The organism is Nocardioides sp. Root122 (assembly GCF_001425025.1).
GTDB lineage: Bacteria > Actinomycetota > Actinomycetes > Propionibacteriales > Nocardioidaceae > Nocardioides.
The window spans coordinates 169,064-279,374 of sequence record NZ_LMDE01000011.1; the positions used below are offsets into that span (position 1 = coordinate 169,064).

General features: G+C 72.2%; 116 protein-coding genes, 1 tRNA gene and 2 pseudogenes (2 of these 119 cut by a window edge). 58 read left to right on the top strand and 61 right to left on the bottom strand.

Going from position 1 to position 110,311, the window contains the following annotated elements:
• The 6 genes from rho to argS form a co-directional block, all read right to left on the bottom strand.
• Positions 1-1,520, bottom strand: the 5' portion of a protein-coding gene (gene rho, locus ASC64_RS13585; RefSeq protein ID WP_082550476.1) for a transcription termination factor Rho. 400 nt of this gene lie to the left of the window's left edge; 1,520 of the gene's 1,920 nt are visible here — the first part of the coding sequence; it begins with the start codon at positions 1,518-1,520; its stop codon lies off the left edge, out of view.
• Positions 1,521-1,721: 201 nt separating this feature from the next.
• Positions 1,722-2,618, bottom strand: coding sequence for a homoserine kinase (gene thrB, locus ASC64_RS13590; RefSeq protein WP_056908078.1), 897 nt, complete (start codon positions 2,616-2,618; stop codon positions 1,722-1,724).
• 2 nt (positions 2,619-2,620) lie between these two features.
• Positions 2,621-3,709, bottom strand: coding sequence for a threonine synthase (thrC, locus tag ASC64_RS13595; protein WP_056908079.1), 1,089 nt, complete (start codon positions 3,707-3,709; stop codon positions 2,621-2,623).
• Complete coding sequence (locus tag ASC64_RS13600) at positions 3,706-5,007, bottom strand: homoserine dehydrogenase (RefSeq protein WP_056908080.1); 1,302 nt, start codon at positions 5,005-5,007, stop codon at positions 3,706-3,708. Before ASC64_RS13600 ends, thrC begins: the two co-directional genes overlap by 4 nt.
• On the bottom strand, positions 5,000-6,409 hold the full coding sequence (lysA, locus tag ASC64_RS13605; RefSeq protein WP_056908081.1) for a diaminopimelate decarboxylase: 1,410 nt from the start codon (positions 6,407-6,409) through the stop codon (positions 5,000-5,002). Before lysA ends, ASC64_RS13600 begins: the two co-directional genes overlap by 8 nt.
• Before the next feature lie 6 nt (positions 6,410-6,415).
• On the bottom strand, positions 6,416-8,071 hold the full coding sequence (gene argS, locus ASC64_RS13610; protein WP_056908082.1) for an arginine--tRNA ligase: 1,656 nt from the start codon (positions 8,069-8,071) through the stop codon (positions 6,416-6,418).
• 86 nt (positions 8,072-8,157) lie between these two features.
• On the opposite strand from argS, the gene ASC64_RS13615 reads away from it, so the two are divergent.
• From ASC64_RS13615 to ASC64_RS13625, 3 genes are all read left to right on the top strand, one after another.
• Positions 8,158-8,655 (top strand): thioesterase family protein, encoded by a 498-nt coding sequence (locus ASC64_RS13615; protein WP_056908083.1) that lies wholly within the window; start codon positions 8,158-8,160, stop codon positions 8,653-8,655.
• Positions 8,656-8,734: 79 nt separating this feature from the next.
• Positions 8,735-8,810: transfer RNA gene (locus tag ASC64_RS13620), tRNA-Arg, on the top strand.
• 150 nt (positions 8,811-8,960) lie between these two features.
• Positions 8,961-10,370 (top strand): choice-of-anchor P family protein, encoded by a 1,410-nt coding sequence (locus ASC64_RS13625; protein WP_056908084.1) that lies wholly within the window; start codon positions 8,961-8,963, stop codon positions 10,368-10,370.
• A 117-nt stretch (positions 10,371-10,487) separates the two neighbouring features.
• Here ASC64_RS13625 and ASC64_RS13630 read toward each other — a convergent pair whose 3' ends face one another.
• Together ASC64_RS13630 and ASC64_RS13635 are read right to left on the bottom strand one after the other, a co-directional pair.
• Positions 10,488-11,411 carry an LCP family protein gene (locus tag ASC64_RS13630; protein ID WP_056908085.1) on the bottom strand — a complete coding sequence of 308 codons (924 nt, stop codon included), beginning with the start codon at positions 11,409-11,411 and terminating at the stop codon, positions 10,488-10,490.
• Complete coding sequence (locus tag ASC64_RS13635; RefSeq protein ID WP_056908086.1) at positions 11,408-12,025, bottom strand: hypothetical protein; 618 nt, start codon at positions 12,023-12,025, stop codon at positions 11,408-11,410. The genes ASC64_RS13630 and ASC64_RS13635 overlap by 4 nt, the downstream gene beginning before the upstream one ends.
• 222 nt (positions 12,026-12,247) lie before the next feature.
• Between ASC64_RS13635 and ASC64_RS13640 the strand changes: the two genes are divergently transcribed.
• Both ASC64_RS13640 and ASC64_RS22530 read left to right on the top strand, forming a co-directional pair.
• Positions 12,248-16,045, top strand: a complete 3,798-nt coding sequence (locus tag ASC64_RS13640; RefSeq protein ID WP_082550477.1) for a multifunctional oxoglutarate decarboxylase/oxoglutarate dehydrogenase thiamine pyrophosphate-binding subunit/dihydrolipoyllysine-residue succinyltransferase subunit — start codon at positions 12,248-12,250, stop codon at positions 16,043-16,045.
• Between the two features lie 13 nt (positions 16,046-16,058).
• The gene (locus ASC64_RS22530; RefSeq protein ID WP_191195116.1) at positions 16,059-16,235 is read left to right on the top strand and encodes a DUF6104 family protein; all 177 of its coding nucleotides are present in this window, start codon (positions 16,059-16,061) and stop codon (positions 16,233-16,235) included.
• Positions 16,236-16,244: 9 nt separating this feature from the next.
• Here ASC64_RS22530 and ASC64_RS13645 read toward each other — a convergent pair whose 3' ends face one another.
• Complete coding sequence (locus tag ASC64_RS13645; protein ID WP_056908088.1) at positions 16,245-17,339, bottom strand: fatty acid desaturase family protein; 1,095 nt, start codon at positions 17,337-17,339, stop codon at positions 16,245-16,247.
• 14 nt (positions 17,340-17,353) lie between these two features.
• Positions 17,354-18,457, bottom strand: a complete 1,104-nt coding sequence (locus tag ASC64_RS13650; RefSeq protein WP_056908089.1) for a flavin reductase family protein — start codon at positions 18,455-18,457, stop codon at positions 17,354-17,356.
• A 171-nt stretch (positions 18,458-18,628) separates the two neighbouring features.
• Here ASC64_RS13650 and ASC64_RS13655 point away from each other — a divergent pair, with 171 nt between their 5' ends.
• Both ASC64_RS13655 and ASC64_RS13660 read left to right on the top strand, forming a co-directional pair.
• The gene (locus ASC64_RS13655) at positions 18,629-19,282 is read left to right on the top strand and encodes a TetR family transcriptional regulator (RefSeq protein WP_056908090.1); all 654 of its coding nucleotides are present in this window, start codon (positions 18,629-18,631) and stop codon (positions 19,280-19,282) included.
• A gap of 4 nt (positions 19,283-19,286) precedes the next feature.
• The gene (locus ASC64_RS13660; protein ID WP_056908091.1) at positions 19,287-19,802 is read left to right on the top strand and encodes a nitroreductase family deazaflavin-dependent oxidoreductase; all 516 of its coding nucleotides are present in this window, start codon (positions 19,287-19,289) and stop codon (positions 19,800-19,802) included.
• On the opposite strand, the gene ASC64_RS13665 is transcribed toward ASC64_RS13660, so the two are convergent.
• Both ASC64_RS13665 and ASC64_RS13670 read right to left on the bottom strand, forming a co-directional pair.
• The gene (locus ASC64_RS13665; RefSeq protein WP_056908092.1) at positions 19,803-20,498 is read right to left on the bottom strand and encodes an SDR family oxidoreductase; all 696 of its coding nucleotides are present in this window, start codon (positions 20,496-20,498) and stop codon (positions 19,803-19,805) included. It lies immediately after the preceding gene.
• Positions 20,495-21,463, bottom strand: a complete 969-nt coding sequence (locus ASC64_RS13670; protein WP_056908093.1) for a zinc-binding dehydrogenase — start codon at positions 21,461-21,463, stop codon at positions 20,495-20,497. Before ASC64_RS13670 ends, ASC64_RS13665 begins: the two co-directional genes overlap by 4 nt.
• A gap of 70 nt (positions 21,464-21,533) precedes the next feature.
• Here ASC64_RS13670 and ASC64_RS13675 point away from each other — a divergent pair, with 70 nt between their 5' ends.
• Positions 21,534-22,775 (top strand): GNAT family N-acetyltransferase, encoded by a 1,242-nt coding sequence (locus ASC64_RS13675; RefSeq protein ID WP_056908094.1) that lies wholly within the window; start codon positions 21,534-21,536, stop codon positions 22,773-22,775.
• Positions 22,776-22,804: 29 nt separating this feature from the next.
• Here the strand turns inward: ASC64_RS13675 and ASC64_RS13680 are convergent, their stop codons facing one another.
• From ASC64_RS13680 to ASC64_RS13700, 5 genes are all read right to left on the bottom strand, one after another.
• On the bottom strand, positions 22,805-23,650 hold the full coding sequence (locus ASC64_RS13680) for an SDR family NAD(P)-dependent oxidoreductase (protein ID WP_056908095.1): 846 nt from the start codon (positions 23,648-23,650) through the stop codon (positions 22,805-22,807).
• Entirely contained in the window at positions 23,647-25,794 is a 2,148-nt protein-coding gene (locus ASC64_RS13685) for a dehydrogenase (protein WP_056908096.1), read from the bottom strand. Before ASC64_RS13685 ends, ASC64_RS13680 begins: the two co-directional genes overlap by 4 nt.
• Positions 25,795-25,821: 27 nt before the next feature.
• A complete protein-coding gene (locus ASC64_RS13690; RefSeq protein ID WP_156385194.1) occupies positions 25,822-27,288 on the bottom strand; it encodes a WS/DGAT domain-containing protein in 1,467 nt (488 codons plus the stop codon).
• 135 nt (positions 27,289-27,423) lie between these two features.
• On the bottom strand, positions 27,424-28,599 hold the full coding sequence (locus ASC64_RS13695; protein WP_082550478.1) for an NAD(P)-dependent malic enzyme: 1,176 nt from the start codon (positions 28,597-28,599) through the stop codon (positions 27,424-27,426).
• A gap of 20 nt (positions 28,600-28,619) precedes the next feature.
• Positions 28,620-29,000 carry a S24/S26 family peptidase gene (locus tag ASC64_RS13700; protein ID WP_268788243.1) on the bottom strand — a complete coding sequence of 127 codons (381 nt, stop codon included), beginning with the start codon at positions 28,998-29,000 and terminating at the stop codon, positions 28,620-28,622.
• Positions 29,001-29,021: 21 nt separating this feature from the next.
• Here ASC64_RS13700 and sodN point away from each other — a divergent pair, with 21 nt between their 5' ends.
• The 4 genes from sodN to ASC64_RS13720 all read left to right on the top strand — a co-directional run bounded on the left by sodN (position 29,022) and on the right by ASC64_RS13720 (position 31,656).
• Positions 29,022-29,480: a superoxide dismutase, Ni gene (gene sodN, locus ASC64_RS13705; protein WP_248809658.1), complete on the top strand. Its 459-nt coding sequence runs from the start codon at positions 29,022-29,024 to the stop codon at positions 29,478-29,480.
• A gap of 203 nt (positions 29,481-29,683) precedes the next feature.
• Complete coding sequence (locus tag ASC64_RS13710) at positions 29,684-30,337, top strand: GNAT family N-acetyltransferase (RefSeq protein WP_056908099.1); 654 nt, start codon at positions 29,684-29,686, stop codon at positions 30,335-30,337.
• 70 nt (positions 30,338-30,407) lie between these two features.
• Positions 30,408-30,821 carry a hypothetical protein gene (locus ASC64_RS13715; protein ID WP_056908100.1) on the top strand — a complete coding sequence of 138 codons (414 nt, stop codon included), beginning with the start codon at positions 30,408-30,410 and terminating at the stop codon, positions 30,819-30,821.
• 1 nt (position 30,822) lies between these two features.
• A complete protein-coding gene (locus ASC64_RS13720) occupies positions 30,823-31,656 on the top strand; it encodes an RNA polymerase sigma factor SigF (protein ID WP_056908101.1) in 834 nt (277 codons plus the stop codon).
• Between the two features lie 11 nt (positions 31,657-31,667).
• On the opposite strand, the gene ASC64_RS13725 is transcribed toward ASC64_RS13720, so the two are convergent.
• On the bottom strand, positions 31,668-32,018 hold the full coding sequence (locus tag ASC64_RS13725; protein WP_156385195.1) for a hypothetical protein: 351 nt from the start codon (positions 32,016-32,018) through the stop codon (positions 31,668-31,670).
• Positions 32,019-32,263: 245 nt separating this feature from the next.
• Here ASC64_RS13725 and ASC64_RS13730 point away from each other — a divergent pair, with 245 nt between their 5' ends.
• Positions 32,264-32,515, top strand: a complete 252-nt coding sequence (locus ASC64_RS13730; RefSeq protein WP_056601527.1) for a WhiB family transcriptional regulator — start codon at positions 32,264-32,266, stop codon at positions 32,513-32,515.
• A gap of 32 nt (positions 32,516-32,547) precedes the next feature.
• Here the strand turns inward: ASC64_RS13730 and ASC64_RS13735 are convergent, their stop codons facing one another.
• Positions 32,548-34,026, bottom strand: coding sequence for a sensor histidine kinase (locus ASC64_RS13735; RefSeq protein ID WP_056908103.1), 1,479 nt, complete (start codon positions 34,024-34,026; stop codon positions 32,548-32,550).
• 68 nt (positions 34,027-34,094) lie between these two features.
• On the opposite strand from ASC64_RS13735, the gene ASC64_RS13740 reads away from it, so the two are divergent.
• From ASC64_RS13740 to ASC64_RS13750, 3 genes are read left to right on the top strand one after another with little or no spacing between them, the layout of a single operon-like run.
• Entirely contained in the window at positions 34,095-34,949 is an 855-nt protein-coding gene (locus ASC64_RS13740; protein WP_056908104.1) for a DUF2785 domain-containing protein, read from the top strand.
• A gap of 10 nt (positions 34,950-34,959) precedes the next feature.
• Positions 34,960-36,639, top strand: a complete 1,680-nt coding sequence (locus tag ASC64_RS13745; protein ID WP_056908105.1) for an acetolactate synthase — start codon at positions 34,960-34,962, stop codon at positions 36,637-36,639.
• A gap of 12 nt (positions 36,640-36,651) precedes the next feature.
• A complete protein-coding gene (locus tag ASC64_RS13750; RefSeq protein WP_056908106.1) occupies positions 36,652-37,140 on the top strand; it encodes a GNAT family N-acetyltransferase in 489 nt (162 codons plus the stop codon).
• 6 nt (positions 37,141-37,146) lie between these two features.
• On the opposite strand, the gene ASC64_RS13755 is transcribed toward ASC64_RS13750, so the two are convergent.
• Both ASC64_RS13755 and ASC64_RS13760 read right to left on the bottom strand, forming a co-directional pair.
• Positions 37,147-38,589 carry a hypothetical protein gene (locus tag ASC64_RS13755; protein ID WP_056908107.1) on the bottom strand — a complete coding sequence of 481 codons (1,443 nt, stop codon included), beginning with the start codon at positions 38,587-38,589 and terminating at the stop codon, positions 37,147-37,149.
• A complete protein-coding gene (locus tag ASC64_RS13760) occupies positions 38,586-39,101 on the bottom strand; it encodes a SigE family RNA polymerase sigma factor (protein ID WP_235563749.1) in 516 nt (171 codons plus the stop codon). The genes ASC64_RS13755 and ASC64_RS13760 overlap by 4 nt, the downstream gene beginning before the upstream one ends.
• Before the next feature lie 89 nt (positions 39,102-39,190).
• Between ASC64_RS13760 and ASC64_RS13765 the strand changes: the two genes are divergently transcribed.
• The 3 genes from ASC64_RS13765 (at position 39,191) to ASC64_RS13775 (ending at position 41,798) form a co-directional block, all read left to right on the top strand.
• Complete coding sequence (locus ASC64_RS13765) at positions 39,191-39,565, top strand: thioesterase family protein (RefSeq protein ID WP_056908109.1); 375 nt, start codon at positions 39,191-39,193, stop codon at positions 39,563-39,565.
• A 171-nt stretch (positions 39,566-39,736) separates the two neighbouring features.
• Positions 39,737-40,306 carry a DUF1294 domain-containing protein gene (locus ASC64_RS13770; RefSeq protein ID WP_162245807.1) on the top strand — a complete coding sequence of 190 codons (570 nt, stop codon included), beginning with the start codon at positions 39,737-39,739 and terminating at the stop codon, positions 40,304-40,306.
• A 286-nt stretch (positions 40,307-40,592) separates the two neighbouring features.
• Complete coding sequence (locus ASC64_RS13775; protein WP_056908111.1) at positions 40,593-41,798, top strand: HNH endonuclease signature motif containing protein; 1,206 nt, start codon at positions 40,593-40,595, stop codon at positions 41,796-41,798.
• 147 nt (positions 41,799-41,945) lie between these two features.
• Here ASC64_RS13775 and ASC64_RS13780 read toward each other — a convergent pair whose 3' ends face one another.
• Entirely contained in the window at positions 41,946-43,208 is a 1,263-nt protein-coding gene (locus ASC64_RS13780) for a hypothetical protein (RefSeq protein WP_056908112.1), read from the bottom strand.
• A 242-nt stretch (positions 43,209-43,450) separates the two neighbouring features.
• Here ASC64_RS13780 and ASC64_RS22815 point away from each other — a divergent pair.
• Positions 43,451-44,167 (top strand): annotated as a pseudogene (locus ASC64_RS22815) (IS110 family transposase); the annotation flags it as partial.
• Position 44,168: 1 nt separating this feature from the next.
• Here ASC64_RS22815 and ASC64_RS22820 read toward each other — a convergent pair.
• Positions 44,169-45,181: pseudogene (locus tag ASC64_RS22820) on the bottom strand (IS3 family transposase); the annotation flags it as partial.
• A 293-nt stretch (positions 45,182-45,474) separates the two neighbouring features.
• On the opposite strand from ASC64_RS22820, the gene ASC64_RS13800 reads away from it, so the two are divergent.
• Positions 45,475-45,660 carry a hypothetical protein gene (locus ASC64_RS13800; protein WP_056908115.1) on the top strand — a complete coding sequence of 62 codons (186 nt, stop codon included), beginning with the start codon at positions 45,475-45,477 and terminating at the stop codon, positions 45,658-45,660.
• Positions 45,661-45,734: 74 nt separating this feature from the next.
• Here ASC64_RS13800 and ASC64_RS23175 read toward each other — a convergent pair whose 3' ends face one another.
• From ASC64_RS23175 to ASC64_RS13825, 6 genes are all read right to left on the bottom strand, one after another.
• Positions 45,735-45,809 carry a 50S ribosomal protein bL37 gene (locus ASC64_RS23175; RefSeq protein WP_369759046.1) on the bottom strand — a complete coding sequence of 25 codons (75 nt, stop codon included), beginning with the start codon at positions 45,807-45,809 and terminating at the stop codon, positions 45,735-45,737.
• A gap of 78 nt (positions 45,810-45,887) precedes the next feature.
• Positions 45,888-46,160, bottom strand: coding sequence for a mycothiol system anti-sigma-R factor (rsrA, locus tag ASC64_RS13805; RefSeq protein WP_056908116.1), 273 nt, complete (start codon positions 46,158-46,160; stop codon positions 45,888-45,890).
• On the bottom strand, positions 46,157-46,813 hold the full coding sequence (locus ASC64_RS13810; protein ID WP_056908117.1) for a sigma-70 family RNA polymerase sigma factor: 657 nt from the start codon (positions 46,811-46,813) through the stop codon (positions 46,157-46,159). Before ASC64_RS13810 ends, rsrA begins: the two co-directional genes overlap by 4 nt.
• Before the next feature lie 63 nt (positions 46,814-46,876).
• Complete coding sequence (locus ASC64_RS13815) at positions 46,877-47,539, bottom strand: alpha/beta hydrolase family protein (RefSeq protein WP_056908118.1); 663 nt, start codon at positions 47,537-47,539, stop codon at positions 46,877-46,879.
• Positions 47,540-47,549: 10 nt separating this feature from the next.
• Positions 47,550-48,287, bottom strand: coding sequence for an SOS response-associated peptidase (locus ASC64_RS13820; RefSeq protein WP_056908119.1), 738 nt, complete (start codon positions 48,285-48,287; stop codon positions 47,550-47,552).
• A 40-nt stretch (positions 48,288-48,327) separates the two neighbouring features.
• Complete coding sequence (locus tag ASC64_RS13825) at positions 48,328-48,984, bottom strand: hypothetical protein (protein ID WP_156385199.1); 657 nt, start codon at positions 48,982-48,984, stop codon at positions 48,328-48,330.
• Positions 48,985-49,262: 278 nt separating this feature from the next.
• Here ASC64_RS13825 and ASC64_RS13830 point away from each other — a divergent pair, with 278 nt between their 5' ends.
• From ASC64_RS13830 to rsgA, 4 genes are all read left to right on the top strand, one after another.
• On the top strand, positions 49,263-51,320 hold the full coding sequence (locus ASC64_RS13830) for a sigma-70 family RNA polymerase sigma factor (protein ID WP_056908121.1): 2,058 nt from the start codon (positions 49,263-49,265) through the stop codon (positions 51,318-51,320).
• A gap of 70 nt (positions 51,321-51,390) precedes the next feature.
• Positions 51,391-51,921: a DoxX family membrane protein gene (locus ASC64_RS13835; RefSeq protein WP_056908122.1), complete on the top strand. Its 531-nt coding sequence runs from the start codon at positions 51,391-51,393 to the stop codon at positions 51,919-51,921.
• A gap of 18 nt (positions 51,922-51,939) precedes the next feature.
• Positions 51,940-53,253, top strand: a complete 1,314-nt coding sequence (gene aroA / locus ASC64_RS13840) for a 3-phosphoshikimate 1-carboxyvinyltransferase (protein ID WP_056908123.1) — start codon at positions 51,940-51,942, stop codon at positions 53,251-53,253.
• A complete protein-coding gene (gene rsgA / locus ASC64_RS13845; protein WP_056908124.1) occupies positions 53,250-54,254 on the top strand; it encodes a ribosome small subunit-dependent GTPase A in 1,005 nt (334 codons plus the stop codon). Before aroA ends, rsgA begins: the two co-directional genes overlap by 4 nt.
• 17 nt (positions 54,255-54,271) lie before the next feature.
• Here the strand turns inward: rsgA and ASC64_RS13850 are convergent, their stop codons facing one another.
• Positions 54,272-54,739 carry a DUF2231 domain-containing protein gene (locus ASC64_RS13850; RefSeq protein WP_056908125.1) on the bottom strand — a complete coding sequence of 156 codons (468 nt, stop codon included), beginning with the start codon at positions 54,737-54,739 and terminating at the stop codon, positions 54,272-54,274.
• A gap of 41 nt (positions 54,740-54,780) precedes the next feature.
• On the opposite strand from ASC64_RS13850, the gene ASC64_RS13855 reads away from it, so the two are divergent.
• The 3 genes from ASC64_RS13855 to ASC64_RS13865 all read left to right on the top strand — a co-directional run bounded on the left by ASC64_RS13855 (position 54,781) and on the right by ASC64_RS13865 (position 56,611).
• Positions 54,781-55,674 (top strand): inositol monophosphatase family protein, encoded by an 894-nt coding sequence (locus ASC64_RS13855; protein WP_056908409.1) that lies wholly within the window; start codon positions 54,781-54,783, stop codon positions 55,672-55,674.
• A gap of 93 nt (positions 55,675-55,767) precedes the next feature.
• A complete protein-coding gene (locus tag ASC64_RS13860) occupies positions 55,768-56,199 on the top strand; it encodes a CBS domain-containing protein (protein WP_056908126.1) in 432 nt (143 codons plus the stop codon).
• Between the two features lie 70 nt (positions 56,200-56,269).
• Positions 56,270-56,611 (top strand): FKBP-type peptidyl-prolyl cis-trans isomerase, encoded by a 342-nt coding sequence (locus ASC64_RS13865; protein ID WP_056908410.1) that lies wholly within the window; start codon positions 56,270-56,272, stop codon positions 56,609-56,611.
• Positions 56,612-56,669: 58 nt separating this feature from the next.
• Here ASC64_RS13865 and ASC64_RS13870 read toward each other — a convergent pair whose 3' ends face one another.
• Positions 56,670-57,365 carry a response regulator gene (locus tag ASC64_RS13870; RefSeq protein WP_235563750.1) on the bottom strand — a complete coding sequence of 232 codons (696 nt, stop codon included), beginning with the start codon at positions 57,363-57,365 and terminating at the stop codon, positions 56,670-56,672.
• Positions 57,362-58,555, bottom strand: a complete 1,194-nt coding sequence (locus ASC64_RS13875) for a sensor histidine kinase (protein ID WP_082550483.1) — start codon at positions 58,553-58,555, stop codon at positions 57,362-57,364. Before ASC64_RS13875 ends, ASC64_RS13870 begins: the two co-directional genes overlap by 4 nt.
• A gap of 140 nt (positions 58,556-58,695) precedes the next feature.
• Between ASC64_RS13875 and ASC64_RS13880 the strand changes: the two genes are divergently transcribed.
• Positions 58,696-59,592, top strand: a complete 897-nt coding sequence (locus tag ASC64_RS13880; protein WP_056908128.1) for an ABC transporter ATP-binding protein — start codon at positions 58,696-58,698, stop codon at positions 59,590-59,592.
• On the top strand, positions 59,589-60,404 hold the full coding sequence (locus ASC64_RS13885) for a hypothetical protein (RefSeq protein ID WP_056908129.1): 816 nt from the start codon (positions 59,589-59,591) through the stop codon (positions 60,402-60,404). The genes ASC64_RS13880 and ASC64_RS13885 overlap by 4 nt, the downstream gene beginning before the upstream one ends.
• A 23-nt stretch (positions 60,405-60,427) precedes the next feature.
• Here the strand turns inward: ASC64_RS13885 and ASC64_RS13890 are convergent, their stop codons facing one another.
• Positions 60,428-60,685, bottom strand: a complete 258-nt coding sequence (locus tag ASC64_RS13890; RefSeq protein ID WP_283100209.1) for an RNA-binding S4 domain-containing protein — start codon at positions 60,683-60,685, stop codon at positions 60,428-60,430.
• A gap of 72 nt (positions 60,686-60,757) precedes the next feature.
• On the opposite strand from ASC64_RS13890, the gene ASC64_RS13895 reads away from it, so the two are divergent.
• Positions 60,758-61,942 (top strand): phospholipase D-like domain-containing protein, encoded by a 1,185-nt coding sequence (locus ASC64_RS13895; protein WP_056908131.1) that lies wholly within the window; start codon positions 60,758-60,760, stop codon positions 61,940-61,942.
• Between the two features lie 7 nt (positions 61,943-61,949).
• On the opposite strand, the gene ASC64_RS13900 is transcribed toward ASC64_RS13895, so the two are convergent.
• The gene (locus tag ASC64_RS13900; protein ID WP_056908132.1) at positions 61,950-63,236 is read right to left on the bottom strand and encodes a DUF445 domain-containing protein; all 1,287 of its coding nucleotides are present in this window, start codon (positions 63,234-63,236) and stop codon (positions 61,950-61,952) included.
• Positions 63,237-63,273: 37 nt separating this feature from the next.
• Between ASC64_RS13900 and ASC64_RS13905 the strand changes: the two genes are divergently transcribed.
• Both ASC64_RS13905 and ASC64_RS13910 read left to right on the top strand, forming a co-directional pair.
• Positions 63,274-63,669 (top strand): adenylyltransferase/cytidyltransferase family protein, encoded by a 396-nt coding sequence (locus ASC64_RS13905; protein ID WP_156385200.1) that lies wholly within the window; start codon positions 63,274-63,276, stop codon positions 63,667-63,669.
• A 144-nt stretch (positions 63,670-63,813) separates the two neighbouring features.
• Complete coding sequence (locus tag ASC64_RS13910; protein WP_156385201.1) at positions 63,814-65,403, top strand: MXAN_6640 family putative metalloprotease; 1,590 nt, start codon at positions 63,814-63,816, stop codon at positions 65,401-65,403.
• A 3-nt stretch (positions 65,404-65,406) separates the two neighbouring features.
• Here the strand turns inward: ASC64_RS13910 and ASC64_RS13915 are convergent, their stop codons facing one another.
• Positions 65,407-66,027 (bottom strand): TetR/AcrR family transcriptional regulator, encoded by a 621-nt coding sequence (locus ASC64_RS13915; RefSeq protein ID WP_200937755.1) that lies wholly within the window; start codon positions 66,025-66,027, stop codon positions 65,407-65,409.
• Between the two features lie 40 nt (positions 66,028-66,067).
• On the opposite strand from ASC64_RS13915, the gene ASC64_RS13920 reads away from it, so the two are divergent.
• From ASC64_RS13920 to ASC64_RS13950, 7 genes are all read left to right on the top strand, one after another.
• Positions 66,068-67,321, top strand: coding sequence for an acyl-CoA dehydrogenase family protein (locus tag ASC64_RS13920; protein WP_056908135.1), 1,254 nt, complete (start codon positions 66,068-66,070; stop codon positions 67,319-67,321).
• A complete protein-coding gene (locus ASC64_RS13925) occupies positions 67,318-68,103 on the top strand; it encodes an SDR family NAD(P)-dependent oxidoreductase (protein WP_056908136.1) in 786 nt (261 codons plus the stop codon). The genes ASC64_RS13920 and ASC64_RS13925 overlap by 4 nt, the downstream gene beginning before the upstream one ends.
• Positions 68,100-69,173: a phosphotransferase family protein gene (locus ASC64_RS13930; RefSeq protein ID WP_056908137.1), complete on the top strand. Its 1,074-nt coding sequence runs from the start codon at positions 68,100-68,102 to the stop codon at positions 69,171-69,173. The genes ASC64_RS13925 and ASC64_RS13930 overlap by 4 nt, the downstream gene beginning before the upstream one ends.
• Positions 69,170-69,838 (top strand): histidine phosphatase family protein, encoded by a 669-nt coding sequence (locus ASC64_RS13935; protein WP_056908138.1) that lies wholly within the window; start codon positions 69,170-69,172, stop codon positions 69,836-69,838. Before ASC64_RS13930 ends, ASC64_RS13935 begins: the two co-directional genes overlap by 4 nt.
• Before the next feature lie 16 nt (positions 69,839-69,854).
• Entirely contained in the window at positions 69,855-70,598 is a 744-nt protein-coding gene (locus ASC64_RS13940; protein ID WP_056908139.1) for an SDR family oxidoreductase, read from the top strand.
• 2 nt (positions 70,599-70,600) lie between these two features.
• Positions 70,601-71,275, top strand: a complete 675-nt coding sequence (locus ASC64_RS13945) for a class I SAM-dependent methyltransferase (RefSeq protein ID WP_235563751.1) — start codon at positions 70,601-70,603, stop codon at positions 71,273-71,275.
• A gap of 69 nt (positions 71,276-71,344) precedes the next feature.
• Positions 71,345-71,827: a hypothetical protein gene (locus ASC64_RS13950; protein ID WP_056908140.1), complete on the top strand. Its 483-nt coding sequence runs from the start codon at positions 71,345-71,347 to the stop codon at positions 71,825-71,827.
• Between the two features lie 225 nt (positions 71,828-72,052).
• Here the strand turns inward: ASC64_RS13950 and ASC64_RS13955 are convergent, their stop codons facing one another.
• From ASC64_RS13955 to ASC64_RS13970, 4 genes are all read right to left on the bottom strand, one after another.
• Positions 72,053-72,619, bottom strand: coding sequence for a TerD family protein (locus ASC64_RS13955; RefSeq protein WP_056908141.1), 567 nt, complete (start codon positions 72,617-72,619; stop codon positions 72,053-72,055).
• 73 nt (positions 72,620-72,692) lie between these two features.
• Positions 72,693-73,010 (bottom strand): hypothetical protein, encoded by a 318-nt coding sequence (locus ASC64_RS13960; protein WP_056908142.1) that lies wholly within the window; start codon positions 73,008-73,010, stop codon positions 72,693-72,695.
• Positions 73,011-73,080: 70 nt separating this feature from the next.
• Positions 73,081-73,878: an aldo/keto reductase gene (locus ASC64_RS13965; protein ID WP_056908143.1), complete on the bottom strand. Its 798-nt coding sequence runs from the start codon at positions 73,876-73,878 to the stop codon at positions 73,081-73,083.
• Positions 73,879-73,953: 75 nt separating this feature from the next.
• Positions 73,954-74,562 carry a hypothetical protein gene (locus ASC64_RS13970; RefSeq protein ID WP_056908144.1) on the bottom strand — a complete coding sequence of 203 codons (609 nt, stop codon included), beginning with the start codon at positions 74,560-74,562 and terminating at the stop codon, positions 73,954-73,956.
• A gap of 77 nt (positions 74,563-74,639) precedes the next feature.
• Here ASC64_RS13970 and ASC64_RS13975 point away from each other — a divergent pair, with 77 nt between their 5' ends.
• Positions 74,640-75,065 carry a GNAT family N-acetyltransferase gene (locus ASC64_RS13975; protein WP_200937763.1) on the top strand — a complete coding sequence of 142 codons (426 nt, stop codon included), beginning with the start codon at positions 74,640-74,642 and terminating at the stop codon, positions 75,063-75,065.
• Here ASC64_RS13975 and ASC64_RS13980 read toward each other — a convergent pair.
• Both ASC64_RS13980 and ASC64_RS13985 read right to left on the bottom strand, forming a co-directional pair.
• Positions 75,059-75,529 carry a DUF5709 domain-containing protein gene (locus ASC64_RS13980; RefSeq protein WP_056908146.1) on the bottom strand — a complete coding sequence of 157 codons (471 nt, stop codon included), beginning with the start codon at positions 75,527-75,529 and terminating at the stop codon, positions 75,059-75,061. The two genes, ASC64_RS13975 and ASC64_RS13980, sit on opposite strands and share 7 nt — an antisense overlap.
• Before the next feature lie 49 nt (positions 75,530-75,578).
• Positions 75,579-77,693 carry a DEAD/DEAH box helicase gene (locus ASC64_RS13985; RefSeq protein ID WP_056908414.1) on the bottom strand — a complete coding sequence of 705 codons (2,115 nt, stop codon included), beginning with the start codon at positions 77,691-77,693 and terminating at the stop codon, positions 75,579-75,581.
• A 229-nt stretch (positions 77,694-77,922) separates the two neighbouring features.
• On the opposite strand from ASC64_RS13985, the gene ASC64_RS13990 reads away from it, so the two are divergent.
• Complete coding sequence (locus tag ASC64_RS13990) at positions 77,923-78,531, top strand: TetR/AcrR family transcriptional regulator (RefSeq protein WP_056908147.1); 609 nt, start codon at positions 77,923-77,925, stop codon at positions 78,529-78,531.
• A gap of 62 nt (positions 78,532-78,593) precedes the next feature.
• Positions 78,594-79,451, top strand: coding sequence for a hypothetical protein (locus tag ASC64_RS22100; RefSeq protein WP_056908148.1), 858 nt, complete (start codon positions 78,594-78,596; stop codon positions 79,449-79,451).
• 6 nt (positions 79,452-79,457) lie between these two features.
• Here the strand turns inward: ASC64_RS22100 and ASC64_RS14000 are convergent, their stop codons facing one another.
• From ASC64_RS14000 to paaA, 7 genes are read right to left on the bottom strand one after another with little or no spacing between them, the layout of a single operon-like run.
• Positions 79,458-80,396: an AMIN-like domain-containing (lipo)protein gene (locus ASC64_RS14000; RefSeq protein ID WP_156385204.1), complete on the bottom strand. Its 939-nt coding sequence runs from the start codon at positions 80,394-80,396 to the stop codon at positions 79,458-79,460.
• Positions 80,397-80,446: 50 nt separating this feature from the next.
• The gene (paaI, locus tag ASC64_RS14005) at positions 80,447-80,884 is read right to left on the bottom strand and encodes a hydroxyphenylacetyl-CoA thioesterase PaaI (protein ID WP_056908150.1); all 438 of its coding nucleotides are present in this window, start codon (positions 80,882-80,884) and stop codon (positions 80,447-80,449) included.
• The gene (gene paaE, locus ASC64_RS14010; RefSeq protein WP_056908151.1) at positions 80,877-81,932 is read right to left on the bottom strand and encodes a 1,2-phenylacetyl-CoA epoxidase subunit PaaE; all 1,056 of its coding nucleotides are present in this window, start codon (positions 81,930-81,932) and stop codon (positions 80,877-80,879) included. The genes paaI and paaE overlap by 8 nt, the downstream gene beginning before the upstream one ends.
• A gap of 4 nt (positions 81,933-81,936) precedes the next feature.
• On the bottom strand, positions 81,937-82,443 hold the full coding sequence (gene paaD, locus ASC64_RS14015) for a 1,2-phenylacetyl-CoA epoxidase subunit PaaD (protein WP_056908152.1): 507 nt from the start codon (positions 82,441-82,443) through the stop codon (positions 81,937-81,939).
• 5 nt (positions 82,444-82,448) lie between these two features.
• Entirely contained in the window at positions 82,449-83,375 is a 927-nt protein-coding gene (gene paaC, locus ASC64_RS14020; RefSeq protein WP_200937765.1) for a 1,2-phenylacetyl-CoA epoxidase subunit PaaC, read from the bottom strand.
• Between the two features lie 11 nt (positions 83,376-83,386).
• Positions 83,387-83,749: a 1,2-phenylacetyl-CoA epoxidase subunit PaaB gene (paaB, locus tag ASC64_RS14025; RefSeq protein ID WP_056908154.1), complete on the bottom strand. Its 363-nt coding sequence runs from the start codon at positions 83,747-83,749 to the stop codon at positions 83,387-83,389.
• Positions 83,746-84,711 (bottom strand): 1,2-phenylacetyl-CoA epoxidase subunit PaaA, encoded by a 966-nt coding sequence (paaA, locus tag ASC64_RS14030; RefSeq protein WP_056908155.1) that lies wholly within the window; start codon positions 84,709-84,711, stop codon positions 83,746-83,748. The genes paaB and paaA overlap by 4 nt, the downstream gene beginning before the upstream one ends.
• 155 nt (positions 84,712-84,866) lie before the next feature.
• On the opposite strand from paaA, the gene paaZ reads away from it, so the two are divergent.
• The 5 genes from paaZ (at position 84,867) to ASC64_RS14055 (ending at position 88,647) form a co-directional block, all read left to right on the top strand.
• Complete coding sequence (paaZ, locus tag ASC64_RS14035; protein ID WP_056908156.1) at positions 84,867-86,897, top strand: phenylacetic acid degradation bifunctional protein PaaZ; 2,031 nt, start codon at positions 84,867-84,869, stop codon at positions 86,895-86,897.
• A 17-nt stretch (positions 86,898-86,914) separates the two neighbouring features.
• Positions 86,915-87,214 carry a hypothetical protein gene (locus tag ASC64_RS14040; RefSeq protein ID WP_056908157.1) on the top strand — a complete coding sequence of 100 codons (300 nt, stop codon included), beginning with the start codon at positions 86,915-86,917 and terminating at the stop codon, positions 87,212-87,214.
• Positions 87,215-87,242: 28 nt separating this feature from the next.
• On the top strand, positions 87,243-87,461 hold the full coding sequence (locus tag ASC64_RS14045; RefSeq protein WP_056908158.1) for a PLD nuclease N-terminal domain-containing protein: 219 nt from the start codon (positions 87,243-87,245) through the stop codon (positions 87,459-87,461).
• 97 nt (positions 87,462-87,558) lie between these two features.
• Positions 87,559-88,263, top strand: a complete 705-nt coding sequence (locus tag ASC64_RS14050; RefSeq protein ID WP_156385205.1) for a DUF305 domain-containing protein — start codon at positions 87,559-87,561, stop codon at positions 88,261-88,263.
• Positions 88,264-88,332: 69 nt separating this feature from the next.
• Entirely contained in the window at positions 88,333-88,647 is a 315-nt protein-coding gene (locus ASC64_RS14055; RefSeq protein ID WP_056908160.1) for a hypothetical protein, read from the top strand.
• A 15-nt stretch (positions 88,648-88,662) separates the two neighbouring features.
• On the opposite strand, the gene ASC64_RS14060 is transcribed toward ASC64_RS14055, so the two are convergent.
• Both ASC64_RS14060 and ASC64_RS14065 read right to left on the bottom strand, forming a co-directional pair.
• Positions 88,663-89,319: an SDR family oxidoreductase gene (locus ASC64_RS14060; RefSeq protein WP_056908161.1), complete on the bottom strand. Its 657-nt coding sequence runs from the start codon at positions 89,317-89,319 to the stop codon at positions 88,663-88,665.
• 28 nt (positions 89,320-89,347) lie between these two features.
• Positions 89,348-89,569, bottom strand: coding sequence for a hypothetical protein (locus ASC64_RS14065; protein ID WP_056908162.1), 222 nt, complete (start codon positions 89,567-89,569; stop codon positions 89,348-89,350).
• 111 nt (positions 89,570-89,680) lie between these two features.
• Between ASC64_RS14065 and ASC64_RS14070 the strand changes: the two genes are divergently transcribed.
• On the top strand, positions 89,681-90,667 hold the full coding sequence (locus ASC64_RS14070; RefSeq protein WP_056908163.1) for an LLM class F420-dependent oxidoreductase: 987 nt from the start codon (positions 89,681-89,683) through the stop codon (positions 90,665-90,667).
• 3 nt (positions 90,668-90,670) lie between these two features.
• Here ASC64_RS14070 and ASC64_RS14075 read toward each other — a convergent pair whose 3' ends face one another.
• The 3 genes from ASC64_RS14075 to ASC64_RS14085 all read right to left on the bottom strand — a co-directional run bounded on the left by ASC64_RS14075 (position 90,671) and on the right by ASC64_RS14085 (position 93,412).
• Positions 90,671-91,693: an LLM class flavin-dependent oxidoreductase gene (locus ASC64_RS14075; protein ID WP_056908164.1), complete on the bottom strand. Its 1,023-nt coding sequence runs from the start codon at positions 91,691-91,693 to the stop codon at positions 90,671-90,673.
• A 14-nt stretch (positions 91,694-91,707) separates the two neighbouring features.
• On the bottom strand, positions 91,708-92,646 hold the full coding sequence (locus ASC64_RS14080) for a cation diffusion facilitator family transporter (protein WP_235563752.1): 939 nt from the start codon (positions 92,644-92,646) through the stop codon (positions 91,708-91,710).
• 61 nt (positions 92,647-92,707) lie between these two features.
• Positions 92,708-93,412, bottom strand: a complete 705-nt coding sequence (locus tag ASC64_RS14085) for an aspartate/glutamate racemase family protein (RefSeq protein ID WP_283100211.1) — start codon at positions 93,410-93,412, stop codon at positions 92,708-92,710.
• Between the two features lie 101 nt (positions 93,413-93,513).
• Here ASC64_RS14085 and ASC64_RS14090 point away from each other — a divergent pair, with 101 nt between their 5' ends.
• Positions 93,514-96,168 carry an FAD/NAD(P)-binding protein gene (locus ASC64_RS14090; protein ID WP_056908166.1) on the top strand — a complete coding sequence of 885 codons (2,655 nt, stop codon included), beginning with the start codon at positions 93,514-93,516 and terminating at the stop codon, positions 96,166-96,168.
• 21 nt (positions 96,169-96,189) lie between these two features.
• Here ASC64_RS14090 and ASC64_RS14095 read toward each other — a convergent pair whose 3' ends face one another.
• Positions 96,190-97,329, bottom strand: coding sequence for a carboxylate-amine ligase (locus ASC64_RS14095; protein WP_056908167.1), 1,140 nt, complete (start codon positions 97,327-97,329; stop codon positions 96,190-96,192).
• Between the two features lie 23 nt (positions 97,330-97,352).
• A complete protein-coding gene (locus tag ASC64_RS14100) occupies positions 97,353-98,477 on the bottom strand; it encodes a fatty acid desaturase family protein (RefSeq protein WP_056908168.1) in 1,125 nt (374 codons plus the stop codon).
• Positions 98,478-98,583: 106 nt separating this feature from the next.
• Here ASC64_RS14100 and ASC64_RS22105 point away from each other — a divergent pair, with 106 nt between their 5' ends.
• The 4 genes from ASC64_RS22105 to ASC64_RS14115 are packed head-to-tail and all read left to right on the top strand — an operon-like array spanning position 98,584 to position 100,617.
• Positions 98,584-98,742 carry a hypothetical protein gene (locus ASC64_RS22105; RefSeq protein WP_156385206.1) on the top strand — a complete coding sequence of 53 codons (159 nt, stop codon included), beginning with the start codon at positions 98,584-98,586 and terminating at the stop codon, positions 98,740-98,742.
• Positions 98,739-99,578 (top strand): hypothetical protein, encoded by an 840-nt coding sequence (locus tag ASC64_RS14105; protein WP_056908169.1) that lies wholly within the window; start codon positions 98,739-98,741, stop codon positions 99,576-99,578. The genes ASC64_RS22105 and ASC64_RS14105 overlap by 4 nt, the downstream gene beginning before the upstream one ends.
• On the top strand, positions 99,575-100,045 hold the full coding sequence (locus ASC64_RS14110) for a phage holin family protein (RefSeq protein WP_200937767.1): 471 nt from the start codon (positions 99,575-99,577) through the stop codon (positions 100,043-100,045). The genes ASC64_RS14105 and ASC64_RS14110 overlap by 4 nt, the downstream gene beginning before the upstream one ends.
• Positions 100,021-100,617, top strand: coding sequence for a DUF3618 domain-containing protein (locus ASC64_RS14115; RefSeq protein WP_056908170.1), 597 nt, complete (start codon positions 100,021-100,023; stop codon positions 100,615-100,617). The genes ASC64_RS14110 and ASC64_RS14115 overlap by 25 nt, the downstream gene beginning before the upstream one ends.
• Positions 100,618-100,699: 82 nt before the next feature.
• On the opposite strand, the gene ASC64_RS14120 is transcribed toward ASC64_RS14115, so the two are convergent.
• Together ASC64_RS14120 and ASC64_RS14125 are read right to left on the bottom strand one after the other, a co-directional pair.
• Positions 100,700-101,497, bottom strand: a complete 798-nt coding sequence (locus ASC64_RS14120) for an MBL fold metallo-hydrolase (RefSeq protein ID WP_056908171.1) — start codon at positions 101,495-101,497, stop codon at positions 100,700-100,702.
• A 5-nt stretch (positions 101,498-101,502) separates the two neighbouring features.
• On the bottom strand, positions 101,503-101,967 hold the full coding sequence (locus ASC64_RS14125) for a DUF4383 domain-containing protein (RefSeq protein ID WP_056908172.1): 465 nt from the start codon (positions 101,965-101,967) through the stop codon (positions 101,503-101,505).
• Positions 101,968-102,157: 190 nt separating this feature from the next.
• Between ASC64_RS14125 and ASC64_RS22535 the strand changes: the two genes are divergently transcribed.
• The gene (locus ASC64_RS22535) at positions 102,158-102,760 is read left to right on the top strand and encodes a hypothetical protein (RefSeq protein ID WP_056908173.1); all 603 of its coding nucleotides are present in this window, start codon (positions 102,158-102,160) and stop codon (positions 102,758-102,760) included.
• 34 nt (positions 102,761-102,794) lie between these two features.
• On the top strand, positions 102,795-103,136 hold the full coding sequence (locus ASC64_RS14135; RefSeq protein WP_056908174.1) for a DUF2200 domain-containing protein: 342 nt from the start codon (positions 102,795-102,797) through the stop codon (positions 103,134-103,136).
• A 26-nt stretch (positions 103,137-103,162) separates the two neighbouring features.
• Here ASC64_RS14135 and ASC64_RS14140 read toward each other — a convergent pair whose 3' ends face one another.
• A complete protein-coding gene (locus ASC64_RS14140; RefSeq protein WP_056908175.1) occupies positions 103,163-104,023 on the bottom strand; it encodes a LysR family transcriptional regulator in 861 nt (286 codons plus the stop codon).
• An 83-nt stretch (positions 104,024-104,106) separates the two neighbouring features.
• Here ASC64_RS14140 and ASC64_RS14145 point away from each other — a divergent pair, with 83 nt between their 5' ends.
• Together ASC64_RS14145 and ASC64_RS14150 are read left to right on the top strand one after the other, a co-directional pair.
• The gene (locus ASC64_RS14145; RefSeq protein WP_056908176.1) at positions 104,107-104,985 is read left to right on the top strand and encodes an EamA family transporter; all 879 of its coding nucleotides are present in this window, start codon (positions 104,107-104,109) and stop codon (positions 104,983-104,985) included.
• A gap of 40 nt (positions 104,986-105,025) precedes the next feature.
• A complete protein-coding gene (locus ASC64_RS14150) occupies positions 105,026-107,713 on the top strand; it encodes a bifunctional acetate--CoA ligase family protein/GNAT family N-acetyltransferase (protein WP_056908177.1) in 2,688 nt (895 codons plus the stop codon).
• On the opposite strand, the gene ASC64_RS14155 is transcribed toward ASC64_RS14150, so the two are convergent.
• From ASC64_RS14155 to pta, 3 genes are all read right to left on the bottom strand, one after another.
• Positions 107,710-108,111 carry an NUDIX domain-containing protein gene (locus ASC64_RS14155; protein ID WP_235563753.1) on the bottom strand — a complete coding sequence of 134 codons (402 nt, stop codon included), beginning with the start codon at positions 108,109-108,111 and terminating at the stop codon, positions 107,710-107,712. The genes ASC64_RS14150 and ASC64_RS14155 overlap by 4 nt on opposite strands.
• A 196-nt stretch (positions 108,112-108,307) precedes the next feature.
• Positions 108,308-109,504 carry an acetate/propionate family kinase gene (locus ASC64_RS14160; protein WP_056908178.1) on the bottom strand — a complete coding sequence of 399 codons (1,197 nt, stop codon included), beginning with the start codon at positions 109,502-109,504 and terminating at the stop codon, positions 108,308-108,310.
• A protein-coding gene (gene pta / locus ASC64_RS14165) for a phosphate acetyltransferase (RefSeq protein WP_056908179.1) crosses the window boundary here: on the bottom strand, positions 109,501-110,311 show its end. 1,265 nt of this gene lie beyond the right edge of the window; only the last 811 of its 2,076 coding nucleotides appear in the window; its start codon lies beyond the right edge, outside the window; it ends in the stop codon at positions 109,501-109,503. The genes ASC64_RS14160 and pta overlap by 4 nt, the downstream gene beginning before the upstream one ends.

Here is a 110,311-nt window from a genome sequence, read left to right on the forward strand (position 1 = left end):
CCGAGCCGGGTCAGGGAGTCGAGCAGCACGACCACGTCGTGGCCGAGCTCGACGAGCCGCTTCGCGCGCTCGATCGCGAGCTCGGCGACCAGGGTGTGGTCGGCCGGCTGGCGGTCGAACGTCGAGGCGACGACCTCGCCCTTCACCGCGCGCTGGAAGTCGGTGACCTCCTCGGGCCGGGTGTCGACGAGCACCACCATCACGTGGCACTCGGGGTTGTTGGCCGTGACCGACTGGGCCACCGACTGCAGGAGCGTCGTCGCTCCGGTGCGCGGCGGGGTGAGCACGAGACCGCGCTGGCCCTTGCCGACCGGAGCCGCGATGTCGATCACCCGACCGATGAGGTTCGCGTCGTCCGTCGTGAGACGCAGCCGCTGGTGCGGGTGCACCGGGACGGCGTCGGCGAAGTGCGGGCGCTCCTTGGCGCCGTCGGCCTCGGTGCCGTTGACGCTGTCGATGCGCACCATCGGGTTGAACTTCTCCCGCCGCTCGCCCTCACGCGGCTGGCGTACCTGCCCGACGACGGCATCACCGCGGCGCAGGTGGTACTTCCGCACCATCGACAGGGAGAGGTAGACGTCCTCGGGACCCGGCAGGTAGCCCGAGGTCCGCACGAAGGCGCAGTTGTCGAGGACGTCGAGGATGCCCGCTGCGGGGACCAGGACGTCGTCCTCGAGGATCGTGGTGTCGGGCTCGTTGCGCCCGCCGGAGCGCACGACCGTGCGCTCGCGGTCCCGGCCACGGCGGCGGCGGTTGCGGCGGCTGCCGCCCTCGCCGTCCTCGTCGTCGTCGGGGTGCTGCGCCTGGTTCTGCTGGCCCTGGTTCTGCTGGCCCTGGTTCTGCTGGTTCTGCTGACCCTGGTTCTGGTTCTGCTTGCCCTGGTTGGCCTGCTTCTGCTGGCCCTGCTTCTGCTCGTTCCGGTCCGACTTCTGCTCGGACTTCTGCTCGGACTTCTGCTCGGGCTTCTGCTGGTCGTCCTTCTGGGACTCGTCCTTCTGCTCAGCGCGCTGCTCGGCCTTGCGCTCGTTGCGCTGGCCCTGCTGCTGGCGGTCCTGCCGTGCCGACCGGCCCTGGTCGGCCTGCTCGCCCTGGTCGGACTGGTCGCCCTGGTCGGACTTGTCGCCCCGGTCGCTCTGCTCGGACTGCTCGCGCGGGTCGGACTGTGTGCCCGGGTCGGACTGCTCGGCACGTTCGGCCTGGCGCTGCTTGCGGGTGCGGGTGCGTACGGTCGTCTGCGGGGCAGGCTGCTCGGCAGGAGCCGTCTCGGTCCCGCCCGTGGCGGCTGCTGCGGGCCGGTCACCGGCAGCCGGCGCCTGGTCCGGCGTCGAGGTGGGCGCCGGAGCGCCACCGCCGGACTGGGCCGCCTTGATGGCGTCGACGAGCTGGGCCTTCTTCATCGAGCCGGCGCCGGCGATGCCCAGGCCGCCGGCCATCGACTTGAGGTCGGCCAGCAGCATCGAGCTGAGGCCGGCGGACTTCGAGGCAGCCTTGCGGGGCGCCTTCGAGGGGGTCTCGGTCACGTGAGTCCTTCACACGTTGCGTCGCCTGCGGTGACCGTCGAGCGGCCCGCGAGGCGGATGGGTGTCGCCCGGCGCTCAGCCGTCCTGGAGTTCCAGTGGGCAATCCAGAGGGAGATCCAGGGGCCGGACGGGCGGGTGCGCCGAACGGCGCGCCGTCAGGTTAGCAGGGGCCCGTGGGCAGGTGGCGCAGCGCGGCCGATCTCACGCCAGGACGGCGCCGGCCGGCTCGACCGTCAGGTCGTGGCACGCCCAGCCGTCGGGGCAGCGCGCCCTCAGGCTCGAGGTGTCGGCCGCGCCGAAGGCCAGCACCGTCGGGCCGGCGCCGGACACCACGGCAGGTACGCCGTCGGCGCGGAGGCGGCGCACGAGCGCGAGGGTCTCGGGCATCGCGGGCTCGCGCTGGTCCTGGTGGAGCCAGTCGCGCGTCGCGGCCAGCAGGTGCTCCGGCTGACCGGCGAGGGCGGCGACGAGGAGCGCGGCCCGACCCGAGTTCGCGGCCGCATCGGCGTGCGGCACGCTCTGCGGCAGCAGGCCGCGGGCGACCGAGGTCTCGACCCCGACCGGCGGGACGAAGGCGACCGCGGTGATCCGCGGGTCGACCCCGACGCGCACGGCGTACCAGTGCTCGTCCTCGCGGCCGGAGATCACGAAGCCGCCGTAGAACGCGGGGGCGACGTTGTCGGGGTGGCCCTCGAGGTCGGCAGCGAGGTCGAACAGCGCCTCGTCGGAGGCGAGCAGCTGCCCGCCTGCCACCAGGCCGCGGGCGAGCACCACGCCGGCGACGATCGCAGCCGACGACGACCCCAGCCCGCGGGCGTGCGGGATCACGTTGCGGCACGAGAGCCGCAGCCCCGGCGGCTGGGCACCCATCAGCTCGAAGGCGGCACGCATCGCACGCACGACCAGGTGCGACTCGTCACGGGGCACCCCGTCGGCGCCGGCACCCTCGACCTCGACGACGAGGCCGTCGGGCAGCACCTCGGCCTCGAGCTCGTCGCGCAGCGACAGCGCCAGGCCGAGCGAGTCGAAGCCGGGCCCCAGGTTGGCCGAGGTCGCCGGGACCGTGACCCGCACCGGGCCGTCGACGAACGTCGCCATGCTCAGTCGAGCCCGGCGGCAACGGCCGCCGCGGCGACGTCGGCGTCGACGACCGTGTCGACGATGTCGCCGCACGACTCCAACGCCGTGGCGGTGTCCTTGAGGCCGTGGCCGGTCACCGTGATCGCCACGGTCGAGCCGGCGAACGACTCACCGCCCGCGACCGCGGCCAGCAGGCCGGCGACACCCGCCGCCGAGGCCGGCTCCACGAACACGCCGTCGTGACGGGCCAGCTCGAGCTGGGCGGCGAGGATCTGCGCGTCCGACAGCGCGGCGAAGCCGCCCTCGGACTCCTTCGCGGCCTGCTCGGCGAGGTGCCAGGAGGCCGGGTTGCCGACCCGGATCGCGGTGGCCTTGGTCTCCGGGTGCGGGAACGGCTCCCCCGTCACCAGCGGCGCCGCACCCTCGGCCTGGAAGCCGCGCATCCGGGGACGCCTCGTGGCGCGGCCGAGCTCGGCGTACTGCTGGTAGCCGAGCCAGTACGCCGAGATGTTGCCGGCGTTGCCCACCGGCAGCAGGTGGACGTCGGGCGCGTCGCCCAGGAAGTCGACGATCTCGAACGACGCCGTCTTCTGGCCCTGGAGGCGCACCGGGTTCACCGAGTTCACCAGCTCCACCGGGTAGTCCTTGGACAGCCCGATGGCCATCGCCAGGCAGTCGTCGAAGTTGCCGCGGACCATGATCACCTGGGCGCCGTGCACGACCGCCTGGGCGAGCTTGCCGGCCGCGATCTTGCCCTCGGGGATCAGCACGAGCGGCTTGAGCCCGGCCTTGGCGGCGTAGGCGGCCATCGACGCGGACGTGTTGCCGGTCGAGGCGCAGACCACGGCCTGTGCGCCGAGGTGCTTCGCGTGCGAGATGGCCGCGGTCATGCCGCGGTCCTTGAAGGACCCGGTCGGGTTGTCGCCCTCGACCTTGAGCCACACCTCGGCACCGGTCACGCCGGAGAGCCACTCCGAGTGGACGAGCGGCGTGCCGCCCTCGCGCAGCGTGACGGCGGCCATGCCCTCGGGCAGGTCGAGCAGGTCGCGGTACTCCTCGATGACGCCACGCCACTGGTGGGTCCCGCCGGGAACGGTCCTGGTGGTCATTCGTCGCCTCCCTCAACCCGCATCACCGAGGTGACCTCGCGGACGATGTCCATGTCGCGCAGCTGCTGCACGGTCGCGGCGAGCGCCGCGTCGGGGGCGGCGTGCGAGACGACGACGAGCTGCGCGTCGGCCCCGCGGCCCTCCTGGCGCACGGTCTGGATGGAGACGTCGTGGTCGGCGAACGCGTTGGCCACCGCGGCGAGCACGCCCGCCCGGTCGTCGACGTCGATGGCGACGTGGTAGCGGGTGCGGGTCTCCCCCATCGGCTGCACGCCCCGGTCGGCGTAGGCCGACTCCCCCGCACCACGCGTCTCCGCGAGCCGGTTGCGGGCGACCGTCACCAGGTCGCCGAGCACGGCGCTGGCCGTGGGCGCGCCGCCCGCGCCGGGCCCGTAGAACATCAGCTGGCCGGCGGCCTCGGACTCCACGAACACCGCGTTGTAGGCCTCGCGGACGCTGGCCAGCGGGTGCGAGCGCGGGATCATCGCCGGGTGCACGCGGGCGGCGACCTGGTCGCCGCGCAGCTCGCAGATCGCGAGCAGCTTGACCACCGAGCCCATGTCACGGGCGCTGGCCACGTCGGCCGCGGTCACCTCGGAGATGCCCTCGCGGTAGACGTCGGAGGCGGTCACCCGCGAGTGGAAGGCCAGGCTGGCGAGGATCGCGGCCTTGGCCGCCGCGTCGAAGCCCTCGACGTCCGCGGTCGGGTCGGCCTCGGCGTAGCCGAGCTCCTGGGCCTCCTCCAGCGCCTCGGAGAACCCGGCCCCGGAGGTGTCCATCTTGTCGAGGATGAAGTTGGTCGTGCCGTTGACGATGCCGAGCACCCGGGTGACCTTGTCACCGGCCAGCGACTCGCGCAGCGGCCGCAGGATCGGGATCGCACCGGCCACGGCCGCCTCGTAGTAGAGGTCGCGCTCGGCCTTGGCGGCCGCCTCGAAGAGTGTTGGGCCGTCCTCGGCGAGCAGTGCCTTGTTGGCGGTGACGACGCTCGCGCCGTTGTCGAGCGCGGAGAGGATCAGCGAGCGCGCGGGCTCGATGCCGCCGATGACCTCGACGACCAGGTCGACGTCGTCGCGGGCGACCAGCCCGGCTGCGTCGGTGGTGAGCAGTCCCTCGGCCACGTCGACTTCGCGGGGGGCGTCGAGGCGGCGTACGGCGACGCCCACCAGCTCGACGGGTGCACCCACCCGGGCGGCCAGGTCGTCGTGCTGCTCGGTCAGCAGTCGCACCACCTGCGAGCCGACTGCTCCGCAGCCCAGCACGGCCACCTTCAAGGTGCGCTTGTCACCGTCACTCATCGAACACACCCACATCGGTCGCCAACAGGTCGGCCTCAGTCTCTCGTCGCAGCACGGTGAAAGTCTTCCCGTCCCGAACTCCGATCACCGGAGGACGCAGGGCGTGGTTGTAGTTGGACGCCATGGATCTGCAGTAGGCACCCGTGCCGGGCACCGCGACGAGGTCGCCGGGGCGTACGTCGCCGGGCAGGAACTCGTCCTTGACCACGATGTCTCCGGCCTCGCAGTGCTTGCCGACCACGCGCGCCAGGCCCGGCGTGGCGGCGGACGCGCGGGACGCGAGGGTGGCGGAGTAGTCGGCGTCGTAGAGGGCCGTGCGGATGTTGTCGCTCATCCCGCCGTCGACCGACACGTAGGAGCGGCGGGCGCCGCCGTCGAGGGCGACCTCCTTGACGGTGCCCACCTCGTAGACCGTGCACATGGCCGGACCGACGATCGCGCGGCCGGGCTCGATCGAGAGCCGCGGCACGGCGATGCCGAGGGCGCGGCACTCGTGCTCGACGATCTTCGTCATCTCCGTCGCGAGCTGCGAGGGGTCGGACGGGTCGTCCTGCGTGGTGTAGGCGATGCCGAAGCCACCGCCGAGGTCCATCTCGGGCATCTCGACGCCGACCTCCTCGGTCACCGTGGCGTGCAGCGCCAGCACCCGGCGGGCGGCGACCTCGAAGCCGGAGGTGTCGAAGATCTGGCTGCCGATGTGGGAGTGCAGGCCCAGGAGGCGCAGGCCGGGGGCCTCGTGCACGCGGCGTACGGCGTCGAGGGCGTCGCCGCTGGCGATCGAGAAGCCGAACTTCTGGTCCTCGTGCGCCGTCGCGATGTACTCGTGGGTGTGCGCCTCCACCCCGGCGGTGACGCGGACCATCACGCCGATCGTGCGGCCCAGGGCCGCCGTCACGCCCGCCAGCCGCTCGATCTCGTGGAAGGAGTCGACGATGACGCGGCCCACCCCCAGCTCGACGGCGCGCTCGAGCTCGCCGAGCGTCTTGTTGTTGCCGTGGAAGCCGACGCGCTCCATCGGGAAGCCCGCGCGCTCGGCGACGGTGAGCTCACCGCCCGAGCACACGTCGAGCGAGAGGCCCTCCTCGGCCAGCCACCGGGCGACCGTGGTGCAGAGGAAGGCCTTGCCGGCGTAGAAGACGTCGTAGTCGGCGAAGGCGTCGCGGAAGGCGCGGGCCCGGGTGCGGAAGTCGTCCTCGTCGAGGACGTAGGCCGGCGACCCGTGCTCGCGGACCAGCTCGGGCAACGGCACTCCCCCGACGGCCAGCACGCCGTCCGACTTGACCGCGGTGCGGGACCAGAGGTGCTCGACGAGCGCGTTGGTGTCGGCGGGCTCACGCAGCCAGTGGGGTCCCCGCAGCGCGCCGTCCGCGTGCGCCCAGCCGGACGGGTGCGCAGTCGGCACGCCCGATCACATCCTCTCGGGAGCCGAGACGCCGAGCAGGTCGAGGCCGTTGGCGAGGACCACCCGCGTGGCGTCGACGAGGACCAACCGCGCCCGGTGGAGGTCGCCGGTCTCCTCGTCACCGCGGGGCAGCACCCGGCAGCTGTCGTAGAAGCGGTGGTAGGTGCCGGCGAGCTCTTCGAGGTAGCGCGCGACGCGGTGCGGCTCGCGCAGCTCCGCAGCGGCCTTGACCACGCGCGGGAACTCCGCGAGGGCACGCAGGAGCTCGCCCTCCTTCTCGTGGGTGAGCAGCGCGGGGTGCGACTGCGCCTCGACCCCGAGGTCGGCAGCGTTCCGCATCAGGCTCGACACCCGGGCGTGGGCGTACTGCACGGTGAAGACGGGGTTGTCGTTGGTGGCCCGCGACCAGAGGTCGAGGTCGATGTCGATGGGGCTGTCGCTGTGGTAGCGGGCGAGCGCGTAGCGGCTGGCGCCCACGCCGATCGCCTCGACGAGGTCGTCGATGGTCACCACCGTGCCGGCGCGCTTGGACATCCGCACCGGCTCGCCGTCCTTGAGCAGGTTGACCATCTGGCCGATGAGGATCTCGAGGTTCTTGCCGGGCTCGTCGCCGAAGGCGCTGCACATGGCGTTCATCCGGCCGACGTAGCCGTGGTGGTCGGCGCCCAGCATGATGAAGCAGCGGTCGAAGCCCCGCTCTCGCTTGTCGAGGTAGTAGCCGAGGTCGCCGGAGATGTAGGCCGGGGTGCCGTTGGACCGGATGATCACGCGGTCCTTGTCGTCGCCGTACTTCTCGGTGCGAAGCCACAGCGCGCCGTCGGCCTCGTAGGTGTTGCCCATCTCGGTCAGGCGCTCGATGGCGCGCTCGACGGCGCCGGAGTCGTGCAGCGACTTCTCGTGGAAGTAGACGTCGAAGTCGACCCCGAAGTCGTGCAGCGACTTCTTGATCTCCTCGAACATCATGTCGACGCCTACCTCGCGGAACACCTCCTGGGCTTGCGCGTCGTCGAGCTCCTTGACGTCGGGGCGCCGCTCGACGACTGCGGTGGCAATGTCGTGGATGTACTGGCCGCCGTAGCCATCCTCGGGGGCGGACTCGCCCTTGGCGCTGGCCAGCAGCGAGGAGCTGAACCGGTCGATCTGGGCGCCGTGGTCGTTGAAGTAGTACTCGCGGGTCACGTCGGCGCCCGTCTTGGTGAAGATCCGGCCCAGCGCGTCGCCCACGGCCGCCCACCGCACGCCACCGAGGTGGAGGGGCCCGGTCGGGTTGGCGGAGACGAACTCGAGGTTGATCTTCTCCCCCGCGAACGCGTCGGAGGAGCCGTACGACTCCCCTGCCGCGACGATGTCGGCCGCCACCTGTCCCTGGGCGCCGGCCTCGACCGTCACGTTGAGGAAGCCCGGACCGGCGACCTCGACCTCGGCGACACCGTCGGAGGCGCGCAGCCGCTCGGCGACGAGCTCGGCGAAGGCCCGCGGGTTGGTGGATGCCTTCTTCGCGAGCTGCATCGCGACGTTGGTGGCGTAGTCGCCGTGACCCTTCTGCCGGGGTCGCTCCACCGTGACCTCCGTCGGCACGCCGTCAGGGAGGGTCACCGTGCCGTCGGCCACGAGGGCCGCCAGCACGTCGACGATGGTCGCGGAGAGCTGCTCGGGGTTCACCCGCCAAGCCTATCGGCGGGGCGCCGACCGCCTCGAACCGGTTTCACGCCGTGGTTGCCGAGGCGGCCTGCCCTAAGGTCCTGCCTGTGACGACGCACCCCACCTACGACCAGCTGATCGAGCTCCCTGCCTATGCGGAGCAGCCCGTGCCCATGCCCTTCGAGGACATCAACGGCCACCTCAACGTCCGCCACTACATCGGCATCGCCAGCGAGGGGCTCGACGAGTCCCTGGTCGAGGTGGGCATCCCGCAGATGTGGCCGCTGACCGACGGGCACGCCTGCTTCGCCGCGGAGCACCACGTGACCTACCTGAGCGAGCTGCGCACCGGCGACACGATGTCCGCGCGGGTCCGGCTGCTCGGTCGCTCGGAGCGGGCTGCGCACGCCCTCGTCTACCTCCTCGACGAGACCAAGAGGACCGTGGCCTGCGTGGTCGAGGAGATCTTCCTGCACGTCGACCTCTCCACCCGCCTGACCGCGCCGTGGCCCGAGGACGTGGCCGCACAGCTCGACGCCCGGGTCGCCGAGCACGAGGCGCTCCCCTTCCCCGCCACGACGTCCGGCTCGCTCGCCCTGCGCTGAGGTCGGGCGGTTGCACGACCTCGTCGTGCGACCGGTAGTCTTCACCGCGCACCGTTCCCGGTCACCCGGGACGGCGCACGCCTCCGTAGCTCAGGGGATAGAGCACTGGTTTCCGGTACCAGGTGCCGCAGGTTCGAATCCTGCCGGAGGCGCCAGCAGCGGCGGCACCCACCAGGGTGCCGCCGCTCGTGTCTTCCCTGCCGTGACCTGACCGCGCCACCGTCGTTGAGCGCTCGAGGGAGCACGTGCCGGTCTGAGGGGATCGGCCCCTGGTCGGCTCCCCACGGACCTCGGGAGGGGAACCCATGCCACGCACCACCAGGCGCCGCTCGGCGGCAGCCACGAGCGTCGTCCTCGCAGCAGGACTGGCTCTCGCCGCCACGCTCGCCGCACCGGCGCAGGCGGCCGGCACCACGCTGTCCCGCGCGGACGACCAGCTCACCGACTTCGGCTACCGCGGCGACGTCTACGGCGTGAAGCTGGTGACGGACAGCGTCGAGGCGCTCAACCTCAAGGACGCGCACGCCCAGCAGCTGTGCACCCGCGCCGCCGGCAAGGTCGTCGAGCAGCAGTCCGCGGTGTCCGTGCCCGACAACCCGCTCATCCACGTCTCGGCGAGCACGAGCCGCACCGAGACCTACACCGACGGCAGCACCCACGGCGTTCGCGGCACCAGCACGATCGACGACATCAGCATCGGCGGCACCGTCGGACCGCTGACCACCCCCAAGCTCGTCATCAAGGGCCTGCAGACCACGGCCGACGCGTTCAACACCCCGCGCGGCTACGGCCACGCCGAGAGCTTCACCTTCGCCAGCATCTCCCTCGAGCTGCTCGACAACACCGTGGTCCAGAGCCTGCCGCCCGAGCTGCAGCAGCTGCTGGCACCGCTCGACCAGGTCACCGACACGGTGTTCACCGGCACCCAGCAGGCCGCCCAGCAGGTGTTCCAGGTGCTGAGCGACGTCACCAAGCCGATCCAGATCCCCGGCCTCGGCAGCATCGCGCTGGGCTACAAGAACGGCCGCGCGAACAGCAACAACGCGCAGTCCCAGGCGTCGGCGCTGCGGATCGAGGTCACCGCGGGTGACCGCCGCCAGCTCGTCGAGCTCGGCACCGCCCGCGTGCGGATGGGTGGCCCGGCCCCGGTCGGCGTCTTCCGCTCCGGTGGCACCGCGATGGACTACCAGGCGCTCGAAGGTGCCCTGAAGTTCGGCAACGTCGAGCACAAGGCCCTCCCCTGCCAGGGATCGCGCGGACGCACGCAGACCTACAAGGTCCCCCACGCCAGCCAGCTCGTGCCGGTGCCGGTGACCCTCGACGGCGTCGTCTACCAGGTCCACGGCGACCAGTTCCGCAAGAAGTCGGTCGCCAAGGGCTGGTCGCGCACCGCCATCGACTCCTTCTCGGTGCCCACCGCCCAGCTCGTCGTCTCCGACGTGTCGTCCCGAGCCGCCATGCGGCAGAAGACCGGCCAGCGGGTCCGTTCCACGGTCTCGACGTCGGTCGGCTCCATCACGGTCGCGGGCCAGCCCATCCAGGTCCCCGAGCCGGGAGGCGTGGTCGAGCTGCCCAACGGGATCGGCGAGATCCAGCGCCAGCTCGTGGACACCGGCTACCGCGGCTCGCAGGTGATCGCGCTGCGGATCACGCTCTACTCCGAGGCCGTGGTCATCGACCTGGCCCGCACGGCGGGGCGCATCTACCCGCACTGAGGCTCGTCCTGAGTACTCTCACGATCAGCGACGCCGAGTCGGCCATGGGGTTCGACTCGGCGTCGCGTCGTCTCCGGGTGCCGACGGGCATCCCGGGCAGGCGGGTCCCGTCAGGCCTCAGCAGCGACGCAGCGCGGCGTCGGAGCGGGCGTCGCGGCCCAGCCGCCGCGCCTGCGCCACGTCGGGGAAGACCACGCTGGCGGCGCCGACGAAGCCCACGCGCCCTCGCACGACGCAGGTGGTGATCCGGCGCGGGTCGACCTGGGCCACGGCCTGGGCCAGCTCGTAGAGCTCGCCGGGGTCGGCGTTGGTCGCCATGTGCTCCATCACGGTCATCACGCCACGCTCGATGAAGCCCGGCCGGTCGGCCTGCGCGCGGATCCGGGCGTGGATGCCGCGCAACGTCCGCTGCTGGTTGGCCGAGCGGTCGAAGTCGCCGCCGACGAGGCCCTTGCGGATGCGGGAGAAGGCCATGGCGTCGTAGCCGCCGAGGTGGATGCGGCCCTTCCGGAACCCCTCCTTCTTCAGGTAGGGGTCGTAGAAGCGGCGGGGGTTGGTGACCGTGATGCCACCGATGTCGTCGACCATGTCCTCGAAGAACGGGAAGCGCGTGACCATCACGTAGTCGGGCTCGATGCCGACGAGGTTGCGCATCGCGCCCGCCATGCCGCGCGGGCCGCTGAAGTAGAGCGCCGAGTTGATCTTCTCCCGGCCGTGACCCGGGATGCTCACCCACGAGTCACGGGGCACGCCGATGGCGGTGGCCGAGCCGGTGCGCGTGTTGATGCCCACCATCTGGAGCGCGTCGCCGCGCGAACGCGTCATGTCCTCGCCGGGGCGCGCGTCGGAGCCGACCGCCAGGATCCACACCACGTCGTCACCCACCGAGACGCCCTGGGCGTGCCGGATCTTGACCAGGCTCATCTCGGTCGGCTGAACGGCGCCCTGGGGCACCACCAGCGCGGTGACGGCGAGCACCGCGGCGAGCGCGGCGGCGCGCACGCCCCGGACCACGCGGGCCCTCGTCACGAACCCGGTCATCGGCGCGCTCCCTTCGAGACGTCGTAGCCGAAGATGCGCCACGCACCTCGCTTGCGGACCAGGAACAACCGGCCGCGCACGACGGTGGTGCCGGTCTTGTCGCCGGCGGTGTCGAAGCGCAGCACCACGTGGGCGGTCACCGACCGCGCCTGCTTGCCCGTCGCCAGGATGTCGAGCGAGACCGAACGGTGCCTGGCCTCGACCGAGTCGATGCGCCGGCCACCGGTCTGGTTGGTCAGGAGCGCCTTGTCGGAGCGCGCGCGCGCCTCGGCGCCCTTGGTGAACCCCGGGAACGCGGAGGGGAAGCTGCTGCGCGGGTAGGTGCCGCCGAGGTAGGCGGCGTCCCACCAGCGGTCCACGACCTCGCCCACCTGGCGGCGTACGACCTTGCGCCTCGCGTCGGGCAGCCGCCCGAAGACGCGGTGGATCGTGGTCCTGGTCTGCACCGGGTGCGAGGCGAGCGTCGCCCGGTCGTCGCCCCGGCTGAGCCGCTCGGGGGCGGCCTCGGGGTCCGAGCCCGACGAGCAGGCGGTGGCGGACAGCGGGAGGACCAGGACGAGCACGAGGGCAGCGAGGCGGGCCCACGGCGTGCGGCCCGGTGAGGGGCGTGGCATGACGACTCCAGGCGGGGGTGAGACAGCAGGTGGGACGGGTCGGGACCGGGGTGCCGACGGCTTCCCGATCGGCCGGTGGACCGGTCGCCTGACCGGTTACCGGGAGGTACGGATGGGGTGTGGTCGACACCATGCCTCAAAGGACGGGCCCGCCCCTGCATTTGGGAGCGTGTGCGACTAGCCTTGACGGCGACTTGGTGAAATTGGCCAAACCCTCGCGCGATGAGATCTGGAAGAGGCGAAACAAGCGTGGCGCAGTCCCCGAACGGGCAGTCCGGCAATCACTCGGTTGCACCGTCATCTGACCTGGGAGCCAACGAGTGGCTCGTGGAGGAGATGAAGGAGCAGTACGACAAGGATCCCGGGAGCGTGGGGCCTGAGTGGGTGGCGTACTTCGGCAACGGCACCGCTCCTGCGGCCGCGGCTCCCGCCAAGGCTGCTCCCGCCAAGGCGCCGGCGGCCGCACCCGCCAAGGCTCCCGCCGCCACGGCCGCCCCCGCTGCGAAGGCGAGCGGGACGCCGGCCTCGAAGGCCCCCGCCACGTCGACCCCGCGCCCCGCGGCGCAGGCCGACGAGCCCGCCAAGGGCACCAGCACCCCGGTCGCCAAGGACCCCACGCCGGCCGCGCCGACCAAGGCCAGCGACGAGCCGACCTACACCGTGCTGCGCGGCGCCCCGGCCCGCACCGCGGCCAACATGGACGCCTCGCTGAGCGTCCCGACCGCCACCTCGGTCCGCTCGGTCCCGGTCAAGCTGCTGTGGGACAACCGCACCGTCATCAACAACCACCTCGCCCGCGCCCGCGGCGGCAAGGTGTCCTTCACCCACATCATCGGCTACGCGCTGGTGAAGGCGCTGAAGTCGATGCCGGAGATGAACGTCGGCTACGAGGTCGTCGACGGCAAGCCCAACCTGGTCACCCCGGCCCACATCAACCTCGGCCTGGCGATCGACATGCAGAAGCCCGACGGCTCGCGCCAGCTGCTCGTCCCCAACATCAAGGGCGCCGAGACGATGGACTTCGCCGCGTTCTGGACCGCCTACGAGGAGATGGTCCGCAAGGCGCGCGACGGCAAGCTGGCGGTGACCGACTTCCAGGGCACCACGATGTCCCTGACCAACCCCGGCGGCATCGGCACCGTGCACTCGGTGCCCCGACTGATGTCCGGCCAGGGCGCGATCATCGGCGTCGGCGCCATGGAGTACCCGCCGGAGTGGCAGGGCGCCTCCGACGAGGCGATCAACCGCAACGCCATCAGCAAGTCGATGACGCTGACGTCCACCTACGACCACCGGGTCATCCAGGGCGCGCAGTCGGGTGAGTTCCTCAAGCGCGTGCACGGCCTGCTGATCGGCGAGAACGAGTTCTACGACGAGATCTTCCGCTCGCTGCGCATCCCCTACGAGCCGATCCGCTGGGCGCGCGACGTCGTGGCCTCCCACGACGACGACATCGTCAAGCAGGCCCGCATCCTCGAGCTGATCCACGCCTACCGGGTCCGCGGCCACCTGATGGCCGACACCGACCCGCTGGAGTACCGCCAGCGCAGCCACCCCGACCTCGAGATCGAGTCGCACGGCCTGACGCTGTGGGACCTCGACCGTGAGTTCGCGACCGGGTCGTTCGGTGGCGAGGGCCGGCGCTTCATGAAGCTGCGCAACATCCTGGGCATCCTGCGCGACTCCTACTGCCGCACCACCGGCATCGAGTACATGCACATCATGGATCCCGAGCAGCGCAAGTGGATCCAGGAGCGCGTCGAGCAGCCGCACGTGAAGCCGCCCCGCGAGGAGCAGCTGCGGATCCTGCTGAAGCTCAACCAGGCCGAGGCCTTCGAGACGTTCCTGCAGACCAAGTTCGTCGGCCAGAAGCGCTTCAGCCTCGAGGGCGGCGAGACGACCATCCCGCTCGTGGACGAGATCTGCGAGGCCGCCGCCGAGCAGGGCCTCGACGAGGTCACCATCGGCATGGCGCACCGCGGACGGCTCAACATGCTGGCCAACATCGTCGGCAAGAAGTACAGCCAGATCTTCCGTGAGTTCGAGGGCAACATCGACCCGCGCACGGTCCAGGGCTCCGGCGACGTGAAGTACCACCTCGGCGCCGAGGGCGAGTTCGTGGCCGGCTCCGGCGACAAGATCAAGGTCTCCGTCGCTGCGAACCCCTCGCACCTCGAGGCGGTGAACCCGGTCCTCGAGGGCATCGCCCGCGCCAAGCAGGACATCCTCGACCAGGGCGAGAAGTTCCCGGTCCTGCCGCTGCTCGTCCACGGCGACGCGGCGTTCGCCGGTCAGGGCGTGGTCGCCGAGACGCTCAACCTCTCGCAGCTGCGCGGCTACCGCACCGGCGGCACCGTGCACGTGGTGATCAACAACCAGGTCGGCTTCACCACCTCCCCCGGCTCGTCGCGCTCCTCGCTCTACGCCACCGACGTGGCGCGCATGGTGCAGGCGCCGATCTTCCACGTCAACGGCGACGACCCCGAGGCGTGCATCCGCGTCGCCCGGCTCGCGTTCGACTACCGCCAGGCGTTCAACAAGGACGTCGTCATCGACCTCGTCTGCTACCGCCGCCGCGGGCACAACGAGGGCGACGACCCGTCGTACACGCAGCCGCTGATGTACGACCTGATCGAGCAGAAGCGCTCGGTGCGCAAGCTCTACACCGAGTCGCTGATCGGTCGTGGCGACATCACCATCGAGGAGGCCGAGCAGGTCCTCAAGGACTACCAGCAGCAGCTGGAGCGGGTCTTCACCGAGGTGCGCGAGGCCAGCTCGGAGGCGCCCATCGAGTGGACCACCGTCCCGGACTACCCCGACAAGCCCGCCGGCGAGTTCTCGACCGCGGTCTCCCAGGAGGTCCTCAAGCGGATCGCCGACAGCTATGTCACGCCGCCGGACGGCTTCACCGTCCACCCCAAGGTGATGCCGCAGCTGCAGCGCCGCTCGGCCGCGATCACCGACGGCCCCATCGACTGGGGCACCGGCGAGATCCTCGCCTTCGGCTCGTTGCTGATGGACGGCCGCCCGGTGCGCCTGGCCGGCCAGGACTCGCGTCGCGGCACGTTCGTGCAGCGCTTCGCCACCATCATCGACCGGACCAACGCCGACGAGTGGACCCCGCTGACGAACCTCACCGAGGACCAGGCGAAGTTCCACGTCTACGACTCGCTGCTGTCCGAGTACGCCGCCCTCGGCTTCGAGTACGGCTACTCCGTCGCCCGGCCCGAGGCGCTCGTGCTGTGGGAGGCGCAGTTCGGTGACTTCGTCAACGGCGCCCAGACGGTGATCGACGAGTTCATCTCCGCCGGCCAGACCAAGTGGCGCCAGCAGTCCGGCGTCGTCCTGCTCCTCCCCCACGGCTACGAGGGCCAGGGCCCCGACCACAGCTCGGCCCGCATCGAGCGGTTCCTGACGATGTGCGCCGAGGACGCGATGGTCGTGGCACAGCCCTCGACCCCGGCGTCGTACTTCCACCTGCTGCGCCGCCACTCGCTCGGCGAGGAGCACCGTCCGCTGATCGTCTTCACCCCGAAGTCGATGCTCAAGCGCAAGGAGGCGGCCTCCCAGCCGGCCGACTTCGTGGGCGACACGACGTTCCGTGCCTTCATCGGCGACGACGCCGCGGACCCCGCACAGGTCGAGACGCTGATCATGTGCTCGGGCCGCGTCACGTGGGACCTCATGGTCGAGCGGACCAAGCGCGAGGACGGGGCGAAGTTCGCGATCGGCCGCGTCGAGCGCCTCTACCCGAACCCGATCGAGGAGATCCGGGCCGAGGTCGCCAAGTACCCCAACCTCAAGGCGATCCGCTGGGTGCAGGACGAGCCCCGCAACATGGGCCCGTGGCCGCACTACCAGCTCAACGTGTGGCCGGAGCTCGACCTCGAGGTCGAGCCGGTCACCCGCCCGTCGTCGGCGTCGCCGTCGGTCGGCACCGTCAAGCGCCACACCGAGGAGCAGCGGACGCTCCTCGACGCAGCGTTCGAGTCGCCGCGCAGCGGCGGCCACGACTACTGAGCCGAGGGAACCGGTGTACTTCACCGATCGCGGGATCGAGGAGCTCGAGCGGCGCCGGGGTGACGAGGAGGTCACCCTGGCGTGGCTCGCCGAGCAGCTGCAGGCCTTCGTCGACGCCCACCCCGACTTCGAGGTGCCCGTCGAGCGGCTCGCCACCTGGCTCGCCCGCCTCGACGACCCGGAGGACTGAGGGCCCGCCTCAGGCGGCCAGAGGGCGTGCGGCGGCGGGTTCCGGCGTGGACGTACGGCCGGGCAGCGCGAGGCGGCAGATCTTCTTCGCCACGCTCCACAGCTGCGTGCGCAGCGGACCGGTCGTGTACGCCATGCCGTACCGCTCGCAGATCTCGCGCACCTCGGGCGCGATCTCCGGGTAGCGCCGGGCCGGCAGGTCCGGGAACAAGTGGTGCTCGATCTGGTGGCTGAGGTTGCCGGACATGATGTGGAACAGCCGCCCACCGGCGATGTTGGCCGAGCCGAGCACCTGCCGGTGGTACCAGTGGCCGCGGGACTCGTCCTCGCACTCCTCCTGGCTGAACGTCTCGGCGCCGGCCGGGAAGTGGCCGCAGAAGATGATGTTGAACGCCCACACGTTGCGCACCAGGTTGGCCGTCGCGTTGCCGAGGAACGTCAGCGGGAACAGCGGCCCGGTGAGGGCGGGGAACAGCACGTAGTCCTTGAGCGCCTGCCGCCGCACCTTGCGCATGATCCCGGCGTGGAGGGCCTTGTTGTCCTGCATCGAACGGGTCCCCTTGACGATGTTCTCGATCTCGAGGTCGTGCATCGCGACGCCCCACTCGAAGAAGACCATCAGCAGCAAGGCGTAGACCGGGTTGCCGAGGTAGTAGGGGTGCCACTCCTGGTCCTCGTCCATGCGGAGGATGCCGTAGCCGATGTCGCGGTCCTTGCCGAGAATGTTGGTGAAGGTGTGGTGGATGTAGTTGTGGGAGTACTTCCACTGCTCGCTCGGGCACACGTTGTCCCACTCGTAGACGCGTGAGCTCAGGTGCGGGTCGCCCATCCAGTCGTACTGGCCGTGCATCACGTTGTGGCCGATCTCCATGTTCTCCAGGATCTTGGAGACCGACAGCGCAGCGACCGCGAGCGGCCAGGCCGGCGGGAGGTAGTACAGCGCGCGGCCGAGCACCTCCATCTGCTGCTGGCGCTTGACGATGCCGCGGATGTAGGCCGCGTCGTCCTCGCCGAGGTCGGCCAGGATCCGCTGGCGGAGGTCGTCCATCTCCTTGCCGAACGCCTCGAGCTGGTCAGGGGTGAGCCTCTGGTGCGTGGTGGTCATGGTGGGTCCTTTCGTCACAGGTCGACGACGCAGTCGCCGACCGGGGCGGAGACGCAGATCTGGATGTCCTCGTCGGGGAGCGAGGACTCGACGCCGGAGAGCACGTTGCGGACGGTGCCCTCGGCCTTGCGCGTGGTGCAGGAGAAGCAGATGCCCATGCGGCACCCGAACTCGGGCGTGAGGCCGAGCGCCTCGGCCTGCTCGAGGATCGGTGCGCCGCTGTTGGCGACCTGAAGGTCGCTGGCGGCGAGCACGAGGTCGCCCTCGGCACTGATCCCCCCGCTGGTCGGGCCTGTCGAGACTGGCGGCTTGAAGAGCTCGAGCCGCAGCCGCGGGCTGCCGGCGTACGCCGCGCGCACCAGGTCGATCATCCCGGCGGGGCCGCACGCCCAGGTGTCGGTGTCGCGGAAGCGCGGGACGAGCCGGCGCAGCTCGAGCTCGTTGAAGACGGCGTCGCCGTGGCGCAGGTGGACGGTGACGTCGTTGTCGTCGGCCGCGATCCGGGCGAGCTCGTCGGCGTAGATCTGGTCCTCCGGCGAGCGGGCGTGGTGCAGGAACGTGACGGGCCGCCCGGCACGGCCGGAGTACCCGTCACGGAGCAGGGTCCGCACCATCGACATCGCGGGCGTGATGCCCGAGCCTCCCGTGATGAAGAGCAGCGGATCGATGCCCGGGGTCGCCGGACTGATCGGCAGCGTGAAGTCGCCTTGCGCCTGGGAGAGGTGCAGCACCCGTCCCGGCTCGGCGTCGACGAGACGCCTGCTCACCTGGCCCTCCGCGTGGGAGCGGACGGTCAGGGTGATCTGCTCCCCGGGACGCGAGGCGGCCGAGGAGATCGAGAAGCACCGCGTCATCCGACGGGCGGCGCCCGGCACGTCGAGGCCCACCTGGACGTACTGCCCGGCGCGGTGGCCGCGCCAGGTGGCGGTGGGCTGGAGGGTGAGGGTGGCGACGGGAGCGCCGGGCGTGCTGGTCTCGCGGCGTACGTCGACGACGCGGGCGCGCACCTCGTGCGCGGCCCACATCGGGTTGATGCGGGAGAGATAGTGGTCGACGCTGTGCGGCGCGGCGAGGGCAGCCGCCGTGCGCGAACGCACGATCCGGTCGAGGACGATCATCCTGACCTCCGTTCCATCGAGTGAACGCCTGTGCACTCAACTATCCCCCGCGTCCGAACGGGCGTCAACCGCTCGACGGGTGATGCGGGGCACTTCGGTGAACGGTCGTGCACCCTCGTGCGAAGGCGCGTGCAGGTCGGTTCGGGGGTCCGCGTGATCTAGGCTCGACGCATGCCCCCGTCGTCCGCCGAGCCCGAGGACGGCGAGTCGCGCGCCGAGCGCAAGGAACGCACCCGCCGGGCGATCCTCGATGCCGCGCTCGCGCTCGCGGCGGACTCGAACCTGGCGGCGATCTCGCTGCGGCAGGTCGCCAAGCAGGTCGGCGTGGTGCCCACCGCGTTCTACCGCCACTTCGGCTCCCTCGAGCTCCTGGGCCTGGCGCTGGTCGACGAGAGCTTCCGCTCCCTCCGCCTGATGCTCATGGACGTGTGGCGCCATGCCCCGGAGTACCGCGACTTCATCGACGGCTCGCTGCCGATCGTGGCGGAGCACGTGCGGGAGAACCGGTCCCACTACGCCTTCATCGCCCGCGAGCGGACCGCCGGTCCCCCACGCGTCCGCGAGGCGATCAGCCACGAGATCGAGCTGATCACCCGCGAGCTGGCCACCGACATCGCCCGCAGCGGCGCGGCCCAGCAGTACTCCAGCGCCGACATCGGCCTGCTGGCCGACCTCATCGTGTCGTTCGTGGTGACGATAACCGAACGGCTCGTGGAGGACCCCGACTCCGAGGCCCGCACGTTGGCGCAGGCCCGCACCCAGCTGCGGATGCTGCTGGTCGGCGCCCTCAACTGGCGCTCGCGCGAGCCCGCGGCAGGGGCGTGACGCGGTGGGACTCGCGGACGACCTCGGCTACTCGCACTCCTCGGCCAACCCGCTCCACCGGCTCGTCCGGTGGGCCGCCGGCACCCGCCCCGGCGGCTGGGCGTTCTCACGCGTGCTGCGCCACCTCGACGACACCGTCGGCAGGCTCAGCAAGGGCCGGCAGAGCGCACCCGGCCTGCTCGCCGGCCTGGCAGTGCTCGACGTCACGACGACCGGCCGCAAGTCCGGCAAGCCACGCACCAGCCACCTCATCGCGACGCCGTACGCCGGCACGCTCGCGCTGCTCGGCACCAACTTCGGGCAGGCCGCCACCCCGGCGTGGGCGCTGAACCTGGAGGCCGACCCGCGCGCCGTGGTGACCTACCGCAACACCTCGCGCGAGGTCACCGCCCGTCCTGCGACGCCGGCTGAGGCGGAGGAGATCTTCGCCCTGGCCGGGGAAATCTACCCCGGCTACCTCAGCTACCGGCAGCGCATCGGGCAGAGCCGGAGGATCCGCGCCTTCGTGCTCGAGGCCTGATCAGGTGCCGGTTCGCGGCACCACGGGGCGGACGGTCACGTCGGGGATCGTCGCGTCGACGGGCAGGTCGACGACGTGCACGATCGTGTCGACCACCGTCTCCGCGCTGATCCACCGCGAGGAGTCATAGGTCCGACCCTCCTGCTCGTGCACCTTCTCCTGCATCGGCGTCGCGGTGCGGCTCGGGTAGACCGTGCTCACCCGCACCCCGTGCTCGACCTCCTCGGCGCGCAACGCGTCGGCGAAGGCGCGCAGGCCGAACTTCGAGGCGGCGTACGCCGACCACTCGGCGCTCGCGGACAGCCCGGCCGAGGAGTTCACGAAGACGACCGTGCCGCGGCTCGCCCGCAGGCGCGGGAGGAGCTCGCGGGTCAGCACGGCCGGGGCGGTGAGGTTGACGGTGATCTGCTCCTCCCACTCGGCCAGCCGCAGCCGGTCCACCCTCGCGAGGTCGACGACGCCGGCGACGTGCAGCAGGGTGTCGACCGGTCCGTCCACCTGGCGCCCGAGCCCGTTGAGGGTGCCGGGCTCCGCGAGGTCCGCGACCAGGACCTCCGCCTGCGGGAACGTTCCGCCCAGCTCGGCCGCGCGGGCCTCGCTGCGGGCGAGGAGGACGAGGTCGTCGCCGCGGCCGGCGAGCCGGTGCGCGAGGGCGAGCCCGATGCCCGAGCCGGCACCGGTCAGGACGTGCCTCACCGGGTGAACACGATCTTGCCGAAGACCTCGCCCCCGGCCATCGAGGCGAAGCCGTCACGGGCCTGCTCCATCGGGAGCGTGTGGTCGATCAGCGGCTTCGTGCCCGTGGCGTCGAGGAACTTCACGAGCTGGTCCAGCTCCTGGCGGGTGCCCATCGTCGAGCCGATGATCGAGAGTTGCAGGAAGAAGACCCGGGTGAGACCGGCATCGTCGACGTCGGGGCCCGAGGTCGTCCCGCTGATCACGATGCGCCCGCCCGGTCGCAGCGAGCGGATCGAGTGGCTCCACGTCGCCTTGCCGACCGTCTCCATGACCGCGTCGACCTTGACCGGCAGCCGGGCGCCCGACTCGAACACCTCGTGGGCCCCCAGCTCGACGGCCCGGGTGCGCTTGGCCTCGTCGCGGCTGGTGGCCAGCATCGTCAGGCCCGCCGCGCGGCCGAGCACGATCAGCGCCGTGGCGACACCGCCACCGGCACCCTGCACCAGCACCGTCTCCCCCGGCTTGCAGGCGCCCTGGACGAAGAGCATCCGGTAGGCGGTCAGCCAGGCGGTGGGGAGGCAGGCAGCCTCCTCGAACGACAGCGAGGCCGGCTTGGGCACGAGGTTGCGGCGCGGCACGACGACCTGGTCGGCGAACGTGCCCTGGTGACGCTCGGACAGCAGCGACCGGCCCGGATCGTCGGCCTCGTCACCGGTCCACGCCGGGTCGCCGATGACGCCGTGCACGACGACCTCGTTGCCGTCCTCGTCGAGGCCCGCGGCGTCGCACCCGAGGATCATCGGCAGCGCCTCCTGGCGCAGGCCCACGCCGCGCAGCGACCAGAGGTCGTGGTGGTTGAGGCTGGCGGCCTTCACGGTCACCGTCGCCCACCCGTCAGGGGCCTCCGGGGCGGGGCGCTCCCCCACCACCAGGCCGCTCAGCGGGTCGTCGGAGGAGAAGGACTCGGCATAGACGGCGAACATCCTCCGACCCTAGCGAGGGATCGGCCTTAACCGGTTGCAGGTCCTCCTCCCGGGACGATTGGCTGGTCGGGTGAGCATCGACGTACGACCCTCCCCGGACGCCGCGACCTACCTCGCCACCGACCAGCTCGTGTGGTTCGGCGAGGTCACCGAGGCCGACGCCGAGCACCTCCGCCTCGGCCTGCCGGAGGACCAGCGCTTCGTGGTCGACCTCCCCGACGGCCCGGACGACCTGCACAGCGGCATCTACGGCGTCCGGCCGATGGAGCTGGTGCTCCCCGGCGGCGACCTGGTGCCGATCGCGGGCCTGACGTGGGTCGGCGTACATCCCGACGCGCGACGCCGGGGGGTGCTCACCGCGATGATCACCGACCACCTCGCGCGCACGCACGACGCCGGCGTGGCGATCTCGGCCCTCCACGCCAGCGAGGCCTCCATCTACGGCCGGTTCGGCTACGGCCTGGCCGTGCTCACCCACCAGGTCGACCTGGGTCGCGGCACCACCTTCACCGCGCCCCACCTCGAGGACGAGATCGCCGGCATCACCACGCACCTCGTGACGATGGCCGCGCCGGGCGTGCCCGAGCGGATGCGTGCGTGCCAGCTGGCTGTGGCGGGCGACTTCCCCGGCACGATCATCGGGACCGCCGACTTCTTCGCACTGCTCGCGCGCGAGACGCCCGAGGAGCTGCGCGACAAGGAGCCGCGGCGCGTCCTCTTCGCCCGCCGCGACGGCGAGGACGTCGGCTTCGTGGGGCTGCGCCGCTCCCACAAGTGGGACAACGCACGTCCCTCCGGCACCGTCACCGTCGGCTCATTCTGCGGTGGCCCCGCTGCGCGCCTGGCCCTCGCCCGACGCGTCGTCGACCTCGACCTGATGGGCAGCACGAAGCTGGAGAACCTCGGCGCCGACGACCCGCTGCTCGCCTGGGTCGGCGGCCCCCGCGGCACCGGTGACCTCAAGACCTGGGACAGCACCTGGATCCGCCTCGTCGACCTCGAGGCTGCCTGGGCACTGCGCGGCTATGAGGACGACTGCGACGTGGTGGTCGAGGTCGAGGACCGCCACGCCCCCTGGAACGCCGGCCGCTGGCGTCTCACCGCATCGTCCGGGTCGGGCTCGGCCTCCCGGACCGACGCCCCCGCCGACGTCACGCTCGACGTGGCAGTGCTCGGCGCGGGCTACCTCGGCCGCCCGGTCGCCGGGCTCCTGCGCGCCGGCCTGGTCGCCGAGCACCGGCCCGGGGCGTACGCCGAGCTCGCCCGCGCCCTGCGCACCTCCCTGGCCCCGGAGCCGTCGATCGGCTTCTGAGCCGCCACCGGAACGCGGCCCTGTCTCCCCTACCGGCTCGAGCGGCCCGTGAAGTCGTCCATCGTGTGGTAGATCCCGAGCACCTTGTCGGCGACGAAGTCGCGCACGCCGATGGGCAGCAGGCCCTTGGCGACCTCACTGATCAGCACGGTGCGGGGCAGCACGAGCATCGGCTGCCCCTTCAGCATCGCCGCCCACGTCTGGTCCACGACGTCCTCCGGCTCGAGGAGTGGCAGCAGTGGGGCCGAGCGGGCACCGTCGAACATCCCGGTCCTGACGTAGTAGGGGCACACGGTCGTGACCTTCACCCGCCGGTGGCCCGCCTGCTCGAGCTCGAGCCGGACCGAGTCCGACCACCCGACGACCGCCCACTTGGAGCCGGCGTACGCCGCCATCCGCGGGTTGGCGGTCAGGCCGGCGGCCGACGCGATGTTGACCAGCCGGCACTGCCGGCCGCTCTGGATCATCCCGGGCAGGAACGCGCGCGCCATCAGCATCGGGGCCAGGGCGTTGACCTCGAGGGTGAGCTGGGCGTCGGCGACGGGGTCGGTCTCCCAGAAGTACCCGTTGCCGCGCACGATGCCCGCGTTGTTGACGAGCACCGTCACGGTGCCGACGCCGTCCGCGATCCGCTTCGCCGCGGCGCTGACCTGGTCGGGGTCGCGCACGTCGACGGTCTCGGTGACGACCACCGTGTCCGATCCCTCGGGCACGCCGTCACGCAGCTCATCGGCGGCCTGGGCGAGGGCCTCGGCGTTGACGTCGACCAGCACGACGGCCGCCGCGCCCTCGCGGACCGCGCGTTCGGCGAAGAGCCGGCCCATGCCCATCGCGGCGCCGGTGACGAGCACCGTTGCTCCTGACACGTCCTTCATGACTGTCCTCCCTGACTGGTGGCGAGTGCGGTGGGGTGGGTGCCCGGCTGTCGGGCGGCGCCGGCGGCGAGCGCCAGGCGGCGCACGCGGTCGAAGTCCTCGTCGGTGTACACGCCGTTCACGCCGGAGATGGTGGCGAGCCGCATGCCGTGCGTGAGACCGAGGCGGTAGATCTCCTTGACCTTGGTCCACTCGATGTTGCGCCCGACCGTGAAGGTCTCGTAGCGCCCCTCGAGCGCCAGCACGATCGTCTCGGCCAGGCAGGCGTAGACGACGCCCGGGGGGAGCCCGATGTCGCGCATCCGCACGCGCTCTCCCGGCAGCTCGATCTCACCGGACTCGATGACCAGCACGTCGGGCCGCCTGGCGACGTCCTCGGCCGAGAGGTCCAGCGGCCGGGCGACGTCGGTGACGACGCAGCCCGGCTTGAGTGCCATCACGTCGAGCACCTTCTGCCCGGCGGCGGAGGTGGCGGTGACGATCATGTCCATCTCCGGCAGCGCCTCGTCGGGTCGGGCCGCGACGAACACCCGGGCCCGCGGGTCCTCCGCCTCGATCTCGGCCTTGAGGGCGAGCAGCTTGGCGGACTCGGGCGAGACCAGCCACAGCTCGTCGCTGGCCAGCGCGAGCAACCGCGCGCAGACAGATCCGATCGCGCCGGTGGCGCCGACGACCATGGTCTTGCCGCGCAGGCGGCCCGACTCGTCGACCTCCGCGATGCCGAGCCGCTTGATCGCCTCGTGAGCCGCCCACAGCGCGCCCGACGCGCTGTAGCTGTTGCCGGTCGTCACCGGCAGGGGCGCACGCCTGGCGACGGTGACCCCGGCGTCACCGACCACCTTGGTGAACGCGCCCAGCCCCATGATCTGCGCGCCCAGCTTGCGGGCGATGTCGGCAGCCTCCAGCAGACGTGAGTAGGTGAACTCCGGACTGTGCGCCAGCATCTCCCGGGGCGTCCCGCCGACGGTGATGAGCCACCCCTCGGCCTCGGCGCCGGTGGGTGACCGGATGCCGGTGACGTGGCTGTAGACGAACGGCGGGAAGTAGGCCGCGGCCTTCTCGACCACCGAGGTCATCCCCGGGAGCTGCGTGATCGCGTCGAGCGGCTGCACGTTGTGGAAGTACTGCGTCGACAGCGGGTGGATGACGAACGCGAAGCGGCTCTTGCGCCGCGGCCCGTTGGGCAGCAGCGACCGGGGCTCGAGACCCGCGTCCTGGATGGCCCGGAGCATGGCGTCTGCGTCGAGTGGACGCACGTCCCCGGCGGCTCCGGCCCCGCGCAGCATCATCATCGCCTCGAGCACGGCCGCCACGACGGTCACGTGCTCGAAGGGCTGCGGCGTCGTGTCGATGACCCGGTCGACGCCACGGCTGCCGAGCTCGGCCAGGCGCGCGGGCGAGATCGCGGACGAGACGACGGTCTTGCCCGCCAGGTCCTCGAGCCCGAAACCGGTGAGCTCGTCGTACGACGCCACCACCACGTCGCAGTCGCGGGCGGCGCGCCGCGCGAGACCGTGGGCGACCCACTCCGCCGGGGCGACCAGTCCGCGCCGAAGACGACCGGGGACCAGGCGCAGTGGCAGGCTCGCCGCGTCGACGGCAAGCCCCAGCGCGGCGGCGCCGGCCCGCAGGGCGAGGTTGTCGAGGCGGCCGACGGGGTCTGCGTGCTCGACGTTGGGGGTGAACTCCGAGAGCACCCTGGCCGTGCGGAGGTGGTAGCCGTTGCCCAGGACGAGGGTGCGGGCGTTGGTGAAGTAGCCCGGCAGCTCCGCCTGGACGCTGCGGATCGCCCACTCCTGCAGGACGTCGGTGAGCAGCTCGCCGTCGGTGGCCGGCACCTCACCGCATGCCGCGCGGATCGCCTCGACCTCGTCGTCGTCGCCGGAGAAGAGACCGACCGCCCGCGCCTCCCGCACCCCGGAGATCGCGAACGCCGAGGTCCGCCCGCGCCACTGCTCGACCACCGACACGGCCGCCGCGACGTCGCCCGAGGTGCCGCGCCGCACCAGGCGGAAGGTCCGGCCCAGCAGCGTCACGGGGACGTCGTAGTCGAGCTCCGGTCCGGCCAGGCTCACGTTGAGCACCACGAGCCTCCGGCGGGCTCGCCGGGGAGCGGATCGGTCGGCGGCGGATCGATGGGTCATGGCGGTCCTCGGTGGTGGGCGGCGCCGCTACATCGCGGCGTACTCCTGCTCGATGAGCTCGGCGATGCGGTCGGGGTCGGGCACCAGCCCGGCGTCACCGGCGACGCCGATGGTGACCTCGCCGCCGTAGCTGAAGATCGAGATCCCGAGGGGCTGGTGGCCCGACATCGGCACCCAGCCGAGGGTGCCGGCGACCGGCACCCCGGCAAAGGTGACCTGCTCCCGCGGACCCGGCACGTTGGTGAGCACCCCGACGCCCTTGTTGGCGAAGAGGTCGGTGAGGCGTACGGCGAGCGCCCGCGGCGACTCGGCGATCATCCACTGCACGCCGAAGGTGATGACCGGCTCGACGCTGTGCTTGATGCGGAGCATCCGCTCCTTCATCGCGGACACCGCCTCGCCGGTGCTGCCGAGGCCCAGCGGCATCGGGAGGAAGACGAGGGAGAAGTGGTTGCCCAGGTCCTCGGGCAGGTCGGCGTCGAAGGGCACCAGCGACACGGGCACGAGCCACGCGATCTCGTCGACGAGCGCGTCCTTCTCGTCGAGGTAGCGGGTCAGCGCGAGGGACACGACAGCGAGCAGCACGTCGTTGACGGTGCCATCGGTGGCCCGGCCGATCTCCCGGACCCGGGCCAGGTCGATGCCACGCACCCACGAGACGACCTTCTCGACGCCGGGCGTGCCGGACCATGCCGTGTGGGTGCTGGGTGGTGCCGTGAGGATCCGGCTGACCTCGGCGATGGTGTTGACCGACTGGTTCTCGCGCGAGGTGATGCCCTCCACCGCGTCGATGACCCGGAGGGGGTGCAGGGCCAGGCCGAGGCCTTCCCGGACCAGCCTCGGGCTGAGCGTGGCAGCGACCCGCAGCGGGACCTTGAGCGCACCCAGGAGGAGGTCGCCCGCGTCACCCGCGCTGCGCCGCGCGAGCGCCGCGCCGGTGGCGAGCAGGCCGGCGCTGTGGTGCGCGCGGCCCACCGACACGGGCACCACGGCACTGCCGTCGACCGGGTCGCACAGGCTGAACATGAGCTGCACCAGCCGGATCCCGTCAGCGAGCGCGTGGTGGAAGCGGGTGAACATCACCGTGGCGTAGCCGTCGATGCCGGTGACGAGGTCGATCGTCCACAGCGGCCGCTCGCGGTCGAGCTGCACGGCGAACTGCTCCCCGATCCAGGTCCGGAGGTCCTCCTCATCGCCCTCGAGCCCGACGACGCGCACGTGGTTGCCGAGGTCGAAGTCGGGGTCGTCCTCCCAGTACCACTCCCCGTCGTGCTCCACCGCGCGCCGACGGAAGACGGGGTGGCGCGCGATCAAGCGCTCCTCGAGCACGCGTCGCACGGCGTCGATCCCCACCGGCTCGTCGAACCACATCAGGGAGCGGACGTGCATCAGGTTGTTCGGGCGGTCCATGTGGAGCCACGTCTGGTCCGATGGCGGGACCGGCTTGCGGACGCGCTCCTCGTCGGGCCTCCGCGCGGAGGTCGTAGTGCTCACACCTCGAACCTAGGCCCGGCGCGAGGTCCCGGCAGCCGTCCAAGTTCCCCACCTGACGGGACCATTGGCCCGTGCCGAGAGGGTCCGGGCAGGTGGCGACGACCTGGGAGGTGTCTCGACCTTCCGGCCGTCCGGTCAGCGGCGCGCGACCCCGTCGCGGCGCGCGGCCTCGGCGACCGCCGTACGCACGGCACCCGGGACGCGGGGGTCGAACGGCGAGGGGATCACCAGGTCCTCGCTCAGGTCGTCGCCGACGAGCTCGGCGAGCGCCGTGGCAGCGGCGACCTTCATGCCCTCGGTGATCGCCGTGGCGTGCACGTCGAAGGCACCACGGAAGATGCCGGGGAAGGCGAGCACGTTGTTGATCTGGTTGGGGAAGTCCGAGCGGCCGGTCGCCACCACGCGGGCGTACTTGTGGGCGAGGTCGGGGTGGACCTCGGGCGTCGGGTTGGCCAGGCCGAAGATGATCGCGTCGTCGGCCATCGAGGCGACGATCTCCTCGGGCACCTGGCCGCCGGAGACGCCGATGTAGACGTCCGCGCCCGCCATCACGTCGGCGAGGCTGCCGCGGCGACCGAACCGGTCCGCGGTGTCGCGCGCGAGGGCGGCCTTGACCGCCGTGAGGTCGGAGCGCTCGGAGTTGAGCACGCCCTGCCGGTCGAGGACGGCGACGTCGCGCACCCCCGCCTCGAGCAGGATCCGGGCGACGGCCACGCCAGCGGCACCAGCGCCCTGCACGACCACCCGCACGGTCGAGGCGTCACGCCCGGTCAGGCGCAGCGCGTTGGTCAGCGCGGCGAGCGCGACCACGGCGGTCCCGTGCTGGTCGTCGTGGAAGACGGGGATGTCGAGGCGCTCCTTGAGCCTGGCCTCGATCTCGAAGCAGCGCGGGGCGGAGATGTCCTCGAGGTTGATGCCACCGAAGCTCGGCGCGAGGCGCACGACCGTCTCGATGATCTCCTCGACATCGGTGGTGTCGAGGCAGATCGGCACGGCGTCGACGCCGCCGAACTGCTTGAAGAGCACCGCCTTGCCCTCCATCACCGGCATCGCGGCGGCGGGACCGATGTCGCCCAGGCCGAGCACCGCGGTGCCGTCGGTGACGACGGCGACGGTGTTGGGGACCCACGTGTAGTGCTGGGTCAGGGACGGGTCGGCGGCGATGGCCTCGCACACGCGCGCCACGCCGGGGGTGTAGGCGAGAGAGAGCTCGTCGGGGCCGTTCAGGGCGACCGTCGAGACGATCTCCATCTTGCCGCCGACGTGCAGGTCGAACACGGGGTCGCCTGAGTGTGGGTGCAGCGGTGCCATGCCCGGGATCCTCGCACAGCTCAGCGGGGCAGGAGCCGCCGTCCCACGCGTGGTGAAGGCCACAGCCGGAGGCGTACGACAGCCAGCACCGCGTCCTCGGCCACGGGCCCGCGGTGCCGCGAGTCGACGCCCTCGTCGGGGTTGTCGCTGAGCAGCCACCATCCCACCGCGCCGGACCGCGTACGCCGCTGCTCCCCCGCCCGCTTGACCGTCAGCGTGCCGTCGGCGAACCGGGCCACGACCAGGTCGCCGGGCCGGGGCGAGGCGCCGTAGCTGACCACCAGCAGGTCGCCCTCGCGCAGTGTCGGGAGCATCGACCGCCCCCGGACGACCGCGGTCCCGTAGGGAGCCCCGGTGCGGCCACCCCTCGGGGCGAGACCCCGCTGCCGACGCCGTTGCACGCGGAGTAGTGTCCCATTCAGATGCCCACTCGCGACGGCACCGTCACGACGGCACTGTCCCCGATCGAGAGGAACCTGATGCTTCGCCACCTGCTTGCCCCGACCGTCGAGGTCTCCGCCCACTGCGACCTGCCCTGCGGCGTCTACGACCCCGCCCAGGCGCGCATCGAGGCCGAGTCCATCAAGGCGATCATCGCCAAGGTCGCCGACAACGACGACCCCGACTTCCGCACCCGCGCGATCCTGATCAAGGAGCAGCGCTCGGAGCTGGTCAAGCACCACCTGTGGGTGCTGTGGACCGACTACTTCAAGCCCCCGCACTTCGAGAAGTACCCCCAGCTGCACACGCTGGTCAACGAGGCCACCAAGCTGGCCGGTGCGAGCGGCACGAAGGGCGAGCTCGACGCGGCCAAGGCCGACGAGCTGCTCGCCAAGATCGACGAGATCGCCGAGATCTTCTGGGAGACGAAGAAGGCCTGAGCAGACACCGCGCAGCGGGGGCTGCTCAGGCCTTCTTCTGAGCAGCTTGCTGCTTCGTGCCTGAACCTCAAGCTCAGTCCTTCTTCGAGCAGCTCTCCGGGCCCGGTCGCCACCGCGTGTGGCGACCGGGCCCGTGTCCATTTCCACCCGGCCCCACGGCCCGTCCTGCTTGAATCCTCACGTCGCCCACCGGGAGGAAGCGGATGATCGAGCAGGTCCAGCTGCCTGACGGCACGGACGCCTTCGTGCTTCCGCTGCTGCGCACGGACCGGGCGACGCTGGCCGCCGAGTTCGAGACGCTGGCGCCGGAGTCGCGCCGGCGGCGCTTCCTCGCTCCGGTCATGCACCTGAACGACGCGATGCTGCAGCACCTCGTGGACGACGTCGACGGCGTCGAGCACGTGGCGCTCGTGCTGTGCGTCGAGACGTCCCCCGACGTCTACGACCCGGTCGCGCTGGCGCGGATGGTGCGCTACGCCGACGTGCCCGACGCCGCCGACCTCGCGGTCACGGTGAAGGACGAGTGGCACGGCCGCGGCGTCGCCACCGTGCTTCTCGAGGTCCTCATGCGGCACCGGCCGGTCGGCGTGGACCGCATCGTCACCGAGGTCCTCAAGGACAACCCCGCCTCCCTGCGGATGCTGCGCCGACTGGGTCCGACTACGGTCGAGGACCAGGAGCAGGGCGCCTACGGCGTGGTCGTCGAGCTGCCCCCGACGGGCACCTCGGGCCCGGCCGCACCGGCACCGGCACGCGTGCCCGACGTCGTACGCCGCCCAGCTTCCCCCCTGCTGAGCGACCCGGTCCACCGGCACGCACTGCGCACCCGCGACCAGGTCTGCCCCTGGTTCGGGTGACGACTTCGTGCCCGGTGCGATGGCCTAGGGTGGGCGAGCACACACTCGGAGGACGGAGACGTTGACGCAGATGGCAGATCATCACGGGGGCCGCGCCGACGTCGAGCTCCGCCTTCCCGCGGAGGGTGCCTACGCCACGGTGGTCCGCACCACGGCTGCCGGTCTCGCCGCCCGACTCGACTTCACGATCGACGACATCGAGGACCTGCGCATCGCCATCGGCGAGGCGACCGCCCTCGCGATCCCGCAGGCCGACCCCGGCACCGACCTGGTCGCCTGCTTCTTCTTCGGCCCGGGCACGCTGACGGTCACGCTGGAGACCGAGGCCATGGACGACCCGGAGCTCGACACCGAGAGCTTCGCCTGGCAGGTGCTGGACACGATGGCGCAGGACGCTGCGGCGGGATCGGAGGACGGACGCTTCCGCGTCCGCTTCACGGTGACGTCGCAGGTCGCTGCGGGACGGACAGGTGCCGAGCGCTGACATGAGCGCACACACGGGGGAAGAGGCGGCGGGGGCCGCCGAGGACCGCGCGCCCGACGAGGTCGGGCCCGGCGGGATCGAGCACGTACGCTTGCGCAGCGCCGAGCTGTTCGCAGTGCTGCGCGACGACGAGGCGAGCGAGGCCCGGCGGGCGACGGCGCGCGACGACCTGGTGCACCTGCACCTGTCGCTGGTCGAGCACTGCGCTCGCCGCTTCCGCAACCGGGGAGAGCCCTTCGAGGACCTGGTCCAGGTCGGCACGATCGGCCTGATCAAGGCGGTGGACCGCTTCGAGACCGATCGCGGCGTCGAGTTCTCGACCTATGCCACGCCGACGGTCATCGGTGAGATCAAGCGGCACTTTCGCGACAAGGGCTGGGCGATCCGGGTGCCGCGACGCCTCCAGGAGCTGCGGATGCAGATCGGCGGCGCGACCGGCGAGCTCACCCAGAAGCTGGGCCGCTCCCCCACCCCGCGCGAGCTCGCCGAGGTCATCGGCTGCACGGTGGAGGAGATCATGGAAGGCATCGAGTCCAGCCACGCCTACGCCACGCTGTCGCTCGACGCCTCCGACGACTCCGACGACGGCCCGCCGGCGATGCTGGCCACGCTCGGGGTCGAGGACAGCAACATCGAGCACGTGGAGATCCGTGAGTCGATCAAGCCGCTGCTCGAGGGCCTCGGCGAGCGGGAGAAGCGGATCCTGCTGCTGCGGTTCTTCAAGAACATGACGCAGTCGCAGATCGCCGAGGAGATCGGCGTCTCGCAGATGCACGTCTCGCGCCTGCTGACCCGCACCCTCGCGCAGCTGCGCACCTCGCTCGAGCAGGACTGACCCGCACCGGGCTAGGCGCGGGCGTCCTCCTCGAGGACCTCGGTGCTGGCCGGGTGCACGAGCCCGGCGATGACCACCAGCCCCACCACGGCGAGCCCGACCGACAGCGGCTTGGTCGAGCCACCCCACAGGTTCCAGGCCAGGCCGAGCTGGATCAGCTGGGCCATCACCACCGGTCCCCGCGCCCAGCGGCGAGCGCGCCACAGCGACCACGCGCACCAGGCCAGGGCGAGGGCTGCGGCGAGGAAGAACGCCGTGGTGGTCAGGCCCATCGTCAGCCGGATCGAGCTCAGGTTGGCCAGCTCGAGCACGCCCAGGCCCGCGAGCACGAAGGCCTCGACCCCGGTGAGCGAGGCCGCCACCACGAGCGGGGGCGGGGCGGCGGGGGCTGGACCAGGGGCTGAACCGGGGGCTGGACCTGGGGTGGTAACGGGCACGGCGCAATTTTAGTTGTGACGGACACGACCACCCCAGGGGGTTGTGTGAACGTTCAAGTCTTGCGAGTCTTGTCGCTGCCCACGTCGGTAGTACTGCGTGGCGCCCGGGCCAGCTGAGACGTCCGACAACAGCAACTGCCTGTGATTGAGAAAGAGGGATCCCCCACCCCATGGATTGGCGCAGCCGCTCAGCATGCCTTGACGAGGACCCCGAGCTGTTCTTCCCAATCGGCAACACCGGACCCGCGATCCTCCAGATCGAGGAGGCCAAGCAGGTGTGCCGACGCTGCGAGGTGCGCGAGCAGTGCCTTGCCTGGGCCCTCGAGGCCGGACAGGACCACGGCGTGTGGGGTGGCCTCAGCGAGGACGAGCGGCGGGCGCTGAAGCGTCGCAACGCCCGGGCCCGCATCCGCACCGCCTGAGCGGACACGCGCCGTCAGTCGGGGCGGTCGGCTCAGTCGACCGGCAGGTCGGCCTGGACGCGGGTCCCCCGCACCCCGGGGCCGATCTCGAGCACGCCGCCGAGCTCGGACTCGACGAGCGTGCGCACGATCGAGAGGCCGAGCTGCGTCGAGCTGTCGAGGTCGAAGCCCTCGGGCAGCCCGCGGCCGTCGTCCTCCACGACGACGTGCAGCCGACCCACGATGCGGCGCGCGGTGACCACCACCCGTCCGACCCGGCCCTCCGAGCCGGGCGGCAGGTCGGCGTAGCCGTGCTCGACGGCGTTCTGCAGCACCTCGGTGAGCACCATCGCCAGGGGCGTGGCCGCCTCGGAGGGCAGCTTGCCGAAGGATCCCTCGCGCACGACGCGGACGGGCACCTCCACCCCGCTGACGTCGACCACCATCGAGCCGAGCCGATCCGCGATCTCGTCGAAGTCGACGGTCTCCTCGACCGCGTGGCTGAGCGTCTCGTGGACGATCGCGATCGACCCGACGCGGCGCACCGCCTCCTCTAGCGCGGCCTTGGCGTCCTCGGCCTTCGTACGACGCGCCTGCAGGCGCAGCAGGGCCGCGACCGTCTGGAGGTTGTTCTTCACCCGGTGGTGGATCTCGCGGATCGTGACGTCCTTGGTGACCAGCTCCCGGTCACGGCGGCGCAGCTCGCTGACGTCGCGCACCAGCAGCAGCGCGCCGCTGCGGTCGCCCTGCGGTCGCAGCGGGATGCTGCGCACGATGAGGGTCACGTCGTCGGTGCCCACTTCGGTCGCCCGTCCGTCCCGTCCCCCGAGGACCGCGCTCAGCGTCTCCTCGTCGGGGCGCCTGCGGGCGGGGACCAGGTCCCGGGTCAGGTCGGCGAGCACCAGCCCGGCCAGGTCGCCCTGGAGGCCGAGCCGGCGGTAGGCCGACAGTCCGTTGGGACTGGCGTAGACGACCTTCCCGGCGGGGTCGAGGCGGACGAAGCCGTCGCCGACCCGCGGCGAGTCGGCGTGGTCCCCGCGCTGCCCGGGGAGCGGGAAGTAGCCGTTGGCGATCATCTGGGTCAGCTCGGCGGCGGTCTGCAGGTAGCTGAGCTCGAGGCGGCTGGGCGTGCGGATGCCGAGGAGGTTGGTGTTGCGAGCGATGGTGGCGATGACCCGGCCGGCGCGGCGGACGGGGATGACCTCCACCCGCACCGGCACGGCGTCGCGCCACTCGGGATCGCCCTCGCGCACCAGACGGCCGGAGCCGAACGCCTCGTCGAGCATCCGGCGGCGTCCCGCGGGGATGAACGTGCCGAGCACGTCGTCCACCAGCGCGGTGGGACCGGTGGTGGGCCGCATCTGTCCCCCCGCCCAGTAGCCGCGGCCCTCCCGGTCAGGCAGCCAGAGCACCAGGTCGGCGAAGGAGAGGTCGGCCAGGATCTGCCAGTCCGCCATCAGCAGCTGGAGCCACGCCACGTCGTCCTCGACGAGGTCGGTGTGGGCTCGCACGAGCTCGTGGAGGGACGGCACCCGGCAAGCGTAGGGGTAGCCGTGGACCGGGCTGGGGGTGTGTCGGCAGCGGCTGGCAGGATGGGGGCATGTCGCTCGGGTACTGGAACCAGGTGCAAGCAGCCGGGTTCGAGGTCCCCTCGGACCGGCCCCTCGACGACCTGACGGCCGAGCTGACCACGATGCTGGGCTCGACCCGGCCCGAGGTGCGTGACGGCACCGCCTTCCCCGCGCTGGCGACCTGGATCGACCGCGGCGTCTACGACGACCTCCTCCTCGGCCTCGGCGACGGCATGGTCACCGGCCTCTCCGTCGGCCTGGGTGAGGACGGCACGGACTCGGTCTTCCGTCGCAGCTTCAGCGTGCTGATCCTCGCCTGCTGCATCGAGCGCGACAACGAGCATCACCTGCTGCCGGGGTCGAAGATCCTGGAGTGGGGCGACCGGGTGGCCACCTGGTTCCTCACCGAGCGCGACACCCGCGGCTTCGTCGTCGGCAAGGGCTGGGCGCACACCATCGCCCACGGCGCCGACGCGCTCGGGGCGCTCGGGGAGTCACCGCACATCGCCGGCGCCGAGCACGCCGTGCTGCTCGACGTGATCGCCGAGCGGCTCCTGGAGCAGCCCACCGACGCACCGCTCGCTGCCGGCGAGCCCGACCGGCTCGCGACGGCCGTCATGCAGATCCTGCGGCGCAACACCCTGGGCACCGACGTGCTCGAGCCGTGGATCCACCGCATCGGAGCGGCCGGCAACCCTTTCGGCGGCCCGGTCGACCACGACCCCTATGCCGCCACGGCCGCCCCCCAGGCCTTCCTGCGCGCCCTGTTCCTCCAGCTCTCGCTCGCTGCGCGCCCGCCGACGGTGCGGCCCGACCTGCTGCTGGTCGTGATCGACGCCCTCCGCATGACGAACACCCCTTACCTGCGAGTAGGCACCGACTAGCCTCTGCTCCATGAGCGAGCGAAGCGAGATCTCCGGCCACAGCGGCGAGCTGGCCGTCCACGTCGCCCGGGCCCACGGCGTCGAGACCATGTTCACCCTGTCGGGGGCGCACGTGTTCCCGATGTACGACGGCGCCGTGCGGATCAACCAGGATGGCCAGGAGCCGCAGATGCGGCTGCTCGACGTACGCCACGAGCAGACGGCCGCGTTCGCCGCCGAGGCGACGGGCAAGCTGACCCGCGTGCCCGGCCTCGCCGTGCTCACCGCCGGGCCGGGCGTCACGAACGGCATCAGCGCCATCGCGCAGGCGCAGTTCGCCGGGTCGCCGATGGTCGTCGTCGGCGGTCGCGCCCCGCAGAACCGCTGGGGCAGCGGATCGCTGCAGGAGCTCGACCAGCCCCCGATCATCGCGCCGGTCGCGAAGTCGGCGAAGACCCTCATGACGGCCGCCGAGGTGGCGCCCGGGATGGACGAGGCGTTCACCCTGGCCCGGTCCAGCCACCGCGGCCCGGTGTTCGTCGACGTGCCGATGGACGAGTTCTTCAACTCCTCGACCGGCGCCGCCGGCACCGGCGAGGGCGTCCGTATCGAGCCCGACGCCGACGCGATCGCGGCCGTGGCCCGCCTGCTGGCCGCGGCGAGCCGCCCGGTGCTGATCCTCGGCACCGACGTCTGGGCCGACCACGCCGAGGCCGCGGCCCGGCGCTTCGTCGAGGACCTCGGCATCCCGACCCTCACCAACGGCATGGGCCGCGGCGTCATCCCCGGCGGGCACCGCTCGCTGGTGACGAAGGCCCGCGGCGCCGCGCTCTCGGGTGCCGACCTGGTGGTCGTCGTCGGCACCCCGCTGGACTTCCGCCTCGGCTACGGCGTCTTCGGCGGCCCCGACAAGAACCCCGAGGGTGCGTTCGCCCGCGTGGTGCACATCGCCGACTCCCCCGGCCAGGTGTCGGGCCACGCAGAGCTGGCGGCCTCGGTCTCCGGCGACCTCACCACCGTCCTCGACGGGCTGCAGGCCGCGATCGAGCGCGGCAGCAAGCCGGACTGGTCGACCTGGGCCGACCAGCTCGCCGACCAGGTGCGCGCGGCCGTCGAGCGCGACGCCCAGCTGCTGACCGCCGAGGCCGACCCGATCCACCCGGCCCGCATCTACGGCGAGCTGGTGCCGCGGCTGGCCGACGACTCGGTCGTGATCGGCGACGGAGGCGACTTCGTCTCCTTCGCCGGCAAGTACGTCGAGCCGCAGCGGCCCGGCGGCTGGCTCGACCCCGGGCCCTACGGGTGCCTCGGCGCCGGTCTCGGCGCCGCCATCGCCGCGCGGATCGCGCGGCCGAGCGCCCAGGTGACGCTGCTGCTCGGCGACGGCGCGGCCGGCTTCTCGCTGATGGACGTCGACACGCTCGTGCGCCACGACCTGCCGGTCGTGATGTTGATGGGCAACAACTCCGCCTGGGGCCTGGAGAAGGGGCCGATGCAGATGCTCTACGGCTACGACGTCGCTGCCGACCTCGCTCAGCGCACGCCGTACGACGACGTGGTCAAGGCGCTCGGGGGCGCCGGCGAGACGGTGACCGACCCGAAGGACATCGGCCCGGCGCTCGACCGTGCCTACGCCGCGGGCGTCCCCTACCTGGTCAACGTGATCACCGACGTCGAGGCGGCCTACCCGCGCAGCACGTTCGGCATCTGAACGACGACCTCGATGGCAGGACTGGAGCTGCGCCGGATCCGGCCGGACGAGCACGCCGCTGCGGGCGACGTGTGCGTGGCGGCGTACGACCCCTTGCTCACCGGCGCCGAGGACGACTACCGCGAGCGGCTCCACGACGTGGCGACGCGCGACGCCCAGGCCGAGGTGTGGGTCGCCGTGCTCGACGAGCGGGTCGTCGGGGTCGTGACCTACTGCCCGCCCGGCTCGCCCTGGCGCGAGATCGGCCGCGACGACGAGGGCGAGTTCCGGATGCTCGCGGTCGACCCCGCCGTCCAGGGCAGTGGCGCCGGGACCGCTCTCGCCCGGCTGTGCGAGGAGCGCGCCCGCGAGCACGGTGCCGGCGGGATGGCGCTGTCCTCGCTCGCGACGATGGCTGCCGCGCACCGGGTCTACGGGCGGTTGGGCTACGCCCGCGACCCCGGTCGCGACTGGTCCCCCGTGCCCGGAGTCGACCTGCTGGCGTTCAGCAAGGCGTTCTGAGCCGGCTCAGCAGGCGCGACCCGAGGTCGGGTCCTCGACGTCGTCGAAGCAGATCGTGCCCCAGGGCAGCGGGGCGATCTCGGTGTCGCCCACCCGCACCCACTGCCACGCGTCCCACGAGCCGTCGTCGCCCGCCACCGCGGTCACGAGGACGCCGGCTCCGGTGAGCCAGGAGCGGTAGGCGCGGCCGTCCGCGGTCGACCCGCTCCCGAGGGCGATCTCACCCACCGGCCTCAGGCGGACGAGTCCCGCCTGGTCGGCGGTCTGCACGACGACCTCCATCGCGCCGGGGTCCGACCCCGACGTCACCAGCACCGACGCAGCGTCGTTGCCGACCAGGTAGCCCGGGCTCACCACGTGGACCCGCGGCTCGGGCACGTTGAGGCCGTAGACCGACCCCTCGGCTCCGGGGCCGTCCACGACGAGGGTCGGCCCGCCCTGGTCCTCGACCCGCGCGCGGTAGCCGAGCCCACCGTCCTCGAGCGCGACCTGCTCCCCGACACCGATGGTGTCCGTCGACTCGGTCGTCACGTAGGGCAGGTCGTCGGCGCTGTCGGACTCGCAGGGAGTCGTGGCCTCCGGCACCTGGACGAGGCAGCCGGGCTCTCCCGGCCGCAGGACGCCCTGGTCGTCGAGCGTCCACTCGTAGGTGTCCACCACGTAGCTCTCGGGCCTCAGCACGGTCATGCCGCCGGCAGCCCTGGCGAACGCGTTGACCGAGCGGGTCGAGACGAGGGTCGCACCGTCGACGCCGAACGTCTGGAGGTGCACCCGGTCGTAGTACTCCGTCTCCGACCCGGGGACGGCGACGTCCCCGCTCGCCAGCAGCTCGGGGTCATCCGGCACGGCCCGGACCAGCAACCCGTCGCGCAGGTCGAGGACGACCGGCTCGAAGGGTGCGCCCGGCCCGCCGTCGAGATCGGTCGTGTAGAGCACCAGCTCCTGGTCGCCGTCGCTGTCGGCGTCGATCGGGTCGAGCGCGTTGATGCCGATCGTCGTGCCGAGCTCGACCAGCCCGAAGGCCTCTTCCCCGGTGCTGCTGAGCGTCGTCTGCACGCGGGTGCGCCCGTCGCGCTCGTCGGTCGGCTCGGCGAGGAACTCGACCTTCTCCTTCGTGCCGTCGCCGTCGAGGTCGAGGCGGGCAGGCTCCGACTGGTCGTCGGCCTTCCAGTCGCGGCCGACGTCCGGCGGGAGCTGGAGCTGCTCGTCGGGCTTCGGGGCGATCTCGTCGGACCTCGGGCCTCCGCTGACGCCCTGGAAGACGATGCCGAGGACCAGCAGCACCGCCGCAGCGGTCGCCAGCAGCACCCACGGGGACTGCCAGCGCGGCCGCAGCTCCACGACCGGGGTGAGCGGCTCGAGGTCCTCGGGGCGTACGAGCTCGGCACGGGCGGCCAGGGCGGCGCGCAGCCGCTCCTCGATCCCGGGGACGGTGTCGTGCGTGGTCATCGTTCCTCCTTCCCCGAGCTCGATCCGGCGGTGGCCGTCATGGCCTTCTCCAGCGCGACCAGCGCACGGCTGGCCGTGGACTTCACGGTCCCCTGGCTGATGTCGAGCGTCCGGGCGATCTCCGCCTCGGAGAGGTTCGACCAGTAGCGCAGCACCAGGACCTCCCGCTGCCGCGGCGCGAGCCGGTGCAGCGCCGTGATCACCTCGCGGTGCTCCTCCGCCAGCACCGCGGCGTCCTCGGGTGAGGGCGGCGACAGGTCGTGCGGCGGCGAGTACGCCCGCGCCGTGCGTCGTCGCCGCAGCGCCGAGCGCGCGGTGTTGACCACCGAGACCCGCAGGTAGGCCAACGCCTTCGAGGTGTCCCGGACCGCGTCGGGACGCCTGGCCAGGGCCGCGAACGCGTCCTGGACCACGTCCTCCGCCGAGGCGAAGTCGTCCACGAGCAGCACGGCCAGCCTGACCAGCGACAGCCGGTGGGCGGCGTAGAGCTCAGTGATGTCCACTGGCTCCATCCCGAGGCTCCTCGTGCTCATGTCTGGTAGACGTGTGGGGGCCACTCAGGTTGCCCCATCGCGCCCAGGAATCCCGGAAGGACCGCCCCATGTCGCAGATCGAGCCCGTCACCCTGACCTTCCGGGTGACCGACGACGACACCGCGGCCGCCGTGGGCAGCGGGTCGCTCCCCGTGCTCGGCACCCCGCGCCTGCTCGCCTGGCTGGAGGCGGCGACCTGCGCCTGCCTGGCTCCGGTGCTGCCCCAGGGCTCCACCAGCGTGGGGACCCGCGTCCAGGTCGAGCACCTGGCCGCCAGCGCCGTCGGGGCCGAGGTCGAGGTCAGCGCGTCGAGCGCCTACGAGGACGGTCGCCTCCACCGCTTCACCGTCAGCGCCCGCGACGTCGCGACCGGCAAGGTGCTCGGCGCTGGCGAGATCACCCGGGTCGTGGTGGACGCCGAGCGGTTCATGTCGCGCGTGTAGTCGCGCGCCCGGTGGGTCGATCGGCCACAATGCACTGTCCCGGGTGCCTCGTCGCGCGGGCGATGCACGTGACCCCGTGCGGCGCCGGCGACCTGCCCGGCCCCATCCCGAACCGAGGAGCGGACGACCTTGCCTCCAGACGCCGGCACCGACCGACAGCAGGGGACCCTGGTGGACTGGGACGACGACCGCGGGTTCGGCTTCATCTCCCCCACCTCCGGGGGCTCGCGCGTTTTCGTCCATGTCAGCGCGTTCCCGCGGGGTGAACGGCCCGTCACCGGCTGCCGGCTCAGCTACGCCCCGGTGCGCGACGAGCGCAACCGCGCCCGCGCCGCGGACGTGCAGTACCTCGACGTCGTACGCACCCGGCGGACGAGCGGCAACGGGCTGGCCGGTGCGGTCGCCGTGGCCGCGGTGTTCTTCTTCCTGCTGGCGGCGCTCCTCGCGCTGGACGAGCTGCCCGTCGTGCTGATTGCCGCCTACTCCCTGCTCAGCGCAGTCGCCGTCTGGTTGTACGGCGTCGACAAGTCCGCGGCCCGGCAGGGCAGGCGGCGCACGCCGGAGTCCACCCTGCACGCGGTTGCGCTGCTGGGCGGCTGGCCCGGCGCGCTCGTCGCGCGACGGGTCTTCCGGCACAAGACCGTCAAGCAGCCGTTCCGCACCGTCTTCTGGATGACCGTAGTCGCCAACTGCGCGGCACTCGCCTGGTTCGTGAGCCAGGCGCCGGCGACACTGCTCTGAGCCCAGCACCCCGACAGGCAAGGCCGTCGAACACCCTTGCGAATAGTGGGAGATCGGAGTAGAGTGGGGCTACGTCCCGAGCCTCCGGGCCACCAGGTTCCCAGCTGGTGCGCCTTCCCGGTTGTGAGGGGGCGAGTTGCGAGGGTGAGTAATAGTCCGGGGATCCGGGCCTCCAGGAGCGGCGATCGTTGTGAGTCACGCGTGCTTGCGTGACGACGCCGTCGTCGAGAGGAGGCCGATCCCGATGCACCCAATTGTTGCTGCTGTCGCCGAGGTTCGTGCCTGCGTGAAGAGCGTGGCAGACGCGAACCCGACGTTCATGTCCCTCGACGACAAGGCCGTCGCCCTGGGCGAGCTGGTGCGGGCAGAGGGACAGCTCGCAGAGCTGCGACTGCGGATCCTCGGCGACGCGGGTGACCTGGCCGCAGAGACGGCCGCCAAGGATGCGGCCGGCTGGCTCGCCCAGCACACCCGCACCCGGTTCACCGACGCCCGAGCCGACCTCGCGCTCGCGTGCGCCCTCGACCGTGACCGTCCCCTGCTCGCCGCGGCGATGCGGGAGGGCGAGGCGACGCTGGCTCAGGCCCAGGTCATCCGCCGCGCGATCGACGCACTGCCCGCAAGCGTGGACGGGGACACCGTCGCCCGGGCCGAGGAGCACCTCGTCGCGCAGGCACGCGAGTTCGGGCCGCGAGAGCTCGGCCGGATCGGGCGACGGATCCTCGAGGTCGTGGCGCCCGAGATCGCCGAGGCGGCAGAGGCCGCACGCCTGGCCGACCTCGAGGCGAACGCAGACAAGCACACCCGGCTCACGCTTCGACGCCTCGGGGACGGCACCACCCGCATCTCAGGTCGCCTCCCCGACGCGTCCGGCGCACGCTTCGCGACCTTCCTGGAGTCGTACGCCAACCCGCGCACCGCTCATCCCAAAGGGGATCCCCTCCCCCGCCTCCCCCGCCCGCGACGTCTGGGCCAGGCGTTCGTCCAGCTCCTCGAGGCGCTCGACCCGACCCGGCTGCCGGTCCACGGGGGCGATGCGACGACAGTCGTCGTCACGATCCCGCTCGCTGCTCTCCAGGCCGAGCTCGCCACCGCCGGCGTCATCGACGCCGGCCTCGTGCCTGGAGACGAGCTCACCGGTGACCGCATCACCGCCGCGCAGGCCCGGCGACTGGCCTGCACCGCGAAGATCCTCCCCGCCGTCCTCGGCGGCGAGAGCCTGCCTCTGGACCTCGGCCGAGCACGACGCCTTTACACCCTCGCCCAGCGCAAGGCCCTGCTGATCCGCGACCAGGTCTGCCGCGCCGAGGGCTGCGACATCCCCGGCACCTGGTGCGAGGCCCACCACCTTGCTTCGTGGCAGCACGGCGGGCCCACCGACCTCGACAACGGGGTCCTGCTCTGCTCGCACCACCACCACCGAGCCCACGACGCCGCCCACCGCACCGAACGCATGGCCAACGGCGACCTCCACTTCCATCGACGCAGATAGGTCGACGAGGTCCGATCTGATCGGTAACCGCTACCTCGCGGTCCGGGAGTCAATCCGCCGCGTACCGTCCGGGTCGCGACATTGCGCCGTGTTCACTGCTCCTCGACCGGCCAGCAAACGGCGTCCCAGGCAGCGGTAGCGCAAGGCCTATCGGACTACGGGCTTGCGTGTGATCCGATAGTCCAGGGTCAGGAACGGGAAACCGAAGATCCAGAAACTGTGTTCAGCGCGCAGAACGCCTTTGTCGACATAGACGTCGAGCTGCTCCTCGAAGCCGTGCACGGCCAGCGCGGTCAGTTCGTCTGCCGATGTGTCGATGTAGGTGAGGTAGTGCCCGGCCTGGCCGTCGTCCGCACGGCTGGTAAGTCTCAAGCCTCGATCGGGTCGTGACCGCGGCAGAAGCGTTGCGGTGAAACTCCCCTCCGGGACGGGGAAACCGACACTGACGTAGCCGGTGTCGTCGTGGGTGTAGGTGGTGTAGATCCCGAGCATGATCGGCTCGTCGTCGTCGGCGAACGACCGAACCCAGCCGCGCACAGACACCACGCCGTCGACCCCGGTGACGGTGTCGATCCGGCTGCGGATCCCGCGTTGAGCCTCCCGCTGGTTCATCGGAATGCTGGCCTGTCCGAGCGGGCGGGCAACGAGAGTGCGGTAGAGCAGGTACCCAGGCCGTACCCACATCCGCCACTGCGGCACGATGTCCAGGGCGAACCGCGTGGTGTGCTCGTAGAACTCCCGCACCAGTGGGTCGACCTGACCCGGGTCGAGCTCCGGACCGGCCAAGGCGTCGAGGGACGTGACGATCCCGGCATCCGGGGCGTCGGCGATGTAGTGCGCGCCCAGTTCCTGGGCGAGGTCTCGGACGTAGGTGGTGCCGACGTACCTCGACCGCGCCGGCAGAGGCACCACGAACGGCAGGTCGGCGGCACGAACGTGTTCGGCGAGCAGGCTCAGCTGGGCGTCGCGGAAGACCACTGCTGACAGGCTTCGATAGACCAGCACCGTGCTGCCGGCGATCACGGCCGCCGGAGCCTGCCGGCGCGCGAGTACCTGCCCCACGGCCAGGCCGACGACCGGGCCCATCGCCACCTTCTGCGGTCGCAGCCCCATCGCTCCGACCACGGCACCGGTCCCCGCCGCCACGGTTCGTGGACCTGCGCCGGTCACCTTCTCCGAGATCCAGCCCAGCGGTGCGGCGAGTGCGGCACTCACCGCGATCCGCTGCCAGAGCGCCGGGATCTCGCCCTCCTGTTGACGAACCCGGGCCACCGCCTCCGACGCCCCCAGTCCGATGGCCCCGACGAACGCGGCTCGCGCCACGGTCCTGACGCCGCGGTGCGCGGCCACCGACGCCCCCGCGCTCCCTCCGATCAAGGCTGCGAAGGCTGCGGACGACGTGGTGGACACGCTGGCGACCCTAATGGGGATCGACCAACGGCACGATCGGGTGCAGGTTGGTTAGTGAGTCCAGCTGGCAGGTGAGCACTGTTCGACCCAGGTCCGTTGAGGCCCAGGGCTAGATCGTGCCCCTGCCAGTTCGGATCGACCGTACGGCTGCTGGGGTGGCGTGCCATCGAGCACTTTTCCATTAGGACGTCGCGGTCGACCCATCGCGACTCGCCTTCACACACGAGCCGAGGGAGAAGCCGATGGAAGTGTTCTTGGGTGTGGACTGGGCCGAAGACCACCATGATCTGTGCCTGCTCAACGAGGCCGGCGCCGTGCTGGCCGCCCGCCGGATAGTCGAAGGGCTGGAAGGTCTCGCGCAACTGCACACGCTGCTAGCCGGGCACGTCGAGGACCCCGATCAGGTGGTGGTGGGCATCGAGACCGATCACGGCCTGCTGGCCACCTCGCTGATGGCCGCGGGCTACCGGGTGTATGCGATCAACCCGATGTCGACCTCGCGGTATCGCGACCGACACCATTCCTCGCGAGCGAAGTCGGACAAGAGTGATGCCAAGCTGTTGGCCGATCTGGTTCGCATCGACCGGCACAATCACCGTCGCGCGATTCCCGACAGCGACCTGCTCGAGGCGATCAAGGTGCTGGCCCGCGGCCACCAGAACCTGATCTGGACCCGACAACGGTTGACCAACCAGTTGCGCTCGGCGCTGCGGGAGTACTTTCCTGGCGCCCTGGACGCATTCGATGACCTGCACCACCCCGACGCGCTGGCGGTGCTGTCGAAGGCACCGACCCCGACCCAGGCGCGGCGACTTAGCACCTCGCAGATCAAGACTGCGCTCGAACGCGGCGGTCGACGGCGCAATCTGGAGCCCCGTGCACACGAGATACGCGCTGTCTTGCAGCGCCCACAACTGCGCGCAGCCGAACTGGTCGAGGACGCCTATGGAGCCACCACCTGAAGAAGCTCTCCATGCTCGCGTTGTCCCCGGCGCCGTAGGAGCGGCCCATCGAGCCGACCAGGTCGTTGTTCACCAGGAGCCGCTGAGTGCGTTTGGCTCTGAACTGGCCGCCCCTGTCGGAGTGACAGATCGTGCCGACCGGTGTACGCAGCGCGATCGCGTTACGCATTGCCGCACGAGCCAAGGACGACTTCATCCGCGAGTCGATCGAGTAGCCGACGATCTTGTTGGAGAAGACGTCCTTGATCGCGCAGATGTAGAGCTTGCCTTCGCGTGTGGGGTGCTCGGAGATGTCCCAGAGCCACACCTTGTTCGGCGCGTCGGCGACGAACTCGTGCCGGACTACGCCGTGCTCATCGACGACCGCGAGGAGGTCGTCGTGCGGCGCCGGACCGGTCGATCCGGCCTTGGACCGCTTCTTGTGGTGGCTGGCGGTGATCCCGGCGATCCGGCAAAGCCGGTGCACGCGGTTCTCGCCGGCCTTGATGCCGTGCTCGAGTTCGAGCTCGTCGGTGAGGAACCTGTAGCCCAACGTGGCGTCGTCGTCGTGCAGGTCGTGCAGCACGTTGATGACGTGCGCGTCGTCCCAGTCCCGCTGACACACCGGATCTTTGAGCCACTTGTAGTACCCCGCGGTTGTCAGACCCAGAACCCTGCACGCCACCGCGACCGGCACCCTGATCGGGGCACCGGTCGCGGCCATCTCACGGACGAGAGGGAAGACTATTTTCCCGGCAGGTTCGCCTGCGACAGATAGGCAGCGGCCCTGCGCAGGACCTCGTTCTCCTGCTCCAGGAGCCTGATCCGCCTATTTGCTTCGCGGAGCTCTTTGCGGTCGTCGTCGCTCATGCCGGGACGCCTGCCGTCCTCGATGTCCGCGCGCTTCATCCAGTTCGCCAGCGAGCCTTCAGAGATGCCGAAGTCCTTCGCGATCTGTGCCAGCGGCGCCTGGCCCTTGCGGGCCACGGCCACGACGTCGTCGCGGAACTCCTTGGGATAGGGCTTTGCCACGGGGACATCCTTCCAGCGAGGAGCGATCCTCAAAGGTCAGGTGTCAACCAAACTTGGGGCAGACCCCTGGAACCCGATGCGGCCAGTCCGCCGGGGTGTCTACGGGTCAGAGGAAGCGACTCTGTGCACGCGTCCGTAGGAGGGCGGCTGTGCACCACAAGGGACTGCTGCATGAATCGATGACCCCTCGACCTGGTCCATTCCGCCCCCATTCCGCCCCATGCCGCCCCGGTTCCGCACACGTGGAGCGACGCCGTCGGCAGTGAGACTCTGGGAGTCCTAGAGTCGGCCGCATGACGAACGCCTTGAGTGTCTTCCTGCGCGGCGGCCCCGCGGACGGGCAGGTGTCCCACGTCGCAGAGGTGGGCGAGCCGATCGGCATCGAGGACGTCGGCGGCGGCTCGATCACCTATGTGGACACGGGCGAGGTCGAGGAGCGCGACGGTGTCGAGCTCCGGGTCTACGCACCTCGGCGCTGAGCCGGAGCAAGGTCCGGACATGCAAAAGTCCCCGCCGGGGCGGGGACTTCTACGGATGACGGCGCGGGTGCGCGTCAGGCGTTGGGGCGCTTGCCGTGGTTCGCGCCCTTCTTCTTGCGAGCGCGGCGCTTGCGTCCGGTCTTGCCCATGGTGGTCCTCCTGGAATCGGTGCTCGGAGCAGTGTCTCAAAATCGCCGGGGCGCGGCGAATCGGGTCGGACCCGAGGTTCAGCTGCCGCCCTCGGTGATCTGGATCGTGACCTCGCGCAGCTGCAGGCGCACGCGGTCGCGCAGCGACTGCGGCGCCGACTCGGCGCACGATCGCGCGACGAGCTGCTTGACCGCCTTCTGCAGGTCGTGGCGCTCCAGGCACGGACCGCACTCACGCAGGTGCATCTCGACGACGGCGCAGTCAGCCTGGTCGAGCTCGTTGTCGATGAGGTAGACGATGCGCTCGATGTAGTCGACGCAGTCGTCGTTGCCGTGCTCGTGGGTGCTCACGATCCGCTCCCGTCGGTCGTGCCGGGCAGCGAGCTGGCCGGAAGGAGGTCGTTGGTGCGGACGTAGTCGGCGAGCATGTCGCGCAGCTGGCGACGACCGCGGTGGAGACGGGACATGACGGTGCCGATGGGCGTCTCCATGATCTCGGCGATCTCCTTGTAGGGGAATCCCTCGACGTCGGCCAGGTAGACCGCGAGGCGGAACTCCTCGGGCAGGCGCTGCAGTGCGTCCTTCACCTCGGAGTCGGGGAGGTGCTCGAGCGCCTCCATCTCCGCCGACCGCAGACCGGTCGAGGAGTGCGACTCCGCCCGCGCGAGCTGCCAGTCCTCGACGTCCTCGGACATCGACTGCTGCGGCTGGCGCTGCTTCTTGCGGTAGGAGTTGATGTAGGTGTTGGTGAGGATCCGGTAGAGCCAGGCCTTGAGGTTGGTGCCCGGCTTGAACTGGTGGAAGGCGCTGTAGGCCTTGGCGAAGGTCTCCTGCACCAGGTCCTCGGCGTCGGCGGGGTTGCGGGTCATCCGCATGGCCGCGCCGTAGAGCTGGTCGAGGAAGGGCAGGGCGTCGCGCTCGAAGCGCGCCGACCGTTCGTCGGAGGTCTCCTCCGCGATTACGGTCTCGGGATCGGACATCTCGTCCTTGAGCGACTCAGTCATCGCCTCCCACAGTACCGCCGTGGGTGTTTCGAGGGTCATTGCGAGCACATAGGCCCCAACACCTCACCCTGCCGAGGGATTCCCGACGACCTCACGGACCAGCCACTCGAGCGTGGACTCGACCACGATGCCCATCGCCTCGTCCTGGCTCACCTCGCCACGGGCCGGCACTTTGAGGCCGTGGTCACCCCCCGGGATGACGACCACGTCGAGGTCCGGCAGGTCACCGGGGAACTCCTCGGGTCGGCCCATCGGGTCGCGCTCCCCCTGCACGACGAGCGTGGGCAGACCGACCGCGGCGAGCTCGGGCAACCGGGTCGGCTCGGTCCTGCCGGGCTGGTGCAGCGGGAACGAGAGGGCCAGGCAGCCTGTGGCACCCAGCGACTTCGCCGTCCGGGCCGCGGACCGGGCCCCGGCTGAGCGGCCGCCGACCACGAGCGGGGTGCGTACGCGCATCACGTCCGCGGCGGACCTCAGCGCGGTGTCGAGCGTGGGCGGCGCCGTGGCGACCTTGCGGCCCGCGACGCGCCACGGCTGCTCGAACAGCACCACCGAGAACCCCTGGGCAGGCAGCGCGTCGGCGAGGGCCCACAGGTCGCGCGCCTCCACGCCGCCGCCGGCACCGTGGCTCAGCAGGAGGGTGGCCATGGGGCGCGACGCCCGGCGCGTGTGCAACCGGCCCTCGCCGTGCGGGGTGTCGACGGTGCGGACCGTGGCCTTCTTCACGCGCTCTCCTTCACGAGGTGGGCTCCAGCGGCTCGACGAGCTCGGGACCGTTGTTGCGGACGTTGCTCACCAGCGAGGACACGGCGTAGGCCTCGAGCCGTCCCGGCGCGGCCGGGACGAGCAGCGACGTGTCCCCCGGAGTGCGCGGGTCGAGCCACTCGTGCCAGCGCTCCCGCTCGACCATGAGGGGCATGCGGTCGTGGATGTGACCGAGCGAGTCCTCAGCCGCGGTGGTGATCACCGTGCAGGTCCACCGGAAGCGGTCGGGGTCGTCCTCGGCCCGGGTCGGGTCGCGCCAGATCTCGTAGAGGCCGGCCATGGCCAGCACCCCGCCGTCCTGGGGCCGGATGAAGAAGGGCTGCTTGACGGGCTTGCCCTTCGCGTTGGTCTGCGAGGTGGGATACCACTCGAAGTAGCCGTCGGCGGGCAGGAGCGCGCGGCGTGAGGCGAAGGCCTTGCGGTAGGCCGGCTTCTCGGCCACCGTCTCCATCCGCGCGTTGATCATCCGGTTGCCGATGGACGGATCCTTGGCCCACGACGGCACCAGGCCCCACGTGAGCACCCGGAGCTGCCGCTGGGGCGGCTCCTCGGACCCACGCGAGGGCGGCCGCTCTACGACGGCGTAGACCTCCTTGGTGGGGGCCACGTTGTAGTCAGCGGCGAGGGGTCCGGCCACACGGCTCTCGACGACCTCGAACTCCTCGACGAGGTCGTCCGGGCTCCGGGAGGAGGCGTAGCGGCCGCACATGCAGACCACCCTAGGGGGCCTCAGCGACAGCCTCGACGGCTCAGCCGCGCGCGAGCTCGTCGAGCAGCATGCCGGTGCAGGCGTCGGTGTCGGGCAGCCCCTCGATCCACACCCGGACGACCGGTCCGCCGGGAACCCGGCTGCCGGGGCCCTCCACGCCTCCGAGGAGCGTGCGCAGCACCCGCACCCGCCGGCCCAGCCGGTCGTCGCGCCGGGCGAGGACCGCGACCCGGTGCATGCCCACGCGCGCGACCGTCTCGTCGCGCGCGAAGACGGTGCGCGCCATCTCCCCCGCCCGCGCGAGCCGCATGGCCCGGGTGAAGTGGTCCACCGGGTCCTCCGACGGGTCCCCGAACGGGAGCGCACAGACGACGAGCGCGTGCGCCGCCACAGCCCGCTCGGTGGGCGGCAGTCGGTGGAGCTCGGAGAGCCGGCTCCGCAGGTGGGCCTGGCTCGACAGTCCGGTGAGGGGGTCGTCGCACGAGAGCTGGTGCAGGTAGCCCAGCGTCGTCTCACCCCATGCAGTGAGCAACGAGGACACCGCGTCGAACGGCGGATCCCCACCCGCCGTCCGATGCGCGGTGTCGCGCAGGCCGTCCAGTGCCTCCTGCATCGACGCGCCGTCGCGGGCCAGGTCCTGCCCGGCGACCGCGCACGCGTCGAGCAGTCCCGACCCTGAGGTGAGTGCCTCCCCCACGGCCTCGAACCGGTGCGGCAACCCCAACCGCGACCGGCGAGTCCGTGACCTCACCCCAGGACCGGTCGCCGAGATCCGTCGCACGCGTGCGGCGAAGTTCTTCACGGCATACCCCTCACTGGTCGTCCTGCTCACAGGTGTGACGCGGCTCATCACCACCCATGACGCGGACCAGACCACCGTTTCGGGATTCTTTGCCTTCCGGGCCCGCACCGGACCCGAGGGTTAGAGTCGCCACTGCCTGGCACCCGGGTCAGGCGAGCGTCCGGAGCGTCGACATGAGCATCACCAACAGCGTCGAGTCACCCGGGGACGCCGAGCTGATCTCGGCGGTCCGCGGCGGGGACGTCGCTGCCTACGGCACGCTCTTCGAACGCCACATCGACGCCGCGCGCCGTCTCGCCCGCCAGCTCGTGCCGGCCGGGGACGTCGAGGACCTGGTCTCCGACGCATTCATCAAGGTGCTCGGCGTCCTGCAGCGCGGTGGCGGGCCGGACGTCGCGTTCCGCGCCTACCTGCTCACCGCCGTACGCCGCCTCCAGGTCGACCGCTTCCGGGCCAGCTCCCGCCTCCACACGACCGACGACATGGAGGTCTTCGACCCGGGTGTGCCGTTCCGCGACACCGCCGTCGAGGGCTTCGAGAGCGCCGCGGCGGCCCGCGCCTTCGCCTCCCTCCCCGAGCGCTGGCAGCTCGTCCTCTGGCACACCGAGGTCGAGGGCGACAAGCCCGCCGACATCGCGCCCCTCCTGGGGATGAGCCCCAACTCGGTCTCGGCGCTCGCCTACCGGGCGCGGGAGGGTCTGCGCCAGGCCTTCCTGACCCAGCACGTGGCGGAGCTGGAGGAGGACACCTGCCGCTGGACACACGGGCAGCTCGGCGCCTACGTCCGCAACGCCATCTCCCGCCGCGACGCGGTCAAGGTCGAGGACCACCTCGGCTCCTGCCGCTCCTGCATGGCCATCTACCTCGAGCTCACCGAGGTCAACTCCAACCTGGGCGCGATCCTGGCGCCACTGCTGCTCGGCGGGGTGGGAGCGGCGTACGTCGGTGCCGCCGCCGTGGGCGGTGCCGCGATCCCGACCGGCATCGGCGTCGTCGTCGGCCGGGTCCGCGACCTGGTCGTGGGCAACAGCGCCGCAGTGGCCGTCGCGGGCGTGGCAGCGAGCGTCACCATCGTGGGCGGTGCCATCGCGGTCGGGCTCAACCACGCCGACCGCACCACCGCCGATCCTCCGGTCCGCAACCCCGCCATCAGCGCACCAGTCGATCCCGGCGGCAGCTCGCTGCGGTCGGGCGCCGGCACCGGCTCGGGCGCGTCGGCCGACACCTCCGTGGACGCCGATGGGCCCGACGACGTGGTGGCCGACGTGCCCACGTCCGACGACCTGCTCGCGCCGCCCACCGACCCTGCCCTCGGTCCGCCCACCGGCCCGACGGACCCGACGACGGTCCCGACCGACGACCCGACCGACGAGCCGACCGTCGATCCGACCGACGACCCGACCGACGGCCCGACCGACGAGCCGACGAGCGACGCCACGCCGACGTCCAGCGCGACCCCGACGCCGAGCGTCACACCGACCGCGACCGCCACCACGACACCGACACCGACTCCCAGCCCGACGCCGGACCCGACGCCCACCCCGACGCCGGACCCGACTCCCACCCCGACGCCGGACCCGACGCCCACCCCGACGCCGGACCCGACGCCCACCCCGACGCCGGACCCGACGCCCACCCCCACGCCGGACCCGACGCCCACTCCCACGCCCACGCCGGACCCCAGCCCGACGCCCACTCCCACGCCCACTCCCACGCCCACTCCCACGCCGACGCCGGACCCCAGCCCCACTCCCACCCCCACGCCGGACCCGACACCCACGCCCACGCCGGACCCCAGCCCCACACCCACCCCCACGCCGGACCCGACACCCACGCCCACGCCCACGCCGGACCCCAGCCCCACACCCACCCCCACGCCGACTCCCACCCCCGATCCCGACCCGGACCCGACGCCGGTGGACGCCTCGCTCTCCGGAACGGTGACCGGTGGTGGGCCGCTCTACGTGGTGAGCCTGCAGCCCACCGGGCTCTCCCCCGGTGACACGGCGCGGCTCGACATCGAACTGACCGACGTCGTGGTGGCGATCGCCTTCGACGACCGCTGCAACCGACGCTCCGGCGGGCTGACGTGCGAGATCTCCTCGGCCGACACCTCCCGCGTCGGCCTGATCCTCGTCGCGCCCTCCGGCGCCACCATCGCCGCGACGCTGACCCCCGGAGTCGACGACCCCGACGCCGCCAACAACACCTGGCGGGCCGTGCTCGACTGAGCCGGCGCCCGGCGCTTCGGCACCCTTGGGGACGGAGCGCACCCTTCCCGGCATCGTGTAGACAGGGGGCATGACGATCACTCGGTTGCTCGCCCGTCCGATGCTGGCCTCCATCTTCGTCGTCGGCGGCATCAACGCCCTGCGCAACAGCGAGGCCCATGCCGTCAAGGCGAAGCCGGTCACCGACCGGGTCGTCCCGCTGGCGCAGAAGGTCGTGCCCCAGGCGCCGATCCCCACGGACCCGCAGACGCTCGTGCGGATCAACGCCGGCGCCCAGCTCCTCGCTGCTGCCGCGCTCGCCACCGGCCGGGCACCGCGCCTCAGCGCCACCGTGCTCGCCGCGTCCCTGGTCCCGACCACGTTCGCCGGGCACCGCTTCTGGGAGGAGACCGACCCGCAGGCGAAGAACATGCAGCGCCTGCAGTTCGCCAAGAACGCCTCCGTCCTCGGCGGCCTCCTGCTCGCCGGCGTCGACACCGAGGGCAAGCCCGGCCTGGCCTGGCGGGCCCGCCGCGCGGCCGCCGACGTACGCCGCGAGGCCAAGCAGGTTGCCAAGGACGCCCGCCGCGAGGCGAAACTGGCCAAGGCCCAGCTCACCTGACCTCGATAGGGTGCGCGGGTGAGTGAGCCCGCGAGCCATGCCGTGACGTCGAGCGACCTGTGGCCGGCGCCGCGACCCCGCGACGCGGTCGACCGTGTCGTCTCGCTGCCGGGCAGCAAGTCGCTGACCAACCGCGCCCTGCTCCTGGCCGCCGTCTCCGACGGCCCCAGCGTCGTACGCCGTCCGCTGCGCTCGCGCGACACGCTGCTCATGGCTGCGGCGCTCACGGCGCTCGGCACCGGGCTGGACGACCGCGACGGCGACTGGGCCGTCACTCCCGCCTCGTGGGACGACGACGCCGTGGTCGACTGCGGCCTGGCGGGCACCGTCATGCGGTTCGTGCCGCCGGTCGCCGGGCTGGCCCGCGGCCGGGTCGACTTCGACGGCGACCCCCACATGCGCCTGCGCCCGGTCGGCCCGATGCTGTCGGCCCTCGCCGCGCTGGGCGTGCGCGTCGAGGACGGCGGCCGCGGCGCGCTGCCGTTCGCGGTGCTGGGCGAGGGTGCGGTGCCGGGCGGCACCGTGACGATCGACGCCAGCGCCTCCTCGCAGTTCGTCTCCGCCCTGCTGCTCGCCGGTGCCCGCTACGAGCGCGGCGTCGACGTACGCCACGTCGGCAAGCCGGTGCCCTCGCTCCCCCACATCGAGATGACCGTCCAGATGCTCCGCCAGCACGGCGTCGAGGTCGACGACACCGACGCGAACCGGTGGGCGGTCGCTCCCGGCCCGGTGCACGCGTTCGACCACGACATCGAGCCCGACCTCTCCAACGCGGCGCCGTTCCTCGCCCTGGGCGCCGCGACGGGCGGTCGCGTCACCGTGACCGACTGGCCGACCGCGACCACCCAGCCGGGTGACGAGCTGCGCGAGATCCTCACCCGGATGGGGTGCGAGGTCACGCTCGCCGACGGGGACCTCACCGTGGTCGGCCCCGACCGGCTGAGCGGCGTCGACCTCGACCTGCACGACGTCGGGGAGCTCACGCCCGCCGTCGCGGCACTCTGCGCCCTGGCCGACTCCCCGTCCCACCTGCGCGGGATCGCCCACATCCGCGGCCACGAGACCGACCGGCTCGCGGCGCTCGCCACCGAGCTCGGCCGCCTCGGGGCCGACGTCACCGAGCGCGAGGACGGACTCTCCATCCGCCCCGCCGCGCTGCACGGCGGCACCTTCCACACCTACGCCGACCACCGGATGGCCCACGCCGCGGTGATCCTGGGCCTCGCCGTCGACGGTGTCCTCGTCGAGGACGTCGCCACCACGTCGAAGACCTTCCCCGACTTCGCCACCGCCTGGAGCCGGGCCGTGCACGGGACCGGGGTCACCGCGTGACCGGCCGCTACTCCGACCACGACCAGGAGCACTACGAGCGGCCGCGCCGCCGCACCCGGCCCCGCACCAAGGACCGGCCGTCCTACGACGACGCCGTCGACGCGCGCGTGGTGACGGTCGACCGCGGCCGCTTCACGCTGCTGCTCGACGGCCACCGGGTGATGGCGATGAAGTCGCGCCCGCTGGGCCGCAAGGGGGTCGTGGTCGGCGACCACGTCCGCGTCGTCGGCGACACGAGCGGCGCCGACGGCTCGCTGGCCCGCATCGTCGAGGTCGTCGAGCGCAGCACCACCCTGCGGCGCACGGCCGACGACGACGACCCGGTCGAGCGGGTGATCGTCTCCAACGCCGACCAGCTCGTGGTCGTGACCGCGCTGGCCGACCCCGAGCCGCGCCCACGCCTGATCGACCGCGCCCTCGTGGCGGCGTACGACGCCGGGATGGCGCCGCTCCTCTGCCTCACCAAGGCCGACCTGGCCGACCCGGAGACGCTCCTGTCGACCTACCGATCGCTCGGCGTGCCGTGGGTCGTCACCCAGCTCAAGGGCGAGGGGGCAGGCGACCTGACCGAGCTGCGCGAGCGGCTGCGGGGTCGCACCAGCGTGCTGGTCGGCCACAGCGGCGTGGGCAAGTCGACGCTGGTCAACGCGCTGGTGCCCGACGCGAAGCGCGAGGTGGGCATCGTCAACGCCGTCACCGGGCGCGGACGGCACACCTCGACCAGCGCCTACCTCCTCGAGCTCCCCGACGGTGACGGCTGGATCATCGACACCCCCGGCATCCGCTCCTTCGGCCTGGCCCATGTGAAGCCGGAGAACCTCATCGAGGCGTTCCCCGACCTCGAGGAGATGACGGAGGACTGTCCGCGAGGCTGCACCCACGGGGAGGGCGAGCCCGAGTGCGGTCTCGACGAGGCGCTCGAGGCCGGGGAGACCGACCCCGACCGGGTCGAGTCGTTCCGCCGGCTCCTCGCCGCTCGTGAGGGCGCCGTCGACTGGTAGGCCGCCGGCCGGAGTGCTCAGCCCCAGACGGACTTCGCGCCGGAGTCACCGGCGAGGAAGAGGGTGACCAGCAGGGCCACCGCGCCGGCCACCAGCAGCACCGCGGCCACGACCCCGATCGCGCCGCGCGTGGGCTGGGCTCCCCTGCCCGAGGCCAGCGCCGAGGCGCCGCCCAGCGCCCACGCGGCGAGCACCGCGACCGGCACGAAGCCCAGGGCCACGTTGCGCAGCAGCTCACCGTGCTCCTCGTGCTCCTCGACGAGCTCCTCGAGGCGGGGACGCGACTCCAGGAGGTCCTCGCCCGACGCCGTGGCCAGGAAGGCGCTCGCGGCGGTCAGGACGGCGAGGACCAGCAGCGGCCAGCGCAGCAGCCAGCGCCACCTCGGGACGAGTGCGTACGCCAGGGCGGTCAGGGCGGCGAGCGGCCCGAGGACCACGACGGCGTGGACGACGAGCGGGTGCAGCGGCACACCGTTGAGTTCCATGTGTGCAGGCTAGGGGTCGACGCTGGGAATAGCCTGTGGACATGCCCATCACCGGCGGCGCCGCCGACCACACCGACGACCTGCGCCTGGCGCACGTCCTGGCCGACGACGCGGACTCGCTCACGCTCGCCCGCTTCAAGGCCCTCGACCTCCACGTCATGAGCAAGCCGGACCTCACCCCGGTCACCGACGCCGACAAGGCCGTCGAGGAGGGGATCCGGCGCACGCTGTCGCGGGTCCGCTCGCGCGACGCCGTCGTGGGCGAGGAGCAGGGCACCACGGGGCACAGCCAGCGACGCTGGATCGTCGACCCGATCGACGGGACCAAGAACTACGTGCGCGGCGTGCCCGTGTGGGCCACCCTCATCGCACTGGCGATCGACGACGAGGTGGTCCTCGGCGTGGTCTCCGCCCCCCAGCTGCAGCGCCGCTGGTGGGCCTCGGCCGGCGGCGGTGCCTGGACGGGTCGCTCGCTGCTGAAGGCGACGCGGTGCGAGGTCTCCGACGTACGCCGCCTCGAGGACGCCTCGCTGAGCTACTCCTCCCTCTCGGGCTGGGACGAGCGTGACCGCCTCGACGACTTCGTCTCGCTGTCGCGCCGGTGCTGGCGCACCCGAGCCTACGGCGACTTCTGGTCCTACATGCTGCTCGCCGAGGGCGCGGTCGACATCGCGGCCGAGCCCGAGCTCGAGCTCTACGACATGGCCGCGCTGGACGTGATCGTGCGCGAGGCCGGGGGCCGCTTCACCTCCCTCGACGGCACGGACGGCCCGTGGGGCGGCAACGCGCTCGCGACCAACGGCCACCTGCACGAGGCGGCGCTGTCGTTCCTCGGCGCCCTGCCCGACGACGAGCTCGACCCCGACGTGCCCCGGCGCGGGCCGGGGTCGGTGAGCAACCTGCGCGACCGCCAGACCCCGCCCGTGCTGGACTGAGGGCACGCGCGCGGGACGTTCGCCCCTGTCCCTCACGCCCCGGCTTGGCTACGGTGACTCATCCGTAGTGTCGTCGGAGAGAGGTGGAGACCCATGAGGATCCAGGACGTCATCCAGCACAAGGCCAACCAGGACGTGGTGACCATCCGTCCCGACGCCACGGTCCGCGAGCTGGTCGCCCTGCTGGCCGAGCACAACGTCGGCGCCCTCGTGGTCAGCGACGACGGCGAGCGCGTCGCGGGCATCGTCAGCGAGCGCGACGTCGTACGCCGCCTGCACGCCGACGAGGCCGTGCTCGACAGCGTGGTCAGCTCGATCATGACCGCCGAGGTGCGCACCTGCTCGGGCCAGGACGGGCTCACCGACCTGATGCAGACGATGACCGAGCACCGCATCCGGCACGTCCCGGTGGTGGCCGACGAACGGCTGACCGGCATCATCAGCATCGGTGACGTGGTCAAGAGCCGCATCGGCGAGCTCGAGTTCGAGCGCGACCAGCTCGACAGCTACGTCCACCAGACCTGACCGCCTGGCCCCCGGGCCAGCACGAACGAATGGAGCAAGCGTGAGCGAGAAGCCCGACGTCGACCCGCACATGGGCGAGGCCCCCGAGGACCTGGAGGTCACCGACCTCGTCGAGGGTGACGGCGCGGAGGCCACCTCCGGCTCGACCGTCTCGGTCCACTACGTCGGCGTCGCCCACTCCACGGGCGAGGAGTTCGACGCGTCCTACAACCGCGGCACCCCGCTGCAGTTCCGCCTCGGCATCGGTCAGGTCATCTCCGGCTGGGACACCGGCGTGCAGGGCATGAAGGTCGGCGGCCGTCGTCGCCTCGTCATCCCGCCGCACCTGGGCTACGGCGACCGTGGCGCCGGCGGCGCGATCAAGCCGGGCGAGACCCTGATCTTCGTGGTGGACCTCCTCGAGGTCCGCTGACCTCCAGCCGCACAGCACCACCCGCAGCACCCGACGTCGGGCGGCACTTCACCGTTCCTCACGCCTGCGCATCGTGGACCAGGATCGCGACCTGCACCCGGTTCTCGACGCCCAGCTTGGTGAAGAGCCGCCCGACGTGCGTCTTCACCGTCGGCACGCCCATGAAGAGCTCGGCCGCGATCTCCGCGTTGCTCTGCCCACGCGCGACACCCTCGGCCACGTCCCGCTCCCGCTCGGTGAGCCGGGCCAGTGCCGCACGGGCAGAGCCTGCGCGCTCGTGCGTCCCGGGCTGCACGGAGTCCTTCGTGACGGCGGCGATCAGCTGCGCGGTGACGCTCGGCGACAGCATCGGTTGCCCCGTGGCGACCGTCCGGACGGCCTCGACGAGACGGGCGGGCGGGGTGTCCTTGAGCAGGAACCCCGCGGCCCCGACCCGGAGGGCACGGAGCACCATGTCGTCGGTGTCGAAGGTCGTCAGCACGATGATCCGCAGCGCCGGGTGCGCGGCCAGGAGCGCCTCGGTCGCGCTGAGCCCGTCGCGCACGGGCATCCGGATGTCCATCAGCACGACCTCGGCGCCGGAGCGCGGGACGACGCTCAGCGCCTCCTCGCCGTCGCCGGCCTCGGCGACGACGGTGATCCCCGACGCCCCGCCCAGCATCATCCTGAGCGCCGCTCGCACCATCGGGTCGTCGTCGACGACCGCGAGCGAGATCGCCGGAGGGGTGGTCGCGGAGCTCGCCTCGCCGGTCACGACTCCCACGGTATCCATGCCCTGACGGCGTACCCGCCACTGGCGTCGACGCCGTGGTTGATCCGGCCACCCGCCAGCGCGGCGCGCTCGGCGAGGCCGATCAGGCCGAGCCCCGACGCGGGAAGGAGCGGCGGTCCCGACCCCGGCGTGACCGGCGCCGCGTTGCGCACCGCGACCACCAGCCCGTCATCGGGAGAGCCCGCGATGTCCACGGTGACGGCGGTGCCGGGGGCATGCTTGCGCGCGTTGGTGAGCGCCTCCTGCGCGATGCGGTACGCCGTCCTGCCGGTGCCCGCCGGTAGCTCGCCCTCCACCCGGTCCGAGAGCCGCACCCGCATCCCACCCGCTCGCTCCTCCGCCACCAGTCCCGCGAGGTCGTCGATGCCCGGCTGCGGGCGCTCGGGCGCCGCCTCGGTGGGACGCGTCGGGTCGCGGAGCACGCCGAGGACTGCTCGCAGGTCCGACAGCGCCCGGTGCGCGTTCTCCTCGATCGACTGGGCAGCGCTCGCCTGCTCCTCGGCGGTCAGGTCCGTGCGGTAGCCCAGCGCTCCAGCGTTCATCGCCACCAGCGAGATCCGGTGGGCCAGCACGTCGTGCATCTCGCGGGCGATGCGCGTGCGCTCGGCCGCCTGGGCCTGGGCGACGCGGGCGCGCTGCTCGCGCTCCGCCGTCTCGGCCCGGTCGCGGTAGGAGTCGACGAGCTGGCGCTGGGAGCCCATGGCGTAGCCGGTGGCGATGAGGATGCCGTTGACCAGCACCCCGAACGCGGCGGCGACCCAGAGCGGCAGCGTGTCCTCGGAGATCCCGACCTGCTCCTGCACGATCCCCGAGACCACGCCCAACGGTGCCACCAGCGCGATCAGCCGCCACCGACGATGCGACGCCAGCGACCCGACGATCCATGTCGCCGGACCGGCGCTCGTGGCCGAGACGCAGGCGACCGCCGTCAGCACGAGCGCGATGGCGGCGGGGTGCCGGTGACGCCAGCGGATCAGCACGAAGGACAGCAGGCCCACTGCCGGGTCGCCCCACAGGTACCAGGACATCGCGGCGTCGGACGGCCGCTCCCCTGCGCTGACGAGCGGCCCGCCCCAGACCAGCAGGCTGATCGCGAGGGCGAGGGCGTAGCGCCAGGCTGCCGCCATCCGCCGGGGGCGCTGCTCGGCGACCACCGTGTCGTCCTCGGGCATGGCCCGAGGCTAGAGGACCCCGCACGCCCCACGCGTCCGACCAAGGTGTCGGCCCCGGGAGGCGGATCGATACCTGGGTCGGATGCCGGGGAACCTTGCGTCCGATGTCCGGCACCCCTCGTCCCGTCGAGGCTCGAGACATGATCACAGTGGAGAACCTGACCAAGCGCTACGGCGGCTTCACCGCCGTCGACGACATCTCGTTCGAGGTGCGGCCGGGGAGCGTGGTCGGCTTCCTGGGCCCGAACGGTGCCGGCAAGTCGACCGCGATGCGGATGATGACCGGGCTGACCCCGCCCACGTCCGGCCGCGCGACGATCCTCGGCCGGACCTACCGCGAGCTGCACAACCCCGGCCGACAGGTCGGCGTCATGCTCGACGCGTCCGCCCAGCACCCGGGCCGCACGGGCCGCGAGGTGCTCCTCGTGGCCGCCATCTCCGTCGGGGTGTCCCGCACGCGGGTCGAGGAGGTGCTCGCGCTGGTCGGCCTGACCGACGCGGAGGCCGGACGCCGGGTGCGCAACTACTCCCTCGGCATGCGGCAGCGGCTCGGCATCGCGGCCGCGCTGCTGGGCGAGCCCCAGGTGCTGGTGCTCGACGAGCCGGCCAACGGCCTCGACCCGCAGGGCATCCACTGGATGCGCGGGCTGCTGCGGCGCTTCGCCGACGGCGGCGGGACCGTGCTGCTCTCGAGCCACCTCCTGCACGAGGTGCAGATCGTGGCCGACGACCTCGTGATGATCGGTCGCGGCCGGATCGTGGCGATGGGCTCGAAGGAGGAGCTGCTGAGCCGCGGTGGCACCACCGTCCACTCCACCGACGACACCCGGCTCGCCGGCCTGCTGGAGGCGGCCGACGTGCCCGTCACCCGCACCGGCTCCGGGCTCGTCGTCGACGCCGAGCCCGGCGTGGTCGGCAGGATCGCCGCCGAGGAGCGCGTCGTGCTCCTCGAGCTGCGCTCCGGGGGCTCCGAAGGCCTCGAAGAGATGTTCCTCGGCCTCACGGCCGCCACCTCACGCGTTGGAGACGCAGCATGAGCTCGACCGAGACGAGCACCGCCCGGACGACCGACACGCCGGCCGTCGGCAGGGACGGCGTACGCACTCCGGAGGCGCTGCCCGGGCGCCCGGGGGTCCCGTTCGGGCGCACCCTGCACGCCGAGCTGCGCAAGATGGTCGACACCCGCGCCGGCCGCTGGATGGTCATCGTGATGGCGGCCGTCGCCGCGCTCATCCTGGTCGCGTTCCTCATCTGGGGTCCGGCCGAGGACGCCTCCTTCTCGGGGCTGCTCGAGCTGTCGACGCTGCCGCTGGCGATGCTGCTGCCGGTCCTCGGCATCATGGCCGCGACGGCCGAGTGGAGCCAGCGCACCGGGCTGGTCACCTTCACCCTCGAGCCGCACCGCGGACGGGTGGTGCTCGCGAAGGTGCTGGCCGCGCTCGCGCTGGCTCTGGTCGTGCTCGTCGTGGCCGTGGCCGCGTCGGCGCTGGCCAACGTCGCCGGCGGCACCGGTGAGTGGGACCTCTCCGCAGCAGCCGCGGGCGGCCTCGTGCTCGCCCTGCTGATCTACGTCCTGCAGGGCGTCGCGTTCGGCCTGCTGTTCCTCAACACACCGGTCGCGATCGTCTCGGTGCTGGTGCTGCCGACCGTGTGGTCCATTGCCACCACGGCGATCTCGTCACTGCAGGACATCGGCCGGTGGCTGAACCTCGACCTCGTGACCCAGCCGCTGTTCGCCGGCGAGATGGGTGGCCGGGACTGGGCGCAGCTCGGGACCGCACTCGCCGTGTGGGTGCTGCTGCCCCTGGCGGTCGGGACCCACCGCGTCCTGCACCGCGAGGTGAAGTAGCACCTCGCGACCCTCACCGCCTCTCACCAGGGGACGTCGATCTCGACCTCTCCGGTGGCGACCCGGGCCGCCAGCCCGCCCAGCGTGACCACGTCACCGGGGACGAGCTGGCGGCCCCGCCGCGTCTCGACCTCGCCGTTGACCGTGACCGCGCCGTCGGCCAGGACGGGCTTGGCGTCGGAGCCGCTCTCGATCAGGTTGGCCAGCTTGAGGAACTGGCCCAGCCGGATCGACTCGTCGCGGATCGGCACGTCCATGGGCTCGGGTTCGCCGGGTGTCATGGGTCAAGTGAACACTGTCGCGTGCCAAGGTTGGCACCCACCACCGCGCCGTCCTCAGGGGGAGATCCACCGATGCGCCGTCCGTTCCTGCTGCTCGTGCTGCTGGTCGTGGTGGCGCTCGCGCTGCCCGCAGCGGCGTACGACACCGCGCCTGCGGCACGCGCGGGAAAGACGGGCTGCGATGCGGCCGGGGGCATCGAGGTGTGCTTCTCGTCCCCGCCCACCCGGGCCGACGACCCGACCGTGCTGGCACGGCCGAGCAGCCTCTTCGACGACGCCGGCCCGGGCGACACGATCCGGGTCGCGATGTTCCGGTGGGACATCGAAGCGCCCACGAAGGCCCTGGTCGCGGCGCAGCGTCGGGGCGCCGAGGTCTACCTCGTCGGCGACGACGACCTGCGGCTCAACTCTCGCGGCCGGCGGCTGATCGAGAAGATCGAGGGCCAGGACCCCGCCCGCAAGAACGTCACCATCTGCCGCGGCGCGTGCCTGCCGTGGCGGGCACCGGGGCCGTTCCCGGACAGCCAGAACGTGCAGCACCTCAAGTTCTACGTCACCGACATCGGTGGCGTGCAGTCGTTCATCACCAGCTCGGCCAACCTCGAGGACCGGCAGTACCGGCAGTACAACTCCTTCCTCCGGATCGAGGACCCGGCGCTGTACCGCTTCGGGACGGCGTACTTCGCCCGGCTCTTCGACCAGAGCCTGACGGTCGGCGGGCGCACCTGGAACGACCGGAGCAAGGTCTTCGAGTCCGGGTCCGTCACCGCCGCGGTCTATCCCTCGCGTCGCGACCTGCTGCTCTCCACGCTGCGTGACATCAGCTGCCGCCCGGGAGCGCGCGACGTGTCCGCGATGTTCGCCGTGATCCAGCGGGCGGACGTGCGCGCGGAGCTGGTGCGGCTCTCGACGCGGGGCTGCCGGGTGCGGATCATCACGACCCGGGACACGGTCGAGAACTGGCTCGAGGCCAGGCTCCCCCAGGGCCGGCTCGCCCGCTCCGCCGTCCGCACGACGCTCACCCACGACAAGATGCTCGCCGTCCACGCGCGGTTCCGCGGCAGGCCCACGTTCCTCACCGTCACGGGCACGTCCAACACCACCTGCGGCGGCCTGCTCTACAACGACGAGGTCATGGTGCGCATCGTCGACAACCGCTGGGTCCACGACCAGTACGCCGCGCACTTCGAGGACGCGTGGGCACACTCCCACCAGAGCCGGTCGCGGGTGATGCCCGTGATGAAGCCCTGCCGCTGACCCGGCCTCAGGACGCCAGCAGGCTGACGGCGTGGATCAGCACGCCGACGAGCCCGCCGACGATGGTGCCGTTGATGCGGATGAACTGCAGGTCGCGGCCGACGTGCAGCTCGATGCGCCGGGCGGCCTCCTTGCCGTCCCAGCGCTCGATCGTGTGCGTGATCACCGTGGTCACCTCGGCGCCGTAGCGCTCCACCATGAAGACCGTGAGGTCGGCGGCCATCCGGTCGAGTCGCTCGCGCAGGACCGCGTCGTCGCGCAGCCGCTGGGAGAACACGGTGAGCTCGGCCAGCAGTCGCTGGCGCACGGCACCCTCGCGGTCCTGGATCGAGCCCAGCAGGGCCGAGCGCATCGCCTTCCACAGCGAGATGGCGGTGGTGACCACCTGCGGGTGCTCGAGCAACCGGTTCTTGAAGCCCTCGGCACGGGCCTGGGTCTCGGCGTCGTTGAGCAGGTCGTGCGCCAGCTGCCCGAGCATGGAGTCCAGCGCCTCGCGGGCCCGGTGGTGCGGATCGTCGCGGATGTCCTCCAGCCAGGCCAGCGCCTGGACGTGGAGCCGCGAGGTGACCGCGTCGTTGAGCCGCGGCGGCGCCCACCACGGTGCACGCTCCTCGAGCACGCGGGAGAAGGTCTCGGGGTTGTCGACGAGCCACCGGTGCATCTCGTCGACCGCCAGGTCCACCACGCCGTGGTGGAGGTCGTCGCGCAGCACCTCCATGAGGGTCGTGCCGAGCAGCGGCGAGATCGGCTCCTCGCGGAACCGCGGCACGAGCGCCTGGGTGACGAGGTCGGCGACGTGGTCGTCGCGCACCTTGCCCAGCGCGATCGCCGCCACGTCGGACGCCTCGTCGACCACACGGCGGGCGTTGGCGGGGTCGGCCAGCCACTCCCCGACCCGGGCCGAGATCGTCGCCGCGGCCACCCGGTCACGGATGATGTCCTCCTGCAGGAAGTTCTCGCCGACGAACTCCTCGAGGCCCTTGCCGAGCTCGTCCTTGCGCTTCGGGATCAGCGCGGTGTGCGGGATCGGCAGGCCGAGCGGGTGCTTGAACAGGGCGGTCACGGCGAACCAGTCCGCGATCGCGCCGACCATCGACGCCTCGGCGCCGGCGTTGACGAAGCCCCAGAAGCCCTCGCGCCCCAGCGTGGCGACGTACACGCAGGCGGCGAGGAGCAGCAGCCCGACGGCGACGGTGCGCATCCGGCGCAGGCCGCGTCGGCGCGCCTCGTCGGCGCCCGGGTCGGGCGTGATGAGGGAGATCGTCGGGGCAGCCGTCGGGGACGTGGCGGGCATGCCAGCCATCCTCCCCGACCGTGCCAGAATGCGGCGCATGCCTCGCACCGTGATCACCTTCGGCACGTTCGACGTGTTCCACGTCGGGCACCTGCGCGTGCTCGAGCGCGCCGCGGCGCTGGGCGACCGGCTCGTGGTCGGCGTCTCCGCCGACGCGCTCAACGAGCGCAAGAAGGGCCGGGTCCCGGTCTTCACCGAGCGCGAGCGCCTGGCCATCGTCGGCGCGCTCAAGGTGGTCGACGAGGTCTTCGTCGAGGAGAGCCTGGAGCAGAAGCGCGACTACATCGTCGAGCACGGCGCCGACGTGCTGGTCATGGGCGATGACTGGGCCGGGAAGTTCGACGAGTTCGGCGACGTGTGCGAGGTGGTCTACCTCGAGCGCACGCCGGCCATCTCCACCACCGCGATCATCGAGCACATCGCGGACCTCTAGCCCGACCTCAGCCCGACCCCGACCCGACCCCCGCGACGACGTCCGGGGCCACCTCCAGGCCGTCCTGCCTGCCGATCCGTCGGCGTTCCGCCGTCCGTGCGCTGGGTTAGGGTCACACCCGAGATGACAACCACGAGGGGAACCATGCGCAGAATCGTCACCACCGCTGTTGCTCTGGCACTGATGGGTGGCGCGGCGCTGTCCGCCCCTGCCGTCGCCGCGGACCAGACCGGCAACCACCGCCCGGCCGGCCCCGGCAGCACGCACGTGCCGTCGCCCGCCGAGGCCCTCGAGCTCGCTCCCGAGCCTGCGCTGCCGGAGTTCGGCGCGGCGACCCCGACCGAGACGCTCGCCACGGCGCGCCGGGTGCTGGCCGGCAAGGCGCTCCCGCGCGATCCGTCCGCCACGCTCGCGCTGCGCGACCTCTGGCTCAACAAGACCCGGCTGCGTGGCAACGAGCGCCGCCTCGCCGACCGGCTGCTCGCCCGTCCGACCGACGGCGTCGGCGACCCCCAGGGGTTCGGCTACACCGTCCCGGAGGCCGCTCCGATCTGCAACACCCGCCTGTGCATCCACTACGTCCCCACCGGCGCCGACGCCCCGCCGTCGCCCGAGTGGCCCGCCACCAACCTGGCGATCATGGACGCCGTGTGGAGCCACGAGGTCGACGGCCTCGGCTACCGCGCGCCGCTCACCGACGGCGCCAAGGGCGGCAACGCGCTCTTCGACGTCTACCTCAAGGACCTCGGAGGTGACATCTACGGCTTCTGCGCCGGCGAGGACCAGGTCAGGAACCGCACCGGTTCCGGCTACTGCGTGCTCGACAACGACTTCGCGGCCGCCCAGTTCCCCACCGGCACCCCGACGGACAACCTGACGGTCACCGCGGCCCACGAGTTCTTCCACGCCATCCAGTACGCCTACGACTACCGCGAGGACCCCTGGATGATGGAGTCCACGGCCACGTGGATGGAGGAGCGGATCGCGACCGCGGTCAACGACAACCGCCAGTACTTCCCCTGGAGCCAGATCTACGCCCCCTACGTGCCGCTCGACCTGTTCAGCCGCAACGAGGGCTACCAGTACGGCAACTGGGTGTTCTGGGAGTACCTCTCCACCAAGTACGGCGTCGGCATCGTGAAGAAGGCCTGGGACCAGGCCGGCTCCCTCAAGAGCGACGGAGGCAAGTACAGCCTCACCGCCCTGCAGAAGGTGCTCAAGAAGAAGGGCGGCTTCGGCAAGGTCTACGCCCAGTACGCCGCCGGCAACCTCACCCCGGCCGCCAACTTCCCCGAGGGCGCCGAGTACCCGTTCCCCAAGGTCCGCGGCGGCAAGGCGCTCAGCAAGCGCAAGCGCACCAAGCGCTTCTCGACCAAGATCAACCACCTCGCCTCGGCCTCCTACGTCTACTCCCCCGGCAAGGGCCTGGGCAGCAAGAAGTGGAAGCTGTCGGTCAAGGTCAACGGCCCGGCCAAGGCGACGTCGCCCTACGCCGTGGTGGTCGTCCACCTCGCCAACGGCAAGCGCCAGACCAAGATGGTCAAGCTCAACCGTCGTGGTGCCGGGCACAAGGTGGTGGCCTTCAGCGGCAAGCGCGTCGCCGCGGTGTCGGTGACGCTGGTCAACGGCTCCACGCGTTACCGGTGCGGCAAGCGCACCGTGCTCGCCTGCGCCGGCCTCCCGCTCGACGACAAGGAGCGCTTCTCCGTCGTCGGCAAGGTGGTCAAGCGCTGAGGTTCACACGGGTTCCGATGCACTGAGGGCCAGCAGGGCGTGGAGGGCGGCGACGCACTCCGCGACCAGCGCGGGCAACAGGACCGGGCGCTCACCGGGCGGCACTGCCGACCAGGTGAGCGCCCGGTCCTCCGTGTAGGCCCACCAGGCGCGTACGACATCACGCTGGTGCGCGGGCACACCCAGCGCCGTCACGACCCGGTCGGTGCTGCCCTCACGGACCGAGTCCATCACCTCGGTGACCCGCGGGTCGGCGACGCCGTGGCCGTGGACGAGTGCGAGGTAGAAGTCGCGACGCCGCTCGATCTGCTCCACCATCAGCCGCGTGGTCATCTCGACCTGCGCCTCCCCGGACAGGTCCTCGTCCGGCGCCGTGGTGCGCAGCATCCGGCGCCCGGCCGCGGCGATGCACGCGAGGTAGAAGTCGGTCTTGGTCGGGAAGTAGTGGAAGAGCAGCCCGCGCGAGATGCCCGCCTCCGCGGCGATGTCGTCCATCGGCAGGTCCTGGATCGGCTTCTCGACGATCTTGGCGAGCCCGATGGCGACGAGCTGCCGGCGACGATCCTGCGCGCTCAGCCGTCGGCGTACGGGCTGGGCGTCCTCGGTGACAGGATGGTGGGACACGCTGTTGAGCATTGCTCAACAGTGTGCGAAGGTCAACGTCATGGACTTCTCCCTCTCTCCTCGCGCCGCCGACCTCCGTGATCGCGTGCGTGCGTTCGTCACCGACGAGATCGAGCCGATCGAGTCCGAGGCGCACCGCCGGATCACCCGGCTGCGCGAGTCGGGCGGCGACAGCTGGACGCCGGACCCGGTGATCGGGGAGCTGCAGGCCAAGGCCCGCGCGCAGGGGCTCTGGAACCTGTTCCTGCCCGCCGCCCACGCCGGCCGCTATGCCGCCGACTTCGGCACCGACGGCGGCGAGGGCCTCTCCAACGTGGACTACGCGCCGGTGGCCGAGGCCATGGGCCGCTCGTTCCTCGCTCCCCTGGTCTTCAACTCCAACGCACCCGACACCGGCAACATGGAGGTGCTGCTCAAGTACGGCACCGACGAGCAGAAGCAGCAGTGGCTCGAGCCGCTCCTGCGCGGCGAGATCCGCAGCGCCTTCTGCATGACCGAGCCCGAGGTCGCGTCCTCCGACGCGACCAACATGGCCGCCACCGCGGAGGTGGACGGCGACGAGGTCGTCATCAACGGCCGCAAGTGGTGGTCGACCGGGATCGGCAATCCCGACTGCAAGGTCCTCGTCTTCATGGGCCTCTCCGACCCCGACGCCGACCGGCACTCGCGCCACACCATGGTGCTGGTCCCCCGCGACGCCGCGGGCGTGACGGTCGAGCGGATGCTCACCACGATGGGCTACTACGACGAGCCGCTCGGCCACGGCGAGGTGTCCTTCGACAACGTGCGGGTCCCCCTCTCGAACGTGCTCCTGGGTCCGGGCCGCGCCTTCGAGATCGCGCAGGGCCGGCTGGGCCCGGGTCGCGTCCACCACTGCATGCGGGCCATCGGCCTCGCCGAGCGGGCTCTCGAGCTCGCGTGCGCCCGCGCCACCTCGCGCACCGCGTTCGGCAAGCCGATCGCCAACCTCGGCGGCAACCGCGAGCGCATCGCCGATGCCCGCATCGCGATCAACCGCTCGCGCCTGCTGGTGCTGCACGCCGCGTGGCTGCTCGACCAGGGGATGAGCCGCGAGGCCTACTCCGCAGTCAGCGAGATCAAGGTGGAGGTACCGAACATGGCCCTCGACGTGATCGACATGGCCATCCAGCTGCACGGCGGCGCCGGCGTCTCCGACGACTTCCCGCTCGCCGCGGCCTGGGTCGGCGCCCGCACGCTGCGCCTGGCCGACGGACCCGACGAGGTGCACCGCAACGTCGTCGCCAAGATCGAGCTCGGGAAGCACACCTCGTGAGCGCTCCCGACAACGGCCGGGTGCTGGTCACAGGTGCCGCGTCGGGCCTCGGGGCGGCGCTGGTCGCCGCCTTCCGCGCCCGCGGCGACGAGGTGCTCGCCACCGACCGCGTGGCCGCGGACGGCATCGACCTCGTCCTCGACATCACCTCCGACGACGACTGGGCGGCCGCGGTCGAGGCGGTGCGGGAGCGCTGGGGCGGCCTCGACGTGCTGGTCAACAACGCCGGCGTCGCCGGTGGCGGCAGGGTCGACCGCTGCACGCTCGAGGAGTGGCACTGGATCACCGACATCAACCTCTTCGGCGCGGTCCGCGGCACCCGGGCGTTCGTGCCGATGCTCAAGGAGCAGGGCTCCGGGCACCTGGTCAACGTCGCCTCGCTGGCCGGGCTCGTCCACCCGGCGGGGATGGGCTCCTACAACGCCGTGAAGGCGGCCGTCGTGGCCTTCACCGAGACGTGCGGGCACGAGCTGGCGTCGTACGGCATCCGGGCGAGCGTGGTGTGCCCGTCCTACTTCCGCACCAACCTGATGGACTCCATGCAGGGCAGCGACGAGGTCGTCGGCACGGTCGTCGCCGGGCTGGTCGAGCGGTCGCAGGTGACGGCCGAGGACGTCGCCGCTGCCGTCCTGGCCGGCATGGACGCCGGCGACGACGTGATCGTGCCCGACGAGGCCGCGCGCCAGGCGTACTTCCTGAAGTGGGCCGACCGGCCGGCCTACGACGCGGTGATGCGCGACCAGGCCGGCAAGCTCGAGGCCCTCTCGCAGGGGATCTCGTGACCGCCGTGCCGGGCGCCCGCGAGGTGCGCGAGGAGGACGCCTTCGACGTGGCGCGGGTGGCGGGCTGGGTCCGCGAGCACGCGCGCACGCCGGAGGGCCTCGACGGCGACCCGGAGGTGCGGCAGTTCACCGGGGGCGCCTCCAACCTGACCTACCTGCTGCGCTACCCGTCCGGCCGCGACCTGATCGTGCGCCGCGCGCCGCGCGGCACCAAGGCCAGGGGTGCGCACGACATGCACCGCGAGTACGTCATCCAGGCGGCGCTCGCGCCCGTCTTCGACTACGTCGCGCCGATGGTCGCCTTCTGCGACGACCCCGACGTGGTCGGCGGCGACTTCTACGCGATGGACCGCATCGCGGGCATCATCCCCCGCAGCGAGTGGCCCGCGGACGTCCCACTGTCGCCCGAGCAGGCGCACGCGCTGTGCCTCGACGCCGTCGACGTGCTGGCGGAGCTGCACGGCATCGACCCGGACGCGGCGGGACTCGCCCACCTGGGCAAGGGCGCCGGCTACGTACGCCGGCAGGTGGAGGGGTGGTCCACCCGCTACCGCAACGCCCGCACCGAGGACGTGCCCGACCTCGAGCCGGTGATGGCCTGGCTCGACGAGCAGCAGCCCGACGACGTCGCGACGTGCGTGATCCACAACGACTTCAAGCTCGACAACCTCGTGCTGGGCGCCGACGACGTGACGAAGGTCGTCGGTGTCCTCGACTGGGAGATGGCCACCCTCGGCGACCCGCTGATGGACCTCGCCGGCTCGATGGCCTACTGGGTCCAGGCCGACGACACCGAGGAGTTCCAGATGATGCGCCGGGTGCCCACGCACCTGCCGGGGATGCTGACCCGCGACGAGTTCGTGGCGGCCTACGGCGAGCGCACGGGGCGCACGGTCACGCCGGAGCAGTGGCGGTTCTACGAGGTGTTCGGGCTGTTCCGGATGGCCGTGATCGCCCAGCAGATCTACTACCGCTGGTTCCACGGGCAGACCACCAACGAGATGTACGCCCTCTTCGGCCCGGCCGTGCAGATCATCGGCCGCCGCCTCGACGGGCTCATCGCCTCGTGAGCTCGATCCTCCTGGTGCGGCACGGCCAGGCGTCGTTCGGTGCCGCCGACTACGACAACCTGTCCGCGACCGGCCACGAGCAGTCGCGCGTGCTCGGCGCGGCCCTGGCCGCCCGCGGCGTTTCCCCCGACCTCGTGGTCGCGGGCGAGATGAAGCGCCACGCGCAGACGGCTGCCGGCGTCCTCGAGGGAGCCGGGTGGTCGGCCGGCGTCCGGACCGACCCCGGCTGGAACGAGTTCGACCACCTGCAGGTCCTCGCCGTGCACGACCAGCCCACCACCGTCGAGGGCGAGTCGGAGAAGGCGACGTTCCAGCGGTGGTTCGAGGAGGCGACGCTCCGCTGGACCTCGGGCGAGCACGACGAGGCCTACGACGAGTCGTTCGGCGTCTTCACCTCACGGGTCGAGGCTGCCCTCGCCGGGCTCGTGGACGCCCTCCCCGGGAAGGGCACGGCCGTCGTGCTGACCAGCGGCGGCCCGGTCGCCTGGGCGTGCGCTGCCCTGCTGGCCGACCGCCCGGAGGCGCGCACCGACCTGTGGCTGCGGCTCAACCCGGTCTCGGTCAACACCGGCACCTCGACCGTGGTCTGCGGCGCGCGCGGCACGACCCTCGTCGCCTTCAACGCCCACGACCACCTCTCCCCCGACCTGCTCACCTATCGCTGACTCCCCAGGAGCCTCCATGTCCACGATCCTCATCACCGGCGCCAGCAGCGGGCTCGGCGCCGAGATGGCCCGCCAGTTCGCCGCCCTCGGGCACGACCTCGCGCTCTGCGCCCGACGTACCGAGCGCCTCGACGAGCTCGCCGCGGAGATCGCGGCCACCCACCCGGACGTGACCGTGTCGGTGAAGGCACTCGACGTCAACGACCACGACGCGGTCTTCCGGGTCTTCGAGGAGTTCCGTGAGGAGCTCGGCGGCCTGGACCGGGTCGTCGTCAACGCCGGCCTCGGCAAGGGCCAGCCGCTGGGCACGGGCCGGTTCGACGCCAACCGGCAGACAGCCGAGACCAACTTCATCGGGGCCCTCGCGCAGACCGAGGCGGCGGCCGGGATCTTCCGCGCCCAGGGCCGCGGCCACCTGGTGATGGTCTCGTCGTTCTCGGCGCTGCGCGGCATGCCCCGCAACATCACGACGTACGCCGCCAGCAAGGCCGCGGTCGCCCACCTCGCCGAGGGCTTCCGCGCCGACGTGCACGGCACCCCCATCAAGGTCACCGTGCTCTACCCGGGCTACATCGTCTCGGAGATGTCCGGCACCTCCGCCAGGACCCCGCTGGTGACCTCCACCGAGAAGGGCGTGCGCGCGATGGTCGAGGCCATCGAGAAGGAGAAGAGGTCGGCCCGCGTCCCGGCCTGGCCGTGGGCGCCCCTCGGCCTCGCGATCAAGCACGTCCCCGTCGGCGTGCTGCGTCGCCTGGGCTGACCGTGCTCGACGTCCGTCGTGTCACCCGCAGCCGGTGGGGCGGCCGGCTCTCCTCGACGATGGCCGGTCTCAACGCGCGGCACCCCTGGAGCCACAACGACCACTTCCACGGCTGGATCCTCGCCCGGCTGCCAGAGCAACCTCGTCGCGCCCTCGACGTCGGGTGCGGCCGCGGCGAGCTGCTGGCCCGCCTCGCCGAGAGGGTGCACGAGGTCGTCGGCATCGACACCGACGCGGGCATGCGGGCGGCCGCGACGGCGCGCTGCCTCGGCGTGCCGTCCGTCCACGTCTCCGACACGCCGCTCGCGTCGGTCGACGGGCCGTTCGACGTCGTCACGATGGTCGCGGTGCTGCACCACCTCGACGTCGAGGCCGCCCTCCACGACGTACGCCGCCTGCTGGCGCCCGGCGGCCGGTTCCTCTTCGTGGGACTCGCCCCACCGGCGTCTCCCGCCGACCTGGCCTGGGACCTCGCCTCCATGGTCACCAACCCTGTCATCGGCTTCGTGAAGCATCCGTGGCCCGCACGCGAGGCACCGGCGCCCCCGCCCTTCCCGGTCGCCGACCCGACCCTCACGTTCGACCAGCTGCGGGACCTTGCCCGCGCCGTGATGCCCGGCGCACGGATGCGCCACCACCTGGGGTTCCGGCACACGCTGGAGTGGACGGCGCCCTGAGCCAGGTCCGCCTGCGTCCTGCTCGAGGGTGGCGGCGGCTGTCGGTGCCGGTCCCTAGGGTCCGGTGGCATGAGCTCCTCGCAGCATGACTTCGACTTCATCTTCGGCAGCTGGTCGGTCCGCAACCGCAAGCTGGCGGACGTGACCGACCCGACCTGCGACCGCTGGGTCGAGTTCGATGCCCACAGTGATGTCAGTCCCGTCCTCCACGGCATCGGGCACGTCGACCAGATGAGCGTCCCCCATCCGACCGACGGCGGAGCGCCTTTCGACGGCTTCACCCTGCGTCTCTACGAGCCCGATGAGGAGACCTGGCGGATCTGGTGGAGCTCGACACGGGCGCCGGGAGTTCTCGACACGCCCGTCGCAGGCGGGTTCGACGGCACTCATGGGGTCTTCGAGACCGCCGACACGATCGCCGGACGTCACGTGCGGGTCCGCTTCGAGTGGTTGGCAGACGACCCGGACCGCCCACGGTGGCAGCAGTCGTTCTCCCACGACGACGGCGCCACGTGGACGCTCAACTGGCACATGACCTTCACCCGCGCCTGAGCACGCGGCCGACGGGACGGGCCGGTCGGCCGCACACCCGGGCCACCGCCTTCTACTGCTCCCTCGGCTGGACTCTGAACACCGAGATGTCCGACCACACCGTGTCGTGCTTCGCGATCGCGGCCTCGCTCTGCGCGAGGCGATCGTCGCCCTCGGGCGCTGGGGCGACGACGACACCTGAGCGTCCTGGCGACGTGAGGTCCGCGAGCCGGCCGCCCGTGGCACTCAGACGAACGGCAGGAGTGCCTCGATCGAGTCCGTCGGCGTCTTGAGGGCGATCCCGGCTCCGATCGCGCCGAGCCTCCAGGCCGCCCCGTCACGGAACAGCCTGGCCATGACGAGGCCCGTCTCGCGCACCCCGAGCGTGATGGTGAAGCGCGCCAGCTCGGTGCCGTCGTCGTCGAGGAGCCGGCAGTAGGCGTTGTGGATGTACTCCAGGGAGTGCCCCTGGTAGCTGCTGACCACGAACAGGATCGACTCGACCTTCGAGTAGACCCGACCCAGGTCCACCGTGATCACCTCGTCGTCGCCCGCGCCTTTGCCGGTGGTGTTGTCGCCCAGGTGGACCACCGACCCGTCCCGGGTCGCGAGGTTGTTGAAGAAGGCCAGGTCGAAGAGCTGGCCGCCGGCGAACTGCACGGCCGAGGCGTCGAGGTCGATGGGCGCTGCTCCGCTGCCGATGAAGCCGGCCGTCGGAGCGTGGTCCCAGCCGAGAGCCATCTGCACCTTGGTCAGGGGCGTCCCGTCCGCGGCGGTGAGAGCAAGCTCCTGGCCCTCGGTCAGCTCGATCACGGGTCGCTCCTTCGTCAGGTGGTGCTCACGAACGTACAGCCAGGGAGGCTGCGCCGACGGGCAGCGGCTGGCCTCAGGGCCGGGCGTCGCGTCGCTCCTGGAGCCGTGCGCGGGCCTCGGGCAGGTAGGTCAGGCACGGCGCCTCGACATCAGGGTGCTTGGACGTGAGGTGGAGGATCCATCGATCCATCGCGGCCATGTAGCCGTTGTCCTCACCGGCGCGGCGGGTGCTCCAGGCGCGGGTGCCGGATCCGGGGCGCGGGATCTCGCACTGCGTGCACGAGATCTTGTAGGCAAAGGAGTCGTCGGCGCTCACGTCGATGCGGACCACGGCCAGCGGGCCTGCGTCGGCGCTGGCCTTCCTCTGGCGGGCGGAGCGGCTGGCGGGCACAGGGACCTCGGTTCGTGCAGGGGGATGGCTGTCCCAGCCTAGGCAACGACGGGCACGACCCGCGCGGGGGCTAGCGGGCGGCCAGGGCGTCGAGAGCCGCCATGTCCTCGTCGCTGAGGGAGAACCCTGCCACGCCGGCGTTCGACCTGATGCGATCGGCATTGACCGACTTCGGAATGACGACGACGTCGTGCTGCAGGTGCCAGCGGATGATCACCTGGGCCGGCGTACGGCCCACGCGATCCGCGATGTCCACGATGGCGGGGTGGTCGAGCGTCCCGCCCCGCAACGCGCTGTAGCCCTCGACCGCGACCCCGCGCGCTCGGTGCTCCCCCAGCACCTCGGCGTCGAACAGCAGCGGACTCCACCGGACCTGGTTGATCGCAGGCATCACCCCCGTCGCCGCGCTGACCTCGTCGAGGAGCGAGCTGTCGAAGTTGCTCACGCCGATCTCACGGACCAGCCCGGCCTCACGAGCCTCGACGAAGGCCCGCCACATGTCGACGTTGATCGACCCGGACCCCGGCCAGTGGATGAGCCAGAGGTCGACGTGGTCGAGCTGCAGCAGCTCGAGGCTCGTGCGGAGCGTGTCGAGCTCCTTGCCGACGTTGTCGGGCGGGCACTTGGTCGTCACGAACACCTCGTCGCGGGGCACGCCGCTCTCGGCCAGTGCCCTCCCCACCTCCGCCTCGTTGCCGTACACCGTCGCGGTGTCCACGTGGCGGTAGCCGGCCTCGAGTGCGCTCGACGTGGCCCGCACGGCATCGTCGCCCTTGATCTGCCACGTGCCGAACCCGAGCAGCGGGATCTGGGCGCCTCCGGCGAGGGTGAGCGTCTGGTCCGGGAGCTGTGGGGCGTGGTCCGTCATGCTGCGATGCTAGCCACGGGGGTGGTGGCCACTCCCGGCACTGATCCTCCGACCCGAGACCCAGGGGCGTGCAGGTCAGCCGCGACGGACCCTGGGGCCCAGGGCCGGCTTGTCCACGTCGAAGGGCCCGTCGCGGTGCGCGTCGTCGGAGTAGACCCCGCTCACCTGCGCGTCGTCCTCTTGGTCGAGGTCGACGCCGTAGGCCACCACGCCGACGCGGACCCAGCGTGCGTCGCCCAAGCACGATGTCGGCACCGAGAGGATGCTCGACCGGGTGGAGCGCTGGACGCGGGCCTCCAGGCCCGGGCAGTCGATCTCCCTGCTTCCACGGGCCGCACCACTCACGATCGGCTTGCCGCCGAGGTGCTCGACGAGCACGTCGACCTTGCCCCGCGGCAGCCTGAGCCGGGTGCCGATGAACATCAACGGGTCCGTGGCGAGCCTCCGGAACTGCACGCGCACCAGAACGACCTCGGAGCGGTGGTCGACCACCGTCCGGACGATGTCGAGCGTGCGCTGCTCCGGCGCGACGGCCGACTGCTCGACCCCGTCCACCTCGGACGTGACGAGCGCGTCCCCCGCCGGGTCGCGGGTCACGACCCGTTCCGCGTACGCCGTCGACGGAAGCAGGGCGACGAGGGGAAGCACGCCGACGGCGAGCCGGAGGCTGTGGCGGAACGACATGCGGCGAATCCTAGACACCCGCGGCCCCTCCGACGGCGACCACGGAACCGGAGGCACGTCGTGCCACGATCCTGCTCGTGGAGATCCGCACCGGCTCAGCAGACCCAGCACTCGACGCGCGCCTCTCGGGTGAGCTCGACACCTTCAACGCCAGGGCGGTCCCCGGGCCGTCGGCCGTGGAGCTCACGGTCACCGCCGTGGACCAGGACGGCGAGCTCGTCGGAGGGCTGAGCGGATGGACCTGGCAGGAGGCCGCCGGCATCGGCCTGACGTGGGTGCGTGACGACCAGAGGGGCTCCGGGGTCGGGTCGGACCTCCTCATCCGCTTCGAGCAGGAAGCAGCCGCCCGAGGAGCCCTTCGGGTCTTCGTCACGTCGTTCACGTTCCAGGCGCCGGGCTTCTACGAGCGGCACGGCTACCGGGAGATCTTCCGTTGGGACGGCGTACCCGTCGCGGGCCACGCCGACGTGCACTTCCGCAAGGAGCTCGTCGAGCCTCAGTAGTCCTCTCGAGCGTCGGGGTCGGGCCCCCGGGTGATGTGCATGGCGGCCTCCTCGGCGGACGCGCCGGCGCCGTCGATGCCGACGTCCTGCGCCAGCTCCTGCTTGTCGCGATCCTCGCCGAGGCCCTGGTCGGGCTGGACGAGTCGGCCCGCGCGGGGGTCGGCCTCGTCGAGGCCGAGCTCCTCGTCGAGCGCGTTCTCGTCCTCGCGCTCGTCGTCCCCGCTGTCCTCGGCCCAGGGGTCGACGTCGGGGACCTCCTCGGAGAGGCGCTCGTCGAGCGACTCGCCGCGGCGCATCTCTGCCTCGGTCGGGTAGTCGTCGTAGCCCTTGGGCGGACGGTCCGGCGGTGAGTAGCCGCGGTCGAGCACGTCGTCGAGGTCACGGTCGTCGAGCGTGTCCTCCGGCTGCAGCTGGTCCTCGTCGTCCACGGACATGTCGAGGTAGTTCTCGCGGTCCTCACTCATGTCTACAGGCGTACCGGACCGGCGCGAGCAGGACAAGTGCCGAAGTGCCTCAGCCGAGCTCGCGCTCCAGCGCGTCGGTGAGCAGCGCGACCAGCGCCTCGGTCTGGATGTTGGCCGAGGACGAGACCTCCTCGTCGGACCCGTCGAGGGCCCGAGCGGCGAGGCCGGCCTTGGAGTCGATGAGCTCCGCGATCCGGGTGTCGATGGTCTGCGCGGCGATGATGCGCCAGGCCGTCACGGGGTCGCTCTGGCCGATGCGGTGGACGCGGTCGATCGCCTGGGTCTGCTCGGCGTCGGTCCACGACAGCTCGGAGAGCACCACGTTGGACGCCACCTGGAGGTTGACGCCGACGCCGGCCGCGGCGAGCGAGCAGACGATGACCTGCACGTCGCGGTCGTTGACGAACCCGTCGATGGCCTTCTCGCGTGCCTTGGCCGACTGGTCGCCACGGATGGAGGTGTGCTTGAGGCCGCGACGGGTGAAGGTCTCCTCGGCGATGTCCATGACGTCGACGTGGCGGGCGAAGAAGACCACCTTGCCGACGTTGCGCGCGAGCTGCGCGGCGTAGTCGGCGGCGAGCCCGGCCTTGGCCTTGCCGATGCGCCGGAACATCGAGAAGACGTTCTCCCCGGACGTGCCGGAGTCCATCTCCTCGCGCTCCCACGTCGCGACGCGACGGACGAGCTCGTGGTCGATGCCGTCGACGACGGAGCCCGTACGCCGGGTCTCCAGGGCCGCCTTGTAGCGCTGGACGAGCCGGCGGGCGAGCTCCTTCTCGGCCGCGCGGATCGAGCGAGTGTCCTCGTCGTCGAGCTCGACCGGGATGTCGGCGATGCGACGGGCCGGGATGTCCTCGGCGACGTCGACCTTGCGACGGCGCACGATGCCCATGTCGATCACGGCCTTGCGTGCCGCCGGGTAGAAGGCGTGGTCTGCCGGCGTGAGCTCGGTGTCCTCCAGGGCCTCCATCAGGCGGGCCATCGGCTTGGTGTCGTCGATCCAGCCGAGGAACTGCCAGATCGCGCGGAAGTCCTCGATGTCGTTGATCAGCGGGGTGCCGGTCAGCGCCATCAGCAGCGGTCGGGCCGTGCGCGAGCGGAGCCGCTCGGAGAGCTCGAGCACGTGGCGCGAGCGCTGGGAGGTCTTGTTCTTGATGAAGTGTGCCTCGTCGACGACCATGCCGCGGAACCCGAAGTCGCCCAGCCAGCCGGCGTGGCGGTCGAGGATCTCGTAGTTGACGATGATCACGTCGGCGAACGCGTCGACCTGGTCGCCGTCGCCGTGGATCACGGTGGCGCGACGGCGCGGGGTCCAGCGCTCGGTCTCACGCGCCCAGTTGGTCTTGACGACGTTGGGGCACACGACGAGCAGCGGGAAGGCGTTGGCGGCCTGCGCAGCGAGGAGCGCCTGTGCGGTCTTGCCGAGGCCGGGCTCGTCGGCGAGCAGGAAGGTGCGGTGACCCTCCGCCGCCGAGGCGATCAGCCGGGCCTGGTGCGGCATCAGCTCGAGCTTGCCGGGGGCGTTGAGCGAGGTGGCCTCCGGCAGGTCCATGCAGGACGAGGACCCGCCCATCTCGAAGGAGCGGAACAGCGGGCCGAGCAGCTCCCAGCTGGAGAGCCGGCCGTGCACGCTGCGGCGCTCGCGACCGATCTCGAAGTCGGGGACCAGGAACGGGTTGGCGAGCTGGTGCTGCGCGACCGACTGCGGGACGACCCGCCGCTCGCCGAGGCCGGGACCCGCCTCGTCGTCGGGCTTGGGCTCCTCGGGGGCCGCCTCGATGCCGGCCTTGCGGAGCATCTCCAGGCGCAGGTCGCGGGCGCTGTCGGTGACCATCGCGTCCTCGGACAGCAGGCCGAACAGCGAGGGGTCGCGGGTGGCGGTCTTGGCGAGGATCGTCGCGATGCCGTCGAGGCGCTTGAGCTCGTCGGCCTTCTGGGCGTCGGTGAGCTCGGTCGACGCACGTACGTCGGTGCGATGCTCGCGCGCCAGCAGCGCCACGACCTGGAAGCGCACGCGCTGCCCGGGGGCGAGCGGGCCGCGCTGCACGGCGGACTCGAGCTCGCGCACGGCGCGAGCGAGCACGGGGACGATGCCCTCGTTGTCCTTGTGGCGGGCGTGCGCAGGGGTGCGGCGACCGCCGCGCTGGCGTTGGCGCTGGGCCAAGGTGTCCTCCCGGAACGGGTACGCGTCGCGGAGCAGGCGAGCCTGGGTCGGCGCTGACCTGCACACCACGGCGTGGAGGTTGGAGCGATACGTCGCGCTGCGGGGCCCTGTGGATCGGTGGTGATCAGTCGGGCACGGCGCGGGACGCTGGCGCCAGTCTAGCCCCCGCCCGTCCCGAGCAGGTAACCGTTGGCCACATCGGCGTGGCCGGCGTGAGACGGTGTCCCCCATGCAGGGAGGGCCGGAGACCAGCGCGCGGCGTGGGCGCCCCGGCCACGACCAGCGTGCGGTGCTCCGGGTCGCGGTCGACCTGTTCAACCGGCAGGGCTACGACGCCACGAGCGTCGGCGACGTGGCGCGCGAGCTCGGGCTCACCAAGTCGGCGATCTACCACCACGTCCCGAGCAAGGAGCACCTGCTCCGCAGCGCGATCGACGAGGCCCTCGACGCCCTCGCCGCCGCTCTCGACGAGGTCGCGGCGGCCGACGACCTCGACGCCGGCGCGCGGCTGCGCGCCGCCGTGCGCAGCAGCGTCACCGTGCTGGTCGAGCACCTGCCCGCGGTGACGCTGCTGCTGCGGGTGCACGGCAACACCCCGGTCGAGCAGGCGGCGCTCGCCCGCCGTCGCACGATCGACCAGCGGCTCGCCGACATGGTGCGCCTCGCGGTGGACGACGGTGTGGTCCGCGCCGACCTCGACCCCCTCCTGATCAGCCGCCTGCTCTTCGGCATGGTCAACTCCCTGACCGAGTGGGTCCGCGCCGACCTCGACGCGGAGGCGCTGGCCGACGGCGTGACGGCGCTGGCGTTCGACGGGATCGCCCGGCACGACCGCTAGGCTCGGGCACTGCCGCTCCGGGGGCACGGGGCAACGACTCGAGGGATCGACGAGGGGGATCGATGCGGTGCTCGCGCGCGATCACGACGTTGGTGGCGGCCGTCCTGGTGGCCGCGGCGACGGTGACCGGAGGTCCGCCGGCCTCGGCGGCCGGCACCTTCACCTCCTCGGTCGACGGCGTCCTCTCCCCCGGCGCCGGGCAGCTGAGGTTCTACGGCTGGATGTTCGACGACGACGCCCCGTCCGTCTCGATCAGCTACCACGTCTACGTCGGCGGCAGCGGGCCCGGCGACGCGGGCTCGTGGGGGTACGACATGGGGCCGGCGGCCGCGTACCGCCCGGACGTGGACGCGGTGTACGGCTCCGGGCCCTACCACGGCTTCGACGCCACCATCTCCGTCCCCGTCCACGGCACGCAGCCGGTCTACATCTTCGCCATCAACGCCGGCGGCACGCCCGGGGACAACGCCCTGGTGTGGAGCGGCAGCGTCGCCATCGCCAACCCACCGCCACCGCCACCACCGCCGCCGACGCCGACACCGACGCCGACACCGACGCCGACCCCGACGCCGACCCCGACGCCGCCGCCACCACCACCGCCGACGACCCCGACGACACCGGTCCCCCCGCCGCCGGAGGCGGTGCCGACACCACCGGCCCCTCAGATCACCCTCCGGCTGGGCGCGGTGCGGAGGAAGTCGCGGATCCGGGTCGACATCGGTCCCGACCTCGACCCCTCGAACTACCGCTTCATCGTCAAGAAGCGCAGGGGCAAGAAGTGGCGCACCGTGCGCCGCACCCAGACGCTCGGCTCGCAGGACGTGATGGTCATCGACCTGCCCCGGGGCACCTACCGGGTGGTGGTGCCACGCCAGCACGACCTCCTCGGCGCCGAGGCCACCGTGCGGTTGAAGCGGTAGCCGGGATCACGGCTCCAGGCACTCCGGCGTCGAGTCCCCGGGACCGTCCGGGTCGAGCGTCGAGCCGGACGCGTCGCGGAGCACCACGCGGTCCACGGTCGCGAACTGCTTCAGGGTGGGCAGCACCTCGCCCGCCACGGTCACGGTCGAGCCGCCGCTGCGGCACCGGCCGGTGAGCCGCAGGTCCGCGACGCCACCCGAGACCGAGAGGTCGTCGTAGCCGGTGGCGCCCGAACGCAGCAACCGCAGGCCACGTGCGCGCTCCCCCGGCAGCGGACCGGCGAAGAGCCGGTCCATGACGCCGGTCGCCGGAGCGCCCGGACGGACGAGCCGCCGGACCGGCACGAAGAACGGCTCGCGGTTGTCGACGAAGCGGTCGCGATGGAAGAACCACACCCGGCGCTGGACGGTCGGGAAGCCGGCGCCGACCTCGACCACCACGCGCGGCGGTGCCTGCAGGGTCGTCACCCGCACGGGGGTCCGCTTGGCCAGCCCGATGCCGTACGTCGTGACCGCCTCGAAGTCACCCGCGCGCACCGCCGTCACCACGTTGGGCAGGGGGAACGCCACCCGGCGCGGTGCGGCGGTGGCTGCTCCCGCGTCCGTGTGCGCCTGGGCGCGCTCGAAGCGCACCAGCAGCAGTGCCTGCCCTGCGACGTGCACCCGTCGTCCCGACCCGTCGGCGAACAGCCGGTCGACGTACTCCACCTGTCGGTCGGCCGGCAGCCCGCCGCGGAACTCGAAGACCACCCGGTCGACGTCACCGCGGTGCGCCGCCCGTACGGCCACGAGCACCGGGGTGACCGGCGCGGCGCGCTCGGCGACGCCGGACGCCGCCTGCCCGCCCTGCGTGGCCACGAGCGCAGGCGCCAGCGTGAGTGCGAGGAGCGGAAGCAGCAGCCGCGGGACCTTCATCACGTACCTCCCCAGGGACGGACCGATCATCCGACGGTAGGCAGAGCAGGCGTCCACGGGAAGGGACGAAGGTCCTCGGTTCAGCCGGCTCCGTCGCCGGACCCGACGGGGCGGCCCAGTGACCGGCTGCGGCCACGGAACACTGCGATGACCTCGCCGACCGCCGGGTCGTCCGCGCGCACCGTGACGTCGTAGACGCCCGAGCGGCCACGCAGCGAGACCTCGCGCGCCTCGGCGCGGAGGACCTGCCCCAGCCGGGCCGGCTCGAGGAAGTCGATCGAGAAGCCTGCGGCGACGGTGACCGGCCCGTGTGAGTTGCACGCCAGCGCGAAGGCCGAGTCGGCCAGGCTGGCGATCAGACCGCCGTGGCAGAGGTCGTGGCCGTTGACCATGTCGTCGCGGACGACCATCGAGACCACGGCCCGTCCCTCTCCGAGGTCCTCGACGCGCATCCCGAGGCCCGCGCTCGCCGCGTCGGCCGCCCACATCTCGCGGGCGCCCGCGAGCGGCTCAGGCATCGAAGTCGACCGTGACCGCGTCGCTCACCGGGTAGGTCTGGCAGGTCAGCACGAACTGCTGCTCCACCTCGTCGGGCTCGAGGGCGTAGTTGCGCACCATCTCGACGTCGCCGTCGGTGACTTTCGCCCGGCAGGTGCCGCACACGCCGCCCTTGCAGGCGAACGGCAGGTCGCTGCGCACGGCCTGGGCGGAGTCGAGGATCGTGGCGTCGCGGGGCATCGGCGTGGTCGTCGTACGCCCGTCGAGCACGACGGTGACCTCGCTCGTCACCCCCTCGACCACGCGGTCGGCGTGGCGCAGCGTGGGCGGCGGCTCGTCGACGAAGAACAGCTCGAAGTGCACCTTCTCCTTCGGCACGCCGAGCTCCTCGAGCACGGTGCGCGCGTCCTGGATCAGTCCGAGCGGACCGCACAGCCAGACGTGGTCGAGCGCGGCGAGCGGCACCTTGAGCGGCAGCAGGCGACGCAGGCGGTCGGCGTCGAGGCGCCCGGAGAACAGCTCCACGTCGCGGGGCTCGCGCGACAGCACGTGGACGAGGTCGAAGCGTGGTCCGTGGAGGTTCTTCAGGTCGCTGAGCTCCTCGGCGAACATCACCGACGTCGTCTCGCGGTTGCCGTAGAGCATCGTCACGGAGCTGTCGGGGTTGGCCAGGACGGACGCGGCGATCGAGAGCATCGGCGTGATGCCGGAGCCGGCAGCGATGCACAGGTGCCGTCCCGGGCTGGCCGGATCGGCGCGGAAGCTGCCCGACGGCTCGGCCACCTCGACGCTCTCCCCGGGACCGGCCTGGTGGATCAGCCAGGACGAGAACAGGCCACCGGGGATCTCACGCACGCCGATGCGCGGCGCGGCGCCCGCGGGCGCACAGATGGAGTACGTCCGGCGGTGCTCGACGCCGTCGACGACCCGGCGCAGCGTCAGCGACTCCCCGGGCTCGAAGGCGAACAGCTCGCGCAGGTCGTCGGGGACGTCGAAGGTCACCGCTGCCGAGTCCTCGGTCAACGGCTCGACGTCGCGGATCGTCAGCTGGTGGAAGGTGGTGGCCACGGCCCTAGATCTCCTTGACGTGGTCGAAGGGCTCGAGGCACGCGGTGCAGCGGTACTGCGCCTTGCAGGCCGTCGAGCCGAACTCCGAGACCAGCTCGGTCGCCGGAGAGTCGCACTGCGGACAGCGGACCTGCCGGGCCGTCGGCAGCAGGGTGAGCGGGATCGGGCCGTCGTGCGACGGCGCCGGCCCCGGGGGCGAGATCCCGGCCGCGGCGAGCGCGGCCCGACCCGCGGGGGTGATCCAGTCGGTGGTCCACGCGGGGTCGAGGCTGACCCGGACCTCGACCCGGTCGAAGCCGGCACCGCTGAGCTCGCGCACCAGGTCGTCGCGCATCGCGGCCATGGCGGGGCAGCCGGAGTAGGTCGGGGTGATGTCGACGACGACGTGCGCGTCGCCCACCACCTCGACGTCACGCAGCACGCCGAGGTCGACCAGCGTGAGCATCGGCAGCTCCGGGTCGGTGACCCGCGCCGCGACGGCCCGGGCCCGCTCGGTCGTCGTACGACTCATCAGTCTCACCACTGACCCCTCGGGTGGGCGCGTGCGACGGACTGCATCTCGGCGAGCATCCGGCTCAGCGGCTCGCCGTGCATGCCGTCGCGACCCGTGCGACCGAGGACACCCGCACGCCGCGGGGCCTCCGACCGCGGCACGTCGGCCGCGGCGAGCACCTGGTCGAGCGTGGCCTCGGCCGCCTCCCGCACGGAGGCGGGGTCGACGCCCACGCCGGCCGCTGCGGCCGCGGCCTCCACTGCGTGCGTGTCGAACAGCTCGGGCCACAGCGGCCAGAGGGCGTCGAGGGCCGCCACCAGCCGGCGGCGCGACTCCTCGGTGCCCTGCGCGAGCGTGACGAACCAGCGAGCGGCGTAGTCGCGGTGGTAGGCCAGCTCCTTGACGCCCTTGGCGGCGACGGCCGCGAGCACGTGGTCGCGGCTGGAGCGCAGGCGCTCGAAGGTGGCGAGCCGCCAGATGGAGAACAGCAGCACCCGCACGGTCGCGTCGGCGAAGTCACCGTTGGCGAGCTCGGCGAACCGCACGTTGCGGAAGTCGTGGGCCTCGCGGAAGAACGCCAGCGCGTCCTCCGGCGGCGCCGGCGAGCCCTCGGGCAGGTCGGGCACCACCGACGCGTCTGCCTTGGCCGCACGCGCGAGCAGCAGCCGCGCCTGGCCGAGCAGGTCGAGCGCGATGTTGGACAGCGCGATGTCGTCCTCGAGGTCGGGGGCGTTGCTGGTCCACTCCGAGATCCGGTGCGACATCACCAGCGCGTCGTCGCCCAGCATCAGGGCGTACGCCGCCAGCGCGGGCGCGTCCACCCCCTCGGGAATGGTCGTGTCGACGCCGGCGAGGGGGTCCTCGAAGTCGGTGCCGAAGGCCCAGTGGGCGTCGTTGACGAGCAGGCCCGAGTAGGCGCTCTCGTGCTCGTCCTCGTCAGTCGTGTGCACGTGGTCAGTCATCACATATGAGGGACGTTGTCGGGGATGTCGTAGAAGGTCGGGTGGCGGTAGACCTTGTCGCCGCTCGGCGCGAACATCGGGTCCTTCTCGTCCGGGCTCGAGGCGGTGATGGCGTCGGCGCGGACCACCCAGATGCTGACGCCCTCGTTGCGGCGGGTGTAGACGTCGCGGGCGTGCAGCAGGGCCATCCGGTCGTCGGCCGCGTGCAGCGAGCCGACGTGCACGTGGTTGAGCCCGCGCTTGCCACGGACGAAGACCTCCCACAGCGGCCACTCCGGCTCGGGCGGCGTGACGCCCTCCCCCGTCGGCACGCCCTGGAGCGGCACGGCGCCGTGGCCGCCCTCGGCGGACAGGTTGCTCATGCGGTCGCCTTCCGCTGCTTCGCGGCGTAGGCCGTCGCGGCCTCGCGCACCCAGGCGCCGTCCTCGTGGGCGCGGCGGCGGTGGGCCATGCGCTGGGCGTTGCAGGGGCCGTTGCCCTTCACGCCCTCCATGAACTCCTCCCAGTCGGGCTGGCCGAAGTCGTGGTGGCCGCGCTCCTCGTTCCACCTCAGCTCAGGATCGGGGAAGGTCACGCCGAGCGCCTCGGCCTGGGGGACGGACATGTCGACGAACTTCTGGCGGAGCTCGTCGTTGGTGTTGCGCTTGATCCCCCACGCCATCGACTGGGCCGTGTTGGGCGAGTCGGCGTCGGGTGGGCCGAACATCATCAGCGCCGGCCACCAGAACCGGTCGACCGACTCCTGCACCATGGCACGCTGCTCGTCGGTGCCACGCATCATCGTGGCGAGCAGCTCGTAGCCCTGGCGCTGGTGGAACGACTCCTCCTTGCACACCCGGATCATCGCGCGGCCGTAGGGGCCGTAGGAGGTGCGGCACAGCGGCACCTGGTTGCAGATCGCGGCGCCGTCGACGAGCCAGCCGATCGTGCCGACGTCGGCGTAGGACAGCGTGGGGTAGTTGAAGATCGAGGAGTACTTCTGCCGGCCGGCGAGCAGCAGCTCGGTGAGCTCGAGCCGGGAGACCCCGAGGGTCTCGGCGGCGGAGTAGAGGTAGAGCCCGTGGCCCGCCTCGTCCTGCACCTTGGCGAGCAGGATCGCCTTGCGGCGCAGGCTCGGGGCGCGGGTGATCCAGTTGCCCTCCGGCTGCATGCCGATGATCTCGCTGTGCGCGTGCTGGGCGATCTGCCGCACGAGGGTCTTGCGGTAGCCCTCCGGCATCCAGTCGCGCGGCTCGATCCGGTCGTTGCGCGCGATGGTCGCCTCGAAGTGACGCTCGAGCTCGGCGTCCGGGGCGGGGCCGCGCGCGGTCTCGGTGAGGGTCATCCGTCCTCCTGAACCGGGCCGGCAGGTCGGCTCCGGCCACATTTACTGACCGATCGGTCTGGTATTAGTGTGTCACCAGTCACTCTGGCACGCAAACAGCCGCGTGCCCACCGTTCCACGCCCGCTCGACGCCGCCCCAGACCCAGGGAGACACCGTGACCCGTCTGCTCGAGAGCTATGCCGCCGGCCGCTGGTACGCCGCCTCCGCCGAGGGCGACCCGCTCCTCGACGCGGCCACCGGCGAGGAGGTCGCCCGGATCTCGAGCGCCGGGCTCGACATCGGCGCGATGACCCACCACGCCCGTTCGGTGGGCGGCCCCGCCATCCGTGAGCTGACGTTCCACGAGCGCGCCCTCCTGCTCAAGGAGCTGGCCACCCACCTGACCGGGCTCAAGGACGAGCTCTACGAGGTGTCGCTGCGCACCGGCGCCACGAGGCGCGACTCGATGATCGACATCGACGGCGGCTTCGGCACGATGTTCAGCTTCTCCTCCAAGGGCCGCCGCGAGCTGCCCAACGACACGGTGGTGTGCGACGGCGACCTCGAGCAGCTCGGCCGCACCGGCGTCTTCCTCGGCCAGCACGTCTACACCTCGCGCCCCGGTGTCGCGGTCCAGATCAACGCCTTCAACTTCCCCGTCTGGGGCATGCTCGAGAAGCTCGCGCCGGCCTTCATCGCGGGCCTGCCCTCGATCGTCAAGCCCGCCAGCCAGACGGCGTACCTCACCGAGCTCGTGGTCCGGCGCATCATCGAGTCGGGCATCCTGCCCGAGGGCTCGGTGCAGCTGCTGTCCGGATCGGCCGGCGACCTGCTCGACCACCTCGGCGTCCAGGACTCGGTGGCGTTCACCGGGTCCGCGCACACCGCGGGCATCCTGCGCCAGCACCCGTCGGTGCTGCACGGCGGCGTCACGCTCCAGGTGGAGGCCGACTCCCTCAACTGCTCGGTCCTCGGGCCCGACGTGACCTCCAGCGACCCGGAGTGGGACCTCTTCGTCAAGGGCGTCGTCACCGAGATGACCGCCAAGGCGGGCCAGAAGTGCACTGCCATCCGCCGCGTCATCGTGCCGGCGGCCGTCGCCGACGAGGTGACCGACGCCATCGCAGCGAAGCTGTCGACCATCACCGTCGGCGACCCGGGAGACGAGTCCGTGCGGATGGGCCCACTGGCCTCCCTCGGCCAGCGCGAGGAGGTGCGCAAGGCTGTCGAGGTGCTGCGGTCCTCGGCCGACGTCGTCCTGGGTGACCCCACCGCCACCACCGGTTTCGCCGGTGACGGTGAGCGTGGTGCCTTCATGGCGCCGGTGCTGCTCAGGGCCCGTGCCGGCGCGGTGGAGCCGCACGACGTCGAGCCGTTCGGCCCCGTGTCGACGGTGATGTCGTACGACTCGCTCGACGAGGCCGTCACGCTGGCGGCGCGCGGCAAGGGCTCGCTCGTCGGCTCGGTCGTGACCCACGACCCCGGGGTCGCCCGCACCCTCGTGCTCGGCCTGGCGCCGTGGCACGGCCGGATCCTCGTGCTCGACCGCGATGACGCCCCGGAGAACACCGGTCACGGCTCGCCGCTCCCGATGCTCGTCCACGGCGGCCCCGGCCGCGCCGGCGGCGGCGAGGAGCTCGGCGGTGTGCGGGGCGTGCTGCACCACATGCAGCGCTCGGCGATCCAGGCCTCCCCCGACATGCTCACCGCGATCACCGGCCGGTGGACCCGCGGCTCGCAGCGCACCGTGACGCCGGAGCACCCGTTCCGTCACTCGCTCGCCACGCTGAAGGTGGGCGACACGATCGCCTCCGAGCCGCGGGTCATCTCCCGCGAGGACATCGACCACTTCTCCGACTTCACCGGCGACACGTTCTATGCCCACACCGACCCGGAGGCGGCCGCGCAGAACCCGCTCTTCGGCGGGATCGTCGCCCACGGCTACCTCATCGTCTCGATGGCCGCCGGCCTCTTCGTCGACCCGGCGCCCGGTCCGGTGCTCGCCAACTTCGGCGTCGACAACCTCCGCTTCCTCACCCCGGTCAAGGCCGGCGACTCGATCCGCGTGACGCTGACGGTCAAGCAGATCACCCCGCGCTCGTCCGCCGACTACGGCGAGGTCCGCTGGGACGCGCTGGTCACCAACGGCGACGACGAGCCGGTCGCGACGTACGACGTGCTGACGCTGGTCGCCAAGGAGGCCTGAGCACTACCGTCGTCGCCGTGAGCCCCGCAGCCCAGCGCGTCATCGGCATCGTGGTCCTGCTGGCGACCGGCATCTACAGCCTGCCGCTCTCCGCGGCGGTGCTCGACGGCGAGGGCACCGAGAACTGGATCGTCCCGGCGCAGCTGCTCGCGATGGCTGCAACGGGGGCGGCAGTCACGCTCGCCCTGCCGGCGATGGCTCGTGCTGGCGCGTCCGCTGCGAGGCGCGCGACCACCGGCGCGTGGTGGGGTCTCCTGGCTGCGTTCGGTGGCGTGCTCCTCTTCTTCGTCGCCATCAACGGGGTGAGCGGCGCCTGAGGTCGACGATTGCGGCTACGTTGCCGTCATGGCGAACAAGAAGAGCTGGTCGGACATGACTCCGACGCAGAAGAAGGTCGTGGTCGTGGCCGGCGTCGTGGAGGTCGCCCTGACGACCTGGTGCCTGCGTGACCTGAGGCAGCGGCCCGCCGCGCTGGTCCGTGGACCGAAGGCCCTATGGGCGCCGGCGATGTCCGTCCAGCCGGTCGGGCCGATCGCCTACCTCGTCTGGGGTCGCAGGCGCTGAGGCCGGGACCGGGGACCCATGGCCCCCTGAGCCGGGACCACCGCCCCTGACGCCTGCTCCCTCCGCGAGCCACGATAGGGTGGAGGAGGCGAGCGACATGAGGCGTACGACGGTCGTGACCGTGGCGGTGGCGGCGCTGCTCGGCGCGGGAGCGGGCGCGGCGGTGACGGCGTACGACGGCGCGGACCTGCACCACCCGATGACGTTCTCCGGTCCGGCCGGTGCCGGTGCCGACCACATGGACGGACGGTTCGGCGGGCGCTCGGGCACGGGCCATGGCATGGGCTTTGGCATGGGTTTTGGCATGGGCTACGGCTCGGGTCACCTCATGGGCCACGGCATGGGTCACGGCATGGGCCAGCACGTCACCGTCACCAGCGAGCACGAGTTCCTGGTCGAGATGGTGGCCCACCACCAGGAGGCGATCCGGGCGGCACGGGAGCTGGCGCGCTCGGACCGCGCGACCATGCGGGCGTTCGGCGAGCGCATCGTCGAGGCGCAGTCGGCGCAGGTCGTGCAGATGCAGGCCTGGCTCGACGAGTGGTACGGCGACGACTCCCCGGACGCCGACTACGACCCGATGATGCGCGACCTCTCCGGGCTGAGCGGGGACCGTCTCGACCGCACCTTCCTCGAGGACATGGTGTGGCACCACATGGCCGCGGTGATGATGTCGCAGCACCTGCTGGTCTCCGGCCTGGTCGAGCACGACGAGGTCGCGGCGCTCGCGCGGGACATCCGCGACGAGCAGCGCGCGGAGATCGTCCAGATGCGCCGCTGGCTCGCCGACTGGTCCCTCTGAGCCGCTGGTCCTGAGGCCGCTGGTCTGGAGCACGAGGCGCGCGAGCACCGCGCGCCCGTACGCTGCGCCATGACCCCCGCGCGCGTGACCCGGTTCGCCACGCTGTCGCTCGGTGTCCTCTACGTCGCCGCCGGTGCCGCCGAGATCGTCCGGGCGGCCACGAGCACCGGCGACGGGGGCGTCATCCTGCCCGGCACGCTCGTCGCGGGCGGGGCGCTCGTGCTCACGGGACTGGCCCTCACCCCGCCCCAGCCGCACGTGGGGCGTGGCCTGGTGTGCGTCGGGAGCCTGCTGGGCATCCTCGCGACGGCCGGGACCGTCGTGGTGCCGGTGCTCGCGGTCGCCGTGGTGGTCCTGACGCTCCGCGAGACGGTGTCGGCCTGACGCCCTCGGGGTGCGTCAGCCCGCGTAGGGCACCTCGGTGCGCCACGAACCCTCGTCGGCCGTGACGGCGTCCCACAGCGCGTCGGCGACCCGGTCGGGGGTGAAGGCGCCGTCGCGGGACAGCGTGCCGCGCACGGTCACCGAGACCGCACGGATGCCCTCGCCGGCGAGCGTCCGGTCGATGCTGTGCACCAGGTTGCGCACCCCGGCCTTCTGGACGCCGAGCGACGCGGCGCCCTCCCACGGCTGGTCGGCCGCCATGCTCCCGGTGACGCTGATCCGGCCGCCCGCCGACATGAAGGGACGCGCGGCCTGGACCGTGGTCAGCAGCGCCCCGACGCCGAGCGCCACGTCCTCGAGGAGCTCGGCGACCGTGAGGGAGAGCGGGTCCTTCTCGCGGTAGGCGCTGGGGTTGAAGTGCAGCACGTCGATGCGGCCGGCGTGCTCGCCCATGCGGCGTACGGCGTCGCGCGCCGCGGCCTCGTCGGTGACGTCGACGACGGCATGGCCGACGGCGGCGCCGCGAGCCTCGAGGTCCGCGACGAGCTCGTCGAGCACGCCCTGGTCCCGGCCCAGGAGGCCGACGTCGTAGCCCTCGTCGGCGAACCGCCGGGCCACCGACCCGCTCACTCCCGGACCGGCGCCCACCACCACGATGACTGGTCTGCTCATGCCGTCCGTTCTACCGCAGTTCCGCGGGCTAGCGAGAGGACCGGTTGCCCGGCTCCGGAGGGTTGTGCCGCGGTGCGGCGTTGGGACCCTGGGTGCCTTCCTGGGTGTCGCCGGACTCGCCCTCCGGCTGGGCGGCGACCGAGTCACCGGGGCTGATGGGCGTCGGCTCGCCGCCCTCGGGCGCCAGCTCGGAGACCTGGCCGTCCTGCTCCTGCGACTGCTCCTGCGATGAGTCGTGGTCGTGCGTCATGCGGGGCCTCCTGGTGGAGTCGGGGAAGGCTCCACGCAACCACCGTGCGCGCGCCGGCGGCTCACCTGCGCGGGTGGTGGCTGCCGCAGCGGCGCTGGCTACGGTCGAGGCATGACCCGCTTCGGATACACCCTGATGACCGAGCAGAGCGGACCGCGGGAGCTGGTGGGCTACGCCGTCGCCGCCGAGCGGACCGGCTTCGACTTCGAGGTGATGAGCGACCACTTCTCGCCCTGGCTCACCGAGCAGGGGCACGCGCCCTACGCCTGGACCACGCTCGGCGCGGTCGCCCAGGCCACCGAGCGCGTGGGGCTGATGACCTACGTGACCTGCCCGACGCTGCGCTACCACCCCGCCGTGGTCGCCCAGAAGGCAGCGACGCTGCAGATCCTCGCCGAGGGCCGGTTCATCCTGGGCCTGGGCAGCGGCGAGAACCTCAACGAGCACGTGGTCGGCGAGGGATGGCCCGCGATCGGCGAACGCCAGGACCTGCTGGCGGAGGCGATCGAGGTGATCCGCGCGCTGCACACCGGCGAGCTCGTCGACCACCGAGGCGAGTTCTTCCAGGTCGACTCCGCCCGCATCTGGGACCTCCCCGACGAGGGCGTCGAGATCGGTGTCGCCGTCGCCGGCGACCGGGCCATCGAGCAGTTCGCGCCGCTCGCGGACCACTGCATCGCGGTCGAGCCCACGGGCGAGATCATCGAGAGCTGGAACGACGTCGACGGAGCGCCCCGCGTCGGGAAGGATGCCCGCGCGATCGGTCAGATCCCGATCTGCTGGGACCCCGACGAGGACGCGGCCGTGGCCCGTGCGCACGAGCAGTTCCGGTGGTTCGGCGGCGGCTGGTCGGTCAACGCCGACCTCCCCACCCCCGCCGGCTTCTCGGGCGCGACGACCTTCGTCCGGCCCGAGGACGTCGCCGAGTCGATCCCCTGTGGCCCCGACCTCGACGAGATCGTCGAGGCCGTGTCCGCCTACTGGGAGGCCGGCTTCACCGACGTGGCGCTGGTGCAGGTCGGCGACGAGGGGCAGCAGCGCTTCCTCGACGAGGCGGCCGGCCCGCTGCTCGAGAAGCTGCGGTCGGCCGCCCCCTGACGCTCAGCGCCAGCCGAGGTCCGGAGCCACTGCGGTGAGGACCGACTCGAGGATGTGGGCGTTGTAGTCCACACCGAGCTGGTTGGGCACCGTCAGCAGCACCGTGTCGGCCGCGGCGATCGCCTCGTCGTCGGCCAGCTCCTTGACCAGCACCTCCGGCTCGGCGGCGTACGTCCTGCCGAAGACCGCCCGCAGGTTGGCCTCGATCTGGCCGAACTGGTCGGAGCTGGTGCCCTCGTGGCCGAAGTACATCCGGTCCAGGTCGGTCGTGATCGGCATGATCGACCGACTCACCGACACGCGGGGCTCGCCCTCGTGGCCCGCGGCGCGCCATGCCTCGCGGTAGACCTCGATCTGCTTGCGCTGCTGGACGTGGAAGGGCTCGCCGGTCTCGTCGGCCTTGAGCGTCGAGCTCATCAGGTGCATGCCCCGCTCGGCAGCCCACCTGGCCGTCGCGTCGGAGGCGGCGCCCCACCAGATGCGCTGACGCAGGCCCTCGGAGTGCGGCTCGACGCGCAGCAGGCCCGGCGGGTTGGGAAACATCGGCCGCGGGCTCGGCTGGGCGAACCCCTCGCCCTCGAGCACCTGCAGGAACACCTCGGTGTGGCGGCGCGCCATGTCGGCCTGGTCCTCGCCGTCGGCGGGCTGGTAGCCGAAGTAGCGCCAGCCGTCGACGACCTGCTCCGGTGATCCCCGGCTGATGCCGAGCTGCAGCCGGCCGCCGGAGATGAGGTCGGCCGACCCGGCGTCCTCGGCCATGTAGAGCGGGTTCTCGTAGCGCATGTCGATCACGCCGGTGCCGATCTCGATGCGGCTGGTGCGCGCGCCCACGGCCGCGAGCAGCGGGAAGGGCGAGGCGAGCTGGCGCGCGAAGTGGTGCACGCGGAAGTACGCGCCGTCGGCGCCGAGCTCCTCCGCCGCGACCGCGAGGTCGATCGACTGCAGCAGGGTGTCGGAGGCGGTCCGCACCGCCGACTGCGGCGAGTCGGTCCAGTGGCCGAAGTTCAGGAAGCCGATCTTCTTCATGACTGGTTCAACGCTCAACCACCCTGGTTGTTCCCGGGGACCTGCCCCTCGACCGGCGTACGGCCGGGCGCGGCGAGCGACAGCACGGCGCGGGCGATCTCGGGGCGCTCCTCGAGGTGGTCCTCCAGCCGCTGCAGCTCCTCGGCGGCCTGGCTCTCGGTGTCGTCGCCGACGAGGTCCACCGAGCCGACGAGGAAGATCTTGCCGGGACCGACGTACTCCAGGTGGAGGGTGCTGACGCTCTCGACCTCGGGCCGCTCGCGCAGCCACCCGAGCACGGTGGCGTGGATGCGCGGGTCCGCGATCTGGCCGACGAGGAAGTCCATGTTGCGGCGCAGCAGGTAGATGGCGACGAAGCCGAGCAGCAGGCCCACCAGGATCGAGCCGATGGCGTCCCAGACCGGCTGGTGGGTGGCCTGGTGGAGGGCCAGGCCGGTCACCGCGATGACGATGCCGACCAGGGCCGCGGCGTCCTCGAAGAAGACCGCGCGGAGGGTCGGGTTCGAGGTCTTGTCGAGGAAAGTCACGCGGCTCACCTCGGCCTTGCGGGCACCACGGCGCACCTCGCGGCGGGCCTGGAAGAAGGAGATGCCCTCGAGCACGAAGGCCGCACCGAGGACGAGGTAGGCCCAGAGGTAGTCGGCCTCCGCCTCCTCCGCCGTCAGCGACTGGATGCCGTGCCACACCGAGACCGCCGCGCCCACGCCGAACAGCCCGAAGGCGGCGATCATCGACCACACATAGGCCTCGCGGCCGAAACCGAGCGGGTGCGTCTGGTCCGCGGGCTTCTCTGCGCGCCGCTCTGCGACGAGGAGGAACACCTCGTTGCCGGCGTCGGCCCACGAGTGCGCGGCCTCGGCCACCATCGAGGCGGACCCGGTGAGGACCGCGACGACGCTCTTGAGGACGGCGAGGACCGTGTTCGCGGTCAGGGCGATGACGACGGTGAGCACCCGACCACCCTGCCCGACCGGGGCGCCCGCCGTCAGCCCCGTCGGGGTAGTGCGCTCCGGGCTAGGGCCGGGCGAGCGCGAAGTCGACGGCAGCGCGCGCGTGCAACGCGGTGGTCGCGAAGACGGGTACGTCGACGTCGTCGGGGCCGATGAGCAGCTCGATCTCGGTGCAGCCGAGCACCACTCCCCCGGCGCCGCGGTCGACCAGGCGCCGCACCACGTCGACGTACGCCTCCCGGGACTCGTCGCGGACCACCCCGAGCACCAGCTCGTCGTAGATCACGTCGTGGACCAGGGCGAGGTCGGCGGGCTCCGGGACGAGGACCTCCACGCCGTGCGAGCGCAGCCGGTCGGCGTAGAACGGCTGCTCCATCGTGAAGCGCGTGCCGAGCAGCGCCACCCGGTCGAGCCCGGCCGCCTTCACGGCGTCGGCCGTGACGTCGGCGAGGTGGATCAGCGGGATCCCGACGGCCGCCTCGATCGCGTCGGCCACCTTGTGCATGGTGTTGGTGCACAGCACGACACACTCCGCGCCCGCCGTTTCGAGGGCGCGGGCCTCGTCGGCCAGCAGCGCGCCCGCGGCCGCCCAGTCGCCGGCGACCTGCAGGGCCTCGACCTCGGCGAAGTCCACCGACGCCATCACCAGCCGGGCGGAGTGGAAGCCGCCGAGGCGCTCGCGCACGTCCTCGTTGAGCAGCCGGTAGTAGAGCGCGGTGCTCTCCCAGCTCATCCCGCCCAGCAGCCCGATCCTGCGCATCGACTCCATGGCGCCATTCAACACGCGCGGCCGTTGACTCGTGCTGCCGAGCGCACCCTTGCTACCTTAGTCCAGTAATTCACTGGACTATTGGCGACAGGGGTCATGCGATGGCGACGAACGAGGGCGACTGCCGGGTCGTGGTGGTCGGTGCAGGGGCAGGCGGGACGCTGGTCGCGACCCACCTGGTCACCGCGCTCTCCTCCCGCTTCCGCGTCGAGCTGGTCGACGCCGTGCCCACCACCGGGCGCGGGCAGGCCTACTCGACGACGGACGAGCGTCACCTCCTCAACGTCCCCGCCTCCGGCATGAGCGCGTTCCCGCGCGACCCGGAGCACTTCCTGCGCTGGCTGCGCAACCACCACGACCCCGGCTTCCAGCCCCACGACTTCGCGCCCCGCGCGGTCTTCGGGCGCTACGTGGAGAGCCTGCTCACCACCGCCGCGGAGTTCCCCGGCAACGCCCGTCTCGTACGACGTCGCGCCGAGGTCGTCGACATCGCCGGGGCCGGCACGGGCTTCGTCGTCGAGCTCGCCGACGGCGAGCGGGTCGAGGCACGCGCCGTCGTCCTGGCCACCGGCAGCCGGCCGGGCACCCACTGGGCACCCGCCGAGCTCGCGGCCGACCCGCGACTCATCGCCGACCCGTGGACACAGGGGATCCCCGGGGACGGCGATGTCCTCATGCTCGGCTCCGGCCTCACCATGGTCGACCTCGCGATCAGCGCCGACCGACCCGGCCGCACCGTCCACGTCGTGTCGCGCAACGACGTCGTGCCGGAGCGCCACGTGCTGCCCACGACGCCGCCGGTCCCGCCGCCGCCCGGGATCACCCGCACGCAGGGCATCGAGGCGCTCCGCTCGACCCTGACGGCGCACGTGGCCGAGACGGTCGCGAGCACCGGCGACTGGCGGGCCGCGATCGACGGCCTGCGCCCCGTGACGGCCCAGCTCTGGCGCGGCCTGTCCGATGCCGACAAGCGCCGCTTCGTCGCCGAGGACGCCCGCACCTGGGACGTCCACCGCCACCGGATGGCACCCGCCACCCACGCGCGCTTCGAGCAGGTCGCGTCGAGCGGCCGGCTCCGGCGCCACCGCGGCACGATCGCGACGGTCCGCCCCACCGAGGAGGCCCTGCACGTCACCCTCGACGACGGCACCGAGCTGAGCGTGGCCGCGGTCGTCAACTGCACCGGTCCGGTGGGCTCGATCGCCGCCGACCCGCTGCTCGCCCGCCTGGCCCGCACGGGCCTGGTGCGCCCCGGACCGGCCGGCCTCGGCATCGACACCGCCGACGACGGCCGCATCGTCGGCACGCTGCCCGAGACGCGCCCGTTCCTCGCCGTCGGGTCGCTGCGCCGCGGCAACCTGTGGGAGTCCACTGCGATGCCGGAGATCCGGGAGCAGGCCTACGACGTCGCCCGCGTGGTGGCCCGCTCCATGCACGGCGAGTCCCGCCGTCGGCCCGCCGACCCCTACGGCCTGACCCTCTCCACCAACCGCCGCGCCGCGCGCCGCTACAACGCCGCCCTCGGTCGGCTGCTGCGCCTCCAGGACGGCGTCGAGGAAGGTCTCGCCGAGGCCGTCGCCGCCGACCCGGACTTCGTCCAGGCGCACGCCGCGCTGGCCCTGCTGGGCCACGAGTGGGGCGCCACCGCGCACTGGCGCGCCTCCCTGCGGGCCGCGCACCGCGCCGCGGCCGGGCGCCACCTCGACGACCGCGAGTGCAGCTTCCTCGACGCCGTCACCACCCGCCTGCGCTCCGACGAGCCGACCGGCGCGGCGGCCCTGCTGCGCCACGTGCGGCTGTTCCCCCGCGACGCGCTGGCGGTCAGCGTCGCCGTACCCACCGTCGCCTTCGGTGGACTCACCAGCGGCACGCAGACCGCCGAGCTGGTCGAGTCACTCGGCCGCTCCTACGGCGACGACTGGTGGTACGCCGGCCAGCTCGCGTTCGTCCGCCAGGACCAGGAGCGGTGGAGCGAGGCCGAGGACCTGTCCGCCTACGCCCTCTCGGTCGAGCCGGCCTCCGGCCACGCGGTCCACGCCCGCGCCCATGTCTTCTACGAGACCGGCCGGCACGCCGAGGGCCTGGTCTGGCTCGACGAGTGGATCCGCACCCGCGGGCCGGAGGCCAACCACCGCTCCCACTTCTCCTGGCACGCCGCCCTGCACGAGCTGATGCAGGACGACGTCGAGGCCGTACGCCGTCGCTACCGTCGGGAGCTCGACCCGTCCGTGGTCAGCGGCAGCCGGGTCGTCGTCGACAGCGGTGCGCTGCTGTGGCGCGGCCGGGTCACCGGTGCCTGGACCGACGACCTGTCGGTCGGGGAGGTCCGGGCCGCCGCCCCGAAGGACTGGCTCTCCGCTCCCCCGACGCCGTTCGCCGCGATGCACGGCGCGGTCCTGCTCGCGGCCGACGGTGACGCGGGCGGGCTCACCCGGCTGGCCGAGCAGGCCTCGCGCAGCGACGACCGCGTCTTCCTTGAGGTGGTCTCGCCGCTGTGCACCGCACTGGTGTCGGTCGTCGAGGAGCGCTGGACCGCAGCGGCGGCCACGCTCACCGCGGTGGTCGCCACGATGGACCCGCTCGGCGGCAGCAAGGCGCAGCGCGAGGTCGTCGAGGACACGCTGGTCCACGCCCTCGCGATGGCCGGGCGCACAACCGAGGCCGCCGCGGTGCTCGACGAGCGTCTCTCCCGCCGCTCCTCCGCCCTCGACGCTCGCCGCCGCGCGGCCGTGGCCGCCGATCTGGCTGCGCGGTGACGCCGGACGGTCGGCGTACGGTCAGCCCTCCAGGTCGGCGGTGCGGGCGACGAGGTCGGCGAGGAGCGCGGGCATCCCGCCCGCGGCGACCAGACGGCGCTGCCGGTCGGGCTCGGACTCGCCGAGGAGCATCGCTTCGACGGCGTCCAGCGGGGCGTCGAGGCCGTCGGCGGCGAGTGCCGCGCGCGCGTCCGCCAGCACGCGGGCGGCCACCTCGCGCAGGGGTCGCAGGGTCTGGTCGACGTCGACGACGCGGGTCTCGAGCCCGTGCCGCATGGCGCGGTGGTCGTTGACGGCCAGCACGTCGTCACCGAGGTCGACGGGATCCGGCGACTCGATCGCGCACCGCGCGATGCCCTGGACGAGGGCGGTCAGCCCGGCCACGGCCGACAGCGACGGGACGGCGTCCATGAGGCGCACCTCGAGCGTGCCGAGCAGCGGGCGTGGCCGCATCTCCCACCAGACATAGGTGTGGTCGGGAGCCTCGGCCGCCGCCGTCATCGCCTCGGTGCGGGCGACGTAGTCGTCCCAGGAGCTCAGCTGCGGCGGCAGGGTGGTGCGCGGGTAGGAGCGCAGGATCGCGGAGCGGGTGGACGCGAGACCGGAGTCCACCCCGTGCCAGTACGGCGTCCCGGCGGCCAGCGCACGGAGCAGCGGCATCCGGTGCCGCAGCCCCCGGTAGGCCAGCATGAGCGTCCGCTCGTCGGGGAGCCCGACATGGACCTGGAGCGCCGCCGTCGGGGTGCGGAGCAGCCCGGCGTACTCGTCGACGATGCGGTCGTAGCGCGGCGACGACGCGATCACCGCGCCGCCGAGCGGCGCCGTGGGGTGCACGCCGACGGCCATCAGGCGTGCCCCGTGGCCCGAGACGTCCGAGCGCAGCTGCCGCAGCGAGGCGAGGACCTCCTCGGCGGACCGGCAGACCGGAGAGTTGAGCTCGACCTGGTCGACGTACACCTCGCTGGTGAGCACCCCCGCCGACGAGCCGGCGTCACAGGCCCGGGCGACCAGCGGCTCGGCGTCGGCGCCGAGCAGCTCCCCGGCCGCGTCGACGACCATCAGCTCCTCCTCGACGCCGACCGTGAGGTCACCGCCCGGCACGAAGTCGGGCACGAGCCCGTGGTCGCCCGTGCGCCGCGCCCGCGCGTGAAGCCCCGTCATGGCCACAGGTGCCCCGCGTGGTCTCAGCGCATGCGTCGCCGGCGCCGCGGCGGGACCGACATCCGGACCACCTTGTGCCAGGCGCTCGCGACCTGCCGCAGGAGCGGCGCGCTGTGGTAGGCCAGGCCGTGGTCCTCGAAGACCTGCCGGACCGGGCCCGCGACCTCGCGGTAGCGGTTGCTCGGCAGGTCGGGGAAGACGTGGTGCTCGATCTGGTGCGAGAGGTTGCCGCAGAGCACGTGCAGCAGCCACGGCCCGGAGATGTCGGCCGAGCCCAGCATCTGCCGCAGGTACCACCGACCGCGCGTCTCGTCCTCGTCGAGGTCGTCGACCTCGAACGTCGACACCCCTTCGGGGAAGTGGCCGCACATGATCACCGAGTGGCTCCACACGTTGCGGACCAGGTTGGCCACGACGTTGGCGGTGAAGGTCGTGCGGGCGGAGCCCGTCGGGGCGGAGAGCGCCGGGTGCAGCACGTAGTCGCGGAACGCGTTGCGCCCGACCCGCCGGGCCGTCGAGCGCAGCTCTGTCTTCTGCTCCGGGGAGAAGCCCGAACCGCTGCGCAGGGACTCGCCGAGGTCGAGGTCGTACATCGCGATGCCGTACTCGAAGATCAGCGCGTTGACGAGGTTCCACAGCGGCTGGGCGAGGTGGCGCGGCTCCCACTCCTGGGCCTCGTCGACCCGGAGGATGCCGTAGCCGAGGTCGTTGTCCTTGCCGACCACGTTGGTGTTCACGTGGTGGCGGTCGTTGTGCGCGCGACGCCAGTGCTCGGGCGCCGAGGCGTGGTCCCAGTCCCAGGTCGAGGAGTGGATCCGAGGGTCGCGCATCCAGTCCCACTGCCCATGCAGGACGTTGTGCCCGATCTCCATGTTGTCGAGGATCTTGGAGAGAGCGAGCGAGGCGGTGCCGACCCACCACGCCACCCGGCTCCGGCTGCCCAGCAGGACCACGCGGCCACCGACCTCGAGGCAGCGCTGCACCGCGATCACGCGACGGATGTAGGCGGCGTCGCTCGCACCACGGGACTCCAGCACCTGCTGGCGTACGGCGTCGAGCCGGCGCCCGATGTCCTCGACCTCCTCCGGTGAGAGGTCGGCGTAGCCGCGCCGGGGGGACGGACGGGAGTCACGCAGGAGTGCGGGCATCCCTCCATGGTGCCCGGTTCGGCCCGGCCCATGCATCTTCGTCCGGTTCACCTCCGCAGGGGTGAAGGAGGTGGAGTGCGCCCCGGATCGGTGGGTACGGAGCGCCATGACCGAGGACTCCCAGACGCACGACCAGGACGCGGATCCACCGACGCCGGACGGCGCGGAGCCGGACACCGAGCAGCTCCATCCGGACTCCGAGCCCGCTGGCGACCCGGACCCCGACCCCGACGCAGGAACCAACGCACACGAGGAGGACGCATGACGACCTACGGCAGCGACCCGACAGGCAGCACCACAGGTCTCGGCACGACCGGGACGAGCACGACCGGCACCACCGGTGGCATGAGCACCGGCACCGGCACGGACACCGGATCGAGCGACACCAGCACGACCGACAAGGCCAAGGAGACCGCCTCCACGGCGGCCGACCAGGGCAAGCACGTGGCGGGCACCGCGAAGGACGAGGCGCTCAACGTCGCGGGCACTGCGGCAGAGCAGGCACGCTCCGTCGTCGGCGAGGCCACGCAGCAGGTGACGAGCCAGCTCAACGACCAGGCGACGACCGGTCGCGACCGGTTGTCGGAGACCCTGCGCACGCTGGGCGACGACCTGCAGCAGATGGCAGAGGGCCAGGGCCCCGCACAGGGCATGGCCACCGACCTCGCCCGCGAGGTCTCCGACCGGGTGCGCACGCTCGGCACCCACCTCGAGAACCGCGAGCCCTCGCAGCTCCTCGACGACGCCCGCGACTTCGCGCGACGTCGCCCCGGCACCTTCCTGCTGGGCGCGCTCGCTGCAGGCGTGGTCGCGGGACGACTGTTCCGCGCCACCGCCGACGGCGCGGCCGCGGCCTCGCTCGCCGACTCCGGCAGCACGACCGACACGACCGACACGCCCGACCCGACCGGCACGACGTACGGGTCCACCGGGGTCGGCACCGGGCCCATGGCCACCGCCAGTGGATCCGCTGCCCTCGCGGGCGAGCCCACCACGACGGCGTACGACACCCCGGTGACGCCCGCGACGACGACCTTCCCGGGCAGCACCGACTCCACGTCGGGCGGACTGACCGGCCAGCGGACCCAGGACACGCCGTGAGCGGGCCGTCGGGCGTGGACCCGATGGTGGGAGCCCCGCCGGCGGAACCCCTGTCCGCCGGCGCGCACGCCGTGCCGCCGGGCACGGGTGACAGCCGCAGCCTGGGCGAGATCGTCGGCGACCTCACCAGCGACCTCACCACGCTGGTGAAGCAGGAGCTCGAGCTCGCGCGTACCGAGCTCAAGGAGGAGGCCACCAAGGCCGGGAAGGGCGCCGGGATGCTCGGCGGTGCCGGTGTCGCCGGTCTGCTCACCCTGATCCTCGGGTCGTTCGCCCTGGCCTACCTCCTCGACAACTGGATGCCGGTCGAGCTGGCGTTCCTGATCGTCACGCTCCTGTGGGCGATCGTCGGCGCCGTGCTCGCGGCCCGGGGTCGCAAGGAGCTCAAGAACGCACAGCCGCAGCTGCCGGAGACGCAGCAGACACTCAAGGAGGACGCAGCATGGGCCAGAGCACAGAAGAACTGAAGGCAGAGATCGAGCAGACCCGTCGGTCGATGACGACCGACGTCGACGCACTGCAGGACCGGGTCAGCCCGTCGGCCATCGTCGAGCGGCGCAAGGAGGCCGCACGCGGCCGGGTGCGCGGCGTGCGCGACAAGGTGATGGGCACCGCGCACGGACTCACGTCCTCCGCCTCGGGTGCGGCCGGGTCCACGAAGGGCTCGGCGACGGGCGCCGTCGACTCCGTCAAGGGCACCGCCCACGACACCGTGAGCGGCGCCCAGGACAAGGTGCAGGGCACTCCCCTCGCCGCCGGCCTGGTGGCCTTCGGTGCCGGGATGATCGTCTCCGCGCTGATCCCCGCCTCCGAGAAGGAGGCCGTGGCCGCCGGACACGTCGTCGACGCCGCGAAGGAGCACGGCCAGCCGGTCGTGGACCAGGCGAAGTCGGTCGCGCAGGACGTCGCGCAGGACCTCAAGGAGACGGCCACCGAGGCCGCCCAGGAGGTCAAGGACTCGGCCGCCGAGAGCGCCGAGAACGTGAAGTCCGAGGGCAGGTCGGGCGTGGACGAGGTCCGCTCCCAGACCCAGTCCTGACCACAGCACCACCGCGCCGGGTCGCCCTTCGGGGCGGCCCGGCGTCGTGCGTGAGGACGACGTACGCCGACACGCGCGTGGCTCAGGCCGGCGGCTCGAGGCTGACGACCTCGCCGCGGCGCGGGCAGCGCAGCACGGCCGACGTACCGCTCTCGGCTGAGCGTCGGACGAAGTCGGACAGCGGCGAGCGGAAGACCTTGTAGTCGTCGTGGTGGACGGGCACCACGACCGCCGGCGCGCAGCGCTCGACGAAGTCGACGCCCATCGGGCCGTCCATCGTGACGGTGCGCATCAGCACGCGGGTGCCCCCGAGGTGCACCACCGCGGCGTCGATGCCGGGGAAGCGCTCGCGCACCTCGTCGACGTGGTCGCCGGTGAGGGTGTCGCCGCTGAAGTAGACCCGGCGCCGGACCTCTCCGCCGACCACGTGCTCGACGATGCTGCCCATCACGGGCGGCAGCATGCGGCCGAGCAGGCCGCGGGCGTGGATGGCCGGGACCGCGGTGACCCGCAGCTCCTCGCCGCCCTTGACCAGCGAGTGCTGCTGCCACGTCTCCAGCGCCTGGGTGTCGAAGCCCCACGAGTCCAGACGGCGTACGGCGTGCGGGGTCGACAGCACCGGGGCCGACCGGTCGAGGCGGGCCCGGCTGACCCGGTCGAAGTGGTCGCCGTGCAGGTGCGAGAGCAGGACGGCGTCGAGCGCCGGCAGCTCCTCGGGCTCGACAGCCGGGGCGGTGAGCCGCGGCGAGGACAGGCCCCAACCCAGGTACGCCCGCTGGCCCCGGTGCAGGAAGTTCGGGTCCGTCAGCAGCGTGAAGGAACCCAGTGTCACGACCGTGGTGGCCGTGCCGATGAAGTGGAGCCTGTCCCCGGTGTCCATGTGCGTCAGCCTGCGTGGGTGGTCGCGCTGCGCCTGGCCAGCACGATTCCCAGCGCGATCATGCCGATGCCCAGGACGAGGTGCAGCCAGTTGTCCGCGGTGTCGAGCGGGACGACGTTGGCCCGCGACTGCTGGTCGACCACCGACCCGTAGAGGCTCAGGACGAGGTAGACCACGCCACCGCCGACGAGGAAGACGCGTGCAGCAGACCACGTCCGGGCGAGCACCATGCCGGCGACGCCGAACAGCAGGTGCACGACGTTGTGCAGGGTGGAGACCTGGAACAGGCCGAGCAGCTCGGCGTGCGAGCCGTGGCCGGCGGCGCGGAGGCCGTCGTACGGCGTCGTGATGCCCGGGATGAACCCGAGGACCCCGACGAGCAGGAACGCGGTGCCCACCAGCGCGGAGGCGGCCTGGACCGGAGAGCCGCTGTGGGTCCTCTGGGTGTCCACGTGCGTGTGCTCGGTCATGGTCGTGCTCCTCTCGGCGCCGGTCGGACGGCGCGCAGCCCGTTCCCGTACCCAGCACGGGGCGTGGCACGCGTCGCGCACCCCGCTCACCCACCCCTACAGCGGTGGCGCGCGGGGAGTGGCGCACGCCACGGTCTGGAGTCCCCGGGATCTGGGTACTGACCCGACCCGTCGTCGAGAGGAACTCACCGTGAACGCCGTCATCAGGGCCGCCCACGCCGTCACCCACCCCGTCCACACCGCCGGGTCCGTCGCCGGCCGGACGGTCGGCCTCACCCTCGGCGCCGCCAGAGTCGGCGTGCGTACGACGGCGCGCGTCGTGGGCTGGGCTGTCGAACGCGCCGGTGGACCGGCACCGACCTTCCCGTCGGCCCCCGTGCCGCCGGTGACCGTGCCGCAGCCCGGAGCCGCGGCCCCCGCGAGCCAGGTCGACCCGATGCAGGCCACGGTGACGCCCCCCGAGAAGGCCACCGCGCGGAAGGCACCGGCGAGGAAGGTCCGTGCCGACCAGGTGCCGCTCAAGTCGGCCCCCACCCCGTCGCTCCCCGCCGCCCTGGAGTCGTTCGACGAGGCCGACGACGTGGCGGTGCCGATGCCGATGCCGGCCAAGAAGGCGCCTGCGAAGAAGGCGCCTGCGAAGAAGGCCCCCGCCAAGAAGGCCGCCACCGCGTCCGCGGCGAAGAAGTCCGCGGCCAAGAAGGCGCCGTCGAAGCAGGCCGCGGTGCTCGCCCCGGCACTCGGGCTCAGCGAGTCCGAGGTCACCGAGGTGACCGGCGACGCCGCCGACGACTGAGGTCGCTGTCGGTCCCGGTCCCTATCCTCGAGGGATGCACCGGATCTTCTCCGCGAGTGTGGCCTCGGTCTATCCGCACTACGTCGCCAAGGTGGAGCGCAAGGGCCGCACCCGCGCGGAGCTCGACGAGGTCATCGGGTGGCTGACCGGGTTCGACGAGGCGGCGTTGCGGTCCCACCTCGAGCAGGGGACGACCTTCGAGGACTTCTTCGCCGCCGCGACGCTCAACCCGCGCGTCGACCAGATCACCGGCTCGGTGTGCGGGGTCAGGGTGCAGGAGGTCGAGGACCCGCTGATGCGCCGGATCCGTTACCTCGACAAGCTCGTCGACGAGCTCGCCCGGGGCCGGCCGATGGCGAAGGTGCTGCGGGGGTGAGCCCGGTGCGCTGACCCGCTGCTCGCTCATCGGACCAGGCGCCCGACCACGGCACGTAGCGGTGGCCACGCGTCGCGGCCGCGGCGGGTGACGGCGTACGCCCTGAGGTGCACCGACGGGTCCGTGAGGCGTACGACGCTGACCCCGCGCCGTGACGCCCGGCCGCGCGGCAGCAGGGCAACTCCCCTGCCGGCGACCACCAGGTCGTCGACGAGCTCCAGGGCGTCGATGCGGTGCACGACGCGCGGGACGAACCCGGCGCGAGAGGCGAGCGTGCGCAGCGCGACCTCGTCGGCGGTGTTGCGCGAGTTGACGATCCAGTCCCGGTCGGCCAGGTCCGCGAGCCCGAGGTGGCGGTCCCTCGTCGGGACGCCGATGCCCCACTCGACGTCCCACAGCGCGGTGACCTCGTGGTCCTCGCGCCAGTCGACCGGCGCGAGGTCGTAGTCGTAGACGAGCGCCAGGTCGACGTCGTCGCGAGCCAGCAGGTCGAAGGCCTCCAGCGGCTCGTGCTCGTGGACCCGCACCTCGATGCCGGGGTGCGTCTGGCGCAGCTCCTCGATGGCCGGCAGGAGCGAGCGCCGGACCGCAGAGGCGAAACCTGCCACGCGCAGCACACCGATCGGCTCCGACGCCGGGTCGAGGTCGAGCCGGGCCGCGTCGACAGCGGCCAGGATGGTGACCGCGTGCTCCGCGAGCCGGCGACCGGCGGGCGTCAGCCGCACCCGGCGTCCGTCCGGCTCCAGGAGCGGAGTGCCGACGTCCTTGGCGAGGGCCGCGATCCCCTGCGAGACGCTCGAGGTGGTGGTGCGCATCGCGGCGGCGACCTCGTGCATCGAGCCGAGGCGCGAGAGCTCGAGCAGCATCTGGAGGCGACGCACGTCCATTCCATGATTGTGCAGGTTCGACGAACGGTTCGTCCAGCAAAGTCACGTGGACGCGAACACCCCGCGAGTCGTTCACTGGTCGCATGCACCTCTCCCCCGCCCGCACCGGCGCCTCCATGGCCGTCGCATCCATGCTGTGCGTCCAGCTCGGCCTGGCCGCCTCCGTCGGCCTCATCGACGACGTGGGCGCAGGCGGCGCGGCCTGGCTGCGACTGTTCTGGGCCGGCGTGCTCCTCCTCGTGCTGGTCCGTCCACGCCGCTCCACCTTCAGCCCGGCAGCGCTCCGCGCGGGCACGGCGCTCGGCCTCGCCACGGCCGGCGTCACGCTTTTGTTCATGGCCGCGGTCGCCCGGCTCCCGCTCGGCACCGCCAGCGCCCTGGAGTTCCTCGGCCCGCTCGGTGTCGCGGTGCTCCGCAGTCGTGGCACCGGGCGCGTGTGGGCGCTCCTGGCCGCCGCCGGGGTGCTCCTCCTGACCCAGCCCTGGACCGGCGACGCCGACCCGGTGGGCGTCGCCTTCGCGCTGGCTGCGGCCTGCTGCTGGGCGGCGTACATCCTGCTGACGCAGCGGGTGGGCGACGAGGTCAGCGGTCTCGGCGGGCTGGCCATCTCGATGCCGGTCGCGGCCGTGGTGGCGACGGGGATCGCAGGTCCTGGGGTCGTCGGCGACCTCACCCCGCAGCTCCTGCTGGTCGGGCTGGGGCTGGCAGTCCTGCTGCCGGTCGTGCCGTTCGCCCTGGAGCTCCTCGCGCTCCGGCGACTGACGACCGCGGCCTTCGGCACGCTGATGGCGCTCGAGCCCGCCTTCGCGCTCGCCATCGGCTTCGTGGCGCTGGCCCAGGTGCCCAACGCGCTGTCGGTGGTCGGCGTGGGCCTGGTCGTCGCCGCCGGGATCGGCGCCGAGCGCAGCGGCGCACGCCACGACGTCGCGGTCGCCGAGCCGCTCCACCCGGCGCCCGCCTGAGGCCATAGCGCCCGGCCGCGCCGTCTGGCACGTTGGGCGGGTGACTGCCGAGGCCGCACCCCCCGTCGCTCCGCGCGAGTGGACCGCCGAGCCCGCCGACGTGCTGCTCGCTGACGGCACCGTCGCCGTCATCCGGTCGTTGCGCGAGGATGACCGCGAGGCCGTCCTCGCGCTGCACGAGTCGGTGTCCGTGGACACCCTGCGACTGCGGTTCTTCTCGCCCAGCCGCGAGGCCGGACGCCACTACGTCGCGCACCTCTTCGCTCCCGACAACACCGGGTCGGCAGCGCTGGTGGCCGTCATCCGGGGTCGGGTCGCCGGGCTCGCCACCGCTGAGCTGTTGTCACCGGACACCGCCGAGGTGGCCTTCCTCGTCGCCGACGAGGACCGGGGTCGCGGCCTGGGGAGCCTGCTGCTCGAGCACCTCGCCGCGCTGGGACGCCGCCACGGCGTGAGCCGCTTCGAGGCCGAGGTCCTCGGCGACAACTACGGGATGCTGCGCGTGTTCCGCGCCGCCGGTTTCGGGGCCACCCGCAGGACCCTCGAGGGCGAGGTGGCTGTCGAGCTCCGCACCGACGCGTCCCGTGAGGCGGTGGAGGCGGCCGACCGCCGCGAGTGGCGCGCCGCCGCCCGCTCGCTCCAGCCGCTGCTCCATCCGTCGAGCGTCGCCGTGGTCGGCGTACGCCGCTCGGCCGGGGGCTTCGGGCACGGCGTGCTGCAGGCGATCCGGAGCTCGTCGTACGCCGGGGCGCTGCACGTCATCCACCCCGAGGCGCCGTCGATCGACGGCGTTCCCGCCCGCCCCAGCCTGGCCGAGCTGGACGGACCGGTGGACCTGGTCGTCGTCGCCGTACCGGCCGACGGCGTGGCCGACGTGCTGCGCGACGCCGCCGCCAACGGCGCCGGCGCCGCGGTCGTGATCTCCTCGGGCTTCTCCGGCGCCGGCAGCGACGAGCGCCGGCACGAGCTGCTCGAGCTGGCGCGGAGCCACAGCCTGCGCCTGGTCGGGCCGGACTCGCAGGGCGTCCTGGCCAATGCCGACGGGCTCAACGCGACCCTGCTCCATGACGTGCCGGAGCTCGGGGGCCTCGCTGTCGCCTCGCAGTCCGGTGGCATGGGCTTCGCGCTGCTCGACCTCGCCCGCGACGTCGGGCTCGGGGTGCAGGCCTTCGTCTCGCTGGGCGACAAGATCGACGTGTCGAGCAACGACCTCCTCGCTGCCTGGATGGACGACGACGCCGTCGCCGCCGGCGCGCTCTACCTCGAGTCGTTCGGCAACGCGCTGAAGTTCGCCCGGACCGCGCGCCGGTTCGCCGAGCAGAAGCCGCTGCTCGCCGTGGTCGGCGGTCGCTCCCGCGCACGGCAGGACCCGGCAGCCGCCTCCACCGTCGGCGTCGGCGTCGACGCGCTGCTCGACCAGTCCGGGGTGATCGCCTGCCGCACCGGGGCCGAGCTCACCGAGACCGCGCTCCTGCTGGTGGAGCAGCCGCTCCCGGCAGGTCTCCGGGTCTGCATCGTGTCCAACACCGGGGGGGTCGGCGCGCTCAGCACCGACCGCGCCGACGGCCAGGGCATGCTTGTCGCGCCGACCTCGATCGAGCTCGGCGACGCCGTGCGCGCCGCCGCCCCGCACGCCGTCGACGTGCGCAACCCGGTCGACCTCGGTGCGGACGTCACACCCGCCGAGCTGACTGCCGCGCTCCGGGCCGTGCTCGACAGCGGCGAGGCCGACGCCGTGCTGGTCATGCTCGTCGCCAACCGGCTCACCGACCGTGACGCCCTCTTCGCAGCCGTGGCCGACGCGCGCCCGGCCGGCACCGACGTCCCGCTGCTGCTGGTCACGCCGGGGGCGGCGTTCGATGCGGCCCGTGGCCTGCCGGGCGTCACCGTCTACCGCACCACCGACGCCGCCATCGGCGCGCTGGGCCGGGCCATGCGCTACGCCGAGTGGCGCCGCGTGCCGGCCGACCAGCCGGAGGTCGAGCTCGGGACGCGAGGCGTCCACGCCCGCACCTGGGCCCGGACGCGGCTGGCCGCGCGCGCGGGCGAGCCCGAGTGGCTGGCGCCGGCGGCACAGGCCGAGCTGCTGGCGCCCTACGGGATCCACCTCGTCGGCACCCTCGCCGCCGGTCCGGAGGACGCCGAGCGCGCTGCCGACGACATCGGCTACCCGGTGGCGGTGAAGGTCGCCGACCCGACCGTGCTGCACAAGTCCGACCGCGGCCTGGTCCGCATCGACGTACGCACCGGGGCGGACGTGGCCGACGCCGTACGACGGTTCGCCGAGGAGCTCGGCCGCCCCGACATCGACGTGCTGGTCCAGCCACTCGTCCTCGGGCACCAGGCGTCCGTCGGCCTGGTGCGCGACCCCCAGCTCGGGCCACTGGTCCGGGTGGCGGGCGGTTCCGCTGCGCAGGCCGGGAGCTGGGCCGAGGACGTCCTGCTCCTGCCACCGGTCGAGGCGGCCGACGCCGCCCGTGCCGTCCGCGCACTGCGGCTGTGGCCGCAGCTCGTGGGCGACCACGGCCTGGAGGAGGTCGACCTCGCCCCCCTCGAGGCGCTGGTGGTCTCGGTGGGACGGCTGGCCGTGGACGTCCCCCACGTCGCCGACCTCACCCTCGAGCCGGTCGTCGTCAATGCGCACGGCCTGTTCTGCGTCGACGTCAAGGTGCGCATCGCCGAGCCGCCCGAGCTCGACACCGGGATCCCGCGGCGACTCCGCTCCTAGCCCGCGCCCATCGCCTGCAGCACGGCCGCCCGCACGCGCGGGTCGACCAGTGGCGGCACGTCGTCCGGGGCGAACCATCCGACGGCGACGTGCTCCTCGGGCGCGACGTTGGCCGGCACGCCCTCCCACTCGTGCACCAGCCACGCACTCAGGACCGCCTGCCCGTGCTCGGGACTCACGGTCACCCGGCATAGGTGCGACGTCGACTCCGTCGAGATCCGCACGCCGAGCTCCTCGTGCAGCTCGCGCACCAGGGCGTCCGACTCCGACTCCCCCGCCTCCATCACGCCGCCGGGCAGGTCCCACACGTCGGGGAACGCGTGCTTGTCGGGCCTGCGGTGCGCGAGCAGCACGCGACCCTCCTGGACGAGCGCGCCGACGACGACCTGGACCACCATCCCCGGATCGAAGCACGGGCGTACGACAGCGGCTCCTGCCGTGCCGCGCTGACCGCCGCCGCACGTGCGGCGGACGTGGCCCCCGCATCACCGATCCGAGGGCCACTTGCGCAGCACGTGCGCACACGTGTCCGAGATGTCGCCCTCTCGTGGTCATTTCAGGGGCGACTTCCCGGACACGTGTCCGAGCAGGCGGTCAGGACCCGCGCACGACCTCGAGGGCCTGGCGGGCGATCTCCCACTCCTCGTCGGTGGGGACCACGAGCACCGCCACCTCGGAGCCGTCGGCGGAGACGGCGCGGGCGTCGGAGGAGGGAGCCTCGTTACGCGCCGGGTCGAGCTCGATCCCGAGTCGGGTCAGGCCATCCAGGGCAGCCGCCCGCAGCTCCGCGCTGTGCTGGCCGACGCCGCCGGTGAAGACCACGGCGTGCAGCTCGCCGAGGGCGGCGTAGTAGGCGCCGACGTACTTGCGCACCCGGTAGGCGTAGACGTCGAAGGCGAGCGTGGCTGCCGCGTCGCCGGCCGCCCGGCGCCGGGTCACCTCCCGGAAGTCGTTGGCACCGGCGAGCCCGAGCAGCCCCGACTCGCGGTAGAGGGCTCGGTCGACCTCCTCCAGCGACCAGCCCAGCTCGCGGTGCAGGTGGCCGTGGATCGCCGGGTCCAGGTCACCGGAGCGCGTGCCCATGACCAGGCCCTCGAGCGGCGTGAGCCCCATCGAGGTGTCGATCGAGCGCCCGCCGCGCACGGCCGCTGCCGACGCGCCGTTGCCGAGGTGCAGGACCACGAGGTTGGTCTCGTCCACCGGGCGGTCGAGCAGCTCCGCGGCGCGGCGGGAGACGAAGGCGTACGACGTGCCGTGGAAGCCGTAGCGGCGGATCCGGTGCTCCTCGCGCCAGCTGACGGGCACGGCGTAGGTGTAGGCGTGCTCGGGCATCGTCTGGTGAAACGCGGTGTCGAACACCGCGACCTGCGGGACGTCGGGGAACAGCTCCATCGACACCCGCAGGCCCTCGAGGTTGGCGGGGTTGTGTAGCGGCGCGAGCGGGACGAGGTCGGCCACGGTGTCGAGCAACCGGTCGTCGACGACCACGGGCGCGGAGAAGAGGTCCCCGCCGTGGACGACCCGGTGCCCGACCGCAGCCAGGGTGTCCTGGTCGATCGCCGGCCCATGCTGCCGGAACGCCTCGACGGTCGAGCGCAGCGCGTCGTCGAAGTCCGCGATGCGGCGCTCCTCGGTGTGGTCCTGCCCACCGACGGAGTGCGTCAGCGTGCCGCTCTCCTCACCGATCCGCTCGACCGACCCGGACGCCTCCGCGGCGCCGGACTCGCCGTCGAGCAGGCGGTACTTCAGCGACGACGACCCCGCGTTGAGGACCAGCACCCGATTCGTCACGAACGCTCCTGTGCCTGGATCGCGGTGATCGCGACCGTGTTGACGATGTCGCGCACCAGCGCGCCGCGCGAGAGGTCGTTCACCGGCTTGTTCAACCCCTGCAGCACCGGCCCGACGGCCAGCGCGCCGGCCGAGCGCTGGACCGCCTTGTAGGTGTTGTTGCCCGTGTTGAGGTCGGGGAAGACGAAGACCGTCGCCCGCCCCGCCACCGCCGAGCCGGGCAGCTTGGTCCGCGCGACCGCGGCGTCGATCGCGGCGTCGTACTGGATCGGGCCCTCGACCGGCAGGTCCGGCGCCCGCTCCCGCACCCGTGCAGTCGCCTCGGTGACCTTCTCGACGTCGGTGCCGCTCCCGGAGGTGCCGGTGGAGTACGACAGCATGGCGACGCGTGGCTCCACCCCGAACGCCGCTGCGGTGCGCGCCGAGGCGATCGCTATGTCGGCGAGCTGGGCCGCGGTGGGGTCGGGGTTGACCGCGCAGTCGCCGTAGACCAGCACCTGGTCCTTGAGGCACATGAAGAACACCGAGGACACGACGGACACCTCGGGGACCGTGCGGATGATCTCGAGCGCCGGGCGGATCGTGTGCGCCGTGGTGTGCACCGCGCCCGACACCATCCCGTCGGCCAGGCCGAGCTCGACCATCATCGTGCCGAAGTACGACACGTCGACCACGATGTCGCGGGCCGCGTCGAGGTCGACGCCCTTGTGGGCGCGCCTCTGGTGGTACTCCTGGGCGAACCGCTCGCGCAGCTCCTCGTCGTAGGGGCTGAGCAGCCGCGCGCCGGAGACGTCGATGCCGAGGTGG

Excerpts from the sequence above, each read along its gene's own strand:
- ASC64_RS13890 (WP_283100209.1), bottom strand. The coding sequence starts at position 60,685 with ATGACACCCGGCGAACCCGAGCCCATGGACGTGCCGATCCGCGACGAG.
- ASC64_RS13625 (WP_056908084.1), top strand. The coding sequence starts at position 8,961 with ATGCCACGCACCACCAGGCGCCGCTCGGCGGCAGCCACGAGCGTCGTC.
- ASC64_RS13720 (WP_056908101.1), top strand. The coding sequence starts at position 30,823 with ATGAGCGCACACACGGGGGAAGAGGCGGCGGGGGCCGCCGAGGACCGC.
- ASC64_RS22105 (WP_156385206.1), top strand. The coding sequence starts at position 98,584 with ATGACCGAGGACTCCCAGACGCACGACCAGGACGCGGATCCACCGACG.
- sodN (WP_248809658.1), top strand. The coding sequence starts at position 29,022 with ATGCCCACTCGCGACGGCACCGTCACGACGGCACTGTCCCCGATCGAG.
- ASC64_RS13820 (WP_056908119.1), bottom strand. The coding sequence starts at position 48,287 with ATGTGCGGCCGCTACGCCTCCTCCCGGAGCCCGGACGACCTCGTCGAG.
- ASC64_RS13810 (WP_056908117.1), bottom strand. The coding sequence starts at position 46,813 with ATGACTGAGTCGCTCAAGGACGAGATGTCCGATCCCGAGACCGTAATC.
- ASC64_RS13755 (WP_056908107.1), bottom strand. The coding sequence starts at position 38,589 with ATGACCACGCACGACACCGTCCCCGGGATCGAGGAGCGGCTGCGCGCC.
- ASC64_RS14095 (WP_056908167.1), bottom strand. The coding sequence starts at position 97,329 with ATGACGGGGCTTCACGCGCGGGCGCGGCGCACGGGCGACCACGGGCTC.
- ASC64_RS13865 (WP_056908410.1), top strand. The coding sequence starts at position 56,270 with ATGGGCGAGGCCCCCGAGGACCTGGAGGTCACCGACCTCGTCGAGGGT.
- ASC64_RS13965 (WP_056908143.1), bottom strand. The coding sequence starts at position 73,878 with ATGACGGACCACGCCCCACAGCTCCCGGACCAGACGCTCACCCTCGCC.
- ASC64_RS13760 (WP_235563749.1), bottom strand. The coding sequence starts at position 39,101 with ATGGAGCCAGTGGACATCACTGAGCTCTACGCCGCCCACCGGCTGTCG.
- ASC64_RS13765 (WP_056908109.1), top strand. The coding sequence starts at position 39,191 with ATGTCGCAGATCGAGCCCGTCACCCTGACCTTCCGGGTGACCGACGAC.
- ASC64_RS14055 (WP_056908160.1), top strand. The coding sequence starts at position 88,333 with ATGACCCCCGCGCGCGTGACCCGGTTCGCCACGCTGTCGCTCGGTGTC.
- paaI (WP_056908150.1), bottom strand. The coding sequence starts at position 80,884 with ATGCCTGAGCCGCTCGCGGGCGCCCGCGAGATGTGGGCGGCCGACGCG.
- ASC64_RS13650 (WP_056908089.1), bottom strand. The coding sequence starts at position 18,457 with ATGATCGTCCTCGACCGGATCGTGCGTTCGCGCACGGCGGCTGCCCTC.
- ASC64_RS13910 (WP_156385201.1), top strand. The coding sequence starts at position 63,814 with ATGCGCAGAATCGTCACCACCGCTGTTGCTCTGGCACTGATGGGTGGC.
- ASC64_RS13860 (WP_056908126.1), top strand. The coding sequence starts at position 55,768 with ATGAGGATCCAGGACGTCATCCAGCACAAGGCCAACCAGGACGTGGTG.
- ASC64_RS13990 (WP_056908147.1), top strand. The coding sequence starts at position 77,923 with ATGCAGGGAGGGCCGGAGACCAGCGCGCGGCGTGGGCGCCCCGGCCAC.
- ASC64_RS14125 (WP_056908172.1), bottom strand. The coding sequence starts at position 101,967 with ATGACCGAGCACACGCACGTGGACACCCAGAGGACCCACAGCGGCTCT.
- ASC64_RS13630 (WP_056908085.1), bottom strand. The coding sequence starts at position 11,411 with ATGACCGGGTTCGTGACGAGGGCCCGCGTGGTCCGGGGCGTGCGCGCC.
- ASC64_RS13710 (WP_056908099.1), top strand. The coding sequence starts at position 29,684 with ATGATCGAGCAGGTCCAGCTGCCTGACGGCACGGACGCCTTCGTGCTT.
- ASC64_RS13940 (WP_056908139.1), top strand. The coding sequence starts at position 69,855 with ATGTCCACGATCCTCATCACCGGCGCCAGCAGCGGGCTCGGCGCCGAG.
- ASC64_RS14120 (WP_056908171.1), bottom strand. The coding sequence starts at position 101,497 with ATGGACACCGGGGACAGGCTCCACTTCATCGGCACGGCCACCACGGTC.
- ASC64_RS14140 (WP_056908175.1), bottom strand. The coding sequence starts at position 104,023 with ATGGACGTGCGTCGCCTCCAGATGCTGCTCGAGCTCTCGCGCCTCGGC.
- ASC64_RS14075 (WP_056908164.1), bottom strand. The coding sequence starts at position 91,693 with ATGAAGAAGATCGGCTTCCTGAACTTCGGCCACTGGACCGACTCGCCG.
- ASC64_RS14105 (WP_056908169.1), top strand. The coding sequence starts at position 98,739 with ATGACGACCTACGGCAGCGACCCGACAGGCAGCACCACAGGTCTCGGC.
- ASC64_RS14060 (WP_056908161.1), bottom strand. The coding sequence starts at position 89,319 with ATGAGCAGACCAGTCATCGTGGTGGTGGGCGCCGGTCCGGGAGTGAGC.
- ASC64_RS13600 (WP_056908080.1), bottom strand. The coding sequence starts at position 5,007 with ATGAGTGACGGTGACAAGCGCACCTTGAAGGTGGCCGTGCTGGGCTGC.
- ASC64_RS13695 (WP_082550478.1), bottom strand. The coding sequence starts at position 28,599 with ATGGCACCGCTGCACCCACACTCAGGCGACCCCGTGTTCGACCTGCAC.
- ASC64_RS13895 (WP_056908131.1), top strand. The coding sequence starts at position 60,758 with ATGCGCCGTCCGTTCCTGCTGCTCGTGCTGCTGGTCGTGGTGGCGCTC.
- ASC64_RS13880 (WP_056908128.1), top strand. The coding sequence starts at position 58,696 with ATGATCACAGTGGAGAACCTGACCAAGCGCTACGGCGGCTTCACCGCC.
- ASC64_RS13950 (WP_056908140.1), top strand. The coding sequence starts at position 71,345 with ATGAGCTCCTCGCAGCATGACTTCGACTTCATCTTCGGCAGCTGGTCG.
- paaD (WP_056908152.1), bottom strand. The coding sequence starts at position 82,443 with ATGAGTCGTACGACGACCGAGCGGGCCCGGGCCGTCGCGGCGCGGGTC.
- thrB (WP_056908078.1), bottom strand. The coding sequence starts at position 2,618 with ATGGCGACGTTCGTCGACGGCCCGGTGCGGGTCACGGTCCCGGCGACC.
- ASC64_RS13980 (WP_056908146.1), bottom strand. The coding sequence starts at position 75,529 with ATGAGTGAGGACCGCGAGAACTACCTCGACATGTCCGTGGACGACGAG.
- ASC64_RS13850 (WP_056908125.1), bottom strand. The coding sequence starts at position 54,739 with ATGGAACTCAACGGTGTGCCGCTGCACCCGCTCGTCGTCCACGCCGTC.
- ASC64_RS14000 (WP_156385204.1), bottom strand. The coding sequence starts at position 80,396 with ATGATCGGTCCGTCCCTGGGGAGGTACGTGATGAAGGTCCCGCGGCTG.
- paaA (WP_056908155.1), bottom strand. The coding sequence starts at position 84,711 with ATGACCCTCACCGAGACCGCGCGCGGCCCCGCCCCGGACGCCGAGCTC.
- ASC64_RS13855 (WP_056908409.1), top strand. The coding sequence starts at position 54,781 with ATGCCCATCACCGGCGGCGCCGCCGACCACACCGACGACCTGCGCCTG.
- ASC64_RS14045 (WP_056908158.1), top strand. The coding sequence starts at position 87,243 with ATGGCGAACAAGAAGAGCTGGTCGGACATGACTCCGACGCAGAAGAAG.
- ASC64_RS13645 (WP_056908088.1), bottom strand. The coding sequence starts at position 17,339 with ATGACCACCACGCACCAGAGGCTCACCCCTGACCAGCTCGAGGCGTTC.
- ASC64_RS13670 (WP_056908093.1), bottom strand. The coding sequence starts at position 21,463 with ATGTTCGCCGTCTATGCCGAGTCCTTCTCCTCCGACGACCCGCTGAGC.
- ASC64_RS13920 (WP_056908135.1), top strand. The coding sequence starts at position 66,068 with ATGGACTTCTCCCTCTCTCCTCGCGCCGCCGACCTCCGTGATCGCGTG.
- ASC64_RS13750 (WP_056908106.1), top strand. The coding sequence starts at position 36,652 with ATGGCAGGACTGGAGCTGCGCCGGATCCGGCCGGACGAGCACGCCGCT.
- ASC64_RS14050 (WP_156385205.1), top strand. The coding sequence starts at position 87,559 with ATGAGGCGTACGACGGTCGTGACCGTGGCGGTGGCGGCGCTGCTCGGC.
- ASC64_RS13800 (WP_056908115.1), top strand. The coding sequence starts at position 45,475 with ATGACGAACGCCTTGAGTGTCTTCCTGCGCGGCGGCCCCGCGGACGGG.
- ASC64_RS13745 (WP_056908105.1), top strand. The coding sequence starts at position 34,960 with ATGAGCGAGCGAAGCGAGATCTCCGGCCACAGCGGCGAGCTGGCCGTC.
- ASC64_RS14085 (WP_283100211.1), bottom strand. The coding sequence starts at position 93,412 with ATGGAGTCGATGCGCAGGATCGGGCTGCTGGGCGGGATGAGCTGGGAG.
- ASC64_RS14070 (WP_056908163.1), top strand. The coding sequence starts at position 89,681 with ATGACCCGCTTCGGATACACCCTGATGACCGAGCAGAGCGGACCGCGG.
- ASC64_RS13835 (WP_056908122.1), top strand. The coding sequence starts at position 51,391 with ATGACGATCACTCGGTTGCTCGCCCGTCCGATGCTGGCCTCCATCTTC.
- ASC64_RS13970 (WP_056908144.1), bottom strand. The coding sequence starts at position 74,562 with ATGTCGTTCCGCCACAGCCTCCGGCTCGCCGTCGGCGTGCTTCCCCTC.
- ASC64_RS13875 (WP_082550483.1), bottom strand. The coding sequence starts at position 58,555 with ATGCCCGAGGACGACACGGTGGTCGCCGAGCAGCGCCCCCGGCGGATG.
- ASC64_RS13730 (WP_056601527.1), top strand. The coding sequence starts at position 32,264 with ATGGATTGGCGCAGCCGCTCAGCATGCCTTGACGAGGACCCCGAGCTG.
- ASC64_RS14145 (WP_056908176.1), top strand. The coding sequence starts at position 104,107 with ATGCACCTCTCCCCCGCCCGCACCGGCGCCTCCATGGCCGTCGCATCC.
- ASC64_RS13740 (WP_056908104.1), top strand. The coding sequence starts at position 34,095 with ATGTCGCTCGGGTACTGGAACCAGGTGCAAGCAGCCGGGTTCGAGGTC.
- ASC64_RS13905 (WP_156385200.1), top strand. The coding sequence starts at position 63,274 with ATGCCTCGCACCGTGATCACCTTCGGCACGTTCGACGTGTTCCACGTC.
- ASC64_RS14100 (WP_056908168.1), bottom strand. The coding sequence starts at position 98,477 with ATGCCCGCACTCCTGCGTGACTCCCGTCCGTCCCCCCGGCGCGGCTAC.
- ASC64_RS13830 (WP_056908121.1), top strand. The coding sequence starts at position 49,263 with ATGAGCATCACCAACAGCGTCGAGTCACCCGGGGACGCCGAGCTGATC.
- ASC64_RS13685 (WP_056908096.1), bottom strand. The coding sequence starts at position 25,794 with ATGACCCATCGATCCGCCGCCGACCGATCCGCTCCCCGGCGAGCCCGC.
- ASC64_RS14090 (WP_056908166.1), top strand. The coding sequence starts at position 93,514 with ATGGCGACGAACGAGGGCGACTGCCGGGTCGTGGTGGTCGGTGCAGGG.
- ASC64_RS13715 (WP_056908100.1), top strand. The coding sequence starts at position 30,408 with ATGGCAGATCATCACGGGGGCCGCGCCGACGTCGAGCTCCGCCTTCCC.
- paaB (WP_056908154.1), bottom strand. The coding sequence starts at position 83,749 with ATGAGCAACCTGTCCGCCGAGGGCGGCCACGGCGCCGTGCCGCTCCAG.
- ASC64_RS14135 (WP_056908174.1), top strand. The coding sequence starts at position 102,795 with ATGCACCGGATCTTCTCCGCGAGTGTGGCCTCGGTCTATCCGCACTAC.
- thrC (WP_056908079.1), bottom strand. The coding sequence starts at position 3,709 with ATGACCACCAGGACCGTTCCCGGCGGGACCCACCAGTGGCGTGGCGTC.
- ASC64_RS13900 (WP_056908132.1), bottom strand. The coding sequence starts at position 63,236 with ATGCCCGCCACGTCCCCGACGGCTGCCCCGACGATCTCCCTCATCACG.
- ASC64_RS13885 (WP_056908129.1), top strand. The coding sequence starts at position 59,589 with ATGAGCTCGACCGAGACGAGCACCGCCCGGACGACCGACACGCCGGCC.
- ASC64_RS14115 (WP_056908170.1), top strand. The coding sequence starts at position 100,021 with ATGGGCCAGAGCACAGAAGAACTGAAGGCAGAGATCGAGCAGACCCGT.
- ASC64_RS14065 (WP_056908162.1), bottom strand. The coding sequence starts at position 89,569 with ATGACGCACGACCACGACTCATCGCAGGAGCAGTCGCAGGAGCAGGAC.
- ASC64_RS22100 (WP_056908148.1), top strand. The coding sequence starts at position 78,594 with ATGCGGTGCTCGCGCGCGATCACGACGTTGGTGGCGGCCGTCCTGGTG.
- ASC64_RS13640 (WP_082550477.1), top strand. The coding sequence starts at position 12,248 with ATGAGATCTGGAAGAGGCGAAACAAGCGTGGCGCAGTCCCCGAACGGG.
- ASC64_RS14155 (WP_235563753.1), bottom strand. The coding sequence starts at position 108,111 with ATGGTGGTCCAGGTCGTCGTCGGCGCGCTCGTCCAGGAGGGTCGCGTG.
- ASC64_RS13635 (WP_056908086.1), bottom strand. The coding sequence starts at position 12,025 with ATGCCACGCCCCTCACCGGGCCGCACGCCGTGGGCCCGCCTCGCTGCC.
- ASC64_RS13680 (WP_056908095.1), bottom strand. The coding sequence starts at position 23,650 with ATGAAGGACGTGTCAGGAGCAACGGTGCTCGTCACCGGCGCCGCGATG.
- ASC64_RS13655 (WP_056908090.1), top strand. The coding sequence starts at position 18,629 with ATGCCCCCGTCGTCCGCCGAGCCCGAGGACGGCGAGTCGCGCGCCGAG.